The 113,065-nt window shown below is 64.3% G+C and carries 109 protein-coding genes and 1 tRNA gene (1 of these 110 cut by a window edge); 61 read left to right on the top strand and 49 right to left on the bottom strand.

What is annotated here, in order from left to right:
• The 3 genes from pxpB (FXB38_RS34110) to FXB38_RS34100 all read left to right on the top strand — a co-directional run.
• Positions 1-110: the 3' end of a 5-oxoprolinase subunit PxpB gene (gene pxpB / locus FXB38_RS34110; RefSeq protein WP_430640206.1), read on the top strand. It extends 586 nt beyond the left edge of the window; only the last 110 of its 696 coding nucleotides appear in the window; its start codon lies beyond the left edge, outside the window; its stop codon occupies positions 108-110.
• The gene (locus tag FXB38_RS34105; RefSeq protein WP_148755328.1) at positions 107-1,084 is read left to right on the top strand and encodes a 5-oxoprolinase subunit C family protein; all 978 of its coding nucleotides are present in this window, start codon (positions 107-109) and stop codon (positions 1,082-1,084) included. The genes pxpB (FXB38_RS34110) and FXB38_RS34105 overlap by 4 nt, the downstream gene beginning before the upstream one ends.
• Before the next feature lie 91 nt (positions 1,085-1,175).
• Entirely contained in the window at positions 1,176-1,943 is a 768-nt protein-coding gene (locus tag FXB38_RS34100) for a LamB/YcsF family protein (protein ID WP_148755327.1), read from the top strand.
• On the opposite strand, the gene FXB38_RS34095 is transcribed toward FXB38_RS34100, so the two are convergent.
• From FXB38_RS34095 to FXB38_RS34070, 6 genes are read right to left on the bottom strand one after another with little or no spacing between them, the layout of a single operon-like run.
• Positions 1,936-2,361: an acetyl-CoA carboxylase biotin carboxyl carrier protein gene (locus FXB38_RS34095; protein ID WP_148755326.1), complete on the bottom strand. Its 426-nt coding sequence runs from the start codon at positions 2,359-2,361 to the stop codon at positions 1,936-1,938. The genes FXB38_RS34100 and FXB38_RS34095 overlap by 8 nt on opposite strands.
• Positions 2,346-3,329 (bottom strand): 5-oxoprolinase subunit C family protein, encoded by a 984-nt coding sequence (locus FXB38_RS34090; protein ID WP_148755325.1) that lies wholly within the window; start codon positions 3,327-3,329, stop codon positions 2,346-2,348. Before FXB38_RS34090 ends, FXB38_RS34095 begins: the two co-directional genes overlap by 16 nt.
• Complete coding sequence (gene pxpB / locus FXB38_RS34085; protein WP_148755324.1) at positions 3,326-3,988, bottom strand: 5-oxoprolinase subunit PxpB; 663 nt, start codon at positions 3,986-3,988, stop codon at positions 3,326-3,328. Before pxpB (FXB38_RS34085) ends, FXB38_RS34090 begins: the two co-directional genes overlap by 4 nt.
• Positions 3,985-5,340 (bottom strand): acetyl-CoA carboxylase biotin carboxylase subunit, encoded by a 1,356-nt coding sequence (gene accC, locus FXB38_RS34080; protein WP_148755323.1) that lies wholly within the window; start codon positions 5,338-5,340, stop codon positions 3,985-3,987. The genes pxpB (FXB38_RS34085) and accC overlap by 4 nt, the downstream gene beginning before the upstream one ends.
• The gene (gene accB / locus FXB38_RS34075; RefSeq protein ID WP_187435333.1) at positions 5,340-5,816 is read right to left on the bottom strand and encodes an acetyl-CoA carboxylase biotin carboxyl carrier protein; all 477 of its coding nucleotides are present in this window, start codon (positions 5,814-5,816) and stop codon (positions 5,340-5,342) included. Before accB ends, accC begins: the two co-directional genes overlap by 1 nt.
• Positions 5,817-5,857: 41 nt before the next feature.
• On the bottom strand, positions 5,858-6,616 hold the full coding sequence (locus FXB38_RS34070) for an SDR family oxidoreductase (protein WP_148755321.1): 759 nt from the start codon (positions 6,614-6,616) through the stop codon (positions 5,858-5,860).
• Between the two features lie 201 nt (positions 6,617-6,817).
• On the opposite strand from FXB38_RS34070, the gene FXB38_RS34065 reads away from it, so the two are divergent.
• The 3 genes from FXB38_RS34065 (at position 6,818) to FXB38_RS43180 (ending at position 8,881) form a co-directional block, all read left to right on the top strand.
• Complete coding sequence (locus tag FXB38_RS34065; RefSeq protein WP_187435332.1) at positions 6,818-7,786, top strand: LysR substrate-binding domain-containing protein; 969 nt, start codon at positions 6,818-6,820, stop codon at positions 7,784-7,786.
• Between the two features lie 97 nt (positions 7,787-7,883).
• A complete protein-coding gene (locus tag FXB38_RS34060; protein WP_148755320.1) occupies positions 7,884-8,555 on the top strand; it encodes a 4-carboxy-4-hydroxy-2-oxoadipate aldolase/oxaloacetate decarboxylase in 672 nt (223 codons plus the stop codon).
• A 71-nt stretch (positions 8,556-8,626) separates the two neighbouring features.
• Positions 8,627-8,881, top strand: coding sequence for a hypothetical protein (locus tag FXB38_RS43180; protein WP_187435331.1), 255 nt, complete (start codon positions 8,627-8,629; stop codon positions 8,879-8,881).
• Between the two features lie 185 nt (positions 8,882-9,066).
• On the opposite strand, the gene FXB38_RS34050 is transcribed toward FXB38_RS43180, so the two are convergent.
• From FXB38_RS34050 to FXB38_RS34035, 4 genes are all read right to left on the bottom strand, one after another.
• A tRNA-Leu gene (locus FXB38_RS34050) sits at positions 9,067-9,151 on the bottom strand.
• A gap of 222 nt (positions 9,152-9,373) precedes the next feature.
• Positions 9,374-11,437, bottom strand: a complete 2,064-nt coding sequence (locus FXB38_RS34045) for a LamG domain-containing protein (RefSeq protein WP_148755318.1) — start codon at positions 11,435-11,437, stop codon at positions 9,374-9,376.
• A 4-nt stretch (positions 11,438-11,441) separates the two neighbouring features.
• The gene (locus tag FXB38_RS34040) at positions 11,442-11,630 is read right to left on the bottom strand and encodes a hypothetical protein (protein WP_148755317.1); all 189 of its coding nucleotides are present in this window, start codon (positions 11,628-11,630) and stop codon (positions 11,442-11,444) included.
• Complete coding sequence (locus FXB38_RS34035) at positions 11,627-12,487, bottom strand: hypothetical protein (protein ID WP_148755316.1); 861 nt, start codon at positions 12,485-12,487, stop codon at positions 11,627-11,629. The genes FXB38_RS34040 and FXB38_RS34035 overlap by 4 nt, the downstream gene beginning before the upstream one ends.
• A gap of 279 nt (positions 12,488-12,766) precedes the next feature.
• Here FXB38_RS34035 and FXB38_RS34030 point away from each other — a divergent pair, with 279 nt between their 5' ends.
• Positions 12,767-13,306, top strand: coding sequence for a disulfide bond formation protein B (locus tag FXB38_RS34030; RefSeq protein WP_148755315.1), 540 nt, complete (start codon positions 12,767-12,769; stop codon positions 13,304-13,306).
• On the opposite strand, the gene FXB38_RS34025 is transcribed toward FXB38_RS34030, so the two are convergent.
• The 3 genes from FXB38_RS34025 to FXB38_RS34015 are packed head-to-tail and all read right to left on the bottom strand — an operon-like array spanning position 13,307 to position 16,853.
• Positions 13,307-14,038, bottom strand: a complete 732-nt coding sequence (locus FXB38_RS34025) for an ABC transporter ATP-binding protein (RefSeq protein ID WP_148755314.1) — start codon at positions 14,036-14,038, stop codon at positions 13,307-13,309.
• On the bottom strand, positions 14,035-15,804 hold the full coding sequence (locus tag FXB38_RS34020) for a branched-chain amino acid ABC transporter ATP-binding protein/permease (protein WP_148755313.1): 1,770 nt from the start codon (positions 15,802-15,804) through the stop codon (positions 14,035-14,037). The genes FXB38_RS34025 and FXB38_RS34020 overlap by 4 nt, the downstream gene beginning before the upstream one ends.
• Before the next feature lie 8 nt (positions 15,805-15,812).
• Positions 15,813-16,853 (bottom strand): branched-chain amino acid ABC transporter permease, encoded by a 1,041-nt coding sequence (locus tag FXB38_RS34015; RefSeq protein ID WP_187435330.1) that lies wholly within the window; start codon positions 16,851-16,853, stop codon positions 15,813-15,815.
• Positions 16,854-17,031: 178 nt separating this feature from the next.
• Here FXB38_RS34015 and FXB38_RS34010 point away from each other — a divergent pair, with 178 nt between their 5' ends.
• The gene (locus FXB38_RS34010; protein ID WP_148755312.1) at positions 17,032-17,553 is read left to right on the top strand and encodes a MarR family winged helix-turn-helix transcriptional regulator; all 522 of its coding nucleotides are present in this window, start codon (positions 17,032-17,034) and stop codon (positions 17,551-17,553) included.
• Between the two features lie 74 nt (positions 17,554-17,627).
• On the opposite strand, the gene FXB38_RS34005 is transcribed toward FXB38_RS34010, so the two are convergent.
• A complete protein-coding gene (locus FXB38_RS34005) occupies positions 17,628-18,458 on the bottom strand; it encodes a hypothetical protein (protein WP_148755311.1) in 831 nt (276 codons plus the stop codon).
• A gap of 53 nt (positions 18,459-18,511) precedes the next feature.
• The gene (locus FXB38_RS34000; protein WP_148755310.1) at positions 18,512-19,870 is read right to left on the bottom strand and encodes an MBOAT family O-acyltransferase; all 1,359 of its coding nucleotides are present in this window, start codon (positions 19,868-19,870) and stop codon (positions 18,512-18,514) included.
• A 354-nt stretch (positions 19,871-20,224) separates the two neighbouring features.
• Between FXB38_RS34000 and glpK the strand changes: the two genes are divergently transcribed.
• The 3 genes from glpK to FXB38_RS33985 all read left to right on the top strand — a co-directional run bounded on the left by glpK (position 20,225) and on the right by FXB38_RS33985 (position 25,005).
• On the top strand, positions 20,225-21,727 hold the full coding sequence (glpK, locus tag FXB38_RS33995) for a glycerol kinase GlpK (RefSeq protein ID WP_148755309.1): 1,503 nt from the start codon (positions 20,225-20,227) through the stop codon (positions 21,725-21,727).
• 41 nt (positions 21,728-21,768) lie between these two features.
• Positions 21,769-24,216, top strand: coding sequence for a penicillin acylase family protein (locus FXB38_RS33990; protein WP_148755308.1), 2,448 nt, complete (start codon positions 21,769-21,771; stop codon positions 24,214-24,216).
• Positions 24,217-24,411: 195 nt separating this feature from the next.
• Complete coding sequence (locus tag FXB38_RS33985; RefSeq protein WP_148755307.1) at positions 24,412-25,005, top strand: GNAT family N-acetyltransferase; 594 nt, start codon at positions 24,412-24,414, stop codon at positions 25,003-25,005.
• A gap of 129 nt (positions 25,006-25,134) precedes the next feature.
• Here FXB38_RS33985 and FXB38_RS33980 read toward each other — a convergent pair whose 3' ends face one another.
• Complete coding sequence (locus FXB38_RS33980) at positions 25,135-26,082, bottom strand: threonine/serine dehydratase (protein WP_148755306.1); 948 nt, start codon at positions 26,080-26,082, stop codon at positions 25,135-25,137.
• A 156-nt stretch (positions 26,083-26,238) separates the two neighbouring features.
• Between FXB38_RS33980 and FXB38_RS33975 the strand changes: the two genes are divergently transcribed.
• Positions 26,239-26,868 (top strand): glutathione S-transferase family protein, encoded by a 630-nt coding sequence (locus tag FXB38_RS33975; RefSeq protein ID WP_148755305.1) that lies wholly within the window; start codon positions 26,239-26,241, stop codon positions 26,866-26,868.
• A 144-nt stretch (positions 26,869-27,012) separates the two neighbouring features.
• On the opposite strand, the gene FXB38_RS33970 is transcribed toward FXB38_RS33975, so the two are convergent.
• The 3 genes from FXB38_RS33970 to metF all read right to left on the bottom strand — a co-directional run bounded on the left by FXB38_RS33970 (position 27,013) and on the right by metF (position 33,193).
• Positions 27,013-28,020, bottom strand: a complete 1,008-nt coding sequence (locus tag FXB38_RS33970; RefSeq protein ID WP_148755304.1) for a DUF3592 domain-containing protein — start codon at positions 28,018-28,020, stop codon at positions 27,013-27,015.
• Positions 28,021-28,417: 397 nt separating this feature from the next.
• A complete protein-coding gene (gene metH / locus FXB38_RS33965; protein WP_148755303.1) occupies positions 28,418-32,269 on the bottom strand; it encodes a methionine synthase in 3,852 nt (1,283 codons plus the stop codon).
• A gap of 6 nt (positions 32,270-32,275) precedes the next feature.
• The gene (gene metF, locus FXB38_RS33960; protein WP_187435329.1) at positions 32,276-33,193 is read right to left on the bottom strand and encodes a methylenetetrahydrofolate reductase [NAD(P)H]; all 918 of its coding nucleotides are present in this window, start codon (positions 33,191-33,193) and stop codon (positions 32,276-32,278) included.
• A 401-nt stretch (positions 33,194-33,594) separates the two neighbouring features.
• Here metF and FXB38_RS33955 point away from each other — a divergent pair, with 401 nt between their 5' ends.
• Positions 33,595-34,611, top strand: coding sequence for an LLM class flavin-dependent oxidoreductase (locus FXB38_RS33955; protein WP_148755301.1), 1,017 nt, complete (start codon positions 33,595-33,597; stop codon positions 34,609-34,611).
• A gap of 30 nt (positions 34,612-34,641) precedes the next feature.
• Here FXB38_RS33955 and FXB38_RS33950 read toward each other — a convergent pair whose 3' ends face one another.
• Together FXB38_RS33950 and FXB38_RS33945 are read right to left on the bottom strand one after the other, a co-directional pair.
• The gene (locus tag FXB38_RS33950) at positions 34,642-35,502 is read right to left on the bottom strand and encodes a prephenate dehydratase (protein ID WP_148755300.1); all 861 of its coding nucleotides are present in this window, start codon (positions 35,500-35,502) and stop codon (positions 34,642-34,644) included.
• A 21-nt stretch (positions 35,503-35,523) separates the two neighbouring features.
• Positions 35,524-36,264, bottom strand: coding sequence for a 3-deoxy-manno-octulosonate cytidylyltransferase (locus tag FXB38_RS33945; protein WP_148755299.1), 741 nt, complete (start codon positions 36,262-36,264; stop codon positions 35,524-35,526).
• 218 nt (positions 36,265-36,482) lie between these two features.
• On the opposite strand from FXB38_RS33945, the gene FXB38_RS33940 reads away from it, so the two are divergent.
• The 8 genes from FXB38_RS33940 to FXB38_RS33905 all read left to right on the top strand — a co-directional run bounded on the left by FXB38_RS33940 (position 36,483) and on the right by FXB38_RS33905 (position 45,670).
• Positions 36,483-37,037 (top strand): c-type cytochrome, encoded by a 555-nt coding sequence (locus FXB38_RS33940; RefSeq protein WP_148755298.1) that lies wholly within the window; start codon positions 36,483-36,485, stop codon positions 37,035-37,037.
• A 210-nt stretch (positions 37,038-37,247) separates the two neighbouring features.
• The gene (locus FXB38_RS33935) at positions 37,248-39,164 is read left to right on the top strand and encodes an ABC transporter substrate-binding protein (protein ID WP_148755297.1); all 1,917 of its coding nucleotides are present in this window, start codon (positions 37,248-37,250) and stop codon (positions 39,162-39,164) included.
• Positions 39,165-39,178: 14 nt separating this feature from the next.
• Positions 39,179-41,050 carry an extracellular solute-binding protein gene (locus FXB38_RS33930; RefSeq protein ID WP_148755296.1) on the top strand — a complete coding sequence of 624 codons (1,872 nt, stop codon included), beginning with the start codon at positions 39,179-39,181 and terminating at the stop codon, positions 41,048-41,050.
• 2 nt (positions 41,051-41,052) lie between these two features.
• Entirely contained in the window at positions 41,053-42,162 is a 1,110-nt protein-coding gene (locus FXB38_RS33925) for a microcin C ABC transporter permease YejB (protein ID WP_148755295.1), read from the top strand.
• Positions 42,162-43,340, top strand: a complete 1,179-nt coding sequence (locus FXB38_RS33920; RefSeq protein WP_148755294.1) for an ABC transporter permease — start codon at positions 42,162-42,164, stop codon at positions 43,338-43,340. The genes FXB38_RS33925 and FXB38_RS33920 overlap by 1 nt, the downstream gene beginning before the upstream one ends.
• A gap of 32 nt (positions 43,341-43,372) precedes the next feature.
• Positions 43,373-43,600: a hypothetical protein gene (locus FXB38_RS33915; protein ID WP_148755293.1), complete on the top strand. Its 228-nt coding sequence runs from the start codon at positions 43,373-43,375 to the stop codon at positions 43,598-43,600.
• Positions 43,593-44,033, top strand: coding sequence for a type II toxin-antitoxin system VapC family toxin (locus tag FXB38_RS33910; protein WP_187435328.1), 441 nt, complete (start codon positions 43,593-43,595; stop codon positions 44,031-44,033). Before FXB38_RS33915 ends, FXB38_RS33910 begins: the two co-directional genes overlap by 8 nt.
• Entirely contained in the window at positions 44,033-45,670 is a 1,638-nt protein-coding gene (locus FXB38_RS33905) for an ABC transporter ATP-binding protein (protein ID WP_187435327.1), read from the top strand. The genes FXB38_RS33910 and FXB38_RS33905 overlap by 1 nt, the downstream gene beginning before the upstream one ends.
• Before the next feature lie 6 nt (positions 45,671-45,676).
• On the opposite strand, the gene FXB38_RS33900 is transcribed toward FXB38_RS33905, so the two are convergent.
• Both FXB38_RS33900 and FXB38_RS33895 read right to left on the bottom strand, forming a co-directional pair.
• Positions 45,677-46,519 (bottom strand): C40 family peptidase, encoded by an 843-nt coding sequence (locus FXB38_RS33900; RefSeq protein ID WP_148755291.1) that lies wholly within the window; start codon positions 46,517-46,519, stop codon positions 45,677-45,679.
• Positions 46,512-47,885, bottom strand: a complete 1,374-nt coding sequence (locus FXB38_RS33895; RefSeq protein WP_148755290.1) for a leucyl aminopeptidase family protein — start codon at positions 47,883-47,885, stop codon at positions 46,512-46,514. The genes FXB38_RS33900 and FXB38_RS33895 overlap by 8 nt, the downstream gene beginning before the upstream one ends.
• Before the next feature lie 191 nt (positions 47,886-48,076).
• On the opposite strand from FXB38_RS33895, the gene FXB38_RS33890 reads away from it, so the two are divergent.
• From FXB38_RS33890 to FXB38_RS33880, 3 genes are all read left to right on the top strand, one after another.
• A complete protein-coding gene (locus tag FXB38_RS33890; protein ID WP_148755289.1) occupies positions 48,077-48,280 on the top strand; it encodes a hypothetical protein in 204 nt (67 codons plus the stop codon).
• A gap of 227 nt (positions 48,281-48,507) precedes the next feature.
• Positions 48,508-50,016 carry a metallophosphoesterase family protein gene (locus tag FXB38_RS33885; protein WP_148755288.1) on the top strand — a complete coding sequence of 503 codons (1,509 nt, stop codon included), beginning with the start codon at positions 48,508-48,510 and terminating at the stop codon, positions 50,014-50,016.
• Positions 50,017-50,087: 71 nt separating this feature from the next.
• The gene (locus tag FXB38_RS33880; protein ID WP_148755287.1) at positions 50,088-50,900 is read left to right on the top strand and encodes a tetratricopeptide repeat protein; all 813 of its coding nucleotides are present in this window, start codon (positions 50,088-50,090) and stop codon (positions 50,898-50,900) included.
• Positions 50,901-50,963: 63 nt separating this feature from the next.
• Here FXB38_RS33880 and FXB38_RS33875 read toward each other — a convergent pair whose 3' ends face one another.
• The 10 genes from FXB38_RS33875 to FXB38_RS33835 all read right to left on the bottom strand — a co-directional run bounded on the left by FXB38_RS33875 (position 50,964) and on the right by FXB38_RS33835 (position 59,886).
• Positions 50,964-51,938 (bottom strand): type II secretion system F family protein, encoded by a 975-nt coding sequence (locus FXB38_RS33875; protein WP_148755286.1) that lies wholly within the window; start codon positions 51,936-51,938, stop codon positions 50,964-50,966.
• 9 nt (positions 51,939-51,947) lie between these two features.
• Complete coding sequence (locus tag FXB38_RS33870) at positions 51,948-52,925, bottom strand: type II secretion system F family protein (RefSeq protein WP_148755285.1); 978 nt, start codon at positions 52,923-52,925, stop codon at positions 51,948-51,950.
• A gap of 16 nt (positions 52,926-52,941) precedes the next feature.
• Complete coding sequence (locus FXB38_RS33865) at positions 52,942-54,405, bottom strand: TadA family conjugal transfer-associated ATPase (RefSeq protein ID WP_148755284.1); 1,464 nt, start codon at positions 54,403-54,405, stop codon at positions 52,942-52,944.
• 20 nt (positions 54,406-54,425) lie between these two features.
• Positions 54,426-55,691 carry a CpaE/TadZ family protein gene (locus FXB38_RS33860; protein WP_148755283.1) on the bottom strand — a complete coding sequence of 422 codons (1,266 nt, stop codon included), beginning with the start codon at positions 55,689-55,691 and terminating at the stop codon, positions 54,426-54,428.
• Positions 55,688-56,422, bottom strand: a complete 735-nt coding sequence (locus tag FXB38_RS33855; protein WP_148755282.1) for a CpaD family pilus assembly protein — start codon at positions 56,420-56,422, stop codon at positions 55,688-55,690. Before FXB38_RS33855 ends, FXB38_RS33860 begins: the two co-directional genes overlap by 4 nt.
• Before the next feature lie 20 nt (positions 56,423-56,442).
• Positions 56,443-57,918 carry a type II and III secretion system protein family protein gene (locus FXB38_RS33850; protein ID WP_187435326.1) on the bottom strand — a complete coding sequence of 492 codons (1,476 nt, stop codon included), beginning with the start codon at positions 57,916-57,918 and terminating at the stop codon, positions 56,443-56,445.
• Positions 57,919-57,929: 11 nt separating this feature from the next.
• Positions 57,930-58,727 (bottom strand): Flp pilus assembly protein CpaB, encoded by a 798-nt coding sequence (gene cpaB / locus FXB38_RS33845; RefSeq protein ID WP_187435325.1) that lies wholly within the window; start codon positions 58,725-58,727, stop codon positions 57,930-57,932.
• A gap of 127 nt (positions 58,728-58,854) precedes the next feature.
• Positions 58,855-59,379 (bottom strand): A24 family peptidase, encoded by a 525-nt coding sequence (locus FXB38_RS33840; RefSeq protein WP_148755279.1) that lies wholly within the window; start codon positions 59,377-59,379, stop codon positions 58,855-58,857.
• A 125-nt stretch (positions 59,380-59,504) separates the two neighbouring features.
• Complete coding sequence (locus FXB38_RS43175; RefSeq protein ID WP_187435337.1) at positions 59,505-59,645, bottom strand: hypothetical protein; 141 nt, start codon at positions 59,643-59,645, stop codon at positions 59,505-59,507.
• A gap of 76 nt (positions 59,646-59,721) precedes the next feature.
• Positions 59,722-59,886, bottom strand: coding sequence for a Flp family type IVb pilin (locus FXB38_RS33835; protein WP_008131913.1), 165 nt, complete (start codon positions 59,884-59,886; stop codon positions 59,722-59,724).
• Between the two features lie 256 nt (positions 59,887-60,142).
• Here FXB38_RS33835 and FXB38_RS33830 point away from each other — a divergent pair, with 256 nt between their 5' ends.
• From FXB38_RS33830 to FXB38_RS33815, 4 genes are all read left to right on the top strand, one after another.
• Positions 60,143-60,970, top strand: coding sequence for a sterol desaturase family protein (locus tag FXB38_RS33830; protein ID WP_148755347.1), 828 nt, complete (start codon positions 60,143-60,145; stop codon positions 60,968-60,970).
• 159 nt (positions 60,971-61,129) lie between these two features.
• Positions 61,130-61,627, top strand: coding sequence for a pilus assembly protein N-terminal domain-containing protein (locus tag FXB38_RS33825; protein ID WP_148755278.1), 498 nt, complete (start codon positions 61,130-61,132; stop codon positions 61,625-61,627).
• A 63-nt stretch (positions 61,628-61,690) separates the two neighbouring features.
• Positions 61,691-62,185, top strand: coding sequence for a TadE/TadG family type IV pilus assembly protein (locus FXB38_RS33820; RefSeq protein ID WP_148755277.1), 495 nt, complete (start codon positions 61,691-61,693; stop codon positions 62,183-62,185).
• Entirely contained in the window at positions 62,149-62,511 is a 363-nt protein-coding gene (locus FXB38_RS33815) for a hypothetical protein (protein WP_246230331.1), read from the top strand. Before FXB38_RS33820 ends, FXB38_RS33815 begins: the two co-directional genes overlap by 37 nt.
• A 92-nt stretch (positions 62,512-62,603) precedes the next feature.
• Here the strand turns inward: FXB38_RS33815 and FXB38_RS33810 are convergent, their stop codons facing one another.
• The 3 genes from FXB38_RS33810 to FXB38_RS33800 all read right to left on the bottom strand — a co-directional run bounded on the left by FXB38_RS33810 (position 62,604) and on the right by FXB38_RS33800 (position 64,949).
• Positions 62,604-62,816, bottom strand: a complete 213-nt coding sequence (locus FXB38_RS33810; protein WP_148755276.1) for a cold-shock protein — start codon at positions 62,814-62,816, stop codon at positions 62,604-62,606.
• 268 nt (positions 62,817-63,084) lie between these two features.
• The gene (gene infA, locus FXB38_RS33805; protein ID WP_148755275.1) at positions 63,085-63,372 is read right to left on the bottom strand and encodes a translation initiation factor IF-1; all 288 of its coding nucleotides are present in this window, start codon (positions 63,370-63,372) and stop codon (positions 63,085-63,087) included.
• A 23-nt stretch (positions 63,373-63,395) separates the two neighbouring features.
• Positions 63,396-64,949, bottom strand: a complete 1,554-nt coding sequence (locus tag FXB38_RS33800) for a DEAD/DEAH box helicase (RefSeq protein ID WP_148755274.1) — start codon at positions 64,947-64,949, stop codon at positions 63,396-63,398.
• A gap of 504 nt (positions 64,950-65,453) precedes the next feature.
• On the opposite strand from FXB38_RS33800, the gene urtA reads away from it, so the two are divergent.
• From urtA to FXB38_RS33725, 15 genes are all read left to right on the top strand, one after another.
• Complete coding sequence (gene urtA / locus FXB38_RS33795) at positions 65,454-66,776, top strand: urea ABC transporter substrate-binding protein (protein WP_148755273.1); 1,323 nt, start codon at positions 65,454-65,456, stop codon at positions 66,774-66,776.
• Positions 66,777-66,858: 82 nt separating this feature from the next.
• Positions 66,859-68,469 carry an urea ABC transporter permease subunit UrtB gene (gene urtB, locus FXB38_RS33790; protein WP_148755272.1) on the top strand — a complete coding sequence of 537 codons (1,611 nt, stop codon included), beginning with the start codon at positions 66,859-66,861 and terminating at the stop codon, positions 68,467-68,469.
• Positions 68,466-69,644 (top strand): urea ABC transporter permease subunit UrtC, encoded by a 1,179-nt coding sequence (gene urtC, locus FXB38_RS33785; RefSeq protein ID WP_148755271.1) that lies wholly within the window; start codon positions 68,466-68,468, stop codon positions 69,642-69,644. Before urtB ends, urtC begins: the two co-directional genes overlap by 4 nt.
• Positions 69,641-70,402, top strand: coding sequence for an urea ABC transporter ATP-binding protein UrtD (gene urtD / locus FXB38_RS33780; protein ID WP_014498216.1), 762 nt, complete (start codon positions 69,641-69,643; stop codon positions 70,400-70,402). The genes urtC and urtD overlap by 4 nt, the downstream gene beginning before the upstream one ends.
• 3 nt (positions 70,403-70,405) lie before the next feature.
• Positions 70,406-71,101: an urea ABC transporter ATP-binding subunit UrtE gene (gene urtE, locus FXB38_RS33775; RefSeq protein ID WP_148755270.1), complete on the top strand. Its 696-nt coding sequence runs from the start codon at positions 70,406-70,408 to the stop codon at positions 71,099-71,101.
• 52 nt (positions 71,102-71,153) lie between these two features.
• Positions 71,154-71,987, top strand: coding sequence for an urease accessory protein UreD (locus FXB38_RS33770; protein WP_148755269.1), 834 nt, complete (start codon positions 71,154-71,156; stop codon positions 71,985-71,987).
• A gap of 40 nt (positions 71,988-72,027) precedes the next feature.
• The gene (locus FXB38_RS33765) at positions 72,028-72,330 is read left to right on the top strand and encodes an urease subunit gamma (RefSeq protein ID WP_148755268.1); all 303 of its coding nucleotides are present in this window, start codon (positions 72,028-72,030) and stop codon (positions 72,328-72,330) included.
• A 9-nt stretch (positions 72,331-72,339) separates the two neighbouring features.
• Positions 72,340-72,645 (top strand): urease subunit beta, encoded by a 306-nt coding sequence (locus FXB38_RS33760; protein WP_148755346.1) that lies wholly within the window; start codon positions 72,340-72,342, stop codon positions 72,643-72,645.
• A gap of 54 nt (positions 72,646-72,699) precedes the next feature.
• The gene (locus FXB38_RS33755; protein ID WP_148755267.1) at positions 72,700-73,239 is read left to right on the top strand and encodes an HD domain-containing protein; all 540 of its coding nucleotides are present in this window, start codon (positions 72,700-72,702) and stop codon (positions 73,237-73,239) included.
• A 37-nt stretch (positions 73,240-73,276) separates the two neighbouring features.
• Positions 73,277-74,992 carry an urease subunit alpha gene (gene ureC, locus FXB38_RS33750; RefSeq protein WP_148755266.1) on the top strand — a complete coding sequence of 572 codons (1,716 nt, stop codon included), beginning with the start codon at positions 73,277-73,279 and terminating at the stop codon, positions 74,990-74,992.
• A 145-nt stretch (positions 74,993-75,137) separates the two neighbouring features.
• Positions 75,138-75,437 (top strand): putative quinol monooxygenase, encoded by a 300-nt coding sequence (locus FXB38_RS33745; RefSeq protein WP_148755265.1) that lies wholly within the window; start codon positions 75,138-75,140, stop codon positions 75,435-75,437.
• Between the two features lie 6 nt (positions 75,438-75,443).
• Positions 75,444-76,043, top strand: coding sequence for an urease accessory protein UreE (gene ureE / locus FXB38_RS33740; RefSeq protein WP_148755264.1), 600 nt, complete (start codon positions 75,444-75,446; stop codon positions 76,041-76,043).
• Positions 76,024-76,752, top strand: a complete 729-nt coding sequence (locus FXB38_RS33735) for an urease accessory protein UreF (protein WP_148755263.1) — start codon at positions 76,024-76,026, stop codon at positions 76,750-76,752. Before ureE ends, FXB38_RS33735 begins: the two co-directional genes overlap by 20 nt.
• 39 nt (positions 76,753-76,791) lie before the next feature.
• Positions 76,792-77,415 (top strand): urease accessory protein UreG, encoded by a 624-nt coding sequence (ureG, locus tag FXB38_RS33730; protein ID WP_148755262.1) that lies wholly within the window; start codon positions 76,792-76,794, stop codon positions 77,413-77,415.
• Between the two features lie 314 nt (positions 77,416-77,729).
• Positions 77,730-79,388: a CHASE domain-containing protein gene (locus tag FXB38_RS33725; RefSeq protein ID WP_148755261.1), complete on the top strand. Its 1,659-nt coding sequence runs from the start codon at positions 77,730-77,732 to the stop codon at positions 79,386-79,388.
• Positions 79,389-79,457: 69 nt separating this feature from the next.
• Here the strand turns inward: FXB38_RS33725 and FXB38_RS33720 are convergent, their stop codons facing one another.
• From FXB38_RS33720 to FXB38_RS33705, 4 genes are all read right to left on the bottom strand, one after another.
• Positions 79,458-80,600, bottom strand: a complete 1,143-nt coding sequence (locus tag FXB38_RS33720) for an OpgC domain-containing protein (protein ID WP_148755260.1) — start codon at positions 80,598-80,600, stop codon at positions 79,458-79,460.
• 190 nt (positions 80,601-80,790) lie between these two features.
• A complete protein-coding gene (locus FXB38_RS33715) occupies positions 80,791-81,243 on the bottom strand; it encodes a hypothetical protein (RefSeq protein ID WP_148755259.1) in 453 nt (150 codons plus the stop codon).
• Between the two features lie 86 nt (positions 81,244-81,329).
• The gene (locus FXB38_RS33710; protein WP_187435324.1) at positions 81,330-81,701 is read right to left on the bottom strand and encodes an ElaB/YgaM/YqjD family protein; all 372 of its coding nucleotides are present in this window, start codon (positions 81,699-81,701) and stop codon (positions 81,330-81,332) included.
• Positions 81,702-81,777: 76 nt separating this feature from the next.
• A complete protein-coding gene (locus FXB38_RS33705; protein WP_148755257.1) occupies positions 81,778-82,890 on the bottom strand; it encodes an AI-2E family transporter in 1,113 nt (370 codons plus the stop codon).
• Positions 82,891-83,096: 206 nt separating this feature from the next.
• On the opposite strand from FXB38_RS33705, the gene FXB38_RS33700 reads away from it, so the two are divergent.
• Positions 83,097-83,867: a L,D-transpeptidase gene (locus FXB38_RS33700; protein WP_148755256.1), complete on the top strand. Its 771-nt coding sequence runs from the start codon at positions 83,097-83,099 to the stop codon at positions 83,865-83,867.
• An 18-nt stretch (positions 83,868-83,885) separates the two neighbouring features.
• Positions 83,886-84,536: a DUF2865 domain-containing protein gene (locus FXB38_RS33695; protein ID WP_148755255.1), complete on the top strand. Its 651-nt coding sequence runs from the start codon at positions 83,886-83,888 to the stop codon at positions 84,534-84,536.
• Positions 84,537-84,550: 14 nt separating this feature from the next.
• Here FXB38_RS33695 and FXB38_RS33690 read toward each other — a convergent pair whose 3' ends face one another.
• Together FXB38_RS33690 and FXB38_RS33685 are read right to left on the bottom strand one after the other, a co-directional pair.
• Complete coding sequence (locus FXB38_RS33690; protein WP_148755254.1) at positions 84,551-86,644, bottom strand: methyl-accepting chemotaxis protein; 2,094 nt, start codon at positions 86,642-86,644, stop codon at positions 84,551-84,553.
• 221 nt (positions 86,645-86,865) lie between these two features.
• Positions 86,866-88,959 (bottom strand): methyl-accepting chemotaxis protein, encoded by a 2,094-nt coding sequence (locus FXB38_RS33685; RefSeq protein WP_187435323.1) that lies wholly within the window; start codon positions 88,957-88,959, stop codon positions 86,866-86,868.
• 270 nt (positions 88,960-89,229) lie between these two features.
• On the opposite strand from FXB38_RS33685, the gene FXB38_RS33680 reads away from it, so the two are divergent.
• Complete coding sequence (locus FXB38_RS33680) at positions 89,230-89,385, top strand: Thivi_2564 family membrane protein (protein WP_148755253.1); 156 nt, start codon at positions 89,230-89,232, stop codon at positions 89,383-89,385.
• Between the two features lie 84 nt (positions 89,386-89,469).
• Here FXB38_RS33680 and FXB38_RS33675 read toward each other — a convergent pair whose 3' ends face one another.
• From FXB38_RS33675 to cysD, 3 genes are all read right to left on the bottom strand, one after another.
• Entirely contained in the window at positions 89,470-91,635 is a 2,166-nt protein-coding gene (locus FXB38_RS33675) for a malate synthase G (RefSeq protein WP_148755252.1), read from the bottom strand.
• 295 nt (positions 91,636-91,930) lie between these two features.
• A complete protein-coding gene (cysC, locus tag FXB38_RS33670; RefSeq protein ID WP_148755251.1) occupies positions 91,931-93,868 on the bottom strand; it encodes an adenylyl-sulfate kinase in 1,938 nt (645 codons plus the stop codon).
• 18 nt (positions 93,869-93,886) lie between these two features.
• Positions 93,887-94,681: a sulfate adenylyltransferase subunit CysD gene (gene cysD / locus FXB38_RS33665; RefSeq protein ID WP_148755250.1), complete on the bottom strand. Its 795-nt coding sequence runs from the start codon at positions 94,679-94,681 to the stop codon at positions 93,887-93,889.
• A gap of 236 nt (positions 94,682-94,917) precedes the next feature.
• On the opposite strand from cysD, the gene cysG reads away from it, so the two are divergent.
• The 12 genes from cysG to FXB38_RS33605 all read left to right on the top strand — a co-directional run bounded on the left by cysG (position 94,918) and on the right by FXB38_RS33605 (position 106,141).
• Positions 94,918-96,342 carry a siroheme synthase CysG gene (gene cysG / locus FXB38_RS33660; RefSeq protein ID WP_148755249.1) on the top strand — a complete coding sequence of 475 codons (1,425 nt, stop codon included), beginning with the start codon at positions 94,918-94,920 and terminating at the stop codon, positions 96,340-96,342.
• Complete coding sequence (locus FXB38_RS33655) at positions 96,339-96,656, top strand: DUF2849 domain-containing protein (RefSeq protein ID WP_148755248.1); 318 nt, start codon at positions 96,339-96,341, stop codon at positions 96,654-96,656. The genes cysG and FXB38_RS33655 overlap by 4 nt, the downstream gene beginning before the upstream one ends.
• An 11-nt stretch (positions 96,657-96,667) precedes the next feature.
• On the top strand, positions 96,668-98,323 hold the full coding sequence (locus tag FXB38_RS33650; protein WP_148755247.1) for a nitrite/sulfite reductase: 1,656 nt from the start codon (positions 96,668-96,670) through the stop codon (positions 98,321-98,323).
• On the top strand, positions 98,310-98,825 hold the full coding sequence (locus FXB38_RS33645; protein WP_148755246.1) for a DUF934 domain-containing protein: 516 nt from the start codon (positions 98,310-98,312) through the stop codon (positions 98,823-98,825). Before FXB38_RS33650 ends, FXB38_RS33645 begins: the two co-directional genes overlap by 14 nt.
• 5 nt (positions 98,826-98,830) lie before the next feature.
• On the top strand, positions 98,831-99,553 hold the full coding sequence (locus tag FXB38_RS33640) for a phosphoadenylyl-sulfate reductase (protein WP_430640205.1): 723 nt from the start codon (positions 98,831-98,833) through the stop codon (positions 99,551-99,553).
• Between the two features lie 124 nt (positions 99,554-99,677).
• Positions 99,678-100,679 carry a sulfate ABC transporter substrate-binding protein gene (locus tag FXB38_RS33635; RefSeq protein ID WP_187435322.1) on the top strand — a complete coding sequence of 334 codons (1,002 nt, stop codon included), beginning with the start codon at positions 99,678-99,680 and terminating at the stop codon, positions 100,677-100,679.
• A gap of 36 nt (positions 100,680-100,715) precedes the next feature.
• Positions 100,716-101,552, top strand: coding sequence for a sulfate ABC transporter permease subunit CysT (gene cysT, locus FXB38_RS33630; protein WP_187435321.1), 837 nt, complete (start codon positions 100,716-100,718; stop codon positions 101,550-101,552).
• An 11-nt stretch (positions 101,553-101,563) separates the two neighbouring features.
• The gene (gene cysW / locus FXB38_RS33625; protein ID WP_148755242.1) at positions 101,564-102,475 is read left to right on the top strand and encodes a sulfate ABC transporter permease subunit CysW; all 912 of its coding nucleotides are present in this window, start codon (positions 101,564-101,566) and stop codon (positions 102,473-102,475) included.
• Positions 102,465-103,502 carry a sulfate/molybdate ABC transporter ATP-binding protein gene (locus tag FXB38_RS33620; RefSeq protein WP_148755241.1) on the top strand — a complete coding sequence of 346 codons (1,038 nt, stop codon included), beginning with the start codon at positions 102,465-102,467 and terminating at the stop codon, positions 103,500-103,502. Before cysW ends, FXB38_RS33620 begins: the two co-directional genes overlap by 11 nt.
• A gap of 91 nt (positions 103,503-103,593) precedes the next feature.
• Positions 103,594-104,097, top strand: a complete 504-nt coding sequence (locus tag FXB38_RS33615; RefSeq protein WP_148755240.1) for a CAP domain-containing protein — start codon at positions 103,594-103,596, stop codon at positions 104,095-104,097.
• Between the two features lie 78 nt (positions 104,098-104,175).
• The gene (locus tag FXB38_RS33610; RefSeq protein WP_148755239.1) at positions 104,176-105,351 is read left to right on the top strand and encodes a DUF3734 domain-containing protein; all 1,176 of its coding nucleotides are present in this window, start codon (positions 104,176-104,178) and stop codon (positions 105,349-105,351) included.
• Between the two features lies 1 nt (position 105,352).
• Complete coding sequence (locus FXB38_RS33605) at positions 105,353-106,141, top strand: 3-hydroxybutyrate dehydrogenase (protein ID WP_148755238.1); 789 nt, start codon at positions 105,353-105,355, stop codon at positions 106,139-106,141.
• A 173-nt stretch (positions 106,142-106,314) separates the two neighbouring features.
• Here FXB38_RS33605 and FXB38_RS33600 read toward each other — a convergent pair whose 3' ends face one another.
• The 3 genes from FXB38_RS33600 to FXB38_RS33590 all read right to left on the bottom strand — a co-directional run bounded on the left by FXB38_RS33600 (position 106,315) and on the right by FXB38_RS33590 (position 109,707).
• Complete coding sequence (locus FXB38_RS33600) at positions 106,315-107,139, bottom strand: sulfite exporter TauE/SafE family protein (RefSeq protein ID WP_148755237.1); 825 nt, start codon at positions 107,137-107,139, stop codon at positions 106,315-106,317.
• Positions 107,140-107,336: 197 nt separating this feature from the next.
• Positions 107,337-108,704: an oligosaccharide flippase family protein gene (locus tag FXB38_RS33595; RefSeq protein WP_430640204.1), complete on the bottom strand. Its 1,368-nt coding sequence runs from the start codon at positions 108,702-108,704 to the stop codon at positions 107,337-107,339.
• A gap of 163 nt (positions 108,705-108,867) precedes the next feature.
• The gene (locus FXB38_RS33590) at positions 108,868-109,707 is read right to left on the bottom strand and encodes a protein-disulfide reductase DsbD domain-containing protein (RefSeq protein ID WP_148755235.1); all 840 of its coding nucleotides are present in this window, start codon (positions 109,705-109,707) and stop codon (positions 108,868-108,870) included.
• A gap of 142 nt (positions 109,708-109,849) precedes the next feature.
• Between FXB38_RS33590 and FXB38_RS33585 the strand changes: the two genes are divergently transcribed.
• Complete coding sequence (locus tag FXB38_RS33585) at positions 109,850-110,494, top strand: YqgE/AlgH family protein (RefSeq protein ID WP_148755234.1); 645 nt, start codon at positions 109,850-109,852, stop codon at positions 110,492-110,494.
• 137 nt (positions 110,495-110,631) lie between these two features.
• Here the strand turns inward: FXB38_RS33585 and FXB38_RS33575 are convergent, their stop codons facing one another.
• A complete protein-coding gene (locus FXB38_RS33575) occupies positions 110,632-111,519 on the bottom strand; it encodes a TauD/TfdA dioxygenase family protein (RefSeq protein WP_148755233.1) in 888 nt (295 codons plus the stop codon).
• Positions 111,520-111,755: 236 nt separating this feature from the next.
• Here FXB38_RS33575 and FXB38_RS33570 point away from each other — a divergent pair, with 236 nt between their 5' ends.
• Positions 111,756-112,493, top strand: coding sequence for an SDR family NAD(P)-dependent oxidoreductase (locus FXB38_RS33570; protein WP_148755232.1), 738 nt, complete (start codon positions 111,756-111,758; stop codon positions 112,491-112,493).
• Between the two features lie 63 nt (positions 112,494-112,556).
• The gene (locus FXB38_RS33565) at positions 112,557-112,931 is read left to right on the top strand and encodes a CsbD family protein (protein ID WP_148755231.1); all 375 of its coding nucleotides are present in this window, start codon (positions 112,557-112,559) and stop codon (positions 112,929-112,931) included.
• The last annotated feature ends 134 nt before the right edge of the window (positions 112,932-113,065 follow it).

The raw sequence follows: 113,065 nt of genomic DNA, 5'->3' as shown, positions 1-113,065 counted from the left end.
ACGCCATCGGATGGGCCTCGGTCGCGATGTTCGACCCGCGGTCTGAACAGCCTTCGCTCATGCTTCCGGGCGACCGTGTCAGATTCAGGATCGATCGGATCGAGCTGTGATCGAGATACTGACCAGCCCCGCCTTCAACACCATCCAGGACCTCGGCCGCCGCGGCGCGCGTCGTTTCGGCGTGAGCACGTCGGGCGCCATGGATCCCGTCGCGCTTGCCGCGGGAAATGCGCTGCTCGGCAATGATGACAATGCGGCCGGCATCGAGATCCAGACCTTTCCGTTCCGCCTGCGCTTCCAGACAGATGCCGCGTTTGCGCTCACCGGCGCAGATCACGCCTCGACATTGGCGGGATCAACCGTCCGGCCGTGGTGGTGCATGCGGGCGAAGGCGGGGGACGTTCTCGCGGTCATCGCGCCGCGGCGTGGCGCGCGGGTCTACGCAACGTTCGGCGGCGGCATCGATGTTCCGCGCGTGCTGGGCTCGCGCAGCACGCATCTGCGCGGCGGCTTCGGCGGGCTCGAGGGCCGTACCTTGCAGGCCGGCGACGCCGTGCCGATCGGGCGTTCGCCGCACAGGAGCGACGGCCGCTTCGATTTTGGAGTCGCGCCGCCGGATGTGGCGATCGCGGGCGCCGCTCCAGCGGATGACCGTGTGCTATTGATACGCGTCTTGCGGGCCGGCGAATATGACCTGTTTTCGGAGGCGATGCAGGCGGCGTTCTGGTCCACGAGATGGAAGATCAGTGCCCGCAGCGACCGCGGCGGCTACCGTCTCACCGGCGGCAAGCTGACATTGGACGCACCGGTCGAGATGCGCTCGCATGGCGTTGTGCCTGGCGTCGTGCAAGTGCCGCCGGCCGGCGAGCCGATCATCCAGATGAGCGACGCCAATACGGCCGGTGGCTATCCAAAGATGGCGGCCGTGATTGAGGCCGATCTCTGGCGCCTCGGCCAGGCGGCACCTGGATCGTTCATCGCCTTCTGCGAGGTCAGCTACCAGGACGCGGTCGCGGCCATGGCTCCCGTCAACGACTATCTCGCGAAGCTGCGAGCAACCGCGGATCTCTATCGAGAGCTTTAGAGCATGATCCGGAAAAGTGTGAAACGGTCTTCCGAAAAGATCATGCTCAAACAAAAGTAGACGTCAACAACAACAAGAGCAGGGTGCGAGCATGAAAATCGGCATCAATTCGGACATGGGCGAAGGTTTCGGCAATTATCGCATCTGCGACGACGAGGCGCTGATGGGCATCATCTCGTCCGCCAACGTGGCGTGCGGCTTCCACGCCGGCGATCCGATCATCATGGATCGCATGGTCCGCCTGGCGAAGCAGAAGGGGGTCGAGGTCGGTGCCCATCCGGGCCTGCCCGATCTGCTCGGGTTTGGCCGCCGCGTCATCCAGATGGATGCGGCTGAGCTGGAGAAGCACATGGTCTATCAGATCGGCGCCTTGCAGGCGATCGCAGCCAATGCCGGTCACCGCGTGACCCATGTCAGCTTCCATGCGGCGATGGGCAACATGGTCAATGCCGATCCTGATATGGCCGATGTGGTTGCCCGTGCGATTGCGACCATCAATCGCGATTTCATCGTGTTCTCGCAGCCGGACGCCGCGATCGTGCGCGCTGCGCGCAAGGTGGGGCTGCGCATCCTCACTCTGTTCCTGGCTGACCGCGCCTATGACGAGAACGGCCATCTGGTGTCCCGCAAGCTTCCCAACTCCGTCATCGCCTCGACTGATGCGGTGGCCGAGCGGGTCAAGCGTTTTCTTGATAGTGGCACCGTGCAGACGATTGAGGGCAAGTCGATCAAGGTCGAGGCGCGCTCGATCCTGATCCACAGCGACACGCCCGGATCGGTCAACCTCGCCGGCACGGTGCGCCGCGTGATCGAGCAGGGCGGCGGCGAAGTCGCGCCCGCAACTGTCCTGCTCAATTGATCGGGCTGCTCCCGGAGGGCGGGCGGATCCGCACAATCGGTGTGCCGTAGCCGACCGTTGCACCAGGCTCCGCGATCACGGCATCGACGGTGCCGGCGGCCGGTGCCACGATTGGCGCATACAGCAAGCCGATCTTGACGAGGCCGACGATCGCGCCGGCCTGGATGTGCTGGCCCGGTGCGACGAACGGCTTGTCCCGCCAGGGATGGGCCGCGAGGAAATGCCCTGCGACGTCGGCCTTGGCGATGACGGAATGGTCAGCAGCCGGTGCGGCAGGCGTCGGTGACGCGGCCATTCGCGGGCCCGTATCGACGACGAGCTTCAGGGACTGGCCGGGCTCCTCGATCTCGATCGTGTCGACGCCGGACCTTTCGAGGATTTGCGCCAGCCGCGCGATATCGGTCAGCTTGATCGGCATGTTCTGATCTCCTCGATAAGACGCACAATGGTTCTGAGCCGCTCGATATACGCTGACATCTCGGCCTCGGCCGCCAGCGCTTCGGCATAGGCCGTCTGCTCGAACCGCAGCTTGCTTCCGAGCCGCGCCTGCCCGACGCGCCACAAATCGGCGCGGATCACGGTCGCGATCTTCGGATAGCCGCCGGATGTCTGGGCGTCGCGCATCTGGATGATCGGCTGTCCGTTCGGCGGAATCTGGATGACGCCGGGGACGATGCCGTGCGAGCGTTTCTCGATCGGCACTCTCGGCTTCACGGCGGGGCCTTGCAGGCGGTAGCCATAGCGGTTGCTCTGGGGCGTGATCTTCCAGCTACTGGACCAGAACAGCGCCTGCGTGGCAGCGTCGAACCCGTCATATTCGCCGGCGATCACGACCCTGACGATGGTTTCGTCCGCGGCAGTGTTCGGTCGCGCGAGCGTGATCTCGGCCGGCTCGACCCCGAGCTCGCCGATGGTCGCGGCTGACGCGGTGCAGGGCAGGATATCCCCGGGCTGGAGCGGACGTCCGTGAAGGCCGCCGAACTCCCCGCGAAACTGCGTGCTTCGCGAGCCCAGCACCATGGGCACGTCGATGCCGCCGCCGACGGTCAGATAAAGTCGTGCGCCGCGGGGCATCGCCTTGATGTCCAGAAGATCTCCGGCGCGGGCGTGCGACCGCCACCATGGCGGGATGACGCGTCCGTCGATTTCGGCCTCGACACCGGCGCCCGTGAGCGCAAAGGCCATGTCCCGGTCGAAACGGAGGCGGAACGGCACCATCGGGATTTCGATGCCGGCAGCGTTCTCGTCGTTGCCGAGCAGGATGTTGCCGGCGCGTAGCGCAACGTCGTCCATCGCGCCCGCCGTGCCGATCCCGAAGCGATACTGGTCGAAGCGGCCGAGATCCTGGACGCTGGCGGGACCTGTGACCGACAGGATCTCGATCAACGGATCACCTGCTTGATCTCGAAACGGATGGTGTCACCTGGTGCGAGCGCGGCCGGCGAAGGCCAGGACGGATCGAAGAACGTCCAGCTTGTATGCCCGATGGCGTGCCAGCCGCTCGGCCCGGGCGATGCGGAGACGCCGGTCTGCGATCCGCCAATGGAGACCGAACCGCCCGCGGAACGCTGTAGCGGTATCTGCCGCCGCGGCATGGTGATGCGCGGGTCCATGCCGCCGAGGTAACAATAGCCGGGATGGCTCCCGAGTGCGAACACCGTGTAGAGCGGTGCGGCATGGATCGACACCACGTCGTCCACGGACAGGCCGCAATGATCGGCGACGGACTGAAGCGATGATCCGACCTCGCCGCCATAGTTGACCGGCAACCGGATCTCGCGGCCGCCAATCGCGAGGCCTTCCGCTGCGTCCCAGCCGTCGTTGAGCGCGGCGATCAGCCCGTCCAGCTCGCGGGGCGGCGTTTCGAAGGTCAGCATCAAATTGGTGATGCCGGGGATGGCTTCGCGGATTCCTGGCCATCTCGAAGCGGCGGCGGCCAGCGCCCAGATGCGCCGCTGATGCGGCAGGTCGAACGCGCCAGGCGCCTCGAACAGGAGGGCTGATGTCCCGAGCAGGCTGATCCGCGGCCGGCCCGGCGTCGTCATCGCGAGGCCACCCGCGCATTCATCCAGTACTCGAGATGATGGATGTCATAGCCGCCACGGCAGAAGGTCGGGTCGGCGAGGATCGCCTGATGCAGCGGCACATTGGTTCGGATGCCTTCGGCGCGTAGTTCGGACAGGGCGACGCGCGCACGCGCCAGAGCTTCTTCGCGGGTGCCGCCATGGGCGATCAGCTTGCCGATCAGTGAATCATAGTGACGGGGAACGGTGGCGCCGGCTGTGATATGCGAATCGACGCGGATGCCGACGCCGCCCGGCATATCCCAGCGCTTCACCGTGCCGGGCGAGGGCGCGAAGGTGGTGGGGTCTTCGGCATTGATGCGGAACTCGACCGCATGGCCGACGCGCGCGATCTCGCCTTGCGCGATGCCCAGCGGCTCGCCTTGCGCGATGCGGATCTGCTCCCTCACGATGTCGATTCCCGTCGTCATCTCGGTGACGGGATGCTCGACCTGGACGCGCGTGTTCATCTCGATGAAGAAGAACTGCCCGTCCTCGTAGAGGAATTCGAACGTGCCGGCGCCGCGATAGCCGATCCGCCGGCAGGCTTCGACGCAGCTTGCGCCCACCTGCTCGATCAGTGCGCGATCGATGCCGGGTGCGGGAGCCTCCTCGACGACCTTCTGGTTCCTGCGCTGAAGCGAGCAGTCGCGATCGCCGAGCCAGAGATGGTTGTCATGCTGGTCGCATAGCACCTGAATCTCGATATGGCGGGGCTTTTCGAGGAATTTCTCGATGTAGACCGCAGCATTCCCAAAGGCCTTGCTGGCTTCCGCGCGGGTCAGCGCCAGGGCCTCGTCCAGCGCGCTCGCGTTGCGCACGATCCGCATGCCGCGCCCGCCGCCGCCACCGGCAGCCTTGATGATGACGGGATATCCGATGTCCCGCGCGATCGCGCGCACTTCGGCAGGATCATCCGGCAGGGCGCTGTCCGGCCCCGGCACGCAAGGCACGCCCGCCAGTCGCATCGCGCGCTTGGCCGCGACCTTATCGCCCATGGTCCGGATACAATCCGCGGGCGGGCCGATGAAGTTGAGACCGGCGCGCACGACCCGATCGGCGAACTCCGCGCTCTCCGAGAGAAACCCGTAACCCGGATGAATGGCCTGAGCGCCGCTGACCTCGGCCGCGAGCAGGATCGCCGCCACGTTGAGATAGGTGCTGCTCGCCGGCGCCGGCCCGATGCAGAGCGCCTGGTCGGCGAGTGCGACATAGCGTGCGTCGCTATCCGCCTCCGAGTGAATGACGACCGTCTTGAGACCCATGGCGCGACAGGCGCGCTGGATACGAAACGCGATCTCGCCGCGATTGGCGATCAGGACCTTGTTGAACATCAGGACGAACCCGCGGGACCGATCCGGAACAGGGCTTGCCCCGCTTCGATCTCGTCACCGTCCTCCGCGAGGATCGCAAGCACGACACCTGGTGCCTCGGCGGCGATGTCGATGAAGGTCTTCATCGCTTCGATGATGCAGATCTTCTGCCCAGCCTCGATCCGCGCGCCGACATCGACCAGCGGCGGCTCGTCCGGAGCCGCAGCCCGGTAGAACACGCCGTGCATCGGCGCAGGCACGACAATGTCGGCGGTGGCCGAGGTAGGCACAGCGGGCGCAGGACTTCCCTGGCGATCGAGGAGGGGAGCCTCAACGCTGCCTCCGCTTGCTGGCTGCCTCGGAACCGGGGCCGCTCCGGCAGACGCGCGCTTGAGGATGCGGATACGGGTGCCGTCCTGCGTAAGGTCCAGCTCCGCGATGGAGGAGCGCGCAACCAGATCCACGAGTTGTTCGATTTTGGGAAGGTCCACGGTCACGCTCCGCGTTGACGGCAAGTCGAGTTCGGGGCGTTCATGCGTCACTCGGCCGGCGGCCGGCCCTTCTGTGCAAAATTGAGGCCGCCGACGACTTGCTGGGTCGGCAGCACTTCCAAGAAGGCGACATTCATGCGCGCCGGCGACCCGACCGCGAATGCGATCGAATTGGCGATGTCCTCGGGCTGAAGTGCATCATAGTCGTCGAAGAAGCGACGCTTGGCCTCGGCCAGATCGCCGAGCAGCCGGCCGAAAACCTCGGTCTCGACCCGGGCCGGCGATATCTCGGTGACGCGTACCCTGGTTCCGTAGAGATCGACACGCAACTGCTGCGACAGTGAGTGAATGCCCGCTTTGGTGGCGTGATACACGGTGTTTCCGCCGCCAAATGCGTAATGGCCGGCGATGGAGGAGATATTGACGACGTGGCCTCGATCACGGTGCGCCATGCCCGGCACGATCAGTCGTGTCAGATGCAGGACCGCGCGCAGATTGACGTCGATGAGCGCGTCGACGTCTTCAGGTGTCGTGTCCAGGATATTGCCGCGCCGGGACTGGCCGGCGTTGTTGACCAAGACGTCGAACTCGGCCGACTTCGCCAGTGCCGCAAGCGCGTCGAGGTCGCCGACGTCGACGGCGCACGGGCGGCATCCGGTCTCCGCGGACAGGGCGCTCAGGCGGGTGGCATCGCGGGCCACGGCGTAGACTTCGAGCCCTTCCGCACGCAGGCGGCGAACCGTCGCAGCTCCTATTCCGGAGGATGCGCCCGTCACCAGGGCCGTTCGATAGTCCGAAAATCCCATCCGCGAGGGCTCCTCTGCTACCGTCCGACCCGCTGGTGGCGTCGGCTGCAACGCGAGCGGCGGACGAGATCAGCACTAGCTATAGGCCCCTCAAGTTCCCAGTGGTAAGAACAATTCCTTCTGATCCCATAGCTTCAGCCTATTGCTGCTGCATTGCTCCCTGACTGGATATCCGGAGACGCCGTATTGGATACGAAACGCTTGGAGGCCTTCATCAAGGTCGTGGATCTCGGCAGCATGACGAGCGCGGCGAAGGTGCTGAATGTCGCGCAGCCGGCCCTGAGCCAGCACATCGCGAGCCTGGAGGCGGACTTCAAGTGCAAGCTGCTCGACCGCAGCGCCCGCGGGGTCAAGCCCACCGAGGCCGGACGAATCCTCTATCGCTATGCCAAATCGATCCAGCGCCAGATCGAAGAAGCCCGGCGTACCATTCTGGACAACAAGCCGGAGCTGACCGGCAACGTTACGATCGGTCTGGCCCCGCTAAGCTCGGCGGCATTGCTCGCGACCCCGCTGCTGATGCAGGTCCGTGAACGCTATCCCGGCGTGGTGCCACACATTTACGACAGCTCCGGGGTCATGCTCAGCGAAATGATGCTGAAGGGGAGCATGGATATGGCGGTCCTGTACGGCGATCGCCCGGTGACCGGTCTCGATTACAAGCCGCTGATGCGCGAGCATTTTTATCTTGTCGCGCCCCGCAGCATGTATCCGAAGCAGATGCCTCCGGAGGAGGTTTCGGCGCAGGAGGTCGCGCAATTCGACCTGCTTCTTCCATATCGGGAATCCTTCTTGCGACAGACGGTCGAGCGGGTCTGCGCCGAGGTGGGACTCCGCCCGCGCATCGTCGCCGAGATCCATTCCCAATCGACCCTGTCTTCGGCGATTGCAGCCGGGGTTGGGGCCGCCGTGCTGCCCATTTCCATTGCAAAGGCATTGCCGAACCTGGATGAACTCTGCATTCGGCGGATCAATGCGCCGTCGGCCTCGCAGCAGATGTCGCTGTGCATTTCCGATAACGCTGCTTTGTCCGACGCCGCATTCGCTGTCTACAAGATATTGCTCGAGATCATCGTCAAGACCTGGGGGCAGTTCGATATCCCTCCCGGCGCGGTTACCATCGCAGAGGCTGCTCCAACGCCTCTGGAGGGCCAGAAGAGCGAGCCATAACGAAACACGATGTGGCAATCCTAAAAACTGAAATTCTCCGATCTGAGACGGTCGACTATCTCAGGTGAAGCTTAGATTGCGGACCCTCGGAGGGACCATGGTTCACGTTGTCAGAACTTTCGATCGGCCTGCTGCAGACCTCGTCGAGCGCATCAAGCAATTTCCTCCGTCCACCCTGCACGAGGCGCAGGGGCGCTCGGGTGCATTGACGTCGCGGATCAAGCCGATCTATCCGGGAATGCGCGCCTGCGGGCCGGCGCTGACGGTCAGTTGCCATCCAGGCGACAACATGATGCTCATCACTGCCATCTCGTTGGCCAAGCAGGGTGACGTGCTCGTAGTGAGTGCAGGCGATCATCCCGAGCAAGGCGGGTTCGGCGAAGTGCTGTCGACGGCCTGCGTCGCCAAGGGCATCGTCGGCCTGGTCACGGATGCCGGCGTTCGCGATGGCCCGGCGGTGCGCGACACCGGATTCAAGGTCTTCTCCTACGGACTCTGCATGAAGGGTACCGTCAAGGAGACGCTCGGCACCATCAATCAGCCGATCGTCATCGGCGGCATTGTGGTTCGTCCCGGCGATATCGTGAGTGCCGACGACGACGGTGTCGTGATCGTGCCGAAGGAGAACATCGCCGACGTCTGCGTCAAGTCGGCGGCGCGCGAGGACAAGGAAGCCGGCGTGATGAAGGCGCTCAAGGCCGGCGGGGATATTCTCGAGCTGTCCGGCATCGGCAAGGTGCTGGAGTCCAAGGGCTGCACTTTCGCCTGAGCGGTCCCGCGCATCTCCGGCGCTACCTTCGAACCCGGACGTGAATCGGACGCGGCACGGCCACTTCTCCCATGACCGCATACGTCGACAACGACGCTCTGCTCAGGCAGCCGGCAAGCAGGGCAGGGAGTTCCCCGCTGTTTCAGGAAATGGTCAAGCGCTCAGCGGTCGACCCGATCAGCCCAGCGTCACATCAGTTTCGTGCGCGAGCCGATCAGCGCAAGCGGGCCGTGCTTCTTGTAGAGCCCTTCCACGGTCGAGTTGTTAAGATGCGCAAGCTGGAGCTCGACGACATCGCCATCCCGTGCCTTGGCGTCCTTGAATAGCGAAAGTCGCCGCGAACGCTTGTTCTCCCGATACCAACAAAAATGCCAACAAATCGGGTGGCGGGGCTCAGATGAGAACAAACGATGACGAGCACCGATGTACGCGGAAGGGCCTATTTTTCAACGGTTTCCGAGCGCTGTGCGGACGGTTGCGGATGCTTTGGAACGGGCTTGAACAGCCTGATTGGTGCCCCTGGCCGGAATCGAACCAGCACTCCTTGCGGAACTCGATTTTGAGTCGAGCGCGTCTACCAATTCCGCCACAGGGGCCCTCGGTCGGTCCCGGGAGGGAGCCTCGCGAAGCCGGCGGACTATAGCCATGGACAAACCGGGGTCAACCCGCGCCAAAGCGATCCCGGGCGTTCTCGACAGCCGCACGGGCGGGAGTTAGAGGCTTAAGGCCACGACCCGAGTGGGGATGCTGGAAGAGCAAGCCACCGACCGGTTGATTGAGGTCCGTCCCGGGCGCGAAGTCCTCATCCGGGTTTTCGTTCAGCCTATGGGTCCCGACAACACCCGCCGCTCCGCGCCGGATTTCCAGCAATTGTTGGGATCGTTCCAGGCAGCGCGAACATCGATGATCGATTTGGCGAGTTCGGTGATGAAGACGGCGACCTCCAGCGGTGCGAACGGGCTGAACAGCAGACCGATCCGAACGGCAATACTGCCGATGGTCCACCACGAGACCGAAGCGCTCGTTGCCTGCCATAAGAACTTCATCGTTCCGGTCAAGAGCCCGTAGTCCCACAGCAGCTCGAGCGCGTTATAGACGGTGGTAGGCATTATGCCTTTATTGAACACGACGCGCAGCTGCGGCACCAGGCCGATCGTGTTGATCCGTTGGGCCAGATAATTGGTCAGGCCGGCGGCGACCTTGGAAATATTCATGCTGAAGCTGAACACGGAGTACAGGGTCAGCCCGAGGCTGATGATGAACTGAATGGCCCACGTGGTGCAGGCGTCGAACTCCCCTTCATAGATGATGGTGGATTCACCATCGGCATGCAGCCACAAGCGGCTACGGTCCCCCGCCAGCGGCTCGACGCTGAATTGAAACGGTACGCGGTAAGTCCCGCTTGCGAGCTGTTCCGCCCGCAGCGCAAGGTTCGCCTCAAATCGCGCCGCAAATTCTTCCTGCTGCTCCGGAGCAAGCCCGAGGCGCTCGGTCATGAAGGCGCGGAACTCGGCAACCATGGCGCGACGGGTGTCGAGCGACAGATCATCGGACCGCACATTGCGTGGCGTCATGTGGGTCGCGACAGGTAGCAGCGGTGGTCGTGGCCGTTGCGCCATCGTATTCACGCTGACCGTGCCGGCACTTCTGATCGCCACAACCGACGCATTGCCGACGATGCCGACCGGATTGAGCGACCAACTGTTCTGCGCCCGCGGCGGCACGAAATCATAGTCGGCGCTGCAATTGGCATCGTTGATCGGGTCGTCGGTCATGTAGTTCTGGATTTGGGCCGCTGTTAAGACGTAACTCCACAGGCTCACGGCCTGGATGTAACCGACGAAATTATAGGACGGCAGCGCGGCGCTGCTGGTTGCCGCTGCGCCGACCAATGGCGCGCCGCTGGACCGCGCGGTTGCGAACGCCATCGTGCCGGTCGCGTCTTGCACGCCATCCAGGAAGATCGCGGCGTTGCCGCCGGCAGCGCTCCAGGTTGCCGTCACATTGCGCCAGCGATTGACCTGAAGCGCCGTGGTTGAAACCACGGCCGTCGCGCCGCCGATCTGAAACTCGATCTTGCCGGCCGCATTTATCGCCAGCGACATTCCCGCGGCGCCATACAAGCCGTTGGAAAAGATCGCCTGCTTGCCCGGCTGCGCCTGCGGCGAAATCCACGCCATGACCGTGAAGTCCGCGGCGGAGCCGCCGGGATTGACGGCATTGTCGTTGTAGGGATCGCAAAAGGCGCCTTCGACCAGGTTCGCCGCCGGCGTATACAGCAGGTAGGCGACGCCGGTCGCCGAAACCGTCACCGGCGCGCCCTGCCCCGAGGTGTCGATGGGGGGCGTTTGCGTGAAGTCGATTTGCGCCATCAAATTGGCGGTGTTCGCCGCGTACCTGCTCCACTGCCGTTCAAAAATAATGTCTGGCGGTAGCGCAATATTCCAGAAACGGGCGCCGGTCGTCTGGCCATAAAATCCGCCGCCGATCGTCATCGGCTGGCCCTGGTTAGCGACGCCAGAATCCGTCATCGTGATGAAATTGCGCCGCAATCCATTGAGGAACAGCGACATGGTGGCGCCATCGAACGTGACGCAGACGTGATACCAGGTGTGCGGCGCGAGCAAAGGAGTGCTGACGAGCGGAAAGATCTGGCTCTGGCGGGCGGCCGAAATGCATCCGCCTTGCGTGACGAGCGCGAACTCTCCTTGCCGGCTGACCAGGTTCATCTGGTCGACAAGTGCGTCGAGGTAGACCCAAACCTCGATCGACCAGGTATTGCTGCCCTGAAAGCTGATGCTCGGCATGTTGCCGAGGGTTACGGCGCCGGCACCGGACGAGAACTCCGTGAGGCCGGACTGAGAGCGCGGTTGAACTGGCATGGTGCTAAGCCGGTACGACGAAGTTCACTTGGCCAAGCTTGATCAGCATCTTTCCGCCGCCATCTTTGGCGAGGCCCTTCACCAGATGATCTTCGGTAACCTCATAGTGGCGAACCACGTCGCGTTCGATCTCGTCCAACTCGTCAAATAGCTGCGAGGCGGGCACCTGATAGGCCATCAGGTCAAGCGTCATGCCGCGCGGGAACGTCTGTCCGGATGGCGCGGTAGCGGACATCGCCAGGGACCCGGAGAGAAAGCCGGCCGGGACGCTGTTCTGGAAACCAATGATCTGATTGCCGTTGGGATCGGGCGCCGGGATCGTCCCGTTCCAGTTGATCGGACAGGATTGGTGGGTGCACTGCATGGTGACGGCGGTATTGAGCGGCAATTGCGCGCGGTGAGCGAGAAGTAGAAGTAGTGCGGGACCGAATCCTGGTTGGAGAATTCTACATTCTTGATGACGTTGGCCTGGCCGTTCGGAACGATGATGATGTTGCGCCATGCGACGGCGGGATTGTTCTGCACCCATTGGACGTAAGCGGCATTGCTGGCGAAACGGGCCGGGATCGTAACAACGGTATTGGGGGTATTGACGATCGCGACCAGACAATGGCTCCAGGTGGGATCCGGCACGCTGCTCCAGAAAAAGGCCGGGCTGCTGAGCGCGATGTCATTTGGATTGAGATTGGTGCTGCCCGATGCGTTCACGAACGATACGCTTGACTGGCCCGCCGACGTAAGCAGCTGATTGTTCCGCCATGTGTCCGGCAACATCACGAGCGAGGTCTTGGCGAAGTAGAGAGAGGCCGTTCCGGTCTCGGTGCCGCCTGGCTGCAAATTCTTGGCGCGGATGTAGATGTTGTTCAGGCCGGGATTGAGGATGTGCTTGCCCTGATCGGGACCGCCATACGTCGAAACGGCCTGCTCCACCGACAACGTGCCACTCTGGAGCGGGATGATGTCGGGCGACATGTATGGAACGCCCGTCGACGGGAAGACGCCGGTGTCGCCAAAATTGTCCCGCACGTAGATGTCTTGATAGCTCGGCATCGCCTGCTCCCTACGCTTACCCGCTCTGAGATATATCGTCTATCGACACAATCAAACATTGCATCGCGGGCCCTGCAAATCAACTAAAAGTTTTATTTCTGATTTTATCGCCCAGCTGGCCGGCGACGTCGCCTTCCGAATGAGGGCGTTGCGAAGCCGGCGGACTACAGCCATGGACAAAGCGAGGTCAACCCGCGCCAAAGTGATCCCGGCCGTTCTCGACAGCCGCACCGGCCAGGGTTAGAGGCTTAGGGCCACGTCCCATCTGGAGAGGCCGCCGTGACGACCCAGAGTGCCGCAATACCCGCGTTTCGACCGGCCAGTACGCCGGCGCTGACCGCCTCGCTGGCGGTCACGCTGATCGCGGCGGCGACGATCGCGGGCGCCTGGTTCTTTCAGCTCGTGCTGGAGATTCTGCCCTGTCCGCTCTGCCTCGAGCAGCGCTACGCCTATTATCTCGCGATCGCGCTCGGTGCGCTCACGGCGCTCGCGGCGCGGAGCGGCGCGCCGCGGCCGCTGCTGCTGGCCGGGCTCGCGCTCCTCGCGCTGGCGGCGCTCGCCAATGCCGGCCTCGGCACCTATCACTCGGGCGTCGAATGGGGGTTGTGGAAGGGGCCGACCGACTGCACGGGTCCGGTCGGAAATCTCGGCAGCGCCGGCGATCTGCTGTCGCGGCTCGACACCGTCAAGGTGGTGCGTTGCGACGAGGTGCAGTGGCGCTTCCTCGGCCTGTCGCTCGCCGGCTACAACGTGCTGATCTCGCTGCTGATGGCCGCGATCGCCGCCTGGGGTTTCGTGCGGACGGCGAGCCGCACGTAGTTATAGCACGCTTGCGCCTTCGTGCTGGAAGCCGAGATAGCTCGCCGCCACCGCCTCGTTCGCCGCGATGTCGCTGGCCTTGCCGCTGAGCACGAACTCGCCGAGCTCCATCACATAGGCCTGGTCGGCGATCTTCAGCGCGGCCTGCGCGTTCTGCTCGACCAGCAGCACGGACACGCCGCTGGCGCGCAGCTCAGTGATGATGCGGAAAATATCGGCGACGATGATCGGCGCGAGGCCGAGGCTCGGCTCGTCCAACATCAGGAGCTTCGGCGCGCCCATCAGCGCGCGGCCCATGGCGAGCATCTGCTGCTCGCCGCCGGAGAGCGTGCCGGCAAGCTGCTTGCGCCGCTCCTTCAGGCGCGGAAACAGCGCATAGACCTGCTCCATCGAGGCCTTTGCCTTGCTTCTCTCGATGCGGAAGGCGCCGAGCTCGAGATTGTCCTCGACATTCATGGTCACGAACAATTCGCGGTGCTCCGGCACGAGGCCGAGCCCCATCGCGACGCGGTCCTCGATGTCGAGCCGGGCCAGGTCCTGGCCGGCAAAGGCGACACGACCCTTCAACGGCAGGATGCCCATGATGGCCGACAGCAGCGTGGTCTTGCCGGCGCCGTTGGCGCCGACGATGGTGACGATCTGGTTCTCGCCGACTTCGAGCGCGACCGAGCGGACGGCCTCGACCTTGCCGTAGGCGACATGCGCATCGGTGACGGACAACAGCGCGCTCATGCCGCCACTCCGAGATAGGCCTTGATCACTTCGGGATTTGTCTTGATCGTGGCAGGCGTGCCTTCCGCGATCTTGGTGCCGAAATCGAGCACCACGATGCGGTCGGCGAGATTCATCACAAAGCCCATGTCGTGCTCGACCAGCAGCACGCTCATGCCGCCGTCGCGCAAATCGCGCAGCAGTTTCGCAAGCTGCTGTTTTTCCATGTGGCGCAGGCCCGCCGCGGGCTCGTCGAGCAGCAGCAGCATCGGATCGACGCACAGCGCGCGGGCGATCTCGACGATGCGCTGTTGGCCGAGCGACAGAGATCCTGCGAGTTGATGCATCTGGTCGGCGAGGCCGACGCGCTCGATCTGGCGGGCGGCTTCCGCAAGCAATTTTGCCTCGTCGGCGCGGTCGAGACGCAGCATCGAGGCGAGCGGCCCGGAATGGCCGCGCAGATGCGCGCCGATCGCGACGTTCTCCAGCACGGTCATATCGGGCACGAGCTTGACGTGCTGGAAGGTGCGGGAGATGCCGAGCTTGACGATCTCCTGCGGCGGCGCGCGATCCACTTTCCTGCCGAGCACCGAGATCGAGCCCGAGCTAGCCGATAGCACGCCGGTGATCAGGTTGAAGGTGGTGCTCTTGCCGGCGCCGTTGGGGCCGATCAGCGCAACGATCTCGCCGGCCTGGACCTCGAAGGAGACATTGTTGACGGCGACCACGCCGCCGAACTGCTTGCGCGCCTTCTCGACCTGGAGCAGCACGTTGGATTGGCCGGGCGGGCGGGGTCGCGCCTCCAGCTTCAGCGAGGTGTCCGGCTTCCTGCCAGCCGTGCGCTCGGGCAGGAACGACATCAGCCAGGGCCAGACGCCGCCGGGCGCAAGTTGCAGCAGCGCCACCAGCAGGATGCCGAACACGATGGTCTCGACCTGGCCGGAGCCGGGCAGGATCAGCGGCAGGTAGCTCTGCAGCACCTCTTTCAGGATCACGACGATCGCAGCACCCAGCACGCCGCCCCAGACATAACCGGCGCCGCCGACCACCGCGATGAAGAGATATTCGATGCCGGCCTGCGCACCGAACGGCGTCGGGTTCACCGCGCGCTGGAGATGGGCGTAAAGCCAGCCGGAGAGGCCCGCAAGCACGGCGGCGTGGATGAACACCAGCAGCTTTGCGCGCGGCGTGTGCACGCCGAACGCTTCGGCCGCGACATGGCCGCGCCGCAGCGCGCGGATGGCACGGCCGGTGCGGGAGTCCAGCAGGTTCATCGTGAGCAGGGCCGAGAGGATGACCGCGACCCAGATCGCAAAGTAGATCGAGCCGGGTGAGAGCATCCTGAACGTGCCGATCGACAGCGGCGGGATCGCCGAGATGCCGTCGTTACGCCCGAGGAATTCCAGCTTGCTGAAGAGGTAGAACAGGCCGAGCCCCCAGGCCAGCGTGCCGAGCGGCAGATAATGGCCGGAGAGGCGGACCGTAACCAGGCCGAGCAGCACCGCAAGCAATCCACTGACCACGAGCGAGAGCGGCAAGGTCAGCCACGGCGACAGTCCGTAAGCCGTCGTCAGCAGCGCCGTGGTGTAGGCGCCGAAGCCGACGAAGGCGGCCTGGCCGAACGAGGTCAGGCCACCGACACCGGTGAGCAGCACAAGGCCCATCGCGACCAGCGCGGTGAGGCCGATATTGTCGAGCAGCACGATCCAGAATGGCGGCATGCCCGGGACGAACGGGATCGCTGCCATCAAAGCTGCGAAGATGAGGATGGGAAGCCGGCTCTGCATCTTAGGCGTCAGTCCTTCTCTTCCTCGACGGCAGGTGCGGCTAGCGACCGCAGCAGCAGCACGGGGATCAGGAGCATGAACACGATCACCTCCTTGTAGTTGGAGGCATAGAAGGACGAGAACGCCTCGACGATGCCAACGAAGAGGGCTGCGACCGCCGTGAGGGGATAGCTGACGAGGCCGCCGATGATCGCGGCGACGAAGCCCTTCAGGCCGATCAGGAAGCCCGAGTCATAGTAAAGCGTCGTGATCGGCACGATCATGATGCCCGACAGCGCACCGATGACGGAGGCCAGCAGGAAGGCGATCTGGCCCGACAGCGTGGTGCGGATGCCGGCGAGCCGCGCGCCGAGCCGGTTGACGGCGGTGGCGCGCAGCGCCTTGCCGTAAAGCGTCAGCCCGAAGAACAGCCAGAGCCCGACGATGAAGGCGATGGTGATGCCGTAGACCGTGATGCTCTGGCCGGTGAAGCGCAGCGAGCCCGCGGTGAACGCGCCGGAGAGCACCGCCGGTCCGCGCTGGCCCTCGGCGCCGAAGAACAGCAGGCCCAATCCTTGGAGCGCGAGATGGACGCCGACCGAGGCGATCAGCAGCACCAGCACCGAGGTGTGTGCCAACGGCTGGAACGCGATGCGATACAGAAACAGGCCGATCATCGCGACGATCAGCAGCGACAGCGCGATGCAGACCGCAACCGGCGGCTTCTGGCCGGCGAAGTACAGCGTCACCGCCAGCACGATGGCCGGCAACACGATGTTGGCGAGGACGCTGCGGACGATCAGCCGGCCATGCAGCGCCTTGCGGGCAACGAACAGGTCGAAAGCGAAGGCGACGGTGCCCATGGCGAGCGCCAGCTTGGCCGTGCCCGGCATCTGGCCCGAGGCCAGCGAGGCATAGGTCAGCGCGCCATAGGTGACGAACTCGCCCTGGGGGATCAGAATGACGCGGGTGACGGCAAATACCAGCACCAGCGCCAGGCCGAGCAGCGCATAGATCGCGCCATTGGTGATGCCATCCTGCAGCAGGAACAGCATGATGGTGGTGTTCAAGACCGGACGCTCCCCCTCAAAGATTAAGGACCGGTCTCCGCGATCGCGGTGGATGGTCCGTTCACAGCCATTGAAATACGCTGACGATATTTGATATGATCCATAACAATTATCGAATATAACTTCAAGGGTGAGAGACGACCCCTCCCGAATTTAGCGGGATTACGAGCACGAGGCGATGACCGTTTCCAAAACCGCTGAAAAGTCCTCTGAAAAGCCTGGCGACGGGGCCAAGGGCCGCAAGGATGCCGCCGAGGGCCTGCCCGAAGCCCTCCAGCTCGGCGAGCTCTCGGAACAGCTCGGCTACGTGCTCAAGCGCGCCCAGCTCAAGGTGTTCGAGAACTTCTTGCGCTGCGTGGCCTCGCTCCAGCTGACGCCGGCGCAGTTTTCGGTGCTGCTGCTGGTGGAGAAGAACCCGGGCCGTAACCAGACCGAGATCGCCTCGACCCTCGGCATCCTCCGGCCGAATTTCGTCGCCCTGCTCGATAATCTCGAGAGCCGCGACCTCTGCGCCCGGATCCGCTCCACCAACGACCGCCGCTCGCACATTCTCGTTTTGACCGACAAGGGCAAGGCCGTGCTGACGCGCGCCAAGAAGCTCGTCGCCACCAAGCACGAGTCACGGCTGAACGAGCTGCTGGGCCAAGCCAACCGCGAAGCGCTGCTCGGGATGCTGTCGAAGATCGCAAACGAGTTTTGAGCCTCCGCCGTCATCGCCCGGTCAAGCCGGGCGATGACGGCGAACAAGCGGAATCAGCGGAGCAACAACGGCTGCTACCGGTCGCGCTCGGCCAGGGCACCTTCGATCGCGCGCACGACGAGCAGGGCCGATCGCTCGTCCAGGTGCACGCCGTCGGCCCAGCGCAGTTCGCCCGACGGCGGATCGATCGGCAGCCAACGCTCGCGATCCGGGAAGGCCGCGTGGACGATCGCCTTGCTCATCCTGACCATGCGCGAATCCTCGATCTCCGCCGCGAAGGGGATCTCGAGCAGGAAGGCGCGTGATCCCCGCCGCTCGATGTCGTCGATGAGCTGTCTGATGCGCGCCACGTTCGCGTGCGCCTGAGCGGTGGGGTCGTCGTCATTCATCTGTTGCACGGCACGGTCGAGATAGACCCTGTTGTCGAATGTGCTCGGCGGCTCCTTGAGCAGGCGATCCCGCTCGGCGCGCGCGTCTGCAGGATTCGGCGGCGTGTGATTCCACGTTTCATAGGCCGCAGCCGCCGTTCGCACCGGGCGCAGGAATAGCGTCTCGGTGCGCGCGCCGCCGGAAAATTTGGCGATCAGCGCGTCGTCGGGCAGGCGCGTGAGAACGTTGGTCTCGATCAGGACGATCTTCGGCAGGCTTTTCCGCTTCGCGACGATGTCCAGGCTGGTCACCGGCGAGCCGCCGGCGAGCGCGAGATTGCGGACGCGCGGGCGCGTGAAATATTCCTCCTTCAGACGCCAGGCGACCGAGCTGCCGACCAGCACGAGGTCAGGCACGGGCTCCCCGACATAGCGGTTGAGCGTGATGATGGTGCCGTCGCGGGTGGTGACGGTCGGCTGCTGCAGCCCGAAGCCGAAACGCGCGGTGGCAAGGCTGCAGGCGAGCAGCAGCGCCACCGCGACGCCCGCGCATTTGATCAGCCATGAAAGTCTCGGTGACTGCGGCATGGTCAGAACTGGAAATAGATGAAGGCGGCGTCCGGCCCGGCCTCGAGCCAGGCCATCGCCGCCAGCGCGCCATAGAGGTACGGCTCCCATCGCCGCAGCTTGCCCTCCAGGAGCGCACCGATGCCGAGGTGCTGGATCAGGACGGGGAGGGCGTAGAGCAGCGCCATGTTGCGGAACAGCTTTGTCGGATTGGGATTGTCAGTCGGCGCGAACATCCCTGCGAGATAGCCGAGCGCGTGATCGAAGTTCGGCAGCTTGAAGAAGATCCAGAGCATCGTCACGGAGAAAAACACCACGCCCATGCGGGCGACCCGCACCACAGGCCCGGCTTCGCCGAGAAATCTCAGGAACGGCCGCTCGACGACCAGCAGCAGGCCGTGCAGCATGCCCCACAGCGCGTAGCTCAGGCTCGCGCCATGCCAGAGCCCGCCGAGCGTCATCACGATCATCAGATTGAGGCAGGTCCGCGCCGGTCCCTTCCTGTTGCCCCCGAGCGGGATGTAGAGATAGGTCCTGAGCCAGGTCGACAGCGAGATGTGCCAGCGGGTCCAGAACTCGGAGAACGAGACCGCGATGTAGGGCAGGTCAAAGTTGACGGGCAGGCGGTAGCCGAACAGCAGCGCCAGGCCGAGCGCGATCGCCGAGTAGCCGAAGAAATCGGCATAGATCTGGTAGCTGTACAGGAACACGAGCAGCCAGCGGTCCGGCGTCGACACGGTCTCGTAGAGCGGATAGTCCATGTAGGACGTCATCTCGTTGAGATTGTTCGCGACGTAGAGCTTGAAGAAGAAGCCGGTCAGGACCCATTTTGCGGCCGCGACGACATCGACGTCAGCGAGCCGTTTGGGCGCGATCTGCGGCATGAACTGCCCCGCGCGGGTGATCGGCCCGGACACGAGCTGCGGGAAGAAGATGATGTAGAGGAACACCTCCCGCAAGCGTGGCGGCCGCTTCTCGCGCGTCAGGTCGACCAGCAGGCTGATATTGTGGAACACGAAAAACGAGATGCCGATCGGCAGCGGCAACCGCAGCAGCACATCCAGCGGTGCGACGCCGGTCGGGTGAACCGCGGCTAAGTCGATGAACAGCAGCTTGTATTTGAAGAACGCCAGCAGCGCGAGATTGAACACGATGCCGGCCGGCATCCAGAGCGCGCGGTTGTCGAACGCCAGCACCAGGCAGAGATAGGTTCCGAGCACGGCAAGCAGCAATAGCGGCAGCAGTTCCGGCTGGCCGGCGCCATAGAACACCAGGCTTGCGAGCACCAGCAGCTGAACCTGGAAGCGGCGCAACGGCGGCAAATAATAGGCGCCGAACACCACCGCAACGAAGATGCCGAACTGAAACGAAGTGAATGTCATGCCGCCCCGGATTGCCGGTCCGGGGATGTAGCATCTTCGCTCCCGCCATCCTAGTCTCCGGGCCAGCGGCTTGCTCGCGGCCCATCCTTCGAGACGCCCGCTTTGGCGGGCTCCTCAGGATGAGGTCTCGTTTCAAAACCTTGATCCAAACCCTACGCTCTAAGACCCTCATGGTGAGGAGCGCCGCCTTACGGCGCGTCTCGAACCACGAGGCCAAAGCAGGTTCACAGTCCTCAAGCGCCACATGCGGCGGCCTTGACCTTCCTGCCCTAATCCGCTCCTTTTGGCGCGACACAATGATCCCCCTCAGGGGAACGCCAAGACTACGCCAAGAGAACGCCAGGGTAAGCTTCCATGTCTTTCGTCCTCGCCATCGACCAGGGCACAACCTCCTCGCGCGCGATCGTGTTTCGCAGCGACATCTCGATTGCTTCGCGTGCGCAAGCCGAGTTTCCGCAGCATTTTCCGGCCTCAGGCTGGGTCGAGCACGAGCCGGAGGACATCTGGACCTCGACCGTGACGGTCTGCCGCGACGCAATCGAGAAGGCGGGCATCACGGCGAAGGACATCGCCGCGATCGGCATCACCAACCAGCGCGAGACCACGGTGGTGTGGGACCGCGCCACGGGACAAGCCGTGCACCGCGCCATCGTCTGGCAGGACCGCCGCACCGCCGACATCTGCGCGAAGCTCAAGCACGAGGGCTGCGAGCCCACGATCTCGCAGAAGACCGGCCTGATTATCGATCCCTATTTCTCCGGCACCAAGGTCGCCTGGATCCTGGACCACGTGCCCGGTGCGCGGGGACGCGCCGCCCGCGGCGAGCTGATGTTCGGCACCGTCGATTGCTACCTGCTGTGGCGCCTCACCGGCGGCAAGGTCCACGCCACCGATGCCACCAATGCCTCGCGCACGCTGCTGTTCAACATCCACACCGGACAGTGGGACGACGAGCTGCTCGATATCATCGGCGTGCCGCGCTCGATGCTGCCCGAGGTGAAGGACTCCTCTGCCCATTTCGGCGAGAGCACGCCGGACCTGTTCGGCGGCGCGATCGCGATCTCCGGCATCGCCGGCGACCAGCAGGCCGCGACCATCGGGCAAGCCTGCTTTCGTCCGGGGATGATGAAGTCGACCTACGGCACCGGTTGTTTCGCCCTGCTCAACACCGGCACCACGCCTATCGTCTCGAAGAACAAGCTGCTCACCACCATCGCCTACCAGCTCGGCGGCAAACGCACCTACGCGCTCGAAGGCTCGATCTTCGTTGCAGGCTCCGCCGTGCAGTGGCTGCGCGACGGCCTCGGCATCATCAAGCACGCCGCCGAAACCGGACCGCTCGCCGATCAATCCGACTCCATGCAGAGCGTCTATCTGGTCCCGGCCTTCGTCGGCATGGGCGCGCCCTACTGGAATCCGCGCGTCCGCGGCGCCCTGTTCGGCCTCACCCGCAACACCGGCCCGGCCGAGCTTGCCCACGCCGCACTCGAAAGCGTCTGCTACCAGACCTTCGATCTCTGGGCCGCGATGCGCGCGGACTGGCCGAGCTCGGAAATCGCGAGCGTCGTGCTGCGCGTCGATGGCGGCATGACCGCGTCGGACTGGACCATGCAGCGTCTCGCCGATCTCCTGGACGCGCCGGTCGATCGCCCCGTGATCCAGGAGACCACCGCGCTGGGTGCGGCCTATCTCGCCGGGCTCCAGGCCGGCGTCTATCCCGAGCCGACCAAATTCGCCGACAATTGGCGGCTCGAGCACCGCTTCAAGCCGAACATGAGCCAGGCCACGCGCGATCGAAAGCTCGCCGGCTGGGCCCGCGCGGTGAAGGGCGTGCTGGCGAGCGACGAGGGGGAATAGCGGGCGCGTTGCGCCCCAATCAACAACAACGGGAGAAGACAATGAACACGGATCTCAACCGGGTCATCCAAAAGCTCTGCGGCGCTGCGATCTGCACCGCGCTGCTCGCCTCGCCAGCCCTCGCGCGCGACAAGCCGAACCCGCTCGGCAGCGCGCGGCAAACCAAATCCGACGTCGCCGGTCTCAACGCCCCCGCCCGGATCCTGGTCGACGTCTGGGGCATTCCGCACATCTATGCCGGCAACGAGCACGACCTGTTCTTTCTGCAGGGCTTCAACGCCGCGCGCGACCGGCTCTGGCAGATCGATCTTTGGCGCAAGCGCGGCCTGGGCCTGCTCGCCAGGGATTTCGGCCAGGTCTATGCCGAGCAGGACAAGGCACTGCGGCTGTTTCTCTATCGCGGCGACATGAATGCGGAGTGGGCGGCCTACGGCCCCAAGGCAAAGACCTATGCGGACGCCTTCGTTGCCGGCGTCAACGCCTATGTCGCCGACGTGCGCGCGGGAAAACGTCCGCTGCCGACCGAGTTCAGGATCGCCGGCACCATGCCGGATCTTTGGGTCGCCGATGACGTCGTCCGCATCCGCAGCCACGGCCTGACCCGCAACGTCGCCTCCGAAGTGAAGCGCTCGCTGGTCGCGTGCGCCGCCGGCCTCGATGCCGATCGGTTTCGCGTCAAGCTCGAACCGGCCTGGACCACGAAAATCCCCGATGGGCTCGACCCCTGCAGCGTGCCGAAGGCCGTGCTCGCGGCCTACGATCTCGCGACCCGCCCGGTGGCCTTTGCCGCGCCAAAGGACCAGAAGGCCGCGCTCGCGCACGATCCCGACAAATACCTCACTCAAGCCGATCAGCAGCGCGACACCATCGGCTCCAACAACTGGGTGATCGCGGCTTCGCGCACCGCGACGGGCCGTCCGATCCTCGCCAACGATCCGCATCGCGAGCACAGCGTGCCCTCGCTCCGCTACATCGTCGGGCTCAATGCGCCCGGCATCTCCGTGATCGGCGCCGGCGAGCCGGCGCTGCCCGGCATCTCGATCGGCCACAATGGCACCATCGCCTTCGGCCTCACCATCTTCAACGTCGACCAGGAAGACCTCTACGTCTACGAGCTCAATCCGCAAAATCCCAACCAGTATCGCTACGGCAATGGCTGGGAGGACATGCGCATCGTCCACGAGAAGCAGCAGGTCAAGGGCGAGGCCGATCGCGATCTCGAGCTGAAGTTCACCCGCCACGGCCCCGTGATCTTCGTCGACGACGCCAACAAGCGCGCCTTCGCCGTGCGCTCGATCTGGTTCGAGCCCGGCACCTCGGCTTACTTCGGCTCGTCGGACTACATGACCGCAAAGGACTGGAACGGTTTCCTCGGCGCCATGCGGCGCTGGGGCGCGCCGTCGGAAAACCAGGTCTATGCCGACACCAAGGGCAATATCGGCTGGGTCGCCGCCGGCAAGACGCCGCGCCGCCTCAACTTCGACGGCCTCATGCCGGTGCCCGGCGATGGCCGTTATGAATGGCAGGGATTCTTGTCGCTCGACGAGCTGCCGAAATCGTATCAGCCCAAGCAGGGCTTTTTCGCCACGGCGAACCACATGAACCTGCCGCCCGATTATCCCGTCAACGAGCGCAGGGTCGGCTTCGAATGGTCCGACAGCGCGCGCTGGCAGCGCATCACCGACGTGCTCGCGGCCAACAGCAAGGTGACGCTCGCCGACGCCATGGATCTGCAGAACGATGACACCGCCATGCTGGGACGCCGGCTGGTCAAGCTGCTGCAGCCGTTGTCGTCTGATGATGTCAACGTGAAGCAGGGTCTCGATCTGCTCAAGCCGTGGGACGCGCGCGATTCCGCCGACAGCGCCGCGGCGGCCGTGTTCGAGGTTTGGATCGCCAATCATCTCGGCCCCAGGCTGCTGAAAACCACGGCGCCCAAGGCGGCGGACCTGATCGCGCCCGAGGCCTCCAGCATTCCGGCGCTCGTCGCCGCGCTGGAATCGCCGGATGCGTCGTTCGGCGCCGATCCCGCAGCCGCGCGCGACCAGATTTTGCGCGACAGCCTGGGTACGGCCGTGGCCGATGTCGCCAGCAAGCTCGGTCCTGATGCCTCCACCTGGCGCTGGGGCCGGCTCCATGTCGCCAAATTCGATCACGCGCTGATGCCGCTCGCCGACAAGGCCACGGCGGCGCAACTATCGGTCGGCCCGCTCGCCTATGGCGGCGCCGCCAACGTGCCGCGCGCCGCCACTTATCGCCGCTCGGATTATCAGCTCACCGCGGGCGCCTCGTTCCGCATGGTGCTCGATGTCGGCAATTGGGATGCGAGCCGCACCATCAACACGCCCGGCCAGTCCGGCGATCCCTTCAGCGGCCACTACCGCGACCTCGCCCCGCTCTGGGCCACCGGCCAATACGTGCCGTTGCTCTACAGCCTCTCGGCGGTGGAAGCCGCCACCGCGGAAGCGATCACGCTGACGCCAAGGTGAGGGGCCTTCACCTCTCCCCGCTTGCGGGGAGAGGTCGGAACGCATCGAGAGATGCGTTCCGGGTGAGGGGGTACAGGTCTATCGACAGACAGAGCTCGCGGAGAGAGGCCCCTCACCCCAACCCTCTCCCCGTAAGAACGGGGAGAGGGAGCGCAGTCCCGTCACGGTCGCATGATTGCTCCACAGGAAACCGCCATGATCCTCCCCGACGGCTATTCCGACATCCCCGCCGGCAAGATCGCCGCAATCGTCGCCCATCTGGAGATGACCGCCCGTCCTCCGCACCGGAACGATCCACCCGGCGCGTGGATCATGCGCAAGGTCGATGCGGCCCCGCTTGATTGGTACCGCGATCTCTATCGCCGCGTCGGCGAGGAGTGGCTGTGGTTTTCGCGGGCGCGCATGACCGACGCCGAGCTCGCCGCAATCATCCACGCGCCGGGCATCGAAATCTACGCACTGGTCGTGGGCGGCCGCGATGAAGGCCTGCTCGAATTGGATTTCCGCCACCCCGGCCAGTGCGAGCTGGTCTATTTCGGCGTCACCGCAGGCCTGATCGGCACCGGCGCCGCCCGATTCCTGATGAACCGCGCGCTTGAGCGCGCGTGGTCTGGCGATGTGCGTCGCGTCTGGGTGCACACCTGCACCTTCGATCATCCGTCGGCAGTCGCGTTCTATCAGCGCTCAAGCTTCATCCCGTTCCGCCGCCAGATCGAGGTGGCGGATGATCCGCGCCTCGACGGCACGCTGTCGCGCGATGCGGCGAAGCACGTTCCGATCATCGAGTAGCGAGTGTGGGGCGCGGCTCCTTCCGTCATTGCGAGCGCAGCGAAGCAATCCAGTTTTGGCTCCGCGGAAAGATTCTGGATTGCTTCGCTGCGCTCGCAATGACGAGGCGTGAGCGTCGCCGTTCCTCCGCTAATTGTCAAAGTTCACCGCCGTCGTGTTGGCGCCGCAGACAAGTACCGCGATACGTTCGCCTACCGACGGCCGATAACGGCCGGAGAGCAATGCGGCAAACGCCGCCGCGCCGCCGGGCTCGGCGACCAGGCGCAGGCGCGACCATAGCGCGGCCTGGGCCTGCCGGATCGAATCGTCGCTGACGAGGACGACGCGCTCGACATGGGCGCGCGCGATCGGAAACATCAATTCTCCGACACGGCGCGGCGCGAGGCTGTCGGCGGCGAGGCCGCTGGCCGGCGCGTCGACCGGGGCTCCTGCCGCGAAGGCGGCGTGGAGGGTCGGTGAGAGCTCCGGCTCGACGGCAATGATGCGGGTCCGGCCGGCGGTCCATGCCGCGATGCCGCCGATCAGCCCGCCGCCGCCGACCGCCACCAGCAGCGTGTCGATGCCGGGCGCGTCCTGCTCCAGCTCCAGTCCGACACTGCCCTGGCCGAGCAGGGTTTCGATCTGATCGTAGGCATGAACGGCCATGGCGCCGGTCCGCGCGACATGCGCTTCGCTGGCCGCAAGCGCATCGGCGTAGCGGTTGCCCGCGATCACGAGCTCGGCGCCATAACCCTTGATCCGCTCGGCCTTGGCGGGCGAGGTGATGTCGGGCACGAAAATCGTGGCGGGAATTTTGAGCCGCTGCGCTGCATAGGCGACGGCGGCGCCATGATTGCCGCCGGATGCGGCGACGACACCGGCTTGCGGCACCTGCCGCAGCAGCAGATTGGCGAACGCCCCTCGCGCCTTGAACGATCCGGAATGCTGCAGCAGCTCGAGCTTGAAAATGACGGGCGCGGCCGGCAGGCCGAAATCGGCGAGGTCGGCTGCGAGCAGTGGCGTGCGCCGGATGTGCGGGCGGATAACGGCTTCCGTCGCCGCGATCCGCTCCCGGGTGATGTCTGATGTCACTGTCATGATGCGGTCCTTGATAGCGCATCCGGACGACGCTGTCGCGAGCGCCGTTGCGTCAGGCGCAATGCTCCATGTCCAGGATTGTCCTTGCGCGGTTGCGATGTTGTCGTGGAAACTGATCGGCCCTGCCTCATCTACCGCCAGAGAAGAGCGAGAACCATGTTCCTGATCGGCCAATATGATTCCCCCTTCGTCCGCCGCGTCGCAATTGCGCTGCGGCTTTACGGGCTCGGGTTCGAGCACAAGCCGTGGTCGACCTTCGGCGATGCCGACAGAATAGCGCCGTACAATCCGTTGCGCCGCGTGCCGACCCTGGTGCTCGATGACGGCGAAGCGCTGATCGAGAGCACGATCATTCTGGACTATCTCGACGAGCTCGTCGGGCCCGAGAAGGCGATGCTGCCGCGAAGCGGCGTCGAGCGGCGCCGGCATCTGCGGATTTGCGCGCTCGCGACCGGCCTCGGCGACAAGGCGGTCAGCCTGCTCTACGAACGCGTGCTGCGGAAGGAGCAGCTCGCGCTATGGGTCGAGCGCTGCCAGGCGCAGATCGGCGACGTGCTCGGCGTGCTGGAAGCCGAGCGCGCCAAGGTGACGACGCTGTACTGGCTGGGTGGCCGCATCGGCCATGCCGACATCGCAGTCGCCTGCGTCACACGCTTCACCCGCGAGGCGCATCCGCAACTGTTCGACACGGCGCGCTATCCGGCGTTGAGCGCACATGCCGATCGCTGCGAGGCGCTGGCGCCGTTCCAGGAGATATTGCAGCCGCTGGCGCCGCCGAAGGGGTGAGGGGCCCCGTCATTCCGGGGCGCGCCGCTTGGCGCGAGCCCGGAATCCATTCATCGGCGACACTTGCTGCACAATAGATTCTCAGATGCGCAATTGCGCATCATAGCTCGCGCTCCGCGCGCCCCGGAATGACACCAAGGTCCGCTACGCGAATCCCACCTTGATCAAAATGGTCAGAAAGGAGCCGCCGACGATCGCACAGACCGCGGCGCCGATCAGCGGCCCCAGCGCGCCTTCCCGGCTCGCAGGCTCCAGCACGGCCTGTCCCGGCTGGTCCGGATCGTAATAAACTTTGACATTCTGCCCGGGATGATATCGCGCCGCGGCCTTTTCCGCGACCTCGCGAAACCCGGAGATCATGGTGCCGCCCCAATCGACTTCGGTGCCGATGAAGTCGCGCTTGCCGACCCTGTAGGCGTAGCGCAGGGCGACCTGATAGCGATGTCGGAGCTCGGTGGTCGTCGGCTTATCGTCGTGATCGGTCTTCTCCTCGATGATCTCCTCGATCACGTCGCAACGGGTGATCCTGCCAGCTGTGGTCGGCCAGCGCAGGCTGGCGCTTGCGAGCCGGCGGGTCCTGACATATTCGGCGACGAGGAACACGCCGCCCACGAGCACGATGATCGGCAACGCGAACGCGAACAGCGGAACGCCCTTGTCGGCGTAGAGCACACGACCTGCAAGCGAATGCGCGGTCAGGGTCGCGGCAATGAAGCCGAGCACGATCGCGAACGCCACCAGCGCCGCGACGTTCTGCGCTTCGGCGGGCTCCAGTAGGGTTTCGGTCGGTTGCTTCGGATCGACGTAGACATCGACATGCGCCCCGACCGGATATCGTCCCGCCAGCTTTGCGGCGAGCACCCTTGTCGTGATGGTGGGCCCGCCGACAAAGATCTTGTCGCTTTCCAGCTCCTGGCCGCCGGCCTGATAGCGATAGCGGATGATGGGCCTGGCATCGTTCCGATCGTCCGAGGCGTGCGTCGCCGGCTGATCGACCCGGGAGACCGTGATGATGCCCTCGACCTTGTCCCAGCCCCGCGCGGCCTGCAACAGCCGCCACGTGCGGACCAGGCTGAACAGCATCAGTCCAAACAGCAGCACTGAGACGGCGGCGGCAATCTGCGTCCACATCAAGTGTTGGGCATCCAGCATTTGATTTCCTTGGCTCCCCGACGGCGACCGCCATTGGTCGCGGCGAACGCGCGTTGCGTTCACCGCGCTGTGGGGGAAACGCCGTGAAAGTGCGCAGCTGTGTGAAATGTGAGTTGGAAGGGCGGCGCTCCTCGCCCGCACTCCGTCATTGCGAGCGCAGCGAAGCAATCCAGAATCTCTCCGCGGCGGCACCCTGGATTGCTTCGCTGCGCTCGCAATGACGAGATCGGGGTGGAGAGCCTCTGCCGCTCGGCAAGCGAGATCTGCGATCCTGCCTTGATACAGGTGTTTTGCCCGACGGAGCAAGCGATTTCGGCAAGACCGAAAATCTCTCAAGCCCTTCAACCCCATCCCTACTGTGCATGGGGTTGTTTTTCGCTTTTGAGTGCGGGGAGGCCTACCCAGCCCCCACGCGCTTCTTCTGCCAGACCAGATGCACCGCGCAGGTGCAGCCGGGCGGATGCGAGGCGAGGTCCCTTGACGTCTCGTCGTTCGCGGGCGTCGCGGCAAAGGCCTTGTCGGCGTCCTCGCGCGGCGGGATGTAGTTCAGCACCGGCGCCAGCCAGCGCTCGGTCTCGGTGACCGACATGCCCTTGCGCGCGGCGTAGTCCTCGACCTGGTCGCGCTCGATCTTGCCGACGCCGAAATAATAGCTCTCGGGGTTCGCGAAATAGAGCCCGGACACGGACGAGCCCGGCCACATCGCAAAGCTCTCGGTCAGCTTCACGCCGGCGGTGGCTTCCGCGTCGAGCAGCTCGAACAGCGTCGCCTTCTCGGTGTGATCGGGCTGCGCCGGATAGCCGGGCGCGGGGCGGATGCCCTGATATTTTTCCAGGATCAGATCGTCGGTCGAGAGCGCCTCGTCCGGCGCATAGGCCCAGAACTCGCGGCGCACGCGGGCATGCATGCGCTCGGCAAAAGCCTCGGCCAGGCGGTCCGCCAACGCCTTGCACAGGATCGAGGAGTAGTCGTCATTGGCCATCTTGAAGCGGTCGGCGACCGCATCCTCGCCGATGCCGGCGGTGACGACGAAGCCGCCGACATAGTCGGGCACGCCCGCGGGCGCGATGAAGTCGGACAGCGCCGCGTTGAAGCGGCCCTCGCGCTTCTCGAGCTGCTGGCGAAGCGTGTGCAGCGTCGCGATTGCTTTGGTGCGGCTGTCGTCGGCATAGAGCACGATGTCGTCGCCTTGCGCGTTCGCCGGCCAGAAGCCAACGGTCGCGCGGGCGCGGAACCATTTCTCCTTAACGATCAGGTCGAGCATTTTCCGCGCGTCATCGTAGAGCGAGCGCGCGACTTCGCCGACCTTGGCATCGTTGAGAATCGCGGGGAAGCGGCCGGCGAGCTCCCAGGTCTGGAAGAACGGCGTCCAGTCGATATAGGGCACGAGCTCGGCCAGATCGTAGTCGTCAAAGCTCCTGGTGCCGAGGAAGGTCGGCTTCACCGGCTTGTTCGCGGCGAAGTCGACCGGCACGCGGTTCTTGCGGGCCACGTCCAGCTTCAGCCGCTTCTTGTCGGCCTGCGCGCGGAAATACGCGTCCGAGATCTTTGCGTATTCGGCGCGCACCTCGGCGGCATAGGCCTCGCGCTTCTCAGGGCTCAGCAGCGAGGACGCAACGCCGACCGCGCGGCTGGCGTCGTTGACGTGGACGACGGGACCGGCGCGATAGCTCGGGTCGATCTTCACTGCCGTGTGCACGCGGCTCGTGGTCGCGCCGCCGATCAGCAGCGGCAGCTTCAATCCTTCGCGCTGCAATTCGCCGGCGAAGAACGCCATCTCGTCGAGCGAGGGCGTGATCAGGCCGGACAAGCCGACGATGTCGGCCTTCTCCGCTTTCACCGTCTCGACGATCTTGGCCGCCGGCACCATCACGCCGAGGTCGATGACCTCGTAGTTGTTGCACTGGAGCACGATGCCGACGATGTTCTTGCCGATGTCGTGCACGTCGCCCTTCACGGTCGCGAGCACGATCTTGCCGGCCGAGCTCGAGCCTTCGGTGCCGATGCCGTTGGCGAGGTTGCGCGCCTTCTCCTCCTCCATGAACGGCATCAGCCAGGCCACCGCCTGCTTCATCACGCGCGCCGACTTCACCACCTGCGGCAGGAACATCTTGCCGTCGCCAAAGAGGTCGCCGACCACGTTCATGCCGGCCATCAGCGGGCCCTCGATCACGTCGAGCGGCCGCCTGGAGGCCTTGCGGGCTTCCTCGGTGTCCTGCTCGATGAACTCGGTGATGCCGTGCACCAGCGAATGCGACAGCCGCTTCTCCACCGGCCATTCGCGCCAGGCGAGATCGGCTTCCTTGCTCTCCGTCTTCTTGCCGCGGAATTTTTCCGCGAGCGCCAGCAGGCGCTCGGATGCGCCCGCGTCGCGATTGAGGACGACGTCCTCGCAGGTCTGGCGCAGCTCGGGATCGATGTCGTCGTAGACGATCATCTGTCCGGCATTGACGATGCCCATGTCCATGCCGGCCTTGATGGCGTGATACAGGAACACCGAGTGCATGGCCTCGCGCACCGGCTCGTTGCCGCGGAACGAGAACGACAGATTGGAGACGCCACCCGAGATGTGCGCGCCCGGCAGGTTCTTGCGGATCCAGCGCGTCGCCTCGATGAAGTCGACGCCGTAATTGTTGTGCTCCTCGATGCCGGTCGCGATCGCAAAGATATTCGGATCGAAGATGATGTCTTCCGGCGCGAAGCCGACGCGGTTCACCAAGATGTCGTAGGCACGCTTGCAGATCTCGGTCTTGCGCGCGAACGTGTCGGCCTGGCCGACTTCGTCGAATGCCATCACCACGACGGCCGCGCCGTGACGGCGGGCGATCCTGGCTTCGTGGATGAACTTGTCCTCGCCTTCCTTCATCGAGATCGAGTTGACGACCGGCTTGCCCTGCACGCATTTCAGGCCGGCCTCGATCACCGAGAATTTCGAGGAGTCGACCATCACCGGAACGCGGGCAATGTCGGGCTCGGCGGCGACGAGGTTGAGGAAGGTCACCATCGCGGCTTCCGAATCCAGCAGCCCTTCGTCCATGTTGACGTCGATGATCTGCGCGCCATTCTCGACCTGGTCGCGCGCGACCTGAAGTGCCGCGGTGTAGTCGCCGGCGGTGACGAGCTTGCGGAAGCGCGCCGAGCCGGTGACGTTGGTGCGCTCGCCGATGTTCACGAAGGGAATCGCGTCGGTCAGAATGAAGGGCTCGAGGCCGGAGAGCCGCAAGCGCGGTTCGATCTCCGGCACGATGCGCGGCTTGTGCGGCGCGACGGCCGCGGCGATCGCGGCGATATGGTCCGGCGTGGTGCCGCAGCAGCCGCCGACGATGTTGACGAGGCCGGACGCAGCGAACTCGCCGACCAGGCGGGCCATGTACTCCGGCGTCTCGTCATACTGGCCGAACTCGTTGGGTAGGCCGGCATTGGGATAAGCGCAGACCAGCGTATCGGCGACGCGGCCGATATCGGCGATATGCGCGCGGAGGTCTTCGGCGCCGAGCGCGCAGTTGAAACCGATGGTGACGGGCTTGGCGTGCCGCACCGAATTCCAGAATGCTTCCGGCAACTGGCCCGAGAGCAGGCGGCCGGATTTGTCGGTGATGGTGCCCGACACCATCACCGGCATGTCGATCCCGAGCTGTTCGGTGATCTCGGCGATCGCATAGAGCGCGGCCTTGGCGTTCAGCGTATCAAAAATGGTCTCGACCAGCAGCAGATCGACGCCGCCATCGATCAGGCCGCTGATCTGCTCGCCATAGGATTTGCGCAGATCATCGAAGGTGACGGCGCGGTAGCCGGGATTGGCGACGTCAGGCGAGATCGAGGCGGTGCGGTTGGTCGGTCCAATGGCGCCGGCGACGAAGCGCGGCTTGCCGTCTTCGGCGGCGACAAGCTTGGCGGCGTTGCCGGCGAGGCGGGCGCCTTCGCGCGCCATCTCGTAGACGATGTCGGTGAGGTCGTAATCGGCCTGCGCGATCGAGGTGGTCGAGAAGGTGTTGGTCGCAACGATGTCGGCGCCGGCGCGCAAGTAGGCGGCGTGGATATCCTCGATCGCCTGCGGCTGGGTCAGGATCAAGAGATCGTTGTTACCGCGCAGGTCGCGATGGAAATTCTTGAAACGCTCGCCGCGAAACGCGGCCTCGTCGAACTGGAGGTTCTGGATCATCGTGCCCATGGCGCCGTCGAGCACGAGGATGCGCTCGCGCGCGGCATTGATGAGGGCGGTTCGCTTGGGCGAGGTGGATACGGTCATGGTGTCTTAGGCCGCCTTCTGCGCGCTCTTGGCGCGAATGCCGAGCAAATGGCTGATCGCGAACACGAGATCGGCGCGGTTCATGGTGTAGAAATGGAAGGTGTCGACGCCGTGCTTGGCGAGCTTCTGCACCTGGCCGGCCGCGACGGTTGCGGCCACCAGCTTGCGGGTCTCGGCGTCGTCGTCGAGGCCCTCGAATTTCGCGGCGAACCAGTCCGGCACGGTGGTGCCGGCGCGGGTGACGAAGGCTCTCGCCTGCTTGAAATTGTGCATGGGCATGATGCCCGGCACGATCGGGATGTTGATGCCGCGGGCGCGGACGCGGTCGAGATAGCGGAAGTAGAGGTCGTTATCGAAGAACACCTGCGTAATCGCGCGCGTCGCACCGGCGTCGACCTTGGCCTTCAGCGTGTCGATATCGGCATCGAAGTCGCGCGCCTCGGGATGCTTCTCGGGGTAGGCCGAGACCGACACTTCGATGTCGGCGTGCCGCTTCTTGATCCCCGCAACGAGCGCGTCCGAACTCTGATAGCCGTCGGGATGGGCGGAGTAGGGCGTGCCGATGCCGCCGGCGGGATCGCCGCGCAGCCCGACGATGTGGCGGACGCCGACCTCGTGATAGCGGTCGACGATCTCGTCGATCTCGCCGCGCGAGGCGCCAACGCAAGTCAGGTGCGCAGCCGGCAGCAGCGCAGTCTCTTTCAGGATGCGGGAGATGGTCGCGTGGGTGCGTTCGCGGGTCGAGCCGCCGGCGCCGTAGGTCACCGAGACGAATTTCGGGTCGAGCGGGGCCAGCCGGTTGATGGTCTCCCAGAGATTCCGCTCCATATCTTCGGTCTTGGGCGGAAAGAACTCGAAGGAGATCGCAGGCCGCCTTGTGGCGAGGTGCCCGTCTTGCCCGGCAGGCGTCGTCAAATCGGTCATGGCACCACTCACTCCAGGCCACTCGCCAGCGATCTGGCGGCGGCGGTCGGGTCTCACTTTGGAGGGGCTAAGATAGGGCAAAGGCAGGTTTCTCGACAGCCCATCGGAGATGGGAAATGGCCCACTTTTGGTAAGATCATGTCGAATATCGCGATAGGGAGGATCGGAGTGGGAAATGGCCTTAAGAGATATATTATACAATAATATCAGTAATGTAGCTCTATCTTAGTCACAGATAAAGTCGATCCGTGAGAGGTGGGCAGAATGAATTCCGTATTACGTCTGTTGCATCTGTCCCAACGTCCCGCTCTTGCCGCCCGTGCGGCCTCTCCGTCCGCACACGCCAGACCTGCGCTGTTCGCCCATTGCCGCCGAGCGGCCCTCCACTACGTTAGCGCGCCATGATCCCGCTCTCAGTCCTCGACCTCTCCGTCGTCACATCAGGCACAAAGCCCGCTGCGGCGCTGCGCAACAGCATCGACCTGGCGCGCCATGTCGACGGACTCGGTTATGTCCGCTACTGGCTCGCCGAGCACCATAACCTCGCCTCGGTTGCGAGCCCGGCGCCCGACGTGATGATCGGGCAGATCGCGGCGGTGACGAAACACATCCGAGTCGGCTCCGGCGGCGTGATGCTGCCCAACCATGCGCCGCTGGTGGTGGCGGAGCGCTTCAAGATGCTGGAGGCATTGTTTCCCGGCCGCATCGACCTCGGCCTCGGCCGCGCTCCCGGCACTGATGGCGCTACGGCCTATGCCCTGCGAAGCCGGCTCGACCGTCGCGAGGGCGACGATTTCCTGGAGCGGCTTCACGAATTGATCCTGTGGGAGACCCGCGAATTCCCCTCGGGCCATCCCTACCACAACGTCGTCGCCATGCCTGATGACAGTCCGCTGCCGCCGATCTGGTTGCTCGGCTCCAGCGATTATTCGTCGGAGCTTGCCGCGCAAGTCGGTATGGGCTTCGCCTTCGCGCATCATTTCGCGTCTCACGATGCGATCGATGCGATGGTGCACTATCGCAACCGCTTCCAGCCCTCGGCCTGGCGAGCGACCCCGCATGCGATCCTTGCGGTCGCTGTCATCACGGCGGATACCGACGAAGAGGCCGAAAAGCTCGCCACGTCTTTTGACCTCAACCGCCTGCGCCGCGACCGCGGTCAATATCTGCCGCTGCCAAGCGTCGAGGAAGCGCTGGCCTACCCCTATACGGATTCCGAGCGCGTCTCGATCACGCGCAACCGCTCGCGCCTGTTCGTCGGCAATCCGGTGACGGTGCAGAAGAAGCTTCAGCCGCTGATGGATTCGAGCAAGCCGGACGAGTTGATGGTGATCACGGCCGTGTACGACCACGAAGCGCGCAAGAGGTCGTATTCGCTGCTCGCGGAGGCATTCGGGCTGGCGAAGCAGGCAGCGTAAGTCCCGGCTCGCGCTTCACGCGTCCGAGACCTAATCCTGCTGCGTCTCGCTGAACGTCGCCCGAAACGGATGGCCGGGATACACGCCGACGATGCGGAATTCGCGCGAGAAGAATTTTAGCTCCTCGATCGCAAACGCAAGGCTTTTGTCTTCAGGGTGGCCGTCGACATCAGCATAAAACTGCGTGGCGAAGAAATTGCCGTCGACCATGTAGCTCTCGAGCTTGGTCATGTTGACGCCGTTGGTGGCAAAGCCGCCGAGCGCCTTGTAGAGCGCGGCGGGGAGGTTGCGCACGCGAAATACAAAAGTGGTGACCAGCGGGCCAGAGCCTTGTGGCGCCCATTTCGGCTCGCGCGCCAGCACCACGAAGCGCGTGGTGTTGTGGGCCTCGTCCTCGATGTCCTCAGCGAGGATGTCGAGGCCGTAGATCTGCGCGGCCAGGCGCGAAGCGATCGCGGCGACGGTCTTGTCCTTGCGCTCGGAAATGTCGCGGGCGCTGCCGGCGGTGTCGGCGTGCACGATGCCCTTGATGCCGAGCTTGCGGATGATGCGGCGGCACTGGCCGAGCGCATGCACATGGCTCTCGACGGATTTGATGTCGGACAGCTTCGTGCCCTTCACCGCCATCAATTGATGCCGGACCGGCAGGAACCATTCGCCGATGATGAAGAGGCCTGAGGCCGGAAGCAGATGATGGATGTCGGCGACGCGGCCGGCAACCGAATTCTCGATCGGGATCATCCCGAGATCGGCTTCGCCCGAGGAGATCGCCGACAGCGCGTCCTCGAAAGTGGCGCAGGGCATCGGCTCGGCGTCGGGATAGGCCTCGACAATGGCGATATGGGAATTGGCGCCAGGCTCGCCCTGGAATGCGATTTTCAGCTTGCTCATGACGGGCCTTGTAGCAGCGGCTCAGGATTTGGAAAGGATGCCGCGGGCGGTCTCGAGGTCCGCCGGCGTGTCGACCCCGCGCGGCACGGTGTCGACGATGGTGAAGTCGATGCGCATCCCGGCCTCCAGCGCCCGCAGCTGCTCGAGCTTCTCCTGCAGCTCCAGCGGCGACGGCGGCAGCGAAACGTAGCGCTCGAGCGCGGCGCGGCGATAGGCGTAGAGGCCGATATGGTGGTAGCGCGGTCCGTCGCCGGTCGGCGCGGTGGCGCGGGTGAAATAAAGTGCGCGCATCCGCTTACCCCCGAGCGGGGTTCCGATCGCCTTCACGACGCTCGGCGCGAGATCCTCCTCGTCGGTGTGGATCTGCGAAGCCAGCGTGGCGATGTCCACGGCCGGGTCTTCCAGCGGCGGCAGCACCTCGCGGATATTATCGATCGTGATCGTCGGGAAATCGCCCTGGAGATTGACCACGATCTCGGCCTTGCCGTCAGGATCGAGCTTCTGCATGGCTTCGTGGATGCGGTCGGACCCGGACGGATGCTCCGCGCGGGTCATCACCGCTTCGCCGCCATGGGCGGTCACGACCGCGGCGATCTCCGCCGTATCGGTTGCCACCGCGACACGGCCGATGCCGGCGGCCTCGGCGCGCCGCATCACATGCACGATCATCGGCAAGCCTGCGATATCGGCGAGCGGCTTGCCGGGCAGGCGGGTGGCGGCCATGCGGGCCGGGATCAGCACCAGGATGCGGGGATCGGTCATTGGTTCAAGGGCCTGGAAGCGGGACGTTTTCCGCATCGGGAAATGGGGTGGGGATGGGCTGGAAGCCGGGTCGCTTATACGGGTTGCCAGACCCCGGGCAAACCGATATCTGAATGGCAAAACTCGGGGAAACAATAAGGAACGTTTGATTCTCCGAGGCTCGTCCTGGCGGCCGCCCGGCTGCTATTTCCTTCTTGCGGTGTGGGGCCTAGCCGGAAATGGACTCTTTCGAACTGAACAAGATCCTCGGTGCCGTGCTCGGCACCTGTCTCGTTTTGCTGGTGACCAGCTTCACCGCGCAGGCGCTGTTCTCGCCAAAAATGCCGGAAAAGCCGGGCTTCGAGATCGCCGTGAAGGAAGAAGCCGGCGACAAGGGTGGCGCCGCCGCGGCCGCAGCCCCGTCCGAGCCGATCGAAAAGCTGCTCCAGACCGCCTCCGTCGAGAAGGGCGCCTCCGCCGCCAAGAAGTGCGCCGCCTGCCACACTTTCGAGAAGGGCGGTCCCAACCGGGTCGGTCCGAACCTTTACGGCATCGTTGGCGACCACCGCGGCGAAGGCCGCAACGGCTTCAACTTCTCGGCTGCGATGAAGGCCAAGGGCGGCACCTGGACCATCGACGAGCTGAACAAGTTCATCGCCAATCCGAAGGGCGACATCCCCGGCACCGCGATGGGTTTTGCCGGCATTCCGAAGGACAGCGAGCGCGCCGACGTCATCGCCTATCTGAACAGCCTCTCCGACAGCCCGAAGCCGCTCCCGACCGCGGCGAAATAAGGCTCTTCGGTCTCGATCTCAGATGTACGGCCAGGCTGAAAAGCCTGGCCGTTTCCATATCTGGCCTCGCGGCGTTGTTATCGGGGCGTTTCGCCGCAGCGAACCGCCCGGCGGGGCTTCCAAGATGAGGAAAAAGCAACATATTCGGTCGAAACCTCGCCTATATTGAGCACTTAAAGGGGTAACCTCCTTCAAGACAGGGATGTTGATTTGGCCATTACCCGACGCGATCTCTTGCTCTCCGGCGCCGCAGTCGCCGCGCTTCCCGCCCTCGGTTCCGCAGCCGGCGTTTCCGTCATCGGCGCGGCCGAGGCGCAATCGGCGGGTGAGCTATCTTCGAATGGCCTGCCCTGGCGCCATGCGCTGTCACTGTTCGGGAAGGTCAAGTATCCGGCCGACTTCAAGCGGTTCGACTACGTCAATCCGGACGCGCCCAAAGGCGGCTTCGCGCGCCAGATCGCCGTCGGTACCTTCGACAATTTCAATATCGTCGTATCAGGTGTGAAGGGGCAGGTCTCTGGTGCCATTGCCTTCATCTACGAATCCCTCACGACCCCCGCGCTCGACGAGGTCTCGACCGAATACGGCGCGCTGGCCGAAGCCGTGAGCCATCCGGACGATTTCTCCTTCGTCACCTATCGTTTGCGGCCACAGGCCAAATGGCATGATGGCAAGCCGGTCACCGTCGAGGACGTGATCTTCTCGCTCGATTCCTTCAAGAAGCACCACCCGATGTACTCGGCCTATTACAGCCATGTGGCGAAGGCTGAGAAGGTCGGTGAGCGCGACGTGAAATTCGTATTCGATGCACCGGGCAACCGCGAACTGCCGCAGATCGTCGGGCAACTCACGGTCCTGCCCAAGCATTGGTGGGAGGGAACGGACGCGCAAGGCCGCAAGCGCGATGTCTCAGCGACCACGCTTGAAGTGCCCCTGGGCTCCGGCCCTTACAAGGTCAAGGAATTCGTTGCCGGACGGTCGATCGCGCTGGAGCGCGTCAAGGACTATTGGGGCCGCGACCTCGCCGCCAATGTGGGCCGTAACAATTTCGACGAGCTGCGCTACGAGTATTTCCGCGATGCCACTGTCGCGATCGAGGCTTTCAAGGCCGATCAGGTCGATTGGCGCACCGAGAACAGCGCCAAGAACTGGGCGACCGCCTACGAATTCCCGGCCGTGAGCGAAAAGCGCGTGATCCTTGAGGAGTTCGCCAATCGCAGCTCGGGCGTGATGCAGGCCTTCGTGCCGAACCTGCGCCGCGCCAAGTTCAGCGATCCCCGCGTTCGCCGTGCGCTCAACTTCGCCTTCGACTTCGAGGAGATGAACAAGCAGCTCTTCTACGGTCAGTACAAGCGCATCAGCAGCTATTTTGACGGCCTCGACGAGCTCATGGCGACGGGATTGCCAGAGGGGAAAGAGCTCGAAATCCTCGAGACGGTTCGCGCCCACGTTCCGCCCGAAGTCTTCACGACGCCCTACACCAATCCGGTCGGCGGCAGTCCGGAAGCGGTGCGCGACAATCTCCGCGAAGCGCTGCGCTTGTTCAAGGAGGCCGGCTACGAGGTGCGCGACCGCAAGCTGATCGACGTCAAGAGCGGCACCCAGTTCTCTCTTGAATTGATGAACTCAGATCCGAGCTTCGAGCGGGTTACCCTGTTCTACAAGCCGTCGCTGGAACGGCTCGGCATTGCCGTCAGCGTGCGGACGGTCGACCCGACCCAATACGAGAACAGGACGCGCGAGTGGGATTTCGACATCGTCACCAACTCCTGGGGCGAGTCGCAGTCGCCGGGCAACGAGCAGCGCGAGTTCTGGTCGTCGAAGACGGCCGACATCGCCGGCTCGCGCAATATCGCCGGCATCAAGAATCCGGCGATCGACAAGCTGATCGAGCGGCTGATCTACTCCAGGGATCGCGATGATCTCGTCGCCGCCACGAAGGCGCTGGACCGTGTGCTGCTGTGGAACCACTACGTCGTGCCGCAGTGGACCTATACGAAGGTGCGCACGGCGCGCTGGGATCGCTTCGGTCGGCCGGCGGAATTGCCCAAATACGGCCAGTCCGGCTTCCCATTCGTCTGGTGGTACGACGCAGACAAGGCGGCGCGGATCGCAAAGAAGTCGTGAAGGACATTTCCCGCATGGCGCAGCTTTCACGCCGGCATGTGCTGGTCCTCGGTGTCGGCGGCGCATTCAGCGCTGCCGCACTCCGCAACGCGGCGGCGTCCGAGGGGCCCGCCGAAGCTCACGGCATCTCGGCGTTTGGCGACCTCAAGTATCCCGCCGACTTCCACCATTTCGGCTACGTCAATGTCGATGCGCCGAAGGGCGGCGCGTTCTCGCTGATCCCGTCGGTGCGGGCCTACAATCAGTCCTATTTCACGTTCTCTTCGCTCAACGCCTACATCCTGAAGGGTGAGGGTGCGCAGGGCATGGACATGACCTTCGCGCCGTTGATGGCACGCGCCAATGATGAGCCCGACGCGATGTACGGGCTTGCGGCGAAATCGGTGCGGATCTCGCCCGACAAGCTGACCTACACCTTCACGATGCGCCCCGAGGCCCGCTTCCACGACGGTGCCAGGCTCACCGCGCATGACGTCGCGTTCTCGCTCAATACGCTGAAGGAGAAGGGCCATCCGCTGATCGTCGTGCAGCTCCGCGATTTCGTGAAGGCCGAGGCACTGGACGACGCCACCGTGGCCGTGAGCTTCGCGCCGAGCCGCGCGCGCGACGTGCCGCTCTATGTTGCGAGCCTTCCGATCTTCTCGAAAGCCTATTACGCCACGCGCGCTTTCGATGAATCGACGCTCGATACGCCGGTGGGTTCCGGCCCGTACAAGGTCGGCAGGTTCGAGGTCAACCGCTACATCGAATACGAGCGCGTCAAGGACTGGTGGGGCGCCGACCTGCCGGTCTGCCGCGGCAGCTACAATTTCGACACGGTGCGCTACGAATTCTACCGCGACCGCGACGTCGCCTTCGAAGGCTTCACCGGCAAGAACTATCTGTTTCGCGAGGAGCTCACGGCGCGCATCTGGGCCACCCGTTATGATTTTCCGGCGGTGAAGGACGGTCGCGTCAAGCGCGAGCAGCTGCCGGACGAGACCCCGTCGGGCGCACAGGGCTGGTTCATCAATCTTCGTCGCAACAAATTCAGCGATCCGCGGGTGCGGGAGGCGCTGATCTACGCCTTCGATTTCGAGTGGACCAACAAGTCGATCATGTACGGCGCCTACGCGCGCACTCACTCGCCGTTCCAGAACTCCGACATGATGGTGTCCGGCCCGCCTTCGCCGGAAGAGCTCGCACTGCTGGAGCCCTTCCGTGGCAAGGTGCCCGACGACGTATTCGGGCAGCCCTTCGTGCCGCCGGTGTCCGACGGCTCCGGCCAGGATCGCGCTCTGCTGCGCAGGGCGGGCGAGCTGCTCAACGACGCCGGCTACGTCATCAAAGACCGCAAGCGGGTGCTGCCCAATGGCGAGCCCTTCACGATCGAGTTCCTGAACGACGAGCAGTCGATCCAGCCGCATCACGGGCCTTACTTGAAGAACCTCGCGACGCTCGGCATCGACGCCACGTTCCGCCTGGTCGATGCCGTGCAGTACCGCGCGCGGCTCGAGGATTTCGATTTCGACATGACGATCGAACGCTTCTCGATGTCGGCGACGCCCGGAGACGCCATGCGGGCGTTCTTCTCCTCGCAAGCTGCCAAGACCAAGGGCTCGTACAATCTCGCCGGCATCTCCGACCCGATCATCGACGCGCTGATCGAGAAGATCATTGCCGCCCAGACCCGGGCGGAGCTGACGACGGCCTGCCGGGCGTTCGACCGCGTGTTCCGGGCCGGGCGCTATTGGGTGCCGCAATGGTATGCGAACTTCCATCGCGTGGCCTATTGGGACCAGTTCAGCCATCCCGACAAACCGCCGAAATATGCGCAAGGCGTCGGTGCACCTGAGAATTGGTGGTCCGACCGCGCCAAGGCAGCCAAGCTCGAGCAGGCGAAATAATCATGAGCGCCTATATCGCCCGCCGCATCCTGCTGATGATCCCGACTTTGCTCGGGATTCTCTTCGTGTCTTTCATTGTCGTGCAGTTCGCGCCGGGCGGCCCGGTCGAGCGCGTGATCGCGCAGCTTTCGGGCGCCGACACCGGCGGCACTTCGCGCATCTCGGGCGGTGGCGACTTTGCGCAACGCGCGCCCGGACAGCTGGGCGCCGGAGGCGATGCCATCAACTCGAAGTATCGCGGCGCGCAGGGCCTCGACCCCGACTTCATCAAGAAGCTGGAGAAGCAATTCGGCTTCGACAAGCCGGCACCGGAACGCTTCGCGCTGATGGTTTGGAATTTCGCCCGCTTCGATTTCGGCAACAGCTATTTCCGCGATGTCAGCGTGCTCCAGCTGGTCAAGGAAAAGCTGCCGGTCTCGATCTCGCTCGGCATCTGGCTGACGTTCCTGACCTATTTGATCTCGATTCCGCTCGGCATCCGCAAAGCGGTCAAGGACGGAACGCGCTTCGACACCTGGACGTCGACCGTGCTGGTGCTCGGCTACGCGATCCCCGGCTTCCTGTTCGCGATCCTCCTGATCATCCTGTTTGCCGGTGGCTCGTTCTTCAACTGGTTCCCGCTGCGCGGGCTGACGTCGGACAGCTGGTCGCAATTTCCCTGGTACTGGAAGATCATCGACTATTTCTGGCATTTGACGCTGCCGCTGATCGCGATGGGGCTCGGCGCGTTCACCACCATGACGTTCCTGACCAAGAACTCGTTTCTGGACGAAATTCGCAAGCAATACGTGATGACCGCGCGCGCGAAGGGCTGCAGCGAGAACCGGGTGCTCTATGGCCACGTCTTCCGCAACGCGATGCTCATTGTCATCGCAGGCTTTCCCAGCACCTTCATCCACGCCTTCTTCTCGGGCTCGCTTCTGATCGAGACCATCTTCTCGCTGGACGGGCTGGGACTGCTCAGCTTCGAAAGCGTTCTTAACCGCGACTACCCCGTGGTGTTCGGCACGCTCTTCATCTTTTCGCTCGTCGGCCTCGTGGTCAACCTCATCTCGGACATAACCTACATGTGGATCGACCCGCGGATCGATTTCGAGGCGCGGGAAGTCTGATGACGCTGGCCGCTCCCACCCCGATCGAGACCACCGCGAAGTCGCCGCTCGGCATCGCAGTGCCGATCACGCGCAAGCCGTTCGCGCCATCGCCGCTCAACAGACGGCGCTGGGATAATTTCAAGGCGAACCGGCGCGGCTACTGGTCGTTCTGGATCTTCATGATCCTTTTCGTGGTGTCCCTGTTCGCCGAGCTGATCGCCAATGATCGGCCGTTCCTCGTCAAATATGACAGCCATCTCTACTGGCCGGCCTTCGTCACCTATTCCGAGACGACCTTCGGCGGCGACTTCGAAACGGCGGCCGACTACCGCGATCCCTATTTGCAGAAGCTGATCAAGGACAAGGGTGGCAGCATCGTCTGGCCGCTGATCCGCTACTCCTACGACACCCACAATCTCGATCTGCCGACGCCGGCGCCGTCGCCGCCAACCTGGATGCTGACGGAGGCGCAATGCAAGCCTGTCGTCGAGAAGAAGGGCCTCAAAAGCTGCCGTGACCTCGAATACAACTGGCTCGGCACCGACGATCAGGGCCGCGACGTGGTGGCGCGCCTGATCTACGGCTTCCGCATCTCGGTGCTGTTCGGCCTCTGCCTGACCATCATCTCCTCCATCATCGGCGTCGCCGCCGGCGCGGTGCAGGGCTATTTCGGCGGCTGGATCGACCTGTTGTTCCAGCGTTTCATTGAAATATGGACTGCGATCCCGTCGCTCTATCTGCTGCTGATCCTGTCGTCGGTGCTGGTGCCCGGCTTCTTCGTGCTTCTTGGCATCCTGCTGCTGTTTTCCTGGGTGTCGCTGGTCGGACTTGTGCGCGCGGAATTTCTGCGCGGGCGCAATTTCGAATACATCCAGGCGGCGCGAGCGCTCGGTATTTCGAACTCCGTGATCATGTTCAAGCATTTGCTGCCGAACGCGATGGTCGCGACCATGACGTTCCTGCCGTTCATCGTGTCGAGCTCGGTGATGACGCTGACGGCCCTCGACTTCCTCGGCTTCGGGCTACCGCCCGGCTCGCCGTCGCTCGGCGAGCTGCTGTCGCAGGGCAAGTCGAACGTGCAGGCGCCCTGGCTCGGTTTCTCCGGGTTCTTCTCGGTCGCGATCATGCTGTCGCTGCTGATCTTCATCGGCGAAGCCGTGCGCGACGCCTTCGATCCGCGCAAGACGTTCAGGTGAAGGTGTGATATGATTTCCGGACGAGGTGGGTCATGAACAGAATCGTCAAGGAGCACTATCCGGCGTCACGTCTCCCCGAGGACTTGCGGGCAGGCGTCGATCCCGCGGCAACGGTTACCATTACGATCGAGCAGGAAGCTGCTTTGCAGGGCAGCGTCATGACCTTGGAAGAGATTTGGGCTTCCAGGACGCCCCCGTTCAAGACGGCCGGAGAAATCGACAACGAGCTTCGACGCCAACGAGATGAATGGGATGACTGAACGCCTCATCTACCTCGATGTAAACGTCTTTATCTACGCGGTTGAGGGAGGTGGCGAGATAGCCGATCCTCTGCGCAGCCTGTTCGATTTGTTTCGTACACGGCGCGCTATCGGCGTCACGAGTGAGCTGACGTTAGCTGAAGTGTTGGCAGGAGCGATCGATGTGCGTCGGCGGACGTATCTCAATCTGATTGTTTGGAGCCGCATCTTCGATCTTCAGCCGGTAACACGAGATGTCCTGGTCGAAACTGCCGAATATAGGAAACATTCGGGCATGCCAAGATTGCCAGACGCCATTCATGTCGTAACCGCGATCCGTGCCGGGTGCCGCTCCATCCTGTCGGCTGATGCAAGACTCCGGCTGCCAAACGGCTTCTCCCTGATCCTACCCAATCGCGATAATTTGTTGCGCCTGGTCGGAGAAATAACTTAGTGGACGCAATCAACCAGCCCCTGCTTGCCGTGCGCGATCTCTCGGTGGCCTTCCACCAGGGCGGCAACACGACGCTTGCGGTCGACAAGGTCTCGTTCCAGATCAAGCGCGGCGAATGCGTGGCACTGGTCGGCGAATCCGGATCCGGCAAGTCGGTCAGCGCGCTCTCGATCCTGAAACTGCTGCCCTACCCCAGCGCTTCGCATCCCTCTGGCAGCATCCGCTTCAAGGGCCAGGAGTTGATCGATCGGTCCGAACGGGAGATGCGGGAAATTCGCGGCAGCGACATTTCCATCATCTTCCAGGAGCCGATGACCTCGCTCAATCCGCTGCACACGATCGAAGCGCAGATCGGCGAGATCATTCAGCTGCACAATCCGACCAGCAATACGCGGGCGCGCGAGCGGACGCTGGAGCTGCTGACGCAGGTCGGCATCCCCGAGCCGGAGACGCGGCTGAACAGCTATCCGCACCAGCTCTCCGGCGGCCAGCGTCAGCGCGTCATGATCGCGATGGCGCTTGCCAACGAGCCTGACCTGCTGATCGCGGACGAGCCGACCACGGCGCTCGACGTCACCGTGCAGGCGCAGATCCTGACGCTGCTCGCCGAGATTCGCGCGCGGCTTGGCATGAGCCTGCTCTTCATCACCCACGATCTCGGCATCGTGCGCCGCATCGCCGACACCGTCTGTGTCATGAAAGGCGGCGAGATCGTCGAGCAGGGGCCGGTCGAGCAGGTCTTCAGGACTCCCAAACATCCCTATACGCGCGATCTGCTCGCGGCCGAGCCGAAGCCGGATCCGGCGCCACCGCAGCCGGATGCGCCGGTGGTGATGTCGGCCGATGATCTCAAGGTGTGGTTTCCGATCAAGCGCGGCCTGATGCGCAAGACAGTCGGCCACATCAAGGCGGTCGATGGCGTCAGCGTTGCCGTGCGCAAGGGCGAGACGCTTGGCGTTGTCGGCGAATCCGGCTCGGGCAAGACCACGCTGGGACTCGCGCTGCTGCGATTGATCTCATCGAACGGACGCATCGTGTTCCTGGGCAAGGACATCCAGGGCCTGCGTTTCAAGGAGATGCGGCCGTTCCGGCGCGACATGCAGATCGTGTTCCAGGATCCGTTCGGCTCGCTCAGCCCGCGCATGTCGATCGCCGACATCATCGCCGAAGGCCTCTCTGTGCATCAACCGAAGCTGTCACGCGATGAGCGCGAGGCGCGCGTCGTCAAGGCGCTGGAGGACGTCGGGTTGAAGCCGGACACCCGCTACCGCTATCCGCATGAATTCTCCGGCGGCCAGCGCCAGCGCATCTCGATCGCGCGCGCGGTGGTGCTGGAGCCGGATTTCGTCGTGCTGGACGAGCCGACCAGCGCCCTCGACATGCTGATTCAGGCGCAGATGGTCGATCTGCTGCGTGAATTGCAGCGCCGGCGCGATCTCACCTACATGTTCATCTCGCACGATCTGCGCGTCGTCGCCTCGCTCGCAAGCCATCTCATCGTGATGCGCGGCGGCAAGGTAGTCGAGGAAGGCCAGGCGGCCGAGCTGTTCAATAGCCCGAAAACCGACTACACGCGGGCGCTGTTCGCGGCGGCGTTCCGGCTTGAAACGGCGGGCAACGGATCGGTGGCGACGTAGGTCTCGTCAGAGCCGCTTGATCGCGATGATCTCGCTACCCGCCTGCTTGATCCGTGCGAGAGCCGGCTCGATAGCTTCGAGCACCGTCGCCATATGGTGCGCATTGGCGTGAACCATCGTGCTGCCATCGCGCACGATGGCGACGTGGCCCTTCCAGAAGATCAGATCGCCGCGTTGCAGCTTGCTCCGCTCGTGCGGCTCCAGCGCGCGGCCGAGTCCGGCCAGCTGCATGTCGCTGTCGCGCGGGCAACCGATGCCGGCTGTCGTCAGCGACACCTGCACCAGGCCCGAACAGTCGATGCCAAGGCTGCTCTTGCCGCCCCAGAGATAGGGCGTGCCGACGAAGCGCTCGGCGACGGCGACGAAATCCGGCTCGCGATGATCGAGCGGGGCGAGATGGGTCTTCGGCAGGAATGTACCCTCGCGCGCGACGGCGAAACTGCCGTCCTCGCGCACGATCGTGAGCTTCGATCCCAGGACCAGCGCGTCGGCCGGTGGCAGCTTGATCGAGGGACCGGGGAAGGCAAGTGTCCGCAGCGCACTCACCTTGTGTGTCGGCGCGGCGGTCGGCTTCATCAGCGCCGCATCGGGGAGCCAGCCGACATAGCCGTCGCCATTGAGCTGGCCCCAGGCCCAGCCTTCGCCGTTGCGATCATAGACCGTGACGCGCTCGCCGCGCAGCGCCTCCGTCATCAGCATCGCGTTCGATGACGGCTGCTCGCGCACGGCTGCGATCGGCCCGATCACCTCGAATTCCTCGCCGGTGACGAAACGATCTGCCTGCACCTTGCCTTCGAGATATTTGGCGGCGAGGTCGCCCCGCGCCGGTGTCAACCGCGGATCATGCATAGCGCTCGCTCAGCACCTTGTAGATGGCGCGGGCGGCCTGGCATTCGCCGCCCTCGGGACGCGCCGGCTTGGCCGACGGCGTCCAGCCATAGATGTCGACATGCAACCAGCTCCTGGCGTGCTCGACGAAGCGCTGCAAAAACAGCGCGCAGGTGATCGAGCCGGCAAAGCCGCCGGAAGGTGCGTTGGTGATGGTGGCGGTCTTGGAGTCCAGCCAGGCATCGTAGGGCGGCCACAGCGGCATGCGCCACAAGGGATCGTTCTCCTTCACCGCGCAGCGCGCAACGTCGGCGGCCAGCGTCTCATCATTGGTATAAAAGGGCGGTAAATCCGGCCCCAGCGCGACGCGCGCGGCGCCGGTCAGCGTGCCCAGATCGATCAGCAGCTCAGGCTTCTCCTCGTCGGCCAGCGCCAGCGCGTCGGCGAGCACCAGCCGGCCTTCCGCATCGGTATTGCCGATCTCGACGGTGATGCCTTTGCGGGAGGTGAAAATGTCGAGCGGACGGAAGGCGTTGCCGGAGACCGCGTTCTCGACCGCCGGAATCAGCACGCGCAGGCGCACCTTCAGCCTCGCATCCATCACCATGCGCGCCAGTGCCAGCACGTTGGCGGCGCCGCCCATGTCCTTCTTCATGATCAGCATGCCGCTCGACGGCTTCAGATCGAGCCCGCCGGTGTCGAAGCAGACGCCCTTGCCGACCAGCGTCACCTTGGGATGGCTGGGATCGCCCCAGGTGACGTCGATCAGCCGCGGCGCACGGTCCGAGGCCATGCCGACGGCGTGGATCAGCGGAAAGTTCGTTCTGAGATCCTCGCCGATGGTGCATGCGTAGCTTGCGCCGAACTCAGCGGCGAGCTCTTGCGCGGCCGCGGCCAGCTCCTCCGGCCCCATGTCGTTGGACGGCGTGTTGATGAGGTCGCGCGCCAGCATCGCGGCATCCGCCATGCGGTTGATTTCGGCGGGGTCGATGCCGTTAGGCGGCACCAGCCGGACGTCGGGCCTGTCGGCCTTGCGGTAACGGGCGAAGCGGTAGCTGCCGAGCGCGAAGGCGAGTGCCGCCAGTCGTGCATCGTGCGGTGCATTGGCAAAGCGATAGGTGCCGGGCGGCAGCAGGCCGGGCAATGCGCCCGGCCGGAACGGATCGCGCGATCTGGCATCGTCGTCCTCGAGCCCGAACAGCACTTGCGCGATGGTGCCGTCGGGCGCGGGCAGCGCGAGATAGCCACCCGGCTTGGTGGCAAAGGCGCTCGCCGTGGCGAACTGGCGTTGCGCCGGCGGCAGCGTCTCGCGCACGGCATCCCAGCTCGACTTGGTGACGAAGGTGATCGGGGTGGCAGTCGTGGACGTCTCGAAGACGGAAGGCATTGGCGGGTCCGCAAGGTCATTCGGTTGGAGGAGACTTCGCAGAGTTTTGCGGTGGCTGCAATCGGCATTGCGGTCACCGCCCGGTGAGCCGCTACTCGCAGAGAAGCAGCTATGCTAGGTTCCGGCAGCGGTTGCCAGATTGCGCAGAGAACGCCGGTGACCGAAGACGAAGCGTGCCGGGAGGAATTACAATGGAATTTGTGTGGGGCGTGATCACATTCATCGGCCAGGCCATCGAGGCCGTCTTTGGCTATGTCGAGCATCACCACTGGGTCTTCGCGTTCCTCGCCGGCGGCTACGTCTTCTATCTCCATGACCGGTCGATCCATGCCCGGTTCAATGCGCTCGACAAACGTATTGACGAGATCCGCAAGCGTCTCGCCATCGAATATTGATCGCATCAGCGAAACCATCCGCTGATTGCGCGCGTATGTCGTTTGAGAACTGCCGTTCACGAGCGGGTTGCCGCAGGGCTTTACTAGCGCTGCGGTTGTGGCATTATTGGTGGATATTTTTAGGTTGTGCCGTCCGCCGTTCCCGGTTGATATCTGACTGAACTCTTCGTCGAAGGCATTTCCCTCAATCGTTTGAGCGACGCAGCATTCGCAATGAGCGGCGCAACATGGATAGATCGTTTGTTATTGCGCAGATATCCGACCTGCATCTGGACGGGTCAGGCCGGCTGCTTGCGACGATCGAGGCCCTTGCCGGGGCGCTGCGCGAGCGGATGGCGGAGTTTTCGGATGTGCCCGACCGCATCCTGCTGATCACAGGCGATCTCGTGAACGACCCGACACCGCGTGCGCTCGATGAAGCGCTCGCGGTCATCGCGTCGTTCCGGCGGACCGGCCTGTTCACCGACATCCAGGCGGTTGCCGGCAATCACGACGCCAAGCCTCCCAGTCAGCGCGGCGGCCGGCACGACGCCTACGACTATCTGCACCTGCCGCGCACCTCGAAGAGCGTCTATTATCGCCAGGCCGGTCTCGATTTGGTGCTGCTCGACTCCAACAGGGCAAGCCTGACGACGCTTGTCGGCGGCAACATCGATGAGCAGGCTTATCATGCGATAGTCGCGCAATCGGCCCGGCTGAGCGTCGAGCTCGCCGGCAGCATCGGCTCGGCCGGACGCGCCGATTATTCCGAGCCCGCGGAAAATCTGGTGCGCGTGCTGGCGTTGCATCATCATCCGCTGCCGCAGGCGACCGGCGAGGGCAAGCGGTTTCTCGGGGTTCCGGACGAGCCGCTGATGTATCTCGCCGCGCCCGCGACCTTTCTCGAAGCGGCGACCTCGCTCAACGTCAATCTGGTCTTGCACGGGCACCGGCATGTCGAGGGGCTCACCCGCTATTCGATTCCCGACCCGCGTGCGCCCCGGAGCGGCGGCGAGGATTTCTGGCGCACGATCTATGTGCTCTCCTGCCCGTCCTCCACCGGGCAGGGCGGCGACGACGCCGGCTTCAACATCATCCATTTTGGTGCGGCGTCCGACGCCGAGCGGCCCGAGCACCGCTTCGCAATCGCCCGATATTCGCGGCCGCGCGATGACGGCGCCTTCAGGCCGCTCGATTCGAATTTGCCGGATGGTGTCGTCAGGCTTCCTGTGGGACGAGATCTGTCCCGGGATCCTGCGGTCCAATCGGTGATCGAGATCGCCTCATGCGCATCGTTGAAGCGGGATCAGGTCCGGGCACTTGCGCGTCGACTGCTGTCGCGCCGCGCCTTCTACGATGACGGCGGGCAGAACTGGGTTGACATTCTCTACACCTATCTCGTCACCTCCCATGCGTGGGCGGATCTCTCTGGCAGGTTCGCGAAGTCGGTACAGAGGACCGACCTCGCGGCGCTGGCCGAAGTGAAGGGGCTGCTCCGTCTGTTGATCGGACAATCTGCCGACACGCTCGGCATCGATCGCGCCGCGCTCGACGAGCTCCGCGCCGACCGCCTGGTCAATCGTGACGACCTCTCGCGCCGGTGGCCGACGTTGCCGCGCGAGGCTGCCGACATCGAGGGGAGGACGCGCCGGCGGCTGCAATTGCTGCGGGACCTGAACGACCAGATGAAGCTGCTCGACCTCGATATGGGCCTTGGCAGTGAGATGCCGCCACAAGGCGGTGGTCTTCCGCGTTAACCGGCCATTAGGGTTAACACTCTATTGCTGGCGCGTTCGGCTCGATCAATCGGCTCGAGAGTCAAAGCGTCATGCGTCAACGGTTCCGTCCCGCCCGGCTTCTTGCCTCCGCCTCGCTGATCGCGCTGGCGGCAGCGAGCCTCGGCGGCTGCACGGCAATGTCAAAACTCTCCGATGTGACCGGCTCGATCGGCCCGAAGGCGGAAGCCGCCCCGGTCGATCCGGCGCGCGCCATCGAGACCTATAGCGAGCGCTACCGCGCCAACCCCAAGGATCCCGATGTGGCGCTGGCCTATGGCCAGGCCCTGCGTGCCAACGGCCAACGCGCCCAAGCCGCCGCGGTGCTCGAACAGGCGACCATCGCCAATCCCGGCAACAAGCAGCTGCTTGCCCAATACGGCCGCGCGCTCGCCGACAACGGCAATTTCCAGCAGGCCTTCGACGTGCTGTCCAAGGCGCATTCGCCCGACAATCCGGATTGGCGCCTGCTGTCGGTGCAGGGCACCGCGCTCGATCAGATGGGCCGTCACGACGAGGCGCGTGCTTATTATGCGAGCGCGCTGAAGATTGCGCCGGGCGATCCCGGCGTGCTCTCCAATCTCGGCCTGTCCTACATGTTGTCGAGAGACCTGCCCAAGGCGGAAGAGGCGCTGCGGCAGGCCTACGCTTCACCGCGTGCGAGCTCCAGGGTGCGGCAGAATCTCGGCCTGGTGGTCGGCCTCCAGGGCCGCTTCGCCGAGGCCGAGACCATCGTGAAGGCGGACCTGCCGCCGGACCAGGCCGCGGCCAACGTCGCGTATCTCAAGGAAATGCTGAACCGCAACGATGGCCCGCGCGGTGCGTCGAAGCGGACGCCGGTTGCTTCGCTCAGCCAGCCCGACTGATCAGACCCGATCTTCCGATCCTGAAATTGGCTGCGGACCGCGTGCGGTCCGCAATCTCCGGCGTCAGTGCAGCTCGGAGATCTTGATGCCGGTCGGCCCGAGAATGACGACGAACAGCACCGGCAGGAAGAACAGGATCATCGGCACCGTCAGCTTTGGCGGCAGCGCGGCGGCCTTCTTCTCGGCTTCGTTCATGCGCATGTCGCGGTTTTCCTGCGCCATAACGCGCAGGGATTGGCCAAGCGGGGTGCCGTAGCGTTCCGCCTGCTGAAGTGCAAGACACACCGATTTGACGCCTTCGAGCCCGGTGCGCTTCGCCAGGTTTTCGTACGCCACCTTGCGGTCCTGCAAATAGGACAACTCGGCCGTGGTCAGCGTGAACTCCTCCGACAGCGCGATCGACTGGCCGACGATTTCAGTCGCGACCTTGCGGAACGCCATTTCCACCGACATGCCGGATTCGATGCAGATCAGCAACAGGTCGAGCGCATCGGGAAAGGCGCGCTTGATCGAGAGCTGGCGCTTGGAGATCGCGTTCTTGAGGAACAGCATCGGCGCCTGGAGGCCGGCATAGGCCGCGCCGACGCACATGCCGATCTTGATCGGGACCGACTTCTCCATATGCGCGATCAGGAACACGTAGACGACCGAGCCGACGAACAGCACGAGCGGAGCCACCATGCGGGCGAACAGGAATGTGATGTAAGGCGCCTGGCCGCGATAGCCCGCCATGATGAGCTTGTCGCGCGCCGCTTCCTGCGCCAGCCATTTGGTGAGGTTGAAGTCCTCGACGACCCTGGAGACGAGTTGCTTTGGCGTCTGGCGCAGCGAGACCTTCTCGCTCTTGTTGAGGCGTTCGCGCTCGCGCTGCCGGATCCGCTCGCGCTCGCTCGCCACCGCCTTCATGCGCTTGGAGAGGCCTTCACCGGCGAACAGCGGCATCACCAGCGTATACACGGTGGCGCTGGCGGCGATGGCCGCCAGCAGCATGGTCATGAAGTGAACGTCGTGCAGCTTTGTGACGAGTAAATCGACCATACGGCACCATCAGAAATCGAAGTTGATCATCTTCTTCATCACCATGATGCCAATCGACATCCAGACGACGCAGCCGACCAGCATGAGCTGGCCGGTGGGATGGGTCCACAGCAGCGAGATGTAGCCGGGCGTGGAGAGATAGACGAGGAGCATCACGATCGGCGGCAACGAGCCGATGATTCCGGCCGAGGCCTTGGCCTCCATCGACATCGCCTGGATCTTTTCCTTCATCTTCTTGCGGTCGCGCAGCACCTTGGAGAGGTTGCCCAGCGCTTCGGAGAGGTTGCCGCCCGACTTCTGCTGGATCGAGATGACGATGCCGAAGAAGTTGGCTTCCGGCAGCGGCATGCGGTCGTAGAGGCGCGAGCAGGCCTCGCCGAGCGGCATGCCGATCGCCTGCGTCTCGATGATGGCCAGGAACTCGCTGCGCAGCGGCTCCGGCGCGTCGGCCGCCACGACCTTGATGGATTCGAACAGCGGCAGGCCCGCCTTGATGCCGCGGACGATGACGTCGACGGCATCGGGCAGCGCCTTCAGGAACTGGTTTTCGCGGCGCTTCTTCAGGAAGCCCAGCGCCCAGCGCGGCAGGCCGAAGCCGCCGGCAAAGGCAAGACCGACTGCGCCGATCAGGCCGCCGCCACCGAACAGCGCGCCGAAGAAAAACACGCCCGCCACGACGGCGGATGCGATCCAGAATTTCTTCGGCGTCCAGTCGAGCCCCGCCTGCGACAGGCGGATGTGGAGCGGGACGCTCTTTTCCTGTGCCCGCCTCGCCTCGAGATCCTTGAGCGAAGTCTCGACTTGCTCGCGGCGCGAGCGCTGGCTCTTTTCAGCCTGCTTGGCCGCGGGCACGTCGGCGCGCCCGATCGAGGCCCGGCGGCTCTCGGCCTTCCGTTCGCCTGACAGCAGCGGATAGAGGAAGACCCAGGCGATGCCGCCGACCGCGGCGGTGGCGAGAAAGGCGAGGGCGAGGACTTGCATGTTCATGGCTGCGTTGACCCGCTCACGTCGTTGGCGCCGATTCCGCGGCGTCTAGGGCAGCGGCAAGGCGTTTCTCTTCGCCGTAATAGCGGGCGCGTTCCCAGAATTTCGGGCGGCCGATGCCGGTCGAGCGGTGCTTGCCGATGATCTTGCCGTTGGCGTCCTCGCCGACCAGGTCGTAGAGGAAGATGTCCTGCGTAATGATGGTATCGCCTTCCATGCCCATCACCTCGGTGATGTGGGTGATGCGGCGCGAACCGTCGCGCAGGCGCGCGGCCTGGACGATGACGTCGATCGAGGCGCAGATCATCTCGCGAATGGTGCGCGAGGGCAGGGAGAAGCCGCCCATCGTGATCATGGATTCGCAGCGTGACAGCGCTTCGCGCGGATTGTTGGCGTGCAGCGTTCCCATCGAGCCGTCATGGCCGGTGTTCATGGCCTGGAGGAGGTCGAAGGCCTCCGGGCCGCGGACTTCGCCGACGATGATGCGTTCAGGACGCATACGCAGACAGTTGCGCACCAGCTCGCGCATGGTGACCTGGCCTTCGCCCTCGATGTTGGGCGGCCGGGTTTCGAGCCGCACCACGTGAGGCTGCTGGAGCTGAAGTTCGGCGGCGTCTTCGCAAGTGATGACGCGCTCGTCGTGCTCGATGTAGTTGGTCAGACAGTTGAGCAGCGTGGTCTTGCCCGAGCCGGTACCGCCGGAGATCAGCACGTTGCAGCGGACACGTCCGATGATCTGGAGGATTTCCGCGCCTTCCGGCGAGATCGCGCCGAACTTGACCAGCTGATCCAGCGTCAGCTTGTCCTTTTTGAACTTACGAATGGTGAGCGCGGGACCGTCGATCGCGAGTGGCGGCACGATGGCGTTGACGCGGGAGCCGTCGGCGAGGCGCGCGTCGCAGATCGGCGAGGATTCGTCGACGCGCCGTCCGACCTGGCTGACGATGCGTTGGCAGATATTGAGGAGTTGCTGGTTGTCGCGGAAGCGGATGCCGGTTTTCTGGATCTTGCCGCTGACTTCGATGAAGACCGTGCCGGCCCCGTTCACCATGATGTCGGCGATGTCGTCGCGCGCCAGAAGCGGCTCGAGCGGGCCATAGCCGAGCACGTCGTTGCAGATATCATCGAGCAGCTCTTCCTGCTCGGCGATCGACATCACGATGTTCTTGATCGCGATGATCTCGTTGACGATGTCGCGGATTTCCTCGCGCGCGGACTCGGAATCGAGCTTGGCGAGCTGAGCGAGGTCGATGGCCTCGATCAACGCGCCGAAGATGGTCGCCTTGACCTCGTAATAATTGTCCGAGCGGCGGCTCTCCATGGCCGGCGCAGGCCGGGAAGGGGCGAGCGGCGGGGAGGCGACGGCCGGCGGGGGCGGCGCGCGCGACACCGTCGGCGCCGGAGCCGAGGCAGGCTCTGGCGACACGGCGCCGGGCTTGGGAGCCCGAAGGTCGGTGTCTGTTCCGCTACGCTTACCGAACACTTAACAACTCCATGGGGCGCCTATTTTCGCCGCAACTTCTCAATCAGCGGTGAAAGCAAGGACGACTTTTGTTTCTTCGTCTCGCTGCGGCCGGTCAGGCGCTGGGCGATCTGGAGGAACATCTCGATCGACTTGTGGTTGGCGGAGATCTCCGCGATCATCTGGCCGTTGTTGGCGGCCGCCCCGAAGATCTGAGGCTCGAACGGGATCGAGACGACCGGCTGGCTCTCGATCGCCTTGGCGAATTCGCCCGCCGCGATCTCCGGCCGCTTGGGAATGCCGACCTGGTTCAGGCAGTATAGCGGCGGGCGGTCGTTGGGACGCGCGGCCTTCAGCAGATCGAACAGGTTTTTGGCGTTGCGCAGGTTGGCGAGGTCCGGCGCCGCCACGATCAGGATGTCGTCGGCGCCGATTAAAGCGCGCTTGGTCCAGCCCGACCATTGATGCGGGATGTCGAGCACGATGCAGGGCATGGTCGCGCGCAGCGTGTCGAACACCGCGTCGAAGGCGTCGGTGCCGAAATCATAGACCCGGTCGAGCGTCGCCGGCGCCGCCAGCAGGCTGAGGTGGTCGGTGCATTTCGACAGCAGGCGGTCGATGAAGGCCGTGTCGACGCGATCGGGCGAGAACACGGCATCCGCGATGCCCTGCGGCGGGTCCTGGTTGTAGTCGAGCCCGGCGGTGCCGAAGGCGAGGTCGAGATCGGCGACCACGGCGTCCATCGCGAGATCCCGCGCGATTGCCCAGGCGACGTTGTGGGAGATGGTGGAGGCGCCGACGCCGCCCTTGGCGCCGACCACGGCAATGATGCGGCCGACCGCCTTGGCTTCCGGCGCGGAGAACAAGTTGCAGATCGAGCGGACGACGTCGATCGCACTAACCGGCGCGAGCACGTAGTCGCTGACTCCGCGGCGCACCAGCTCGCGATAGAGCATGACGTCGTTGATGCGGCCGATCACGACCACCCGGGTACCGGCGTCGCAGACGGTGGCAAGCTGGTCGAGCCCGGCCAGCAAATCGTTGCGGGCGTCGCTCTCGAGCACGATCACGTTCGGCGTTGGTGCGGAGCGATAGGCTTCGATCGCAGCCGCCATGCCGCCCATCTGGATCTTCAGATGGGCCTTGCCGAGACGGCGATCCTCGCCCGCCGATTGCACGGCTGCAGCAGTCTCCACGGTTTCGCAGAAGGCCTGGACCGAGACGCGCGGCGCGGGCGCAATATGCTCCTCGAACGGCGCAGGGGTCTCCGGCTGCTCTTCTTGAGTCTGGCGCGCGTAGTTGATCATTTGCCGGTGTCGCTGAGTTTGGCCTTATCAGCCTCGGGATAGGCAACCGCCGTCGGAGTTCCCTTGCGATACTTCTCGAAGGCGGCAGTGCGGCGCGCCGTGTAGGCCGGAGTTTCGGACCGCGGCTGCTCGAGGTCCGATGGATTGTCGACCATGGCCGCAATGTTGCGCTGATAGGCGCAGCCGTAATTGTAGTAGTCCTTGTTCTCGAACCAGCTCTTGTTCTTCATCGAGGGGCCGAGATCCTCCGGCCACAGGCCGCAGGGGCCCGCGACCGCGGCGATCTTGGAATAGGTCAGCCGGATGGGCGGCAGGAAGCGCTTGTCTTCCGGCTGGTAGGGACGGGCGATGATGCCGCGCGGGGGAACGCCCGCCGCTGCCAGCATCGCCTGAATCTCGCGCATCGATTCCGCCACCGGGCGCGCATTCGGCGTTCCGGACGGCACATCGATGTGGATGGCGCCGGTGCCCTCGTGCATCCAGGTCGAGGCCAGGCCCATCACGTCGGCGCGCTGGGCTGCGGTCAGGCCGCCGCGGGCGTGACCGACGAACACGACGATCGAACGGTTCTGTTCCTCGATCGCGATCGGATGACGCTGCTTGTAATCGTCGGGAATGGAAGCGGTGGCGACCTCGTCGTGCTGGCAGCCGCCGAGCGCGAGCGCGATACCGACAAGCACGCCACCGAGGCCGGCGGCGCGGTAGCGGGTCTGGGGTCGTGTTGTGATCATACTATGTCCCCGTTCCGCCATCAGTCCGTGATGAAGCCGTAGGTGCCGCGGTAGTTCTTTGCCGGCTCGGTCCGGCCCGGCACGCCATAGATGCGATTGATGTTGCCGATCAGTTCAGCCTGCGGATCCGCGGGCGCCGCGAAGCCGTCATCCGGCCGCGACAGGTCCTTTGGCGCCGCCGCGCGGACGACATAGGGCGTCACGATCACGACCAGCTCGGTCGTGTTGTTGACGAAGTCGCGGCTGCGGAACAGGGTGCCGAGGATCGGGAGCTGCATCAGCCCCGGCAATCCGCTGATCGCCTGCTTGGTCTGCTGCTGGATCAGGCCGGCCATCGCCATCGCGCCGCCGGAGGGAATTTCCAGCGAGGTCTCGGCACGGCGGGTCTTGATCGACGGCACCGTCAGCGAGTTGACCGAAGTCGAGGTCACGGCCTGCGACAGCGTGATCGCATTTTCATTCGACAGTTCCGAGACCTCGGTCATCACGTGCAGGCTGATCTTGCCCTCGGTCAGCACAATGGGGGTGAAGTTGAGCGAGATGCCGAACTTCTTGAAGCTGATCTGGGTGGTGCAGACATGCGTGGTGGGGTCGCAGGCATAACCTGCCGGCACCGGGAATTCGCCGCCGGCGATGAAGGTCGCCGATTCACCCGAGATAGCGGTCAGGTTCGGCTCGGCCAGCGTCCGGATCACGCCTGCGGTTTCCATCGCGCGCAGGGTTGCCTGCACCGACGGTGTCGCGCCGAACTTGGTGGTCAGAGCGTTGCCGTCTACGAGATTCTTGCCAAGCGCCGTGAACGGGTTGGAGTTGCTGAAGCTCACCACCGAGGTGCCGTAGTTCAGGTTCGCCGTGAGGTCGATGCCGAGCTGCTTGATGACGGTGCGCGCGACTTCCGCGACGGTCACCTTCAGCATCACCTGGTCGCGGCCGCGGACCACGATCGAATTCACCACCTTCTCGGGGCCGCCGGCAAGGCGTGCGGCGAGATCGTTGGCCTGCTGCGCTTCGAGTGGGTTGGCCGCAGTCCCGGTCAGGACGACGCCGTCGCCGAGACCGTCGATCTGGATGTCGGAATTGGGCAGGATCTGCTTCAGCGCCGCGCGCACGCCGTTGAGGTCGCGCTTGACCGCGATGTCATAGGCGGCGATCTGCTGGCCGGCGGAATCGAAGAACACGATGTTGGTCTGGCCGACCGAGGCGCCGATGATGTAGGCGCGCTGCGACGAGCGGACCACCGCGTTGGCGATCTTGGGATCGGCAACCAGCACATCCTTGATGTCTCGCGGCAGGTCAATCACGATCGACTTGCCGATGCCGAGCGAGAGGAAGCGCGCATTCATCTGGCCGTCGGCTGCAACCGGCGCCACGGGACGGTAATCTGCGGCGATCACGGGCGTCAGCGCGGGGTTGAGCGTCAGCGCGAGAGCGGCCGAGAACGACAGGGCGCGAACCATCGAGGTCCGCATCGTCGCCAGATCTGCCCTGCATCTCATATCGACTGTCCTCATCGTGCCTTCGCCGCCTGGCTTGGAATGCCGTAGCGGATGATCGAAACGCCATCGCGCTTCTGCGCGGATTCATCGAGCGTGATCTCGCTCATCTTGACGTCGGCAATGCTGCGCAGCGCCAGCGACAGCGTTCCAGCCTGGCGGGACGAGGAAAGCTGCTGGGTTTGTGCGGAATTGAGTTCCAGCGTCACGGTCTTGCCGACCACCGCGTTCTGGCCGTCCTTCTCCTTCGGCGCCTGGTCGATGGCGAGCACGCGGACATTGACCAGAATGACCTCGGACGTGACGACATCCTGGGCGCCGGAGCTCTGGTCCGGGTTCTTGAGGCGGCGCGTCAGCAGCACATCGACGCGATCGTTCGGCAGGATGAAGCCGCCCGCGCCGGTCTCCGGCGAGATTTCGGTGGAGATGGCGCGCATGCCGCTCGGCAGGATCGCAGCCATGAAGCCGGACCCATCGGCCTTGACCAGCTTCTGGTCGCGGATCGGCTCACCCTGGATGAAGGGGGCGCGCGCAATCGAGCCGGTGACCTGGGTCGCGCCGTCGGGGCGCTCGCTGCGGCGGATGAAGGCGGCGCTGGCGGTCGCGGTCGGCCAGGTCTGCCACTGCACGTCGTCTGGCTTCACGGTCTGCCCGAGGCCGATGTCGTTCTTGGCGACCAGGACGTCGGTGGTGGGAAGCTGCGCGACCGGAGCCGCTGGAGGCGGCGCAGAGTCCGAGCCGCTCGCCAGATACGCGGCGATGCCGCCGGCGCAGATGGCGACCGTCAGGACGACTATGCGTGCCCTATTCATACGCTTCACTTTCCACAGTACGCCGCGACGCTGCCGCCGCCGTAATCGGCAGTTGACCAGCTATTCGTCAAAGCATGGTTAATGAGGCGTATCTAAATCGCCTTAACGCCGGGTGTATCCTGGGCGTTCAGCGCAGTGCGAGGTGAGCGAGGTCGATCGCTTTCACCCATTCGGTCTCGGGGTAGACCATCAGTGCGCCAAGTGCGAGCGCGATGCCGTAGGGAATGCCGGTCTGCTTGTCGTGGAGCCGCGCCAGCCAGGCCTGGCCGGCAAGCCCGTAAGGCAACGGCCATTGCCGGAGCTGGAGCAGGAGCAGGGTCAGCGCGCCGCCGAACAGCGAGGCGTAGAGCAGGAAGTCCATCAATTGGGCGAAGCCGAACCAGAGCGCCACGGTAGCTGCGACCTTGGCGTCGCCGCCGCCCATCCAGCCCATCGCAAAGCAAGTGAACGCCGCGACGAGGAGCAGCGCGCCGGCGCCGATATGGCTCAGCATCTCGTAAGGTGCCATGCCACCGGCAAAGGCGAGCACGAAGAAGCCTGCCACCAGCGCCAGCGAGACGCGGTTCGAGATTGTCATGGTGAAGAGATCGCTGGCGGCTGCGAACGCCATCAAGGCCGGGAAGAGCATAAGGCGCGCGAGGTCGAGGATCATGGGCTGCGTCTTGAGGCCTGGGTCCGTCGCCCGGATCGGGGCGTCGGCGCATGCTAGGGGGCAGTGCTAAACAAACCGACAACGATCGCAGCAGCTTCGGGGCCGGTCATCCGGCGCCAAAAGGCTCACCACATGCTGGCGATGCGCATCGCGAGCGTGACCATGGCGAGCAGCAGCGCAAGGCAGACCCAATATGCCGAGGCGTCGCCTCGCGCCGTGTCCGCCTCGTTCGCCGTAACCGCGGCATCGGTTCTGTGCTTACGCAACGCCACTGGAACTCGCACTGTCCGAAAAACAAAGGCCCCGGAGGTCCGGGGCTTTTGCCATCGTCTGCCGGTCGGCTTACTTCAGCGAGGAGCTGATCGAGCCGAACTTGGCGTTCAGCGTGGTGCCGAGGTTGTTGACGACGGTGATGATGGCCAGCGCGATGCCGGCGGCGATCAGACCGTATTCGATGGCGGTGGCGCCGGATTCATCCTTCGCGAAACGCGCAATCAGGTTCTTCATGAACTAAACTCCATCTGGTGAGGTCGCCTCGATCGGCGCTGTCTTGACGCGACGAGAATGTGAGCCGAGCTCTTTCGGTAGAGTTAATTCGATCGGTCAAACCCGTGCCTCACGCGGTGCTTTTGGCCAGAGTGAATTTCGCCTTAAGGCGGCGGTTGCAATTCGTTCCGGTTCCGAACGCGCCATCAACTTCATTCTCCCTTAAATTTCGCGGAGTAGGCCTAAGAGAGGTCAGCGGACTGGAGCAGAAGCGATGATGTCGAGCCTACCCATGCAAGTCGCCCTGATGCTCGGCGAGACCATCGAGAAGGTGATCCCGGTCACTCTCATGCTCGCGGTGGTTTTCACCGTGCTTGAATATTTCTGGGCCTGCAATGCGGGTCCGTCGTGGTGGCGCAAGCGCGAGATCGTGACGGACATCTGCTACTGGTTCTTCGTTCCGGTGTTCGCCCGCACCATGCGGATCGGACTCCTGATCGTCACCGCCGGCGTCGTCTTCAACATCCACGACGCCGACGAGCTGATCGCCTTCTACGACAACGGCCACGGCCCGCTGTCGCAGTTGCCGCTCTGGGTGCAGGGCGTGCTGTTCCTGGTCCTGGCCGACTTCATGCTGTACTGGCTGCACCGGCTGTTTCACGGCGGCGGGTTCTGGAAATATCATGCGATCCATCACTCCTCCGAGGAGATCAGCTGGATCTCGGCGGCCCGCTTCCACCCGGTCAATCTGATGCTCGGCACCATCGGCGTCGACGTCGTGCTGCTGATGGCCGGCATTTCGCCGAACGTGATGATCTGGGTCGGCCCGTTCACGACCTTCCATTCGGCCTTCGTGCACGCCAATCTGAACTGGAGCTTCGGGCCATTCAGATATGCGCTGGCGACGCCGGTGTTCCACCGCTGGCACCACACCTCGCTCGAGGAGGGCGGCGACACCAATTTTGCGGGCACCTTCCCGATCTGGGACGTGCTGTTCGGGACCTTCCGCATGCCGAAGGGCGAGCTGCCGCAGGATTACGGCAAGGATGAAGCAACGATGCCGAAGGAAATCGGCGGCCAGCTTGCTTATCCGTTCCGCCAATAGGATTGCGTCCGGCGCCGGGGCGACAGAAACGCCAGTCCATTCAAACAATACCTGCCGAGTTTGCGGAACGTTCACGAATTACAGGCAGGTTAACCGGGTCGGGCGCCGGCTCCGCTTTTTGATCGATTCTGCCGGTTTGTGACGTCCCGGGGTAAGAGTATGCGTAAAGAGTTCCTACGCCGTCATGCGCGCATCTGTCTTCTGGCTGCGGCTGCCGTGCTGGCTTCGCCGGCCGTTGGCCTTGCCGAGCCCACCGCCGATACCATCGCGGTCAATGTCGACCAGGCCAAGCTCGTGCGGCTGCCCGGCAGGGTGGCAACGATCGTGGTCGGGAATCCCCTGATCGCCGACGTGACGCTGCAGCCCGGCGGGATGATCGTCGTGACCGGTAAGGGTTACGGCGCCACCAACTTTATCGCGCTCGACCGCGGCGGCGAGATTCTGGTCGATCGGCAGATCCAGGTCGAAGGCCCGAGCGACCGGCTCGTGACTGTCTATCGCGGGATCGAGCGGGAGTCCTATAGCTGCCTGCCGATCTGCCAGCGCCGCGTCACGCTCGGCGACAGCGACAATTACTTCAGCACCACGATGAATCAGGCCGGGACGCTGAGCAGCAGTGCCAGCGGCAACGGCGCCGCGGCTGCCAAGACGAACTAGCGAGATCAGCCGAGGGGCCCGACGGGCGGTCCCGGGGCAGAGATCGCTGCCGAATTTCACGCGATGCCATCGCCTGCACCTTCGAGGTTCACGCTCCGGACTGCGCTGCGCCGGTTTCGCGGCAATCGCTGCGGCTCCGCCGCGGTCGAGTTCGCGCTGGTCGCGCCGATGTTCTTCGCACTGTTGTTCGCGATCATCGAGACGGCGCTGATGTTCTTCGCGAGCCAGGTGCTCGAGACCATCACGCAGGACTCCGCCCGCGTGGTCCTCACGGGCCAGGCGCAGTCCGGCTCGGTGGCGAGCTGTGCGGTCAATAGTGTGAGCACACCGTGCACCCAGGCTACATTCAAGAGCTACGTCTGTAAGCAGATTCCGGCGTTGTTCGACTGCAACAGTCTCAGGGTCGACGTCCAGAGTTATTCGGACTTCTCGTCGGTCACGCTCGGCAACTACACTGCCTGCAACTTCGATCCCACCACGACCGGATACAACCCCATCTCCAGAACACGTTCACGGCGAGCATGTCGATCATCACGCCGTACGACAACACGCTCGTGAACGGCACGATTGCTCAGGTCTATATCGACGCAAACAGCATCGCCAAGATTCAATGGAGCAAGTCCGCCGTCATTGCGACCGGTGCGACGCAGGCCAGTCTGACAGCTCCGCCGCCGACACTGGCGGCCAATACCACGGTCACATCGATGATTCCGTCGACGCTCCTGATTCCGTCGACCTATCTCATCTTCAGCCAGGTGAGCTACATCTACACGGCTCCCGTCAAATACGTCCTGAAGTCGGGCGTCACGCTGAGCGATGTCTCCTATACGCGGCCGCGGCAAGTCACCTGCGTTGCCTATGGTGGCGTTCCGACGTCGTGCTGAGCCGGATGGCCGGCGAGATCGTCGATAGCGCATAAAAAAGGCCGTGCATCCCGCACGGCCTTTTTCGCTATTCGGTGCGCTTGCGCTGGAGATCAGCCTGCGTCGCGGAGGTTGTCGGCAGCCGACTTGCCGGACCGGCGATCGGCGACGATCTCGTAGGAGATCTTCTGGCCTTCGCGCAACGAGCCGAGGCCGGCGCGCTCGACGGCGCTGATGTGAACGAACACGTCCTGTCCGCCTTCGTCGGGCTGAATGAAGCCGAAGCCTTTGGTTGCGTTAAACCACTTCACGGTTCCCATGCTCACGGGGGTAGTTCCTTCTCAGATACACAATGTAAGAGCCCGCTTGCGCAGGCAGGTTAGATCGAATTTCTGGAAGGGTCGTCAGCGTGTCTGAACCGGCTGTACCGGTGGATGCCAATGTCGTCCGGCCGAAAATCGATTAACGGATTTTATTGGAAATAAGGCGCCAAAACAATCCTGACGCGCACGATTTTTTGATCCGCCGCAATGTGAGCGGCGGATCAGCATACAGGTCAGAATTTTACTTCCGCACTGGCGTACCTTAAGGGGATCAGCGGCGGCGGAACTGGCCACCGCGCTGTCCGGGACGCGGAGGTCCACCCGCCCCACTGGGACGTTCGTCCTTGTGACGGAAAATCAGCCGGCCCTTTTCGAGGTCATAGGGCGACATCTCCACCGTCACGCGGTCTCCCGCCAGCGTCTTGATGCGGTTCTTCTTCATCTTGCCGGCGGTGTAGGCAACGATCTCGTGCCCGGCGTCGAGCTGCACGCGATAGCGCGCGTCGGGGAGGATTTCGGTGACCAGTCCTTCGAACTGGATCAGCTCTTCCTTAGCCATGAATTTCTCCAGGTCGTGGACGGCTAGTGCGAATAGGGTTTGCGGGTCGGTTGGCCCATCGGCCGACTGTCGCGGCGCAAAAAGGCCACGCCTTGTATCCCATCGGGCTTGCCGGCGCTATGCGAAGAACGCTGCTCCGGTCGGTCGTTTGACGAAGAATGCGGCTTGCCACCGGCCGGTCGACGGCGAGCACCCTTCGAGACCTTCTGGCCGCCACCAGGCCGTCCGTCAACATGCCTGCTATCACCATGCCGACCTTCGCCGGGCCTTCCGTCGCCCTGCTTGCCGGCGTTATGCCGTCCTTCAGGACGCCTCTCATCAGCGCGGCGTCCGTCACCTTGCCTTGCGCCTTGCGGGCGCTGGCCCGGGCGGCCCGGCCGGCCCTGCCGTTGCTGTGACGGAGGCGGGCCTGCATCGTTGCGGCCGGCGTCCGTGCGGTTATCTTCCCGCGGCAGCGCCACCTTGATCAGCCGCTCGATGTCGCGGAGATAGCCGAGCTCCTCGCCGCCGGCGACCAGCGAGATCGCGGTGCCCTCGGCACCCGCGCGCGCGGTGCGGCCGATGCGGTGGACATAGGTCTCCGGTACATTCGGGATGTCGAAATTGATGACGTGAGTGATGCCGTCGACATCGATGCCGCGGGCGGCAATGTCGGTGGCGACCAGGGTGCGGATTTCGCCCGAGCGGAACTGCGCCAGCGTCCGCTCGCGATGGTTCTGCGACTTGTTGCCGTGGATGGCGCTGGCGGCAATGCCGGCCCTCTCGAGCGTCTTCACCACCTTGTCGGCGCCGTGCTTGGTACGGGTGAAAACCAGCGCGCGGTTGACCGGCTCATTCTTCAGGAGCTTGGTCAGGACGGCAGGCTTGGCCGAAAAGTCGACCTGGATGATGCGCTGGTTGATCCGCTCCGCCGTCGAAGACACCGGGGTGACGGCAACGCGGGCGGGGTCCCGCAGCATCGCGTCGGCGAGCTCGGCGATGTCCTTCGGCATGGTGGCCGAGAAGAACAGCGTCTGCCGCTTGATCGGCAGCTTCGCGACGATCTTGCGGATGTCGTTGATGAAGCCCATGTCGAGCATGCGGTCGGCCTCGTCGAGCACGAGGAATTCGACGCTGCCAAGCTTCAGCCCGTTGCTCTGCACGAGGTCGAGCAGGCGGCCGGGGGTGGCGACCAGAACCTCGACGCCCTGCATCAAGGAGCGGACCTGACGGCCCATCGGCACGCCGCCGATGGCGAGCGTCGAGGACAGGCGGATGTGGCGGCCATAGGCGTTGAAGCTATCGAGGATCTGTCCCGAAAGCTCGCGGGTGGGCGACAGCACCAGCACGCGCGCCGTCTTGGGCTGCGGCTTGATGCGGTTCTCGAGCAGGCGGTGCAGGATCGGCAGTGCAAAAGCGGCGGTCTTGCCGGTGCCGGTCTGGGCGATGCCGACGACGTCGCGGCCGGTCAGCGCCGTGGGAATCGTCTGGGCCTGGATGGGGGTGGGGGTGACGTAATTCTCTTCGGCGAGCGCACGTGCGATGGGTTCGGCGAGGCCGAAGTCCTGAAAGGAAGTCAAAAGAGGGGCTCTTTTCATGTCAAAAGCGGGCGCCCGGCCTAATCAGCGGGGCACGCGCAAAGGGGTGTCGAGAAGACACCTGCGTGTTTGGGGTGTCGGATGGCTTGGGAGATATGGGGCAAGCCAGACGCCCGTAGAGGGCTTAAGAACACGCGGCTCGCAACGACCGCTCGATTCGCAAGCGATCTCCACCTCATATGGAACATCGACGGGGCGGTTTCAAGGCAGACGTTCACCTGACGTCGATTGCAATGCAAAAATAGTTTATGCCGGAATTTTAGCCAGCAGCGGCGATTTGCTCAAAAAATGAACTGACTGCCGCATAAGCATACATTTTATTCGCTCAAGTTTTGAGCAATCTGACTACGGCGAAAGTTTGATTGCGGCAAAATTGTCTAGACTGACCAATCACTTGGCAGGTGCCCAGCCCATGGCATGGTTCTTGCGATTCCGTTAATCGCAGGCGGCCGTGGGGCCGTTTCGCAGCGTTTTTCACGTCTGCGTCAGGGAGATGATACATCCATGCCTACCAAACCCATTCACGATATAGCGGCGTCATTTAGCCGCCGCGGCGTTCTCGCCGCGACCGCCGGACTGATGCTCGGTCTGGCGTCCATTTCCGGTGCCAAGGCCGCGGACGACACCATCAAGGTCGGCGTCCTGCACTCCCTCTCCGGCACCATGGCCATCAGCGAAACCACGCTGAAGGACACCATCCTTTTCCTGATCGACGAGCAGAACAAGAAGGGCGGCGTGCTCGGCAAGAAGCTCGAGGCCGTCGTCGTCGACCCCGCCTCGAACTGGCCGCTGTTCGCCGAAAAGGCGCGCGAGCTGATCACCAAGGATAAGGTCTCGGTCGTGTTCGGCTGCTGGACCTCGGTGTCGCGCAAGTCGGTGCTGCCGGTGTTCAAGGAGCTCAACAACATCCTGTTCTACCCCGTGCAGTACGAGGGCGAAGAGTCCGAGCGTAACGTGTTCTACACCGGTGCGGCGCCGAACCAGCAGGCGATCCCGGCCGTCGACTATCTGATGAAGGACGAGAAGGTGAAGCGCTGGGTGCTCGCGGGCACCGACTACGTCTATCCGCGCACCACCAACAAGATCCTGGAAGCCTACCTGAAGTCCAAGGGTGTCGCCCAGGAAGACATCATGATCAACTACACGCCGTTCGGTCACTCCGACTGGCAGACGATCGTGGCCGACATCAAGAAGTTCGGTTCGGCCGGCAAGAAGACGGCGGTGGTCTCGACCATCAACGGCGACGCCAACGTCCCCTTCTACAAGGAGCTCGGCAACCAGGGCGTCAAGGCGAAGGACATCCCGGTGGTCGCGTTCTCGGTGGGTGAGGAAGAGCTCGCCGGCATCGATACCAAGCCGCTGGTCGGCCATCTCGCCGCCTGGAACTACTTCGAGTCGATCAAGACTCCGGCGAACGAGAAGTTCATCAAGGACTGGCAGGCTTACACCAAGAACCCGAAGCGCACGACCAACGATCCGATGGAAGCCCACGTGATCGGCTTCAACATGTGGATCAAGGCGGTCGAGAAGGTGAAGTCGACCGATCCGGACAAGGTGATCGATGCGCTTCCAGGCATCGAGGCGGCGAACCTGACCGGCGGCACCTCGAAGATGCTGCCGAACCACCACATCACCAAGCCGGTGTTCATCGGCGAGATCAAGGGCAACGGCCAGTTCGACGTGGTCTGGAAGACCCCGGGTCTCGTCGCGGGCGACGCCTGGTCGAAGGAGCTCGACGGCTCCAAGGACCTGATCGGCGACTGGGTCGGCAAGAAGTGCGGCAACTTCAACACCAAGACCAACAAGTGCCTCGGTTCCGGCTCCTGATCCGGATCTGAGGTTCGACTGCACAATGGGAGAAGACGGCCATTCCGCCGCCTTCTCCCCACTTCTGCCGGGGTGATCCACAGTGCCAACCAATTTATCCGCTCGTCTCTGCACCTTTCTCCTCTCGCTATTCCTGATCGCGTTCGCACTGCCGGCCTTTGCCGGTCCGTTCGAGGATGCGGTCGCAAAATTCGCCAACGAGGATTATTCCGATACGGACGAAGCGATCGGTGTGGTCGCAAGCAGCGGCAACAAGCTTGCCTTTCCCATCATCAGCGCGCTCCAGGACGGCCGTCTCATGGCTGACCCGGACAGCAAGAAGGTTTACGTCACCGGCACCGACGGCAAGTCGATTGACGCCGCGACCGGCGAGCCCGTGGCCAGCGTGCCCGATAGCGCAAGCGCCGTCCGCCTCAATAACCGCCTGCGCCGCAGCGTCGATGCTGCGCTCGGCAGCCTGACGCTGCAGTCGCCCGATCTCGGCGCGCGGCTCCAGGCCGCGCAATCCGTCTACAAGTCGCATGAGGAGACGGCGCTCGAGCCTGTCGAAGGCGCGCTCGCCAAGGAAACCAACAGATCGGTCAAGACTGCGCTCAGTGAAGCACGCGCGGCGATCCTGCTGTTCAAGTCCGACGCCACCGAAGTGCAGAAGCTCGAGGCCGTCGCCACTATCAAGGCGCGCGGTGATCAGGAAGCGCTGGCGCTGCTGTCCGACATCGGCACCGACCAGCCGGCCTCCGTCGCGAAGGCTGCGGCGAGCGCCATCGGCTCGATCCAGAGCTCGCTCGCGGTCTGGTCCACGGTGCAGAATGCCTGGTACGGGCTGTCGCTCGGTTCGGTGCTGCTGCTCGCCGCGATCGGGCTCGCCATCACCTTCGGCGTGATGGGCGTCATCAACATGGCCCATGGCGAGATGGTGATGATCGGGGCCTACACCACCTTCGTGGTGCAGGAGGTGATCCGCACCCGCTATCCCGCGCTGTTTGACTATTCGCTGCTGATCGCCGTGCCGCTCGCCTTCCTCGTCGCCGGCGCCATCGGCGTGGTGATCGAGCGCAGCATCATCCGCTTTCTCTATGGCCGGCCGCTGGAAACGTTGCTTGCGACCTGGGGCCTGTCGCTGGTCCTGCAGCAGGCAGTGCGCACCATGTTCGGCCCTACCAACCGCGAGGTCGGCAACCCCTCCTGGATGAGCGGCGCGTTCGATCTCGGCCAGATCACCATCACCTATAACCGGCTCTGGATCCTCGTCTTCACGCTGGCCGTGTTCATGATCCTGCTCGCGATGCTGCGTTACACCGCACTTGGCCTCGAGATGCGCGCGGTGACGCAGAACCGCCGCATGGCGGCTTCGATGGGCATCGCCACCTCGCGTGTCGACGCGCTGACCTTCGGGCTCGGCTCGGGCATTGCCGGCATCGCCGGCGTGGCACTGTCGCAGATCGATAATGTCAGCCCCAATCTTGGCCAGAGCTACATCATCGACAGCTTTATGGTCGTGGTGTTCGGCGGGGTCGGCAATCTCTGGGGCACGCTGGTCGGCGCCTTCACGCTCGGCATCGCCAACAAGTTCCTGGAGCCGGTCGCGGGCGCCGTGCTTGGCAAGATCGCGATCCTGGTTCTGATCATCCTGTTCATTCAAAAGCGGCCGCGCGGCCTGTTCGCGCTCAAGGGCCGTGCGGTGGAAGCATGACCTCTCACATGCTGACGCGATCACTGGACCGCGGCGCGGCGATCTTTCTCGCCGTCGTCGCCGCTTGCGGCATCCTCATCCCGCTCTCCAACCTGCTGCTGCCGGCGGGCTCGTTCCTGCAGGTGCCGACCTATCTGGTCGCGCTCTGGGGCAAATATGTCTGCTACGCTATCCTCGCGCTGTCGATCGACCTGATCTGGGGCTATTGCGGCATCCTCTCGCTCGGCCACGGCGCCTTCTTCGCGCTCGGCGGCTACGCCATGGGCATGTACCTGATGCGGCAGATCGGCACCCGCGGCGTCTACGGCAATCCGATCCTGCCTGATTTCATGGTGTTCCTGAACTATTCGAAATTGCCGTGGTACTGGCACGGCTTCGACATGTTCTGGTTCGCGGCGCTGATGGTGCTGTTCGTGCCGGGCCTGCTCGCCTTCTGCTTCGGCTGGCTCGCCTTCCGCTCCCGCGTCACCGGCGTGTATCTGTCGATCATCACGCAGGCCATGACCTATGCGCTGCTGCTCGCCTTCTTCCGCAACGATTTCGGCTTCGGCGGCAACAACGGCATGACCGACTTCAAGGATATCCTCGGCTTCAACGTGCAGGCCGAAGGCACCCGCGGCGCCCTGTTCATGCTGAGCTGCCTCGGCCTGATCGTCAGCTTCCTGATCTGCCGCGCGGTCGTGTCCTCCAAGCTCGGTAAGGTCCTGATTGCGATCCGCGATGCGGAATCGCGCAGCCGCTTCCTTGGCTACCGGGTCGAATCCTACAAGCTGTTCGTGTTCACGCTGTCGGCCTGCATGGCCGGCGTCGCCGGTGCGCTTTATGTGCCGCAGGTCGGCATCATCAACCCAAGCGAATTCGCACCGGGCAATTCGATCGAGGCGGTGATCTGGGTCGCGGTCGGCGGCCGCGGCACGCTGGTCGGCGCCGCGCTCGGCGCCATCGTCGTCAACTATGCCAAGACCTTCTTCACCTCCGGCGTGCTGGCACCCTACTGGCTGTTCATGCTGGGTGCGCTGTTCATCCTGGTGACGCTGCTGCTGCCGAAGGGCATCGTCGGCACCTTCAATGCATGGCGGGAAGCGTCGAAAGAGAGGCGCCCGGCTGCGGCCACCGCAAGTGCTGCGGCCGAGGACGGCGTCACCGAACCGAAGATGGCGGAGAAGCGGTCATGAACGTCATGGATACCCGCGCGACCTCCGCGATGCTCTATCTCGACGGCGTGCACGTCTCGTTCGACGGCTTCCACGCCATCAACAACTTGTCGCTGACGCTCGCGCCCGGCGAGATGCGCGCCATCATCGGTCCGAACGGCGCCGGCAAGACCACCATGATGGACATCATCACCGGCAAGACCAAGCCTGACGAGGGTACCGTGCTGTTCGACGGCGTCACCGATCTGACGCGGCTGGACGAGACCCGCATCGCCGAGCTCGGCATCGGCCGCAAGTTCCAGAAGCCAACGGTGTTCGAAAGCCAGACCGTGCAGGACAATCTCCTGCTGGCGCTCAATGTCGATCACAGTGTCAAAGGCACGCTGTTCTGGCGCGGCAGCAGGGCGGAGTCGGAGCGTATCGACAAGGTGCTGGAGACGATCCGTCTCACCGACGCCCGCAACCGCCTCGCCGGCAGCCTCAGCCACGGCCAGAAGCAATGGCTCGAGATCGGCATGCTGCTGGCGCAGGACCCTAAGCTGCTCCTCGTCGACGAGCCCGTCGCTGGGATGACCGACGTCGAGACGCATCTCACCGCCGAGCTGCTGAAAGAGATCAACAAGACCCACACCGTTATGGTGGTCGAGCACGACATGACGTTCGTGCGCGAGCTCGGGGTCAAGGTCACCTGCCTGCATGAAGGTACGGTGCTCGCTGAAGGAACCATCGACCAGGTCTCGTCGAACGAGCGGGTCATCGAAGTCTATCTGGGACGCTGAGCGATGCTTGAGGTCAAGGACATCAACCTGTTCTACGGTGCGGCGCAGGCGCTGCGTGGTGTGTCGATCGCGGCCGAGCCCGGCAAGGTGACGTGCGTGCTCGGCCGTAACGGCGTCGGCAAGACCTCGCTGTTGCGCGCCATGGTCGGGCAATATCCGATCTCCTCGGGCGCGATCGTGTTCGACGGCAACGACATCACGGCCCTCAAGCCCTATGAGCGGGCGCGCAAGGGCATCGGCTTCGTGCCTCAGGGCCGTGAGATCTTTCCGCTTCTGACGGTGGAGGAAAACCTCAAGACCGGCTTCGGCCCGCTCAAGCGCGAGGACAAGCACATCCCGGACGACGTGTTCTCGTTGTTTCCGGTGCTGGAGTCCATGCTCGGCCGGCGCGGCGGCGATCTCTCCGGCGGCCAGCAGCAACAGCTGGCGATCGGGCGTGCGCTGGTGATGCGGCCGAAACTGCTGCTGCTCGACGAGCCGACGGAAGGCATCCAGCCCTCGATCATCAAGGACATCGGCCGGGCCATCTCCTACTTGCGCAACCTCGGCAACATCGCCATCGTGCTGGTCGAGCAATATCTCGACTTTGCCTGCGAGCTTGGCGACAGTTTCGCGGTGATGGATCGCGGCGCCGTGAAGTTCACCTGCGACCGCTCCACTCTCGACGCCAGCGAGATCAGCCGCCAGATGGCGCTGTAAGCGGGGAAATTGTAAGCCAAAAAAGCCTGCCGCGGCCGGCTGGGGGAGACGGATGCGCAGCGACGCCTCTTTGGCGACATCTTCGGTGTTCGAAGCCAATCGTGCCCGCGGCGCGGTGCGCTTCGACGTGCACGCCCGCGACGGCGTGACGCGGCGCGGCGTTTTGCATGAGTCCGGCTCCCTCCGCGTGCGCTTTCCTTCGCCGGAAGGTGAAGGGCTCTCCGGCGTGTTCGTCAACACCGCCGGCGGTGTCGCCGGCGGCGATCGCTTCGACATCGAGATCTCGGCCGCCAATGCTACGCGTTTGACGTTGACAACGGCGGCCGCCGAGAAGGTTTATCGGGCGCCGGGCGCGGCGGCGCAGCTCAATATCGCCTTGAAGGTTGCCGCAGGCGCGCATCTCGGCTGGCTGCCGCAGGAGACGATCCTGTTCGATCGCGCCCGGGTCCACCGCCGCTTCGACATCGAGCTCGATGATGCCGCCTCGCTCCTGCTTTGTGAAATTGTCGTATTCGGCCGCACCGCCATGGGCGAACGGATGGAGCAGGGCGAATTCGTCGACCGCTGGCGGTTGCGCCGTGGCAGCAGGCTGGTCTTTGCCGAGACCATCAGGCTCGACGGCAATATCGGCGCAAAGCTCGCGCGATCGGCGGTCGCCAAGGCGGGTGCCGCGATCGGTACGGCCCTGATCGTGCCCGGCGACGAGGCCCTGGTCGAGCGCATTCGTGAGGCATCGGACTCGTTTGCCGGCGAGGTCGGAATCTCGGCCTGGAATGGGTTTGCAATGGCGCGGTTCTGTGCCCAAGATGCGGCGCACTTGCGCACCGACATGATGGCCGTGCTGGCGCGCACCGGCATGGCGCAGCCGCGACTCTGGCTGAATTGACGGCTGGCTGAATTGAAGAGCTGAACGGAAGAGATTTCGCATGAACCTGTCTCCCCGCGAAAAGGACAAGCTTCTGATCTCGATGGCGGCGATCGTGGCGCGCCGCAGGCTCGACCGCGGCGTCAAGCTCAATCATCCCGAAGCGATCGCGATCATCTCCGATTTCATCCTCGAGGGCGCTCGCGACGGCCGTACCGTCGCCGAGCTGATGCAATCCGGCGCGCAGGTGCTGGCCCGCGACCAGGTGATGCCGGGCATTCCCGAGATGATCCACGACATCCAGGTCGAGGCGACGTTCCCTGATGGCACCAAGCTCGTCACCGTTCACGAACCGATCCGATAGGAGCGCATGATGATCCCCGGCGAACTCTTCATCCAGGACGGCGAGATCGAGCTCAATGCCGGCCGCAAGACCGTGACGCTGACGGTGGCCAACACCGGCGACCGCCCGATCCAGGTCGGCTCGCACTACCATTTCTTCGAGACCAACCCTGCGCTGAAGTTCGACCGCAAGAAGTCCCGCGGCATGCGCCTCGACATCGCCGCCGGCACCGCCGTCCGCTTCGAACCCGGCCAGACCCGCAACGTCCAGCTCGTCGCGCTTGCCGGCAAGAAAACCATCTACGGTTTCCGCGGCGACGTCATGGGAAAGCTGTGAGCACAGGAACGAGCGCGGTGCGGCGCGGTTGAGGCGGAAATGGAGGTCTTTGCCATGCTGTCGCCAATCCGCCTCATCTCCGAAGCCGCCGAACTCGCCGCGCACCGCCACAACGGCATGGCGCGCAAGGGGCGCGCACATGATCCCTACATCAACCATCTCGCCGAGGTCGCGAACCTGCTTGCGAACGCGACCGATGGGGCCGATGCCGAGCTGGTCGCGGCCGGCTGGCTGCACGATGCGATCGAGGACACCGACACCACGCGCGAGGAACTCGCGGAGAAATTCTCCGAGCGTGTCGCTTCTCTTGTCGCCGAATGCACGGACGATATGAACCTGCCGAAGCCGGAGCGCCGGCGCCGGCAGGTGATCGACGCACCCAACAAGTCGCCCGGCGCCAGGCTGATCAAGATCGCCGACAAGATCAGCAACATTGGCGCACGCATCCATTCCGATCAGACCGCCGAGGAGCGTGACGACCTCGCCGACTATACAGGCTGGGCCGAGCAGGTCGTCGCCGGTTGCCGCGGCGGCAGCGCCTGGCTCGACACGGAATTCGATAACATCGTGCTCACAGCGAGGGCCTCGCTGTGAGCACCAACCCAATATTCAAATACAAACGGGGCTTGTGATGTCCGTCAAGATAAAGCGTTCCGTCTATGCCGACATGTTCGGCCCGACGACCGGCGACAAGGTGCGGCTCGCCGACACTGATCTCATCATCGAGGTCGAGAAGGATTTCACCACCTACGGCGAGGAGGTGAAGTTCGGCGGCGGCAAGGTGATCCGTGACGGCATGGGGCAGTCGCAGGTCACCAACAAGCAGGGCGCGGCCGACACCGTCATCACCAATGCGCTGATCGTCGACCACTGGGGCATCGTCAAGGCCGACGTCGCGATCAAGGAGGGCATGATCGCAGGCATCGGCAAGGCCGGCAATCCCGACATCCAGCCGGGCGTGACCATCATCATCGGCCCCGGCACCGACGTGATCGCGGGTGAGGGGAAAATCCTCACCGCGGGCGGCTTCGACAGCCACATCCATTTCATCTGCCCGCAGCAGATCGAGCACGCGCTGATGTCCGGCGTCACCTCGATGCTCGGTGGCGGCACCGGTCCCTCGCACGGCACCTTCGCCACCACCTGCACACCGGGCCCCTGGCACATGGGGCGCATGATCCAGTCATTCGATGCCTTCCCGGTCAATCTCGGTATTTCCGGCAAGGGCAATGCCTCGCGGCCCGCGGCGCTGGTCGAGATGATCAAGGGCGGTGCCTGCGCGCTGAAGCTGCACGAGGATTGGGGCACCACGCCGGCCGCGATCGACAATTGCCTGTCGGTTGCCGATGATTACGACGTCCAGGTCATGCTGCATTCCGACACGCTGAACGAATCCGGCTTCGTCGAGGACACGATCAAGGCGTTCAAGGGCCGCACCATCCACGCTTTCCACACCGAGGGCGCGGGCGGTGGTCACGCCCCTGATATCATCAAGGTCGCCGGCTTGAAGAACGTGCTGCCGTCCTCGACCAATCCGACGCGGCCGTTCACCCGCAACACCATCGACGAGCATCTCGACATGCTGATGGTGTGTCACCACCTTGATCCCTCGATCGCGGAGGATCTGGCGTTCGCGGAAAGCCGCATCCGCAAGGAGACCATCGCGGCAGAAGACATCCTGCACGATCTCGGCGCGCTCTCGATGATGTCCTCGGACTCCCAGGCCATGGGCCGTCTCGGCGAGGTCATCATCCGGACCTGGCAGACTGCCGACAAGATGAAGAAGCAGCGCGGATCGCTGCCGCAGGACAAGGGCAAGGACAACGACAATTTTCGCGTCAAGCGCTACATCGCCAAATACACCATCAATCCCGCGATTGCGCACGGCGTGTCGAAGCTGATCGGCTCGGTCGAGAAGGGTAAGATGGCCGATCTCGTGCTGTGGTCGCCGGCCTTCTTCGGCGTCAAGCCGGACTGCATCGTCAAGGGCGGCACGATCGTGGCAGCTCCCATGGGCGATCCGAACGCCTCGATCCCGACGCCGCAGCCGGTACACTACCAGCCGATGTTCGGCGCCTTCGGCAAGGCGCGCACGGCGTCCTCGGTGGTGTTTACTTCAAAGGCAGCCATCACCGGCGGCCTCGCGCGAAAACTCGGCATCGAGAAGAAGCTCTATGCGGTCCAGAACACCCGCAGCAAGATCTCGAAGAAGAGCATGATCCACAACGACGCCACGCCCAATATCGAGGTCGATCCGGAGACCTACGAGGTGCGCGCCGATGGCGAGCTGCTCACCTGCGCGCCCGCCGAGGTGCTGCCGATGGCGCAGCGATATTTCATGTACTGAAATGGCGCCTCAACACATGTCCGCCGGAGCATGTCCCGATTGCATGTCCCGGGGGCGGCTTTTTCCGGTTTTGCGTTCGATCCCGGCTGGTCTAATGTCCCGCCCGGTATCGTAACCTTCAGAAGAAAAGCCGGGAGGATTTCTCGTGATCTATGTCGTTGCCACCCTGACCATCAAGCCCGAAACCCGCGCCGAATTCATTGCAGCCGCCACCGCCTGCATCAAGGAGACGCGGAAAGAACCCGGCAATATCGCCTACGATCTGCATGAGAGCGTCACCGATCCCACCAAGATGGTGTTCGTCGAGCAGTGGGAGAATGCCGAGGCGCTGGTGCCGCATCGCGGCCAGGAGCACATGAAGACGTTTGGCCGTGTCGCGGTGAAATGCTTCACGGCGCCGCCGAAGATCGAAGTCATCACGCCCGAGAAGGTCGAGACGAGGTAACAGCGCATGATCCGGGCGACGCAGGTTAAGGGACAGCACCGCTTCACGGAAACGCCGGCGGATACGGTCGTGCTCGATTTCGACGATCGGCACCGCCGCCGCGTGGCGATGACGGGGACGCGGGGGCTGAATTTCCTGCTCGACCTGGAGAATGCCGTTGCGTTGCGCGGCGGCGATGCGCTGGTGCTGGAGGACGGACGACTGGTCGAAGTGGTCGCGGCACCCGAGCCGCTGCTCGAGATCCGCGGCCGCGACCCGCACCACCTCATCCGCGTTGCCTGGCATCTCGGCAACCGCCATCTGCCAACGCAGCTCATGGCCAAAGCCTTGCGCATTCGCCGCGACCACGTCATCGAAACCATGGTGAAGGGGCTTGGCGCGCGGGTGGTCGAGATCGAGGCGCCGTTCGATCCCGAAGGCGGGGCCTATGCCGAGGCCGGACATGCGCACGCGCATGACGACCACGGACACCAGGATCACCATGATCATCACGGCCACGACCACCATCATGCCGCGCATGACCATGGGCATGATCATCACCACGACGAGCATTGCGATCATCCCGACCATCACCACGGCCACAAGCATGCTCATGACCACAAATGAGCCGGTCAAGGCCGGTGATCTCGCCGGGAGCGAGGCGGCGGCGCTGTACCGGCTGATGACGTGGCTGTCGCCGGCGTTTCCCGTCGGCGGGTTCTCTTATTCCAGCGGCATCGAGTGGGCGGTCGAAGCGGGCGACGTGACCGACATCGCGACGCTGGCCGACTGGCTGGATGCCATGCTTGGCGACGGCTCCGGCTTTTGCGATGCGACGTTTCTTGTCCACGCCTATCGCGCCGCCGAGGCCGGTGAAGACGCCGCCTTGAATGATATCGCCGAGCTCGCTGCCGCCTTCGTGCCGTCGCGCGAACGGCAGCTCGAGACGACCTCGCAAGGCCGCGCCTTCATCGAGATCTCCCGCGCCGCGTGGAATGCCGACGGCCTGGATGCCATGGTCGCGGCGTGCCGCACACCACTGGTCTATCCCGTCGCCGTTGGCGTCGTCGCCGCGCTGCACGGCGTGCCATTGGCGCCGACGCTGCACGCCTTCCTGCACGCGCTGGTCTCGAACTGGATCTCGGCGGCCAGCCGGCTCATTCCGCTCGGCCAGACCGACAGCCAGCGCGTGCTGGTGAAATTGGAAGCCGCCGTCGCCGTAACCGCCAATCGGGCGCTGAACGCGACACAGGACAACCTCGGCAGTGCGACGTTCCGCGCCGATCTCGCCAGCCTGCGGCACGAGACACAATATACGCGGCTGTTTCGCTCGTGAGCGGTACAGCCTTCAACCGATCAAGAGAGAGCGAGTGACATGGCAACTTCTCACGGCCCCTTGCGTGTCGGCGTCGGCGGCCCCGTTGGATCGGGCAAGACCGCGCTGATGGATCTGCTCTGCAAGACCATGCGCGAGCGCTACGACATCGCCGCGATCACCAACGACATCTACACCAAGTGGGATGCCGAATTCCTCGTGCGCTCGGGCTCGCTGACGCCGGACCGCATCGCCGGCGTCGAGACCGGCGGCTGCCCGCACACCGCGATCCGCGAGGACGCTTCGATGAATCTCGCCGCGGTGGCCGACATGCGCGCCAAATTCCCCGGGCTGGATCTCGTGCTGATCGAATCCGGCGGCGACAATCTGGCGGCGACCTTCTCGCCGGAGCTTGCCGACCTCACCATCTATGTCATCGACGTTGCGGCCGGCGACAAGATTCCGTCCAAGGGCGGCCCCGGCATCACCCGCTCCGACCTTCTGGTCATCAACAAGATCGACCTTGCGCCCCATGTCGGTGCGTCGCTGGAGAAGATGGACACGGATGCCAGACGCATGCGCGGTGAGCGCCCCTTCGTCATGACCAACCTAAAGAAGAGCGAGGGGCTCGACCGTATCGTGGGGTTCATCGAGACCAAAGGCGGGTTGAAACGCGCGGACTGAAACGGGTGGGGTGAAAGGGCGCGGCGACGTGGCGCAGGCATTTCCCGCCGTTAACGTCTGAGGCAAAGCCGCGTTTGCGGAACAAATTTCGGACACGGCGATTATCTACCTCCGGCGCCCGGAGCAGAGCCGCTGTTGGCCAGACGATCGGCCGGGCGGATTAAGCTTTTTCGGCGACCGAAGTTGCGTACAGATGCCTCCTCCGTCATTATCCCTGCCACTGGGGTCCACCCTGTTTCGGCACATGGCCGTTCGAGCGGCGTTGATATGCTCCGTGTTTATTGCCGACCTCCTGCCCTCGCCTGAGTAGTCGCGTGGTCCGGCTGGGTTTCATCATCGGCTTCATCGCTCTGCTCGGAGCCTTGCTCTCCGGGCTTGCGGCCTATCGTGTCCACGACCAGGAGCTGGCGCTGGACCGGATTGCGCTGGCCCGCGCGATCGACGTTCATGCGAGCCTCGTCCAGGACAGGTCGACCGAACGTGAGCTGCTGGCGCGCGTCGCCTCAGGCCTGTTCCGCGCGCCATCGGTGCTGAAGCCCAACATGCTGGAGCCGTTGCGCTCGGCGATCTACGCCTTCAAGACCGATTTCGTGGTGGCCGGCTGGGTCGCCCGGCTGCAGCCGAACGAACTCGCCGCGGCGCAAACCGCGATTGCGGCCGCCGGCTTTCCGAAACCGCAGATCCGCGACTACAGCGACAAGCCGATCGCCGCGGCAAGCCTGACCCAGCCGATCGACGTGCTGATGGACCTCGAGCCGCGCAGCGACGAGACCAAGGCGCTGCCGGGCCGCAGCTACGATAGCGACCCGGTTCGCAGCGCCATGTTGGCGCGCGCCAGGGTCGAGAAGCGCTCGGTTGCCTCCGACCCCGTACCGCTCTCGAGCGACAACGGGCCGATCGGCGTCATCGTGGCCGCCCCCGTCATTCCCGAGGGCGCCACCGAGCCGGTCGGCTTCGTCACCTTTTCCTACGAGCTGGCTTCGCTGATGCTGACCAATGACGATCTGTCGTTGTTCTCGGTCGCGCTCAAGGACCCGCGCAAGGACGGCGGCGAGCTCGTTGCCAACGACCAGGGCGTCGTCTCCACCCGCATGACGACGCCGGACGGGCCGGCTCCGTCGGCGACGCGCACCATCAGCTTCGGCGGCCGCGACTGGCAGCTCGGTTATTACGCCAAGTCCAATTCGGCACGGCGCGCCGAGCAGACCGCAATCATCGTCGCGGCGATCGGCTTCGCCATCACCGCGATGGTCTGCGGCCTGTTCGGCTACGTCGCCTACAATAACTTGAGGCTGAGCCGCGAAATCCAGGTGCGGATCGGCTTCGAGCGGCGGTTGACGGCTGTCATCGACGAGCTCAACCACCGGGTCAAGAACATCCTTGCGGTGATCCAGTCGATTGTGACGCGCACGCTGCGCCACGGCTCGGACATCGATGTCGCGCGCGAGCTCCTGATCGGCCGCATCCACGCCATGTCCAACGTGGTCTCGCTGCTCAGCGAGAGCCAGTGGCAGGGTGTCAAGCTGAAGGGCCTGTTCGAAGCGCGCGCCATTCCGCATGCCGATCGTATCGCCGTCAGCGGCCCGGATATCGCGGTCAGCGCGCGTGCCGCCCAGAGCCTGTCGCTGCTGTTCTTCGAGCTTGCCTCGCATTCCGACGAGGGCCTGTCGCTGGTCGGCAAGCATCCGCACATCACCGCGAACTGGACGGTGACGGGCGAGGAGAACGAGACGGTGTTTCATTTCCGCTGGGAGGAGTTCAACACGAGCGAGGCGACGCGCCGGGCGGATTCGGATTTCGGCCTGATCCTGCTCGACCGCGTCGCGCCCGAAGCGCTCGGCGGCATCGCCAAGCGCTACTTCACGGATGTCTCCTATGTCTATGAATTGACCGCGCCGATGGAGACGGTCGTGGACATGACCGAGCGCGACCGCACGGAAAAGCTGTCGCAGCCGGTGAAGCCGGCGCGCTAGCTCTTCGGCCGCAACACCAGATCGACCAGGTTGCGTGCATAGGCCGGCGAGATCGGCGCGACGCCTTGGCTAGGCTCGCTGCCGCACAGCCGCTGGCTCGTCCTGACGCTTCGACCAGGAGATATAATAGGCCACCGCCGTCATCGCCGCGAAACCGGCAAGGCTCACCCCGATCTGCATCACGACCAGATTGGCGCCGGTGATCAGGATGAGATGGCCGGCGAAGGACAGGAATACACCGACGCAGAACACGGCGAGCCATTCCTCGCCGCTTTTGATCACCATCTGGAGCGGCTTCCATTGCAGCCCCGGATGGTCGGGCGGGATGAGGTGGGTCGCGATGAAAGCGAGCGCGAGGAAATGGAGCACGCGATAGGGCGCGAGGTTTTCCTTGTCGGTCGGCGAGATGCCGTTGAGCACGACATCCGGCAAATAGGCGGACAAAGTCGGCGAATGGCGCATCAGGGTGATAGCCATCGCCGACACCAGATAGGCGCCCGCCAGCACGCGGAGCCAGGGCAGGTTGCGCAAGGCGCGGCCCGACGCGCCGGTGACGGCGAACCAGCCGCCCAGCACCATCAGCATCTGCCAGCAGAACGGATTGAACGTCCATTCCTGGTCCGGATAGGTCCGGAAACCCCACTCGAACCAGCGCGCCGCGAAATAGAACGCGACAGAGAGCGCCAGCGTCACGTTCGGCCGCCGCAATAGCCCCCACAAGGCAAACGGAAAGAAGGCCATCAGCGGGATCATCAATTTCAGCAGGTCGAGGTTCAGCGGCTCCTCCTGCAGCACGAGGCCGCGGACCAGGATGCGCAGCGGATGTTCAAGAATGCCTGAGATGTTGTAGTCGCTGATGATCTCCGGCGCCATCGATTGCGAGGCGACATAGGCGATGGTGTCGATGTAGATCACGAACAGCACGACATAGGCGGCATAGAGTCGCCAGACGCGGCGGAAGATGCGCGTCGCGGCGACGACATAGCCGCGCTCCAGCGCTATCTTGCCGTGGATGATGGCGACGCCATAGCCCACCACGAACACGAACAGGTCGGCAGCGCCGCTGAAGCCGAAGTTGCGCAGCGTCAGCAAATTGACGACATTGTTCGGGATGTGATCGACAAAGACCGACCAGGTCGCAATGCCGAGTGTCAAATACAGCCTTGCGTCGTGGTCGAATGCGGAGAGGTTGGCCCTAACAGACGGCTTCATTGCTAATTATTTCACTTGGAATCAGGGCGATGCTTTTAGCGGCAACCGCCTGCCTGTCCGAGTAGCGTTTGCGTGAAGGGGGACCGATTGTAGCGCGGCTGATGAAAAATTGCGCAGAGAAGGGCCGTCGAATTCCCGCGAACCCGCCCGTCGGCTCGGCAGCGCAACTTTCTTGATTGCGGTTTCGACCTTACTCGGCCGGCTCGACTGATCCCTCATCGGCCGCGCCGGCGCGGCTTGCCATGATACCGAGCGCGACGCCGCCGATGGCCAGGATCGGTAACAGCCGCTTGACCCCGATGGCGCGGACGATCTGCAGGCCCGTCGCGATCAGCATGGGATCGGCGAGCATGCTCGGGGCCGCCTTCGCGGCGTGCTCGGCGGCGATGCGGGCACGTGTCCGCATCTCGCGCTTGTAGCCCCAATAGCTCCCTGCGGCGGCAAGCGTCAGCAGGAAGAAGATCCCGGCACCGGCAAGGCAAGCCTGCACGGGGCCGTACTTTTCCAGCACGGCGATGAAGACCGCCGCGCAGAGGAAGCATGTGGTGATGAAGAGCGCGAACGCTGCGCCCGCCGCCAGCGAGGTCAGCCGCACAGTCGTTCCCGTCGATGCGCTGATGCCGTCGATGATGCGCTGAAACACGTTCTTGCTCCTCAGGTCTCCACAAGCCAATTCGTCACGTGCCGGTCACAGCGGCGGGCGTCGTGACCTCAAATTTCACCGCGCGCCTAGCGACGCCAGGCCGCGCCGATCAGGAAGCCGATGCCGAGCGCGATGCCGACGGTCGCGAGTGGCCGATGCGTGATCGCGTCCTCCAGCGTCTCCTCGATCGAGCCGTAGGCATCCTGCGCCGCGTCCATCATCGCGCCACCGCGCTCCGAGAAGTCGTCGAGCGTCGAATCCACGTTGTCGCGCGCCTGCTTGTAGCCGCGTCGGGCCTGCTTGCCCGTGGCGTTGGCGAACGTGTTGAGGGCGTCGGTGATCTGGTCGGTGAGGGCGGCGATATCGCTTTTCACGGCTGCTACATCCTTCTCGATGCGTTCTGCGGTGGCTTTGTCGGCCCAGTCTCTCATCCTGGCTTCGCCATCGGTTATTGACATCACAAGCTCCGAACTATTGGCGGCGAGATGGGCAGAAAACGTTTCGTTGCAGTGGAAGTTCCGTTTGCGGAGCCCGTCATCCCTGCGGCAATTGCGGCGAATTCTCCGGCAACAGATGCTCCTTCAGGATCAGCCCCACGATGAGGAGCGGAGACGACAGAAAAGCGCCCATCGGTCCCCACAGCCAGGTCCAGAACGCCAGCGCGATAAAAACGGCGAGCGCGTTCAACGATAGCCTGCGGCCGATGATGATCGGCGTGACGAAGTGCCCCTCCATGAAGGTGATACCGCCGAAGGCGAGTGCAGCCATCAGGCCGCCGCCGATAGTCGGGAATGCGACCAGGCCGACCACGGCCAGCATGACGAACATGGCGACCGGTCCGATAATCGGAATGAAGTTGAGCGCAGCGGCAAGCGCGCCGAGCCCGGCCGGGTTGGGCATGCCGGTGACCGCGCAGACGATGCCGGTGGCGATGCCGACGCCAATATTGATGGCCGTGACCGTCAGCAGATAATTGCCGAGATGCACCTCGATCTCGTTGAGGATCCGGAGCGTGCGCAGCCGCGCGTCGTGGTCGCCGAAATTCATGATCATGGCGCGTCGCAGATCGCGCCAGCTTGCGATGAACAGGATCAGAGTGGCGAAGAACAGCAGGAATTCAGCGAAAGTTGGCGACACGAATTCCAGCGTCGGCTGCACCCATTCCGCTTTCGGCAGGGCGACGGTCGGCAGGCCATCGGAGCCGCCGACAATGGTTTGCAGCTCCTTCCACAGCGCGAGCGGTCGGTCGAACACATGCGCCTTCTCCCTCAACTGCGCTCCTAGCTCCGGGAGGCGTGAGCTCCATTCCATTGCGGGCGCCGCGATCAGTGCGACAACGAAGGCGACCACCGTCGTCACCGCGATCACGATCAGCACGGCGCCGAGGGCTCGCGGCACCCGCCGCTCTTCGAGAAAGGTGGCGGCCGGCGACAGCATGGTACCGGCGACGACGGCCATCACGACCGGGAGAAAGAACGCCTTGGCGACGTAAAGCACGGCGACGACGGCGATCAGAAGCAGACCGGCAAGCGCAAAGGCAACAAACTCGGTGCGCCGGATCACCGGAGGCAGTTCGGTATGGCTGTCGGGAAGCGGAGTACCTTCGTCGTTGCCGGCAATCAGACGTTCACTGGGAAGGACGCGCACAATTTCCCTCCCGCACGGAGGTGTCCGGGGGCCCGTTGGTCATCAGAAAACGCCTAAGGGCCGTTACGGTTCCGTCGCGACTTCGTGAAGTTGTGCTCGCTTGACTGTGACGTCGCTGCCGCACGCGCCATCGGAACTTGAGTCGGTTCTGCTGCGTTCTTGGGAAGCCGCATCACCCAAGATGCAGACATCACACGGGGCAGCACATGACAAAATTCGTCGTAGTCGGTCGCAGCTTCTCGCCGCGCGTCGTCACTGCTTTTGCCTTTGCGACAGCTTTACTGACGGTGCCGTTCGCAGCACAAGCTCAAACGCTCGGGTATGCGCCGATGCAGCCGCAGGCCTATCCGCATGACCAGACCTATTCGCGGGGCTACACAAGCGAGGCGCCGCCAGCCGCCGACGAGGATGCGGCATTACCGGATCGGCTGCGCCGGCAGATCGTGAGCTTCGACCGCAGCGAACCGGCTGGCACCATCGTCATCGATACCGCCAACACCTATCTCTACTATGTGCTGGGTAACGGGCGCGCCATGCGCTACGGCGTCGGCGTCGGCCGCGAAGGTTTCACCTGGTCGGGTGTGCAGAACATCACCCGCAAGGCGGAGTGGCCGGATTGGCATCCGCCGGCAGAGATGATCGCACGCCAGCCCTATCTGCCGCGCTTCGTCGCCGGCGGCCCTGGCAATCCGCTGGGTGCGCGCGCGATGTATCTTGGCTCCAGCCAATACCGCATCCACGGCACAAACGACCCGACCACGATCGGCAAGTTCGTCTCCTCCGGCTGCGTCCGCCTGACCAATGAGGACGTCAGCGACCTGTTCAGCCGCGTCAATGTCGGCGCCAAGGTCGTGGTGCTGCCGAAGAATGCGCCGTTGATGGCGCGCGGCGGTGATCCCCTACGCAAGCGGCCCGCCATGACGACGCTGCCCTCGGGACGCCAAGCGCTGAACATCCCGGCGTCGTCGGTGGATTGAGGAGCTGAGTGAGGTCACATGATGAGACGTTCGATCAGCACGTTGGCTTGCGGAAGGGCCGCGTTCGTCACGATCGCTTCCCTCGGCCTCGCGCTGGCGCCTTCCGCGCATGCGGAGGATTTCTTCTCGGCGCTGTTCGGTGCGTTCGGAGCGCGGCCGCCACAGATCCGGATGCCGTTCCCCAATGACGAAATGCCGCGCTACGACGCGCCGCGCCAGCGCGCGTCCTATGGCGGTGGCACCGCCTATTGCGTCCGCGGCTGCGACGGGCGCTATTTCCCGGCGCAAGGCAGCGATGCCGAGAGCAAGGCGCAATCCTGCAAGAGCTTCTGCCCGGCGTCAGAAACCTCGCTGGTCTATGGCAGCAATATCGACGACGCCACGACCGACAGCGGCAAGTCTTATTCCGACCTGCCGAACGCCTTCCGCTATCGCAACGAGATCGTGTCCGGGTGTACCTGCAACGGCAAGGACCCGGCCGGTCTCGCTTCGCTCAAGGCCGAGGACGATCCGACCTTGCGCAAGGGCGATATCGTTGCAGGGAGCGACGGCCTCGTCGTCGCCAACCGCAACGCCAACGATCGCCGCGGCGTCGCGATGAACTTCTCGCCATTGCCGGACTCGATCCGCGCAAAATTCCGCCATGTGCCGGTGGTGGCGAAGGAGTAGGGCGGCGAAGTCCCCTACGCCGCCCGGATCTTGCCGAGGAAATCGCTGACCTGATCGCCGAGCTGGCGGCTCTGGGTCTCCAGCATCTGTGAGGCCTGCTTGACATTGTCGGCGGCACCGGCTGCGGTGTCGGCGTCGGCCTTCACGCCGGTGATGTTGTCGGACACGTTCTTGGTGCCCTCCGCGGCATATTGCGTGCTGCGGGTGATCTCCTGCGTCGCCGCGCCCTGCTCCTGCACGGCGGCGGCAATCGCAGTGGCGACCTCGTTGACCTCGCCGATGATGCCGCCAATCGCCTGGATTGCGTTGATGGCATCGCCCGCGACCTTCTGGATGTCGGCGATCTGCTCCGAAATCTCCTCGGTCGCCTTCGCTGTCTGGCTCGCCAGCGATTTCACCTCGGAGGCGACAACCGCAAAACCACGCCCGGCTTCGCCGGCACGCGCAGCCTCGATCGTGGCGTTGAGGGCGAGCAGATTGGTCTGCGCCGCAATGGTGTTGATCAGGCCGACGACCTCGCCGATGCGGCCTGCGGATTGAGCCAGCCCCTGCACGGTGCCGTCGGTCTCGCGCGCTTGATTGACGGCGCGGCTGGCAATGCCCGCGGCGTGCGCGGCCTGCTGGCTGATATCGTTGATCGAGGCCGAGAGCTCCTCGGCGGCGGCCGCGACGCTGTCGACGCTCATGGACGCGTCGTTGGAGGCCTTGCCGGCGACCTCGACGCGCTCGTTGGTCTGGCGCGACACGGCGGAGAGATCGCCCGAGGTCTTGCGCATCTCGGCCGAGGCGTCGCTCAATTCGCCGAGCGACTTGCGCACCACGCCCTCGAACTCGCCGACATAGGTCTCCATGGCGCGCTGGCGCGCGGCCGCGCCGGCATTGCGCTCGCGCTCCTGCTCCTCGATCTTGAGCTTGTCGATCGCCTGCTGCTTGAAGGTTTCCAGCGCGCCGGCAAGGGCGCCGATCTCGTCCTGGCGATCGAGATAGCCGCTGTCGACGGCGAGATCGCCGCCGGCGACCTTGAGCATGGCGTCGCGGATCCGATGCAGCGGCGTGATCACGCGGCGGCTGACGGCGAGCATCGCGGCGCCGGTCAGGACGATGGCGGCGATCAGAAGCGCCAGCTGGACGAGCAGCGATTGCAGCGCGCCGGCGCGTTGGACGGCGGCGTGATCCTTGGCGGCTTGCAGGGCGGTGTCGGCGAGCTTGACCACGATCGCCATACGGCCAACCGAGAACGGGCTCCACTGATTGGCCGTCATCGCCGGCTTCTCGCCCTTGGCGATCGCCGCGATGATGCCGTCACGCGTACCGGTATAGTGCGGATCGAAATAGACCGACTTGGTCTCGGTCATGGCGGCGGACAGCGCCTGGGGCATTTGCATGCCGGTGGCGGCAAGCTCGATCGCGCTCCAGGCGGCATCGGTGGCGCCGACGAACCTGGTGAAGGCGGACTGGGTTTCGGGCGTGACCTTGCCGCTGTTCAGTGCGTTGCCGACGATGAGCGACGATTCGCCGGCGTTCTGACGCAGCAGCCAGGCCATCTGCTTGATGGCCAGGAGCTGGTCGATGGTGGCATCCTGATGGTTGACGCTGGCCGCCAGCACGGGGGAGAGCTTATCGAGTATCGCCATCAGCCCGTCCTCGCTCTCGAGATACTCGGTGGCGAACGCCGTGCGGCGCGAGGCTTTGGGCTTGGCGACCTCAGTCCAGAACTCGGCCTGTTGCGCCAGCAGCGCCCTGTTGAGTCGGGTGAGATCGGCGACGATCGCGTCACGCTGCGGAATATCGATCGAGGGCAGGATGTCGATCGCGCGAGCAAGCGCCGGCATCAATTCGTCACGAATGCCGCGGATGTACTTTTCGATATCCGCATCGATCCTGATGTCGCTGGTCAATTGCCGGTTGGTGGTCGAGCGATCGGCCCGGATGTTGGCCATGGCCTTGAACACGTCGGCCGAGGCTGCCGCGACCGCAACGATGCGGTTGGCCTGCTGCAGCCGGGTCCACGAGCTCCATGCGTTGACCGAGAAGCCCGCGACGATGATCAGTGCGGTGGAGAGGATCACCGCCTTCAGCAGCGTGGATACGGTCAAGCGATTGAGCATCGGACACTCCAGTACGCGTTTCGAAGTTCGTGCCCCAGAACGGCAACCCCCACGAACTTCGAAACCAGAGGGATGCGCGCAACAGACGCGCCTGCCCAAGGCCGGCGCTTGGAGCGCATTTGGCCTGAAAAGGGTAAAAACTTAGACAGTGTGCCTGCCGTAAAATTACGTAGGCATCTCGGGTGTCGTCCTGGCGAAGCCAGGACGACGGTGAGAGTGCGCTATGCCGCGCGGATCTTGCCGAGGAAGTCGCTGACCTCGTGGCCGAGCTGGCTGCTTTGGGTTTCGAGCATCTCGGAGGCGCTCTTCACATTGTCCGCGGCCGCGGCTGCAGCATCGGCATCGGCTTTCACGCCGGTGATGTTGTCCGAGACGTTCTTGGTGCCCTGCGCCGCATATTGGGTGCTGCGCGTGATCTCCTGGGTCGCCGCGCCCTGCTCCTGCACGGCGGCCGCAATCGCGGTCGCGACCTCGTTGACCTCGCCGATGATGCCGCCAATGGTTTGGATCGCGTTGATGGCGTCGCCCGCGACCTTCTGGATGTCGGCGATCTGCTCGGAGATTTCTTCCGTCGCCTTCGCCGTCTGGCTCGCCAGCGATTTCACCTCGGAGGCGACGACGGCAAAGCCGCGGCCGGCTTCGCCGGCGCGGGCGGCCTCGATGGTGGCGTTGAGCGCGAGCAGGTTTGTCTGCTGCGCGATGGTGTTGATCAGGCCGACGACCTCGCCGATGCGGCTTGCGGACTTCTGCAGGCCCTGCACGGTGCCGTCGGTCTCGCGCGCCTGGGTGACGGCGCGGCTGGCGATGCCCGCAGCGTGCGCCGCCTGCTGGCTGATGTCGTTGATCGAGGCCGAGAGCTCTTCCGCAGCCGCCGCGACGCTGTCGACGCTCATGGAGGCATCGTTGGAGGCCTTGCCGGCGACCTGGACTCGGTCGTTGGTCTGGCGCGAGACTGCGGAGAGATCGCCCGAGGTCTTGCGCATCTGCCCCGAGGCATCGTTCAGCTCACCCAGCGTCTTGCGCACCGCGCCCTCGAACTCTCCGACATAGGCTTCCAGTGCGCGCTGGCGCACGGCGGCTCCGACGTTGCGCTCGCGCTCGTGCTCCTCGATCTTGAGCTTTTCGGTGGCCTGCTGCTTGAAGGTTTCCAGCGCGCCGGCAAGGGCGCCGATCTCGTCCTGGCGATCGAGATAGCCGCTGTCGACGGCGAGATCGCCGCCGGCGAGCTTGAGCATGGCGTCACGGATGGTGTTGAGCGGATTGATGACGCGGCGGCTGACCAGCATGATCGCGCCGACGGCAAGGCCGATCGCAAGCGCGAGCAGCACGAGCTGCACGATCAGCGCGCGCTGCGCAGCGCCGCGCTGGTCGAGTGTGTGCGCCCTGGCGGCGTCGAGGGCGGCTTCGGCCACCGCGACCGCGCTCGCCATGCGGCCGACGGTGAGCGGGCTCCACTGGTTGGCGGTCAGCTCGGCCTTCTCGCCCTTGACCAGCGTGTCCGCGAGGCGGTCACGCAGGGTCAGATATTGCGGCTCGAAATAGGCGGTCTTGGCGCCGGCCATGGCGGAGGCGAGCGCCTGCGGCAATTGCATGCCCGAGGTCGACAATTCCAGCGCCTTCCACATCGCGCTCGTGCCGCCGACATATTGGGTATAGGCATAGCGGCTCTCGGGCGAGATTTTGCCGGCGTTAAGGCCGATCGAGACGATCAGCGAAGCTTGGCCCGCGGTGTTGCGTAGCAACCAGGCGTTCTGCTTGATCGACAGCAGCTGGTCGATCTCGGCATCCTGGTGGTTGACGGTGGCGGCCAGTGTGTTCCCGAGATTATCGAGCACGTCGAGCAGGCCCTGCGTCGTCTCCATGTATTCCTTTGGCAAGCCCGCGCGGCGCTGATCCTTGGACCTGGTGACGTCCTCCCAGAATTGCTTCTGCTCCTCGATCAGCAATTTGTTAAGGCGCGCGAGCTCCGGCACCAGCGTGCCGGACCGCGGGAAGTCCATGCTCGGCAGCAGCTCGAGCGCGCGTGCCATCGCCGGCATCTGCGCGTCGCGCAGCGCACGCAGGTATTTCTCGATCTCGGAATCCATCGGCTCGGTCGCGTTGAGGAGCCGCGTCGTGGTCGAGCGGTCGGTGCGCAGGTTGTGCATCGCCTTGAACAGGTCGGCGGAGGCGTCGGCGATCGCCGAGATGCGGCTGGCGGTCTTGAGGCGGTCCCAGGACTCGTAGGCGGTGAGCGAAAGTGCGATCACCACGCAGATCGACGTGATCGCGATCACTGTCTTCAACAGTGCGGACACGGTCAGACGATTGAGCATCGAAGTCCCCCCAAATTCCCATTTCAAAGTTCGAAGACGCCCCGGCAAAATCGAGAGAACGGGGGCGGACGCATCGGCAATGACATACCGTTCGCGGCACGCAACTCGTACGGTTTCTGCATCTGAAACGAAAAGGGTAAAGTTTTCGGCAGGCGGCCTGCCGGTAGAATTACGCATTTACTAGAAGTTGCAGTGGGTTGCGTGGATGGAACCGGCGCGCGAGACAGGCGTTAGGAGCTCGTTGGCAATTTGCCTGAAGGGGGCCTTGCGATGTTGGTCGGCGTGCTCGTCACCTTTCTCGTCATCATTCTCGTGCTTTATCTCATCAACATGCTGCCGATGGACGGCCGCGCCAAGCAGATCGCACGCGTCGTCGTCATCATCATCGGCATCGTGTCGCTGCTGAAATATCTGACGGTGTTTTAGCGGGGCTTCCGATCTCCAACAAAAAAGCCCCGGCGTCAGCCGGGGCTTTTGATGTTCGAGCGGCCTTGTCAGCCCGTCGCCTTCCTAGCCAAGCGCCTTGGCCTCGCGGCGGCGCGCGGTGAGGATGTATTCGGTGTAGCCGTTCGGCTGCTCGCGGCCCTTAAAGATGAGGTCGCTAGCCGCCTTGAAGGCGACGCCGTCGAAGGCGGGCGCCATCGGCTTGTAGATCGCGTCGCCCGCGTTCTGCTTGTCGACGACGACGGCCATGCGCTTGAGCGACTCCATCACCTGGGCCTCGGTGATGACGCCCTGGTGCAGCCAATTGGCGAGATGCTGGCTGGAGATGCGCAAGGTGGCGCGGTCTTCCATCAGGCCGACATCGTGGATGTCAGGCACCTTGGAGCAGCCGACGCCCTGGTCGATCCAGCGCACGACGTAGCCGAGAATGCCCTGGCAATTGTTGTCGATCTCCTGCTTGACGTCGTCGGGCGCCCAGTTCGACTTCGACACCGGAATGGTGAGGATGTCCGAGAGTTTTGCGCGCGGACCGCCCTTGGTCAGCTCCTGCTGGCGTGCCGTGACGTCGACCTGGTGATAGTGCAGCGCGTGCAGCGTTGCCGCGGTCGGGGAGGGCACCCACGCAGTGGTGGCGCCGGCCTGCGGATGCGTCAGCTTCTGCACAAGCATGTCCGCCATTTTGTCGGGTGCGGCCCACATGCCCTTGCCGATCTGGGCATGGCCGGGCAGGCCACAGGTCAGGCCCATGTCGACGTTCCAGTCCTCATAGGCCTTGATCCAGGCCTGCGCCTTCATCTCGTTCTTGCGGATCATCGGACCCGCTTCCATCGAGGTATGGATCTCGTCGCCGGTGCGGTCGAGGAAGCCGGTGTTGATGAACATGATGCGCTTGGAGGCGCGCTGGATGCAGGCCTTGAGGTTGACGGTGGTGCGCCGCTCCTCGTCCATGATGCCGACCTTGAGCGTGTTCTCCGGCAGGCCCAGCATCGTCTCGACGCGGTCGAAGATCTCGCACGTGAACGAGACCTCGTCCGGGCCGTGCATCTTCGGCTTGACGATATAGGCAGATCCCGTGCGGCTGTTCTTGACCTTGGAGTTGCCTTTCAAGTCATGAATGGCAAGAAGTCCGGAGACCGCGGCATCGAGCAGGCCTTCCGGGACTTCCTCGCCGGTCTCGTCCAGCACCGCATCAGTGAACATGTGGTGACCGCAATTGCGCATCAGCAGCAGGCTGCGGCCGTGCAGCTTGACCTCGCTCTTGCCGTCCGGCGTCTTGTAGGAGCGGTCGGCGTTGAGTGAGCGCGTCAGCGTCTTGCCGCCTTTTTCGAAGTCCGCCGACAGCGTGCCGTTCATCAGGCCGAGCGTGTTGCGATAGATCAGTACCTTGTCCTCGGCGTCGACCGCGGCGACCGAGTCCTCCATGTCGAGAATGGTCGACACGGCCGATTCCATGATCATGTCGGCGACGCCGGCCGGATCGTCCTTGCCGATCATGCTGTTGCGATCGACCTTGACCTCGACATGCAGGCCGTTGTTGGCGAGCAGCACCGCGCTCGGCGCGGCCGCATCGCCCTGGAAGCCGGCGAACTGCGCGGCGTTCTTCAGCGCGGTGGCGTTGCCGCTCTTCAGCTTCACCGCGAGCTGGCCTGCGACGACGCTATAGGCGGTGACGTCGGTGTGGCTGCTGGTCGCCAGCGGCACGGCGGCGTCGAGGAACGCCTTGGCCTTGGCGATCACCTTGTCGCCGCGTGCCTTGTTGTAACCCTTGCCGCTCTCGGACGGATCGTGCGGGATCGCGTCGGTGCCGTAGAAGGCGTCATAGAGCGAGCCCCAGCGCGCATTCGCCGCGTTCAGCGCGTAGCGCGCGTTGGTCAGCGGCACGACCAGCTGCGGGCCGCAGATCTTGCCGATCTCCTCGTCGACATCAGCGGTCTCGACCTTCTGCGTCGCGGGCTCGGGGACGAGATAGCCGATCTCTTTCAGGAAGGCGGTGTAGGCGCCGAGGTCGAACGCCTTGCCCTTGTTGGCGCGGTGCCAGTCGTCGATCTTGGCCTGCAGCGCGTCACGGAAGGCGAGCAGCGACCGGTTCTTCGGCCCCAGCTCCTTGATGATGGCGGCCACCCCGGCCCAGAACGCATCCGGCGCGATCCCCGTTTTCGGGGCGGCTTCCTTGGCAATGAAGTCGAAAAGGACGGGGGCGATCTTCAATCCGTGGGCGTCAACGCGTTTCATGATGGTCTTTCTTGTTGGAAATGGCTGTTTTTGGCTGCTTTGACCCGACAGCAGCAAAATGCGCCCGCGTGGGGCGGCTTTCGGGACCTATTAGCCCCAAAATCGGGGCGGTGAGAAGACCCCCGACGTCTGTCAAAATGTCAAGGAGAGGTGGCGGCTGCTCCGCGCGCCGCCGTCATTCCCCGCGAAGGCGGGCAATCCAGTACGCCGCAGCTTTTCCGTATCCCAACGCTGTCTCTGGAATACTGGGCGCCCGGTCAAGCCGGGCGACGACAGGTGCGGAAATGCGATCAGCTCAAATATTCGCAGCGAGGTCCACGACTTCGTCGAACAGCACGCCGGTGGTCTTCAGCATCTGCTCGATCTCGTCGGCCGCGTCAGCAACCGTCCGCGTCGACGTGTCGATCACGAGCTCGGCGGCCTCGGGCCGCTCGTAGTCGTTGCCGATGCCCGTGAAAGAGGCAAGGGCGCCGGCGCGGGCCTTCTTGTAATGGCCCTTGGGATCGCGCTCCTCGCAGATTTCGGCCGGTGTCGCGACATGGATCTCGCGAAACGCGGCGTCAGCGATGCGACGTGCGGTGGCGCGGTCCTCGCGGGCCGGTGAGACGGCGGCGACGATGGCGATGTGGCCGTTGCGGGCGAGATGGGTTGCGACCTCGGCGAGCCTGCGGATATTCTCGCTGCGATCGGCTGCGGAGAAGCCGAGATCGCCATTGAGCCCGGCCCGCAGCGTGTCGCCGTCGAGCAGGATCGGCGAGCCGCCATTGGTGAAGAGACGCCGCTCCAGCGCCTTCGCCAGCGTCGACTTGCCGGAGGCCGGCAGACCCGTGAGCCAGACCACGGCACCGTTGTGCTGATAGCGCGCCGAGCGCTCGTCGGGCCGCAGCGCCGATTCCACCGGCACGATATCGACCGGCACGGCGCGCTGGCCGGCATCGACCGACAGCACCAGGCCGCCGCCGGCGATGCGCCCAGAGACCTCGATCACGAGACGGCCGGTGCGCGGATTCTCGGTGTAGGGATCGGTTGCGATCGGATTGGACAGGGAGATGTCGATCTCGCCGACATGGTTGCGGCCGATCGCCTTGTTCTCGATGCTCGAGAGCTCGCCAGGATCGACCGCCTTCTCGATGGCGACGACGGTGGCGCGGCTCTCCTTCGGCCCGCAGCGGACCAGGAGCTGATCGCCCTTGGCGAGTGGCTTGTCGTGCAGCCAGAAAATGCGCGCGCGCAGCCGCCGCGTCTCGCGCGGGGCGGTGTCCGTATGCGCGATGATGTCGCCGCGCTCGATGAACAATTCGCGGTCGAGCGTGATGCCGACCGAGCGGCCGGCGCCTTGCCGTCCCGCGATCGGGGTCACCGGCCAGCTCTCGACCGTCTTGATCCTGGCGATCTTGCCGGCCGGCATGATCACGATCTCGTCGCCGGCAATCAAGCTGCCGGATTCGATGCGGCCCGCGACGATGCGGCGGTCGTCGAACTTGTAGATCGCCTGTACCGGCAGGCGCAGCGCCAGCGCTTCGAGCGGCCGCGCCGGCTCGAGTCCATCGAGCGCCTCGACCACGGTCGGCCCCTTGTACCAGCCGATGCGGTCGGTGCGCTCGGCAACGCCGTCGCCGTCGCGCGCGGAAATCGGGATGATCGCGGCCGGCGTCACGCCGAGGCCGTTGAGATGCGCGGAGATCTCCTCGCTGATCTCCTTGAAGCGGTCGGCGGAGAAATCGACGCGGTCCATCTTGTTGACGACGACCGCGACCTGCTTCACGCCGAGCAGATGCAGCAGATAGCCGTGACGGCGGGTCTGGTCGCGCACGCCTTCGAGCGCGTCGATGATCAGCACCGCGCCGTCGGCCTGCGAGGCGCCGGTGATCATGTTGCGCAGGAATTCGGCATGGCCGGGCGCGTCGATCAGCACGATGTCGCGCGAATTGGTGCGGAAGCGGATCTGCGTGGTATCGATGGTGATGCCCTGGTCGCGCTCGGTCTGCAGCGCGTCGAGCAGGAACGACCATTCGAACGGCATGCCGCGCCGCGCGCTGACGGCTTTGAGCATCTCGAGCTTGCCGTCGGGCAGGCTGCCGGTTTCGTGCAGGAGGCGGCCGACCAGCGTCGACTTGCCGTGGTCGACATGGCCGACGATGACGATGCGGACCTGCGGTCGCGTCGTGCCATTCGGCATCGAACTGGTGTCGTTCGGCGTGGCGGGCGAAGCGGGAGTGACGATCATGTTCATACGACTGCGCGTCCTTGATCAGAGATAGCCGGCGACGCGCAGGCGCTCGAAAGCGTCCTCGGTCTCGTGGTCGAGCGCACGGCCCGCGCGCTCCGGCACCTTGGTCTGCTCGAGCTCGGCCAGGATCTCGTCGATGTTCGACGCGCTCGATGCGACCGGATTGGTGATGTCCTGATCACCCAGCGAGCGATAGCGCTTGCCATTGTGCGAAAGATAGAGCGGGATGATCGGGATGTTCTCGCGCTTGGTATAGGCCCAGATGTCGGCCTCGGTCCAATGCAGGATCGGGTGGATGCGCAAATGCGCGCCTTGCGGCGGCGATGCGTTGAAATGATCCCAGAACTCCGGCGGCTGGTCGCGCACGTCCCAATTGCCTTCGAGGCCGCGCGGCGAGAACACGCGCTCCTTGGCGCGCGTCGCTTCCTCGTCACGGCGGATGCCGGCGATCAGGCCGTCGAAGCCGTATTTCGCCAGCGCCATCTTGAGGCCTTCGGTCTTGCGCGCGGCGGAACGGGCGGCCGGCGGCAGCGTTGGGTCGACGGCATCGATGGGCGGGCAGGGCTCGACGCGCAGGTCGAGCTCCCACTGCTTCCCGTAGTGATCGCGGAAGCGATACATCTCCGGAAACTTCTTGCCGGTGTCGACGTGAAGGGCCGGGAACGGCAGGCGGCCGAAGAAGGCTTTCCGCGCCAGCCAGATCATGACGTTGGAGTCCTTGCCGAGCGACCACAGCAGGGCGATCTTCTTCAGGCGGGCAAAGGCCTCGCGGAAGATGTAGATGCTCTGGGCTTCCAGCTGGTCGAGATGGTCCATGCTGGGGGCGGTCAGCGCGACGGGAATTTGCTCGGAAGCCGGGGCGCGGAGGTCCCGTCCATCTGCACCAGAATCGGTCCTGAGAAGATGCATCTCTGCCACTTTGCGTTTGGAGGCGAATTTTCTATAGTTGCGCTGCAGAAGAGAAGAAAAAATTTTCTCTTTGCGCGTCCGAAACGACACATATATAGAAAATAATTCCAGTCAACCCCGGATGTGGGGGAAGCGAGTATCGCATGCGGTTCTTGCCGGTGTTCCTCGATCTCAAGGCCGGTCCGGTGGTCCTCATCGGCGCGGGCGAGCTTTTGCGCGCAAAACTGCGCGTGCTCGCCGCTGCCGGTGCGCGCATCCGCGTGCATGCGATCGACGGCAATCAGGACCTGGGTCTGAGCTCCGATGACGCGGCGCGTATCGAGATCGCGACGGGCGATCCGCTCACCGCCGATCTCGCCGGTGTCATTGCCATCGTCTGCGCAGGCGCGGGCGATGTCGGCGTGGCGATGTCGGCGCGGGCGAAGTCGCTTGGCCTGCCCGTCAACGTCATGGACGATCTCGAACATTCCAGCTTCATCTTCCCGGCAATCGTCGATCGCGGCGATGTCGTGGTCGCGGTCGGAACCGGCGGCACCTCGCCGGTGGTGGCGCGGCGCGTGCGGGAGAAGATCGAGGCGCTGCTGCCCGCGCGCATCGGCGCGCTCGCCGAGTTCATCGGCGGCTTCCGCAAATCCATCAACGAACGTATCGCCGAGTTTCCGCTGCGCCGCCGCTTCTGGGAGCGCGTCGTCGACGGTCCGATCGGCGCCGCCGTGTTGGCCGGCCGCAAGGACGAGGCTGACGCAGCACTCAAGCAGATTTCCGATCCGTCCGCGTTCGCGCGCGCCGACAAGCCGGACGGCTCGGTGGCGCTGGTTGGCGCCGGCCCCGGCGATCCCGATCTCCTCACCATCAAGGCGCTGCGCGCGCTGCAGGATGCTGACATCGTCTTCCATGACGAGTTGGTCTCGCCCGAAATTCTTGACCGCATCCGTCGCGACACCGCGCGCATTGCCGTTGGCCGTCGTGTCGGCAAGCCCGGCATCGGCCAGGACGCCATCAACAGGCGCATGATCGAGGCCGCGCAAGCTGGCCAGCGCGTGGTGCGGCTGAAGGGTGGCGATCCCTTCGTGTTCGGCCGCGGCGGCGAAGAGGTGGAAGCGCTGCGCGCCGCCGGCATTGCTTATTCGATCATTCCCGGCATCACCGCAGGCCTCGGCGGCGCCGCTGATTTCGAGGTGCCGCTCACTTACCGTCACGAAGCGACCCGCATCACCTTCCTCACCGCGCATAAGGCGCGCGACGCAGAGACGGTGGACTGGTCGACGCTGACGGACACCAAAATGACTGTTGTGGTCTACATGGGCATGACCGCTGCGCCGGCCGTTCGCGCTGGTTTGTTCGCCGCCGGCCGCTCGCCGGAGACGCCGGTCGGCGTGTTCGCCCGCGTCACGCGGCCGGATGCGCAAAGCGCGATCGGCACATTGCGCGACCTGCCCGAGCTCGTGCGGCAGACCAATGGCGGTCCCGCCATTCTCATCATCGGCGACGTGGTCCGGCATGCCGGTTCGCTTCGCCGTCAAACACCCAACCAAATCATCTCTGACCTACTGGATGCAGCCGAATGACCTCCCCGCTTGAACAGAAGAAGATCAAAATCGCCGGCCCCTCGGTCGTAACCGCCAACCGCACCTGGGATGGCATCGTGGTGTATCGCACCGCCGCCAAGAGCTGGTCCGCGGACCTGTCGGAAGCCGCGATCGTGCGCAACTCGGACGAGGCGAAAGCGTTGCTTGCGGAGTCGGTCGCCGATGACGTCGGCGCGATCGGTCCCTATATCGCCCCGGTGCAGGTCGGAGCGGATGGCAAGATCGAACCCGGCAATCTGCGCGAACAGATCCGCCGCACCGGTGTGACCATCGGACAGCCGGCCCAGGTTTAAGGCATTCTCTTATGTACGCTTACGACGAAATCGACCGCACGCTCGTCAACGAGCGCGTCTCGGAGTTCCGCGACCAGGTGAAGCGCCGCCTCTCGGGCGAGCTGACCGAGGATGAGTTCAAGATCCTGCGGCTCCAGAACGGCGTCTATCTGCAACTGCACGCCTATATGTTCCGCGTCGCCATTCCTTACGGCACGCTGGCGACGAACCAGCTGCGGGCGCTGGCTCATGTCGCGCGCAAGTACGACCGGGGCTACGGCCACTTCACCACGCGGCAGAACATCCAGTTCAACTGGATCAAGCTCGCCGAGCTGCCGGATGCGCTCGCCGATCTCGCCGAGGTCGGCATCCATGCGATGCAGACCTCCGGCAACAACATGCGCAACGTCACCTCGGACCAGTGGGCCGGCGTCGCGCCCGGCGAGATCGAGGACCCGCGCATCTGGTCGGAGCTGATCCGCCAGCACACCACGCTGCATCCGGAATTCTCGTTCCTGCCACGCAAGTTCAAGATCGCGATCACCGCGTCGGACCATGATCGTGCCGCGATCAAGATTCACGACATCGGATTGAAGCTGATCAAGAACGAGAAGGGCGAGACCGGCTTCGAGGTGCTCGTCGGCGGCGGTCTCGGCCGTACCCCGTTCATCGGCAAGACCATCAAGCACTTCGTCCATGGCCGCGATATCCTCAGCTATATCGAGGCGATCCTGCGCGTCTACAACCAGTACGGCCGCCGCGACAACATCTACAAGGCGCGCATCAAGATCCTGGTGCACGAGCTCGGCATCGAAAAATTCTCACGCGAGGTCGAGGAGGAGTGGCAGCACATCCGTAACTCCTCGCTCCAGATCGACGACGAGGTGATCGAGGACATCCGCTCGCGCTTCACCTATCCGAACTACGAGAAGCTGCCGCACATGCCGGACGAGCTGCGCCAGGCCGCGGCCGATGGCGACTTTGAGGCGTGGCGCAAGAACTCGGTCTCGCCGCACAAGGTGCAGGGCTACTCGATCGTCACGATCTCGCTGAAGCCGATCGGCGTGCCTCCGGGCGATGCCACGGCCGTACAGATGGATGCGCTGGCCGATCTCGCCGACAAATATTCCTTCGGGGAGATCCGCGTCGGCCACGAGCAGAACCTGGCGCTGCCCCATGTCGCCAAGCGCGACCTGCCGGCGTTGTGGAAGGCGCTCGACAAGCTTGGGCTGGCGACGCCGAACGTCAATCTGATCACCGACATCATCGCCTGTCCGGGTCTCGACTATTGCTCGCTGGCCAATGCACGCTCGATCCCGATCGCGCAGGAGCTGACACGGCGCTTTGCCAATCATGAGCTCGCCAATCTGATCGGCCGGCTGCACATCAACATCTCGGGCTGCATCAATGCCTGCGGTCACCACCACGTCGGCCATATCGGCATTCTCGGCGTCGAGAAGAACGGCGAGGAGGTTTACCAGATCACCATCGGCGGTCGTGCCGACGAGGGTGCTGCGCTGGGCAATCTGATCGGACCCGGCGTCAAGTTCGACGAGGTCGCCGACGTGATCGAAGACGTCGTGGAAGCCTATCTCGCGCTGCGCGAGCGGCCCGAAGAGCTGTTCATCGACACGGTGAAGCGCCTCGGCGTCGAACCTTTCAAGGAGCGCGTCTATGCCACTCGTTAACGGCGGAAAAATCGCCGACGACAGTTTCGTCAAGCTGGCCGTCGACACGCCGCTGCCAGAGAGCGGCGACATCCTGGTGCCCGCCGAGCGGTTCCTGGGCGATGCGGACGCGCTGCTCAAGCGCGGCGGCAAGATCGGTGTGATCTGGCCGAACAATCGCGACATCGCCGAGCTCGTGCCTTATCTCGGCAAGGTCGCCGTCGTCGCGTTGGTGTTCCCGACCTTCCGCGACGGACGCGCCTACAGCCAGGCGCGGCTGCTGCGCGAGCGTTACAATTATCGCAGCGAATTGCGCGCGACGGGCCAGATCCTGCGCGACCAGTTCGTGTTCATGCTGCGCGCCGGCTTCGATTCCTTCGAGGTCAAGAAGCAGGCGGATGCGGAAGCCTTCATGCAGACCGCGAAGCGCTACTCGGTGTTCTACCAGCCGACCGGCGACGGCCGGATCACGGCGCTGCACCGGCGCATGCAGCTGCGTCACTCCGAAGGAGTCGGTACGTGAACGCCATGGCCACTCAATTTGCATCCCAATCGACCTCGGTGTTGCCGACCGCGGATGAGCTCGACCGCGCGCTGCGCGACGCCGCTCCGGCCGAAATCATTGCTGCCGCGCTGAAGACCGTCGGCCGCGATCAGCTCGCCGTGGTGTCGTCGTTCGGGACGGAGTCGGCCGCGCTGTTGAAGGTGATGGCTGATGTCGATCCGGCGATTCCGGTGATCTTCCTCGATACCGGCTGGCTGTTCGAGGAGACGCTTGCCTATCGCGACACGCTGATCGCCAAGCTTGGCTTGAGAGATGTTCGTTCGATCAAGCCGCTGGAGGAGGCGCTGAAGCGGGACGATCCCGATCAGGAGCTCTGGTTCTCCAATCCCGATGCCTGCTGCCGTATCCGCAAGGTCGAGCCGCTGGCGCGGGCGCTGAAGCCGTTTTCAGCGTGGATCAATGGCCGCAAGCGGTTTCAGGGCGGCGTGCGCGCCGACATTCCGGTCGTCGAGGTGGATGGCGGGCGGCTGAAGTTCAATCCTTTTGCCAATGTCTCGCGCGAGGAGATCAAGGACATCTACGCGCGTGCCAAATTGCCGCAGCATCCGCTTCAAGCGTCGGGTTTCATGTCGGTTGGGTGTATGCCTTGCACCAGCAGAACGACCGAGGGCGAGGATGAGCGCGCGGGTCGCTGGCGCGGCCGCGCCAAGACAGAATGCGGCATCCACACGATGAAGACTTCGTAGCACAGGCAAGCTGCCCGGCTGCGAACAAGAAAATCCGGTTCCGTTGACTTGAGCGCGTTTCGCCACGAGTTTCGCCTGCATGCCTTCGCCGACAGTGACGTCGTCGAGGTGAATGGAGATGGACATGATGCGTCGTATCGTTCCGCTCGCGGCAGGACTGCTCGTGACAGGATTCTTGGCAAGCTCGGCTCTCGCCGCTGACATCAACCTCTTGAACGTGTCGTATGATCCGACGCGTGAACTCTATGTCGAGTTCAACAAGGCGTTCGCGAACGCCTATCAGAAGGAAACCGGCAAGAGCGTCGAGATCAAGCAGTCGCATGGCGGCAGCGGCTCGCAGGCGCGCGCCGTGATTGACGGGTTGCAGGCCGACGTGGTGACGCTCGCGCTCGCCTATGACATCGACGCCATCGCCGGCAAGGGCCTCACTGCAGCCGATTGGCAGAAGCGGCTGCCGCAGAATTCATCGCCCTACACGTCGACCATCGTGTTCCTGGTGCGCAAGGGCAATCCGAAAGGCATCAGGGACTGGGACGATCTGCTCAAGCCGGGCGTCGCCGTGATCACGCCGAACCCGAAGACCTCGGGCGGTGCGCGCTGGAATTATCTGGCGGCTTGGGGCTTCGCGCAGAAGAAATACGGATCAGTCGACAAGGCCAAGGATTTCATCGGAAAGCTCTATCAGCAGGTGCCGGTGCTCGACACCGGCGCGCGCGGCGCCACCGTGACCTTCGTCGAGCGCGGCGTCGGCGACGTGCTGCTGGCCTGGGAGAACGAGGCCTATCTCGCACTGAAGGAATTCGGCCCGGAGAAATTCGAGATCGTGGCGCCGCCGCAATCGATCCTGGCCGAGCCGCCGGTCGCGATCGTCGACAAGGTTGCCGACAAGAAGGGCACCCGCAACGTCGCCGATGCCTATCTCCAGTACTGGTACACCAAGGAAGGGCAGGAGATCGCAGCGCGCAACTTCTACCGTCCGCGCGATCCCGAGATCGCTAAAAAATATGAAAACTCCTTCGCAAAGGTCGAGCTGTTCACGATCGACGATGTGTTTGGCGGCTGGACCAGGGCGCAGAAGGAACATTTTGCCGACGGCGGCGTCTTCGATCAGATCTACAAGAACTGATCGGGCGCTGTCGGAGGGGTTTGAACAGGGGGCCTGGTGAGCGCAATCGCAGCACGACGCCGGACATTGCCGGGCTTCGGTCTCACGATGGGACTGACGCTGACCTGGCTGTCCGTCATCATCCTGATTCCGCTCGCGGGGCTGTTCCTGAAGTCGCTCGAGCTCAGCCCCGAGCAATTCTGGAACATCCTCTCGAGCCGCCGCACCCTGAACGCGCTCCGCGTCTCCTTCGGGCTTGCGTTTGCGGCGGCCTGCGTCAATCTTGTGATGGGCAGCATCATCGTCTGGGCGTTGGTGCGGTACCGCTTCCCGGGCCGGCGGCTGTTCGACGCCATCGTCGATGTGCCGTTCGCCTTGCCGACCGCCGTCGCCGGTGTCGCGCTGACCTCCCTGTTTGCCGAGAAGGGCTGGCTGGGCGCGCCGCTTGCCGCGCTCGGCATCAAGGTCGCGTTCACGCCGCTCGGCATCTTCGTCGCCATGATCTTCATCGGCATTCCCTTCGTGGTCCGCACCGTGCAGCCGGTGCTGCAGGATCTCGACCCCGAGATCGAGGAGGCAGCCGGTAGCCTCGGCGCCAGCCGCTGGCAGACCATCATCCGCGTGATCCTGCCTTCGCTTGCGCCGGCGCTGCTCACGGGGCTCGCACTCGCCTTTGCGCGCGCGGTCGGCGAATACGGTTCGGTGATCTTCATCGCCGGCAATCTGCCCAACGTCTCCGAGATCGCGCCGCTCTTGATCGTGATCCGGCTGTCCGAGTTCCGCTATGCCGACGCGACCGCGATCGCCGTCGTCATGCTCATCGTCTCCTTCGTCGTCATCTTCGCGGTCAACCGGTTGCAGCGCTGGGCGCAGAACCGGGTCCCGGTGCATTGAGGCGGGATGCGATGACGATGCAGATCGCCGATTCCGTTTCGCTGTCTTCACCCGAGGCAAAGGCGCGCGCGCACGCCGCAGCCGCGCGCAACAATCTCCGCACCGAGCCCAAGGCGGTGCGCATCGCCATCATCACGCTGGCGATATTATTTCTCTCCGTTTTCGTCGTGCTGCCGCTGGTGCTGGTGTTCGCGCAGGCCTTCTCGAAGGGTATTCTGGCCTATTTCGACGCTCTCGCCGAGCCGGAGGCACTGGCTGCGATCAAGCTGACGCTGCTGGTCGCGGCGATCTCGGTCGTCCTCAACCTCGTGTTCGGCCTCGTCGCCGCCTGGGCGATCGCCAAATTCGAGTTTAGAGGAAAAACCTTCCTGATCACACTGATCGACCTGCCGTTCTCGGTGAGCCCGGTCATCTCCGGCCTCGTCTTCGTGCTGCTGTTCGGCGCGCAAGGCTATTTCGGCGGCTGGTTGAGGGATCACGACATCCAGATCCTGTTCGCGGTGCCCGGCATCGCGCTCGCCACCACCTTCGTGACCTTCCCGTTCGTGGCGCGCGCACTGATCCCGTTGATGCAGGAGCAGGGCACGCAAGAGGAAGAGGCTGCGATCTCGCTCGGCGCCTCCGGTTTGCAAACCTTCTTCCGCGTCACGCTGCCCAACATCAAATGGGGCGTGCTGTATGGCGTCCTGCTCTGCAACGCGCGCGCGATGGGCGAGTTCGGTGCGGTCTCCGTCGTCTCCGGCCACATCCGCGGCGAGACCAACACCATGCCGCTGCTGGTCGAGATTCTCTACAACGAGTACCAGTTCGTCGCCGCGTTCGCGATCGCCTCGCTGCTGGCGATGCTGGCGCTGATCACGCTGATCGCCAAGACCATTCTCGAACGTCATCTCGACGAAGGACACGACGTCAATGACCATTGAAGTCAAAAATCTCGTCAAGAAGTTCGGCAGCTTTGCAGCGCTCGACGGCGTCGACCTCAAGGTCAATGACGGCGAGCTGCTCGCTCTGCTCGGCCCCTCCGGCTCGGGCAAGACCACGCTGCTGCGGATCATCGCCGGCCTCGACTGGCCGGACTCAGGCGAAGTCGCCTTCAACGGCGAGGATGCGCTGGCGCAGGGCGCGCGCGAGCGCCATGTCGGCTTCGTATTCCAGCACTACGCGCTGTTCCGCCACATGAGCGTGTTCGAGAACGTCGCCTTCGGCCTGCGCGTGCAGCCGCGCGCAGTCCGGAAGGACGATGCGACGATCCGCGCCCGGGTCAAGGAGCTGCTCGATCTCGTGCAGCTCGACTGGCTCGCCGACCGCTATCCGAGCCAGCTCTCCGGCGGCCAGCGCCAGCGCATCGCGCTCGCCCGCGCGCTTGCGATCGAGCCGCGCATCCTGTTGCTCGACGAGCCCTTCGGCGCGCTCGATGCGAAGGTGCGGAAAGAGCTGCGCAAATGGCTGCGCTCGCTGCATCACGAGATCCACGTCACCTCGATCTTCGTCACCCACGACCAGGAAGAGGCGCTCGAAGTCGCCAACCGCGTCGTGGTGATGGACAAGGGCAGGATCGAGCAGATCGGCTCGCCCGACGACGTCTACGAGACGCCGGCGACCGCCTTCGTGCACGGCTTCATCGGCGAATCCATCGAGCTGCCGATCCAGGTCGAGGGCGGCGTCATCAGGCTCGGCGACCGGCCGCTGCGGCTTGTCGCAGACGAGCTTGCGCCTGGCGCGTCAAAACTGTTCGTACGGCGACACGACATGCTGGTCGGTCCGCCCGGTTCGGGCGCCTTCGAGGGGGCGGTTCAGCATGTCCGGAATTTCGGCCCCGTGCAGCGAGCCGAGGTCGCATTGTCAGGCGGCGAGACCATCGAGATCGACGCTCCCCGCGACCGGGAACTGCGCGCCGGCGACACGATCAGCCTCGAGCCCCGCCGCTATCGCATATTTGCGGGCACCTGAGCGGGTCCCGACAGGTCGAATTTTCCTCAAAATTCACCTTTCAGCCACGGTTGGTATGCAACAACGGCCCCTCATTTGGGGGCCCCGATTCATGCGTGCTGCGGCCGCAATTCTCATCACTTTGCTTGTCGCCGGCTGCGCCGGCAATGAAGCGCCGGTCCAGCAGCCGTCGATGTATGCCGACATGTCGGTCCCGGGCGCCAAGCTCGATGCGCCGGCGGCCGCGATCATGATCTCGCAGTACCGCCAGAACAACGCTCTCGGCACCGTCATCGTCGACCCCGATCTGATGCGGCTCGCCGAATCCCAGTCCAACGCCATGGCTGCAGCCAACAAGATGGACCACGACGTCCGCGCGCCGCTCGCCAAGCGCCTTGTCGCCGGCGGCTATCCCGCGACCGTGGCGGTCGAGAACATCTCGGCCGGCTATCATACACTGGCGGAAGCGTTTTCCGGCTGGCGCGACTCGCCTCCGCACCGCGCCAACATGCTCAAGGGCGGTGTCACAAAATTGGGCATAGCGGCGAGCTATGCTCCGGGCACCAAATACAAGGTGTTCTGGACCATGATCCTGGCGTCGACCGATCCCCGATAAGCCAGACTTGATCCCGGGATGCATTGAAGTCGCGGCAGACTGTCGCCACGGTGGCTCGCCTTCTGCTAATGTTCCCGAATGACCGATCATAGCCCGGAAGTCGCAACAGTCCCCGCGAAGGCGCAACGTGTCCTGGTTCTCCAGGGCGGTGGCGCGCTCGGCTCCTATCAGGCCGGCGCCTATCAGGCGCTGTGCCATTTCGATTTTGAGCCCGAATGGGTTGCCGGCATCTCGATCGGCGCGGTCAATGCCGCCATCATCGCCGGCAATGAGGGCCACACCCGCGTCAAGCGGCTCAAGGAATTCTGGGAGATGGTTTCCGCGCCGGTGCCGTGGAAGCCGATCGGCAAGAGCGACCACAGCCGCGAGCTGTTCAATTCCACCAGCGCCGCGCTGATCGCCACCTTCGGCGTGCCCGGCTTCTTCACACCGCGCATCCCTCCAGCGCCGCTCTGGCCGCCGGGCAGCCCGCAGGCCGAAAGCTATTACGACACCGCGCCGCTGAAGAAGACGCTGGAGCGGCTGGTCGACTTCGACCGCATCAACGACCTGAAGACCCGCCTGTCGGTCGGGGCCGTCGGAGTCAGCTCCGGCAACTTCAAATATTTCGACAATTACGAGTTCAAGAAGCTCGGCAAGAAAATCGGCCCTGAGCACATCATGGCCTCCGGCGCGCTGCCGCCGGGCTTTCCGTCGGTCGTGATCGAGGGCGAGCATTATTGGGACGGCGGCATCGCCTCCAACACGCCGCTCGACTTCGTGCTCGATGCCGAGGTCGATCGCGACATGCTGATCTTCCAGGTCGACCTGTTCAGCGCGCGCGGCGATCTGCCGAATTCGCTGATCGAGGCCACCGAGCGCGAGAAGGACATCCGTTTCTCCAGCCGCACGCGGATGAACACCGACAAGAACAAGCAGATCCACAACGCCCGCAGGGCCGTGCGCGACCTGATCGGCAAGTTGCCGGACTATCTCAAGAACGACCCGTCCGTCGAGTTCCTCGCGAAGGTCTCGCGCGAGAGCACCGTCACCGTGGTGCACCTGATCTATCGCAGCAAGAACTACGAATCCTCGTCCAAGGACTATGACTTCTCGCATGTCGCGATGGTCGAGCATTGGGAAAGCGGCGTGCGCGACGTGCATCTGTCGATGCGCCACAAGGACTGGCTCGAGAAGCCGCAGTCCGGCGAGACCATGGTGACCTACGATCTCACGGGGGACGTCACCGCGCCCCCGCCAAAAAGGAGCGAATAATATGGGTACTCTGTCAGGCAAGAACGCCGTCGTGACCGGTTCGACCAGCGGCATCGGGCTCGCCTATGCGCGCGCCTTTGCGGCTGCCGGCGCCAATGTCGTTATCAACGGGTTCGGCTCGCCGGAGGACATCGAGAAGGAGCGCTCCAAGATCGAGTCCGATTTCGGCGTGAAGGCGGTCTATTCGCCCGCCGACATGACCAAGCCGGCCGAGATCGCCGGGATGATCGCGCTCGGCGAGAAGTCTTTCGGCTCGGTCGACATCCTCGTCAACAATGCCGGCATCCAGTTCGTCTCGCCGATCGAGGAATTCCCGCCGGAGAAGTGGGACCAGATCATCGCGATCAACCTGTCCTCGGCCTTCCACGCCATTCGCGCCGCGGTCCCCGGCATGAAGAAGAAGGGCTGGGGCCGTATCATCAACACCGCGTCGGCGCACTCGCTGGTCGCCTCGCCCTTCAAGTCGGCCTATGTGTCGGCCAAGCACGGCATCGCCGGCCTGACCAAGACCGTGGCGCTGGAAGTCGCGACCAACAAGATCACCTGCAACTGCATCAGCCCCGGCTATGTCTGGACGCCGCTGGTGGAGAAGCAGATTCCGGATACGATGAAGGCCCGCAACCTCACCCGCGAGCAGGTCATCAATGACGTGCTGCTCGATGCCCAGCCGACCAAGGAGTTCGTGACGTCGGAACAGGTTGCGGCCCTTGCGCTGTTCCTGTGCAGCGACGATGCCGCGCAGATCACCGGCACGAACCTCTCGATCGACGGCGGTTGGACGGCGGAGTAAGGCGGCGCACTGTCATGCTCCGCGAAGGCGGGGCATCCAGTACGCCGCGGCCTATCGATTGGATCACGGCCATCTCGGAGTACTGGATCGCCCGGTCCTGATGCGCAATTGCGCATAAGGCCGGGCGATGACAGCGAGAATGGAATGGTGTTCTTTCGTTCGTCGCGTTGGCCTCAATGGCTCCAGGCCAAAGCCGTCACGATCGCCGATTGCAGGTTCAGCTCCGCGAACATGATCTTGCCGGCGACCACGACGAGGACGCTGGCGAGCGCCACACGCAACACCGTCTCCGGCACGCGCGTCGCGCTGTAGCTGCCGAGAATGATGCCGGGCAGCGAGCCCAGCAGCAGCACGCCCATCAAGGCCCAGTCGACCGAACCGAGCATCCAGTGTCCGATGCCGGCCACCAGCGTCAGCGGCACCGCGTGCGCGATGTCGGAGCCGATGATGGTTGCCATCGGCAGGCGCGGGTAGAGCAGCAGCAGCACGGTCACGCCGACCGCACCGGCACCGACGGACGAAATCGAGACCAGTACGCCGAGCACGACCCCGGTCACGACGGTCGCAATTAGGGTGGTGCGCTCGCTGACCTGCTCCGTGCGCCGGCGATACCGCTCCATGATCGACTTGCGGAAGATCAGCGATGTCGCGGTCAGGATTAGCGCAAAGCACAGCACCAGATTGACGAGATTGCGCTCGGCATCGCCCCTGAGATCGAGCTTCCACAGCACCAGCAGCGTTAATGCGCTCGCCGGGATGCTGCCACAGGCAAGCCGCAGCACGGCCGGCCAGTGCACGCTGCGCGACCAGCCATGCACCACGCTGCCGCCGGTCTTGGTGGCGGCGGCATAGAGCAGGTCGGTGCCGACGGCGGTGGTCGGGTGGATGCCGAACAGCAGGATCAGCAGCGGCGTCATCAACGAGCCGCCTCCCACGCCGGTCAGCCCGACAAGCAGGCCGACGCCGAATCCCGAGGCGACGTAAAGCGGGTCAATCATGGTCTGGGGGAATCTAGATTTATCTCGTCAGTTGGGCAATACGACGTAGAATAAATTTCCCCCAGGGCGCAACTGCTTGGGTGGAATAAGAAAAATTGTGCTCCGAGCTGGAAATCGGCAGGTGTTTCGCGCTGTCCTTGGGGTCGTTGCGAAACAGCCATTCCCCGAGGGGGCGGCCCAGGACGAGCGCGTCGTACCTATTTACCAAACGCCAGCACGTGCAGCCCCAGGCGCTGCCGCACGATCCAGAACAGCAGCACGGTCTCGAAGGTGAGGGAGATCGAGGTCGCGGCCGCGGCGCCGTGGCCGCCGAAGCGCGGCACCAGCGCGATGCAGAGCACGACATTCATTGCGAAGGCCAGCGCGTAGGCCAGCGCGCAGATCTTCTGTTGCCCGAGCATGTTGAGCAGGCGCTCAACCGGGCCGATCGCGGCGCGCACCACGAGGCCGATCGCGGCGACGAACATGATGTCGTAGCCGACCACGAATTGTGGCCCGAACAGCCAGAGCAGCGGCTTGCCCAGCGCCAGCAGCACGGCGGTCGCCGCCAGCGACGGCCAGAACGTCCAGTTGATGGCGTGCGCGACATAGGCCGACAGCCGCGCCTTGTCGCCGAGCGCATTGTATTCGGCGAAGCGATGCGCCGTCGTTGCCGACATCGCGTAGTGGATAAAGGACACCAGCGCCAGCGTCTTCACCACGGCAAAGTAGACGCCGACCTCGTCGGACGGGCGGAACTGCTGCAGCACCAGCACGTCGGTGTAGGACAAGAGCAGGTAGAAGCTTTCGACCAGCAGGATCGGCAGCGAGACCGCGAGCCAGCCGCTGATGTCATAGGCCTTGGGGCCGGGCGCGACGTGATCGGCGAGCGCGCGGTTCAGCACCACCATCTGCCCGGTCATCGCGATCCACACGGCGCCGGCGCTCGCCACCATCGCGGCGATCGCGCCGAGATGATAGCCGAGCAGGAAGGCGCAGGCCGTGATGCCGATGATCAGCGCCTGGCGGATGATGAATTGCGGCATCAGCCCAAGCTGCATCCAGTCGTGCGATCGCGCGATGCCGTCCTGGGTGTTGGCGACGACGAAGGCTGGCAGCGTCATGCAACCGATATAGAGCGGCAGCTCTTCGGCCGGATCGATCCACGGCGACATCAGTTTGACAATTCCGGCAAGGCCGAGCGAGACCAGCGTGGAGACGGCGAAGGTGAGCCAGCGACTGCCGGAGAGAAAGCCGCGCAATAGCGCATGGTCCCCGCTGGCGCGATATTCGGGAATGATCTTTTGCGCGGAAGCCGAGATGCCGAAATCCATCATGCTGCCGAGCAGCAGCACCCAGGTCCAGACATAGACATAGATGCCGTAGTCGGAGGTCCCCATCCAGCGTGCGAGCAGCACCTGCGAGAAAAAGGCGAGGCCCGCGCTGATGACGCGTATGATGAAGATGGTGCCGGCCAGCCGCCGCGTCAGCGACGCTTCGCTCGAGCCGCCCGTCAGCCTGGCGCGCAGCCGCGCGATCAGCCCGGCCGATCCGGTCGTTGCGGGTTCTGCATCCATCACGGCCACGTCGAGATCCCCGGGCGTCCCGCATGCTCCGGCAGGCTTGATGCGGTGGTCCCTGGGATTAGCAAGGAATCGTTAAGATTCGGTTGGGTGTGCGTCCCATCCTCGATGTCGTTCCGGATCTGCACGCGCTTGAGGCGCGCTTGTCCGGGACGACAGCTCAGACTCACTCCAACTTCGTATTGAACTCGTAGGATTTCTCCGCCCCCACCAGCGTGAACTTCAACGCTGCACCGTCGGGCTTGGCGCCCGGTGGCAAGCCGTCGAGCTCGAAGGAAAATCGCTTCACGCCGGGCGGGCTGTGCGCGACCGGATCAGGAATGGGCAACGACCATTCGGGCGTCGGCCCTTCCACGAACAGATTGACGTTGCTGTTCTCCGGCGCAACGACGTCGACCATTACGTTCTTGGGACCGTCGCGCTTGACGTCGCGGATGGTCAGCGGATTGGCATCGCCGATCGTGGCGGGCTTCGGCACGGTGTCGAGTGCCGCGCGCAGATTGGCATCCTCGGTCGAGGCGACGTTGTTGAAGCCGAGCTCGACATTGGCCTCGACGGGAATGCAGAGCTTTTCGCAGACCGCGTAGTTGATCTCGGCGCGCAGCGTCACCGGCTTGTCGGCGGCCTTGGCGACGATGCGCAAGGGCAGCACGATCTGGTCGTGATAGCCGATCGAATGGCCGCCCGCACCGTCGTCGAACTTCAGCGGCGCCGGCCACATCACGGTCACCGTTTCGACATTGTCCGACTTGGAGAAGTCGAACCGCGGCGGCACGCCGGAATCGCCCGGCATGCGCCAATAGGTCTTCCAGCCGGGCTGGAGCTGGAAAGCGATACCGCCGAGCAGGACCGCGCCGCTGCGCGATCCCGCGAGCAACCGCACCGCGGAATGGCCGTCGCGCTGCCACGGTGAAGCATCGCCGGCATGGGCACCCATCGCCAGCGACGACGCAAGCAAGGTTGTCGCGACGCCAATCGCCGCATGCAGGGGAACTCTTGTCAGCATGGCACGTCTTTACAGGGTCGTTCCGGGGCAAACCATTGAATTGCTTGTGATGGATGCACTTGATTCAAGTCTCTGCAAGCCTTGATTTGACAGCAGGTCGGCCCGACATCAGGATAGGAATTGAACCCGGAGTGCTTTATCCATGGCTCCCACAGGCAAGAGGACGGGCGAAAGCACCCGCGGGGCGGGCCCTGCGCCCCCCAATTCGGCCGGCTATCTCGACGGCCGGCTCCTGATCGCGATGCCTGTCATGGGCGACTCCCGCTTCGAGCGCTCGGTGATTTACCTTTGTGCGCATTCGGCCGAGGGTGCGATGGGCATCATCGTCAATCATCCGGCCGGCAGCATCGATTTCCCGGAGCTGCTGGAGCAGCTCGGCATCGTCAAGAAGGGCGAGCACATCAAGCTGCCGCAAAATGCCGAAAGCATGAAGGTGCTGGCCGGCGGCCCGGTCGACACCGGCCGCGGCTTCGTGCTGCATTCCAGCGACTTCTACATCGAGCACGCGACGCTGCGGATCGATGACGGCGTCTGCCTCACCGCGACCGTCGACATCCTGCGCGCGATCGCCAATGGCTCCGGCCCCAAGCACGCCATCCTCGCGCTCGGCTACGCTGGCTGGGCGCCGGGCCAGCTCGAGACCGAGATCCAGAGCAATGGCTGGCTGCACTGCGACGCGGATGCGGATCTGATCTTCGGCGACGACGTCGACGAGAAATACGGCCGCGCCTTGCGCAAGATCGGCATCGATCCCGGCATGCTGTCGAACGAGGCCGGGCACGCGTAGCCTCATTCTCCGCTGTCATGCCCCGCGAAGGCGGGGCATCCAGCACGCCGCGGCCTATCGATTCTCGCAACCGTCTCGGAGTACTGGATCGCCCGGTCAAGCCGGGCGATGACCACGTCCGGCGGTGAGTAACGCGCCTACTCCGCCGCCTGCTGCTGCACCGTCGGCTCGGTCCCCGCCACCGTCGCGCGGCGCATGTCGCGCGGCTGCGACTGGTCGTAACGGCGGACGCGGTGCATAGTCTGGCGGTTGTCCCACATCACGAGATCATGCAGCTTCCATTTGTGGACGTGGACGAATTCTGCTTGCGTCGCGTGCTCGTTGAGATCGCGCAGCAACAGCCGTCCCTCCGGCACGCTCATGCTGACGATCTTGCCGGCATGCGATGAGAGATACAGCGACTTGCGGCGATGCACGGGATGGGTCCGCACCAGCCGCTGCAGCACCGGCTTGAACATCGCTTTCTCGTCGTCGGTATATTCGGTGAAGCCGAGCGATCCGCGCGAGTACATCAGCGAGTGCTCGCAGACGAGGTCGTCGATCTCGGCCTTGGTTTCGTCGTCGAGCGCGTCGTAGGCCGCGCGCATGTCGGCGAATTCGGTGTTGCCGCCCTTCGGGTTCACCACGCGCGCCGACAGCAGCGAGAATTTGGCCGGGATCGGGCGGAACGAGCTGTCCGAATGCCACAGGCAGTTGCCGAGATTGAACAGGTGCGCGCGGCTGTCTTTTGCCAGCGGCTTGCCGTCCTTGCCGAGATTGGAGACGTCGTTGAGGCCGGATTGCAGCCGGTAGTCTTTTTCCTTCGTCACCGTGCCGCCGCGTGCATCCTCGCGTTGACCGAAGTTGAGCGCGAAGGCCATCTGCTGCTCGTCGTTGATGTCCTGGTCGTGGAAGACCAGCACCGCGTATTTGTCCATGGCGGCCTCGACCTCGCGGGCCTCATCCGGTGTGAGAGGCTGTCGCAGGTCGAGGCCGGAAACCTCGCCGACGAAATGCTTCTGAAGCTGCCGGATGGCGATCGTCATGGCGTCTCTCCCGCGAACCGCGAGCGGTTGGCCCGCTCTGTCGATGAAAAAGCTACTCCGAGGCCGGTTGATGTCAACGCCGGGCGTGCATGGCTCTTACGCGTTCCGCGCCATCAACCCGCCGTCAACCGGGATCACGGCGCCGGCGTTGGGCTCTTGTTTCTTGTTCCGAGATCGACAAGGCTTGCATCGATCCGCAGACAGGTCAAACGAGCAAAACAAAAGGGGAGGCCGCGATGGCGAACGAGCTCGATTTCTCAGGCAAGCAGGTTCTTGTCGTCGGCGGTTCAAGCGGAATCGGCAACGGCATCGCGCAAGCTTTTCGCGCGAGGGGCGCGCATGTTGCGGTGTGCGGCACGCGTGCTCGGCCCACGGAATATTCGGCGGAGGAAGGCTCCGATCTCACCGGTCTTGCTTACGCGCAGCTCGACGTCAGTAATGCGAGCGCGATCGAAGCGTTCAAGCCGTCGTTCGACCGGCTCGATATTCTGGTGCTCGCGCAAGGTGCGGTGATCTATCGCCGCGGCGAGTTCGAGATGGCGGGCTTTCGCACGGTCGTCGAGATCAACCTGATGAGCCTGATGGCGTGCGCGACGCGATTTCATTCCATGTTGCGGGATGCGAAGGGCGCGTTGATCATGGTGTCGTCGACAGCGGCCTATCATTCCACCATGGGCAATCCAGCCTACAACGCGTCGAAGACCGGCGCGGTCGGATTGACGCGGACGCTGGGCGAGGCCTGGGCCGAGGACGGCATCCGCGTCAACGGCATCGCGCCCGGTCTCGTCGACACCAAGATGACGAAGGTGACGACCGACAATCCCAAGCGGCTCGAAGGCGCGCTGGCGCGCATTCCGCTGCGGCGATTGGGCACGCCGGCCGACATGGCAGGGGCGGCGCTGTTCCTGGCGTCGCCATTGTCGTCGTACATGATCGGCCAGACACTGGTCGTCGATGGCGGGCTCATTCTTTAGGCATGCAACGGAACCGCGTTGCTTCTGATCGGTTACTCCGGCTGATCACCGAGGAGGATTATCATGGACGCGGATCGGATTATCGGATCAGCCAAGGAAATGGCGGGCGGCGTGGAAGGCACTGTGGGCGAGATGGCCGGAGACGCGAAGACCCAGGCTTCAGGGAATGCGCGCGAGGCCGCCGGCACCGTGCAGAACCTGTACGGTCAGGCGAAAGATGCGGCGCGCGATGCTACGGACACCGCCGCGAACTACGCCAAGGAGGCCTATGAAGCAGGCCAGGACACGTTCCGCGATGGCTCGCAGGCGATCGCGCAGAAGGTGCACGACAACCCGCTCGGCGCGCTGCTCGTCGCCGGCGGCATCGGCTTCGCGCTCGCGCTGCTGATGTCGCGTCCCGCCCGTCGCCCGCCGCCACGCTGGCGCTATTACGGCTGAGCCGGCATTCCGGGGCGCGCCTTTGGGCGCGAGCCCGGAATCCATGTATCGACATTGATTGTGGCACGATGGATTCCGGGTTCGCGCCAAGCAGCGTGCCGGAATGACAGCGACTAGAGCGTTCGCCCATCTGA

Source organism: Bradyrhizobium cytisi (assembly GCF_008123515.1).
Lineage (GTDB): Bacteria > Pseudomonadota > Alphaproteobacteria > Rhizobiales > Xanthobacteraceae > Bradyrhizobium > Bradyrhizobium cytisi.
The sequence above is the reverse complement of the archived record's forward strand: the minus strand, read 5'-3'. Positions and strand labels throughout refer to the sequence as shown.

Excerpts from the sequence above, each read along its gene's own strand:
- urtA (WP_148755273.1), top strand. The coding sequence starts at position 65,454 with ATGCCTACCAAACCCATTCACGATATAGCGGCGTCATTTAGCCGCCGC.
- FXB38_RS33955 (WP_148755301.1), top strand. The coding sequence starts at position 33,595 with ATGATCCCGCTCTCAGTCCTCGACCTCTCCGTCGTCACATCAGGCACA.
- cysG (WP_148755249.1), top strand. The coding sequence starts at position 94,918 with ATGCGGTTCTTGCCGGTGTTCCTCGATCTCAAGGCCGGTCCGGTGGTC.
- FXB38_RS33975 (WP_148755305.1), top strand. The coding sequence starts at position 26,239 with ATGTTCCTGATCGGCCAATATGATTCCCCCTTCGTCCGCCGCGTCGCA.
- FXB38_RS33680 (WP_148755253.1), top strand. The coding sequence starts at position 89,230 with ATGTTGGTCGGCGTGCTCGTCACCTTTCTCGTCATCATTCTCGTGCTT.
- FXB38_RS33755 (WP_148755267.1), top strand. The coding sequence starts at position 72,700 with ATGCTGTCGCCAATCCGCCTCATCTCCGAAGCCGCCGAACTCGCCGCG.
- FXB38_RS33900 (WP_148755291.1), bottom strand. The coding sequence starts at position 46,519 with ATGCATGATCCGCGGTTGACACCGGCGCGGGGCGACCTCGCCGCCAAA.
- FXB38_RS34025 (WP_148755314.1), bottom strand. The coding sequence starts at position 14,038 with ATGAGCGCGCTGTTGTCCGTCACCGATGCGCATGTCGCCTACGGCAAG.
- FXB38_RS33855 (WP_148755282.1), bottom strand. The coding sequence starts at position 56,422 with ATGATCACAACACGACCCCAGACCCGCTACCGCGCCGCCGGCCTCGGT.
- FXB38_RS33585 (WP_148755234.1), top strand. The coding sequence starts at position 109,850 with ATGGCTCCCACAGGCAAGAGGACGGGCGAAAGCACCCGCGGGGCGGGC.
- FXB38_RS34045 (WP_148755318.1), bottom strand. The coding sequence starts at position 11,437 with ATGCCAGTTCAACCGCGCTCTCAGTCCGGCCTCACGGAGTTCTCGTCC.
- cpaB (WP_187435325.1), bottom strand. The coding sequence starts at position 58,727 with ATGAATAGGGCACGCATAGTCGTCCTGACGGTCGCCATCTGCGCCGGC.
- FXB38_RS33655 (WP_148755248.1), top strand. The coding sequence starts at position 96,339 with ATGACCTCCCCGCTTGAACAGAAGAAGATCAAAATCGCCGGCCCCTCG.
- FXB38_RS33640 (WP_430640205.1), top strand. The coding sequence starts at position 98,831 with ATGGCCACTCAATTTGCATCCCAATCGACCTCGGTGTTGCCGACCGCG.
- FXB38_RS33620 (WP_148755241.1), top strand. The coding sequence starts at position 102,465 with ATGACCATTGAAGTCAAAAATCTCGTCAAGAAGTTCGGCAGCTTTGCA.
- FXB38_RS33830 (WP_148755347.1), top strand. The coding sequence starts at position 60,143 with ATGTCGAGCCTACCCATGCAAGTCGCCCTGATGCTCGGCGAGACCATC.
- FXB38_RS34060 (WP_148755320.1), top strand. The coding sequence starts at position 7,884 with ATGGTTCACGTTGTCAGAACTTTCGATCGGCCTGCTGCAGACCTCGTC.
- FXB38_RS33700 (WP_148755256.1), top strand. The coding sequence starts at position 83,097 with ATGACAAAATTCGTCGTAGTCGGTCGCAGCTTCTCGCCGCGCGTCGTC.
- ureG (WP_148755262.1), top strand. The coding sequence starts at position 76,792 with ATGGCAACTTCTCACGGCCCCTTGCGTGTCGGCGTCGGCGGCCCCGTT.
- FXB38_RS33605 (WP_148755238.1), top strand. The coding sequence starts at position 105,353 with ATGGGTACTCTGTCAGGCAAGAACGCCGTCGTGACCGGTTCGACCAGC.
- FXB38_RS33760 (WP_148755346.1), top strand. The coding sequence starts at position 72,340 with ATGATCCCCGGCGAACTCTTCATCCAGGACGGCGAGATCGAGCTCAAT.
- FXB38_RS33690 (WP_148755254.1), bottom strand. The coding sequence starts at position 86,644 with ATGCTCAATCGCTTGACCGTATCCACGCTGCTGAAGGCGGTGATCCTC.
- FXB38_RS33565 (WP_148755231.1), top strand. The coding sequence starts at position 112,557 with ATGGACGCGGATCGGATTATCGGATCAGCCAAGGAAATGGCGGGCGGC.
- FXB38_RS34020 (WP_148755313.1), bottom strand. The coding sequence starts at position 15,804 with ATGCAGAGCCGGCTTCCCATCCTCATCTTCGCAGCTTTGATGGCAGCG.
- ureC (WP_148755266.1), top strand. The coding sequence starts at position 73,277 with ATGTCCGTCAAGATAAAGCGTTCCGTCTATGCCGACATGTTCGGCCCG.
- FXB38_RS33570 (WP_148755232.1), top strand. The coding sequence starts at position 111,756 with ATGGCGAACGAGCTCGATTTCTCAGGCAAGCAGGTTCTTGTCGTCGGC.
- FXB38_RS33970 (WP_148755304.1), bottom strand. The coding sequence starts at position 28,020 with ATGCTGGATGCCCAACACTTGATGTGGACGCAGATTGCCGCCGCCGTC.
- FXB38_RS33635 (WP_187435322.1), top strand. The coding sequence starts at position 99,678 with ATGATGCGTCGTATCGTTCCGCTCGCGGCAGGACTGCTCGTGACAGGA.
- FXB38_RS33735 (WP_148755263.1), top strand. The coding sequence starts at position 76,024 with ATGCTCATGACCACAAATGAGCCGGTCAAGGCCGGTGATCTCGCCGGG.
- FXB38_RS33840 (WP_148755279.1), bottom strand. The coding sequence starts at position 59,379 with ATGATCCTCGACCTCGCGCGCCTTATGCTCTTCCCGGCCTTGATGGCG.
- FXB38_RS33950 (WP_148755300.1), bottom strand. The coding sequence starts at position 35,502 with ATGAGCAAGCTGAAAATCGCATTCCAGGGCGAGCCTGGCGCCAATTCC.
- FXB38_RS33825 (WP_148755278.1), top strand. The coding sequence starts at position 61,130 with ATGCGTAAAGAGTTCCTACGCCGTCATGCGCGCATCTGTCTTCTGGCT.
- FXB38_RS33575 (WP_148755233.1), bottom strand. The coding sequence starts at position 111,519 with ATGACGATCGCCATCCGGCAGCTTCAGAAGCATTTCGTCGGCGAGGTT.
- FXB38_RS43180 (WP_187435331.1), top strand. The coding sequence starts at position 8,627 with ATGACCGCATACGTCGACAACGACGCTCTGCTCAGGCAGCCGGCAAGC.
- FXB38_RS33820 (WP_148755277.1), top strand. The coding sequence starts at position 61,691 with ATGCCATCGCCTGCACCTTCGAGGTTCACGCTCCGGACTGCGCTGCGC.
- FXB38_RS33600 (WP_148755237.1), bottom strand. The coding sequence starts at position 107,139 with ATGATTGACCCGCTTTACGTCGCCTCGGGATTCGGCGTCGGCCTGCTT.
- FXB38_RS33875 (WP_148755286.1), bottom strand. The coding sequence starts at position 51,938 with ATGGTCGATTTACTCGTCACAAAGCTGCACGACGTTCACTTCATGACC.
- FXB38_RS34095 (WP_148755326.1), bottom strand. The coding sequence starts at position 2,361 with ATGCCGATCAAGCTGACCGATATCGCGCGGCTGGCGCAAATCCTCGAA.
- FXB38_RS33885 (WP_148755288.1), top strand. The coding sequence starts at position 48,508 with ATGGATAGATCGTTTGTTATTGCGCAGATATCCGACCTGCATCTGGAC.
- urtC (WP_148755271.1), top strand. The coding sequence starts at position 68,466 with ATGACCTCTCACATGCTGACGCGATCACTGGACCGCGGCGCGGCGATC.
- infA (WP_148755275.1), bottom strand. The coding sequence starts at position 63,372 with ATGGCTAAGGAAGAGCTGATCCAGTTCGAAGGACTGGTCACCGAAATC.
- FXB38_RS33940 (WP_148755298.1), top strand. The coding sequence starts at position 36,483 with ATGGACTCTTTCGAACTGAACAAGATCCTCGGTGCCGTGCTCGGCACC.
- FXB38_RS33945 (WP_148755299.1), bottom strand. The coding sequence starts at position 36,264 with ATGACCGATCCCCGCATCCTGGTGCTGATCCCGGCCCGCATGGCCGCC.
- FXB38_RS33860 (WP_148755283.1), bottom strand. The coding sequence starts at position 55,691 with ATGATCAACTACGCGCGCCAGACTCAAGAAGAGCAGCCGGAGACCCCT.
- FXB38_RS33915 (WP_148755293.1), top strand. The coding sequence starts at position 43,373 with ATGAACAGAATCGTCAAGGAGCACTATCCGGCGTCACGTCTCCCCGAG.
- cysW (WP_148755242.1), top strand. The coding sequence starts at position 101,564 with ATGACGATGCAGATCGCCGATTCCGTTTCGCTGTCTTCACCCGAGGCA.
- FXB38_RS33880 (WP_148755287.1), top strand. The coding sequence starts at position 50,088 with ATGCGTCAACGGTTCCGTCCCGCCCGGCTTCTTGCCTCCGCCTCGCTG.
- cysC (WP_148755251.1), bottom strand. The coding sequence starts at position 93,868 with ATGAACATGATCGTCACTCCCGCTTCGCCCGCCACGCCGAACGACACC.
- FXB38_RS34070 (WP_148755321.1), bottom strand. The coding sequence starts at position 6,616 with ATGGGATTTTCGGACTATCGAACGGCCCTGGTGACGGGCGCATCCTCC.
- FXB38_RS34100 (WP_148755327.1), top strand. The coding sequence starts at position 1,176 with ATGAAAATCGGCATCAATTCGGACATGGGCGAAGGTTTCGGCAATTAT.
- FXB38_RS33980 (WP_148755306.1), bottom strand. The coding sequence starts at position 26,082 with ATGACAGTGACATCAGACATCACCCGGGAGCGGATCGCGGCGACGGAA.
- FXB38_RS33770 (WP_148755269.1), top strand. The coding sequence starts at position 71,154 with ATGCGCAGCGACGCCTCTTTGGCGACATCTTCGGTGTTCGAAGCCAAT.
- FXB38_RS33615 (WP_148755240.1), top strand. The coding sequence starts at position 103,594 with ATGCGTGCTGCGGCCGCAATTCTCATCACTTTGCTTGTCGCCGGCTGC.
- accC (WP_148755323.1), bottom strand. The coding sequence starts at position 5,340 with ATGTTCAACAAGGTCCTGATCGCCAATCGCGGCGAGATCGCGTTTCGT.
- FXB38_RS33720 (WP_148755260.1), bottom strand. The coding sequence starts at position 80,600 with ATGAAGCCGTCTGTTAGGGCCAACCTCTCCGCATTCGACCACGACGCA.
- FXB38_RS33910 (WP_187435328.1), top strand. The coding sequence starts at position 43,593 with ATGACTGAACGCCTCATCTACCTCGATGTAAACGTCTTTATCTACGCG.
- FXB38_RS34035 (WP_148755316.1), bottom strand. The coding sequence starts at position 12,487 with ATGCCGAGCTATCAAGACATCTACGTGCGGGACAATTTTGGCGACACC.
- FXB38_RS33835 (WP_008131913.1), bottom strand. The coding sequence starts at position 59,886 with ATGAAGAACCTGATTGCGCGTTTCGCGAAGGATGAATCCGGCGCCACC.
- urtE (WP_148755270.1), top strand. The coding sequence starts at position 70,406 with ATGCTTGAGGTCAAGGACATCAACCTGTTCTACGGTGCGGCGCAGGCG.
- FXB38_RS33895 (WP_148755290.1), bottom strand. The coding sequence starts at position 47,885 with ATGCCTTCCGTCTTCGAGACGTCCACGACTGCCACCCCGATCACCTTC.
- FXB38_RS33685 (WP_187435323.1), bottom strand. The coding sequence starts at position 88,959 with ATGCTCAATCGTCTGACCGTGTCCGCACTGTTGAAGACAGTGATCGCG.
- FXB38_RS33925 (WP_148755295.1), top strand. The coding sequence starts at position 41,053 with ATGAGCGCCTATATCGCCCGCCGCATCCTGCTGATGATCCCGACTTTG.
- FXB38_RS33695 (WP_148755255.1), top strand. The coding sequence starts at position 83,886 with ATGATGAGACGTTCGATCAGCACGTTGGCTTGCGGAAGGGCCGCGTTC.
- FXB38_RS33870 (WP_148755285.1), bottom strand. The coding sequence starts at position 52,925 with ATGAACATGCAAGTCCTCGCCCTCGCCTTTCTCGCCACCGCCGCGGTC.
- FXB38_RS33610 (WP_148755239.1), top strand. The coding sequence starts at position 104,176 with ATGACCGATCATAGCCCGGAAGTCGCAACAGTCCCCGCGAAGGCGCAA.
- pxpB (WP_148755324.1), bottom strand. The coding sequence starts at position 3,988 with ATGACGACGCCGGGCCGGCCGCGGATCAGCCTGCTCGGGACATCAGCC.
- FXB38_RS34010 (WP_148755312.1), top strand. The coding sequence starts at position 17,032 with ATGACCGTTTCCAAAACCGCTGAAAAGTCCTCTGAAAAGCCTGGCGAC.
- urtD (WP_014498216.1), top strand. The coding sequence starts at position 69,641 with ATGAACGTCATGGATACCCGCGCGACCTCCGCGATGCTCTATCTCGAC.
- FXB38_RS33890 (WP_148755289.1), top strand. The coding sequence starts at position 48,077 with ATGGAATTTGTGTGGGGCGTGATCACATTCATCGGCCAGGCCATCGAG.
- FXB38_RS33650 (WP_148755247.1), top strand. The coding sequence starts at position 96,668 with ATGTACGCTTACGACGAAATCGACCGCACGCTCGTCAACGAGCGCGTC.
- FXB38_RS33920 (WP_148755294.1), top strand. The coding sequence starts at position 42,162 with ATGACGCTGGCCGCTCCCACCCCGATCGAGACCACCGCGAAGTCGCCG.
- FXB38_RS33815 (WP_246230331.1), top strand. The coding sequence starts at position 62,149 with ATGTCGATCATCACGCCGTACGACAACACGCTCGTGAACGGCACGATT.
- cysD (WP_148755250.1), bottom strand. The coding sequence starts at position 94,681 with ATGGACCATCTCGACCAGCTGGAAGCCCAGAGCATCTACATCTTCCGC.
- FXB38_RS33850 (WP_187435326.1), bottom strand. The coding sequence starts at position 57,918 with ATGAGATGCAGGGCAGATCTGGCGACGATGCGGACCTCGATGGTTCGC.
- ureE (WP_148755264.1), top strand. The coding sequence starts at position 75,444 with ATGATCCGGGCGACGCAGGTTAAGGGACAGCACCGCTTCACGGAAACG.
- FXB38_RS34000 (WP_148755310.1), bottom strand. The coding sequence starts at position 19,870 with ATGACATTCACTTCGTTTCAGTTCGGCATCTTCGTTGCGGTGGTGTTC.
- glpK (WP_148755309.1), top strand. The coding sequence starts at position 20,225 with ATGTCTTTCGTCCTCGCCATCGACCAGGGCACAACCTCCTCGCGCGCG.
- FXB38_RS33590 (WP_148755235.1), bottom strand. The coding sequence starts at position 109,707 with ATGCTGACAAGAGTTCCCCTGCATGCGGCGATTGGCGTCGCGACAACC.
- FXB38_RS33930 (WP_148755296.1), top strand. The coding sequence starts at position 39,179 with ATGGCGCAGCTTTCACGCCGGCATGTGCTGGTCCTCGGTGTCGGCGGC.
- FXB38_RS33990 (WP_148755308.1), top strand. The coding sequence starts at position 21,769 with ATGAACACGGATCTCAACCGGGTCATCCAAAAGCTCTGCGGCGCTGCG.
- FXB38_RS33765 (WP_148755268.1), top strand. The coding sequence starts at position 72,028 with ATGAACCTGTCTCCCCGCGAAAAGGACAAGCTTCTGATCTCGATGGCG.
- FXB38_RS34040 (WP_148755317.1), bottom strand. The coding sequence starts at position 11,630 with ATGACGCTTGACCTGATGGCCTATCAGGTGCCCGCCTCGCAGCTATTT.
- FXB38_RS33675 (WP_148755252.1), bottom strand. The coding sequence starts at position 91,635 with ATGAAACGCGTTGACGCCCACGGATTGAAGATCGCCCCCGTCCTTTTC.
- FXB38_RS33985 (WP_148755307.1), top strand. The coding sequence starts at position 24,412 with ATGATCCTCCCCGACGGCTATTCCGACATCCCCGCCGGCAAGATCGCC.
- FXB38_RS33710 (WP_187435324.1), bottom strand. The coding sequence starts at position 81,701 with ATGTCAATAACCGATGGCGAAGCCAGGATGAGAGACTGGGCCGACAAA.
- metF (WP_187435329.1), bottom strand. The coding sequence starts at position 33,193 with ATGACCGATTTGACGACGCCTGCCGGGCAAGACGGGCACCTCGCCACA.
- FXB38_RS33645 (WP_148755246.1), top strand. The coding sequence starts at position 98,310 with ATGCCACTCGTTAACGGCGGAAAAATCGCCGACGACAGTTTCGTCAAG.
- metH (WP_148755303.1), bottom strand. The coding sequence starts at position 32,269 with ATGACCGTATCCACCTCGCCCAAGCGAACCGCCCTCATCAATGCCGCG.
- FXB38_RS33800 (WP_148755274.1), bottom strand. The coding sequence starts at position 64,949 with ATGAAAAGAGCCCCTCTTTTGACTTCCTTTCAGGACTTCGGCCTCGCC.